Source organism: Streptomyces sp. NBC_00322 (assembly GCF_036147535.1).
Classification (GTDB): domain Bacteria; phylum Actinomycetota; class Actinomycetes; order Streptomycetales; family Streptomycetaceae; genus Streptomyces.
The window spans coordinates 173,015-288,357 of record NZ_CP108019.1 but is presented as its reverse complement, the minus strand read 5'-3'; the positions used below and the strand labels follow the sequence as shown (position 1 = coordinate 288,357).

The window sequence follows — 115,343 nt, the reverse complement described above, 5'->3', positions numbered from 1 at the left end:
TGGTGAGTGCCGATGCCAGAGACGTCAGCCGGATCCGGCGCCTTGCCAAGGACTTCCTGACGGGCCTGAACGTGTCGCCTACGGCACGCGACGATGCTCTGCTCATCATCTCCGAACTCGTCACCAACGCAGTACTCCACGCCCTGCCGCCGGCCGCTCTGCGAGTGCGCTGCATCCACCGCCGTCTCGTGCGGATCGAGGTCACCGACGGCGGTCCGCGCCCCAATTCGCTGCCGAAAACTGACCCGAATGAGGAACACGGCCGCGGCATGCTCATCGTTGCCGCCATGGCGGTTCGGTACGGCACGATCTCACACGCAGGCGGATCCACCTGCTGGGCGGAGCTGAAACCCTGATGGGCGGGCAGCCAGCCCCGGGAGAGCGGCAACTTTGCTCCAGGTCAGTTGAGGTGCGTGCAGCCCATGCCCTTGGTATCGGCGACAACTTCGGCGCACACAGCGCAGCGCTCTCGTTCGACCAGCGCACCCCGGCCTCGCAGGCCAGATGCCCGCAGCCCCAGCGCGGCAGCGCCACCCCGAGCAGCCACAGTTGGTGAGGACGATTCGATCACCAGGGTCATCACCTCTGCCTCATCGCTGCTGCTTCAGCGCGCCGTCGACGCCGGAGAAACCGACGCCCCTGCTCCAACCTGCAGAGATGCGGGAGAACAAGGATCTCGGGGTCGCCCTGCTGCCACTGGCCAGCGGCGACGAGCCGCTCGATGACCTCGCGGATCTGGATCGTGGTCACCGCGGCACGCGCCGTGCATGCCGGTAGGCGCCGATGGCGATGGTCGCCATCGCGGCGGCGTCCAGGCCGTGGCCCATCGCGTCGATCACGGCCATGTGCAGGATGTTGTCATTGAGGGCGTAGTCGAAGCTGTCGCCGGCGACGCGGTAGGCGGGCTCCAGCATGCCGGCCGCCGCGACCTGCCACGGTCATCGTCAGCGGCGGCAGCAGGCTCCACTGGATTTCCGCGGACACGTCACCGGCTCCCGGCGCCGGGTCAGGAAGAACAGGTCGGTGTAGGCGTTCTTGGTGACCAGCATGTCGGCGACCAGGCCGGCGAGCCTGCGCAGCAGGCGCCGGTCGTCGTCGCCGACGGCGTCCAGGGTCAGAGCGATCACCCCCACCTGGTCACTGCCGTCCAGCAGTGGGGGATACATCCGCACGCCGCCGTGGGCCAGCGGCACCTCGACGACATCCGCGCTCAGGAAGGCCCGGCCGGCGGGGGAGTGGGACATCGGCTCGGGCTGGCCGAGGTGCAGCTTCCTGCCCGCAAGCGGCACCAGCACTTTCGTCTTGGTCGGCTTCATCTTCGCTTCCTTGGTCTCCAAGCTCGACATTGATGACGAGCCGTCATCAAAGCCCTCACCACGCCCCACCGCATCAGCGACGAAGACTGTCGCCTCATCCGTCCTCCCAAAGCCAAAGCCCACGCGCACTGGTGGCAGCAGCACCGGCGTCCAAGCGGGCATCCAATTCGGATACGCCTGCTCGCCTGTCGGTGCTCTCGGCACCACCGAAGACGGACGTCCCGCCAAATGCTTCATGGGCAAGGACGGCCGACCCCGGTGGGGCTATGACTCGAACCGTGGCTAGAACCTTCGGTTGATTTTCTCGGGCGCTCGACGCTGGCCTGGCTGGAAGCAAAGCGTCGCCGCCGCGGAGGGTTGGAGTTGGGGGAGCAGCAGGTGGAACTCCGCCCCCGCGGTTCATGGCGTTTCACGCCGCGTGACGCCCAGCCGGACGATGCGCGCAGCTGGGTGGATCAGCCGTTCACCCAGCGCGCCCCGCATTCTGGGTGCCAATTGGAGGCGCACAGGATCCTCAGTGGGCTCGTGCGAAGTGCCCATGAGATGCCGCAATCACGGCCCCCACTCGATGGCGGAGCACGGCAGCGTCTCCGGGGCCGACGATTCGCCGGATGTTCCGGTGACCCGGTTCGTCGGACAGCCGATCCACTCAATCCGGGGAGGGCGACGTCCAGGTACCGGTGTTCACGCGCCGGCGCTCCCGCTGCTCCGCTCGACCGGGATCCACAGCTGGGAGTCGGTCTCCGCGCCGATCTCCACCGGCTGCGTCCGCAGGAGCTCCGGACCTGGCCGGCTCGCGTACGGGTTCGAGGGGAACCACTGCGTGAACACGTCCCGCCACAGCTCCTGGAGGGCGCTCGGATAGGGCCCGTGGTTGTCGAAGACCGCCCAGGTCCCGGCTGGCACGTCGAGGGCGTCGAGCTCCTCGGCGGCCGTCTCGGGGCCGGTCGCCACGCCGATCCAGTAGTCCGCCTCGGCGCCCTCCTCCCGGCTATCGGTCAGGTACACCGCCGCCGACAGGATCCCCTCCGGCTCCCGGCCGGCCAGCTCCTTCATCCGTACGATCGCCAGCTCGTCCAGGCTTTCCACGTGCGCCGCGGCGGCCGCGTTGACCCCCTCGTGCACGAGCGGGACCCGGGCCTTCCTGCCGACGACCCGAAAAGACTCCTTCTCCACGATCCGGTACCGCATGGTCGTACTCCCTTCAACGACGACACGGAAGGACATGCGCGGCTGTGCCGTGAGCACCGCACCCGTGCGCCGGGCCTCGCCCGGCCCGATGCCGTGCACCGACCGGAATGCCCGGGCGAACGCCTCGCCCGAGCCGTACCCGTACCGCACCGCGACATCGAGCAGCGTCAGCTCCCCGGCCAGCACCTCGGCCGCGGCGAGCGTCATCCGCCGGCGCCGCACGTAGACCGGGAGCGGCATCCCGGCGAGGGCGGAGAACAGCCGCCGGAAGTGGTACTCCGACACCGCGGCGATCCGGGCCACCTCGGCCATGTCGACCTCCCGGTCGAGGCAGGCCTCCAGGTGGTTCAGCGCCTGATTCAGCCGCTCCAGCACGCGTATCCGTCCTTCCTTCTTGTGTCTCCCCTGTAGGAACACCCACCCTGCCACCCAGCCGCAGCCGCAGCCGCAGCCGCAGGAGCCGCAGCGGCCGGCACCCGAGCCCAAGCCGGAGTCGTTTGCCGCGCGCGGCGCCCCGGCTGACATCGGCGCTGCGGTCTCGGGCGCCGGCCGGGCTGTCGTGACGCACATGCTCGACGAGTGGTCCCAGGGTGTTCCCTGTGGGAACAACTGTCGATACGGCCGGTCGACCGACGGGCCGACCGCGCGGCCGTCAGGCCGCCTTGCTGGAGTTAGAGAAATTTGATCCTGCCCCGCCCGACAAAACCAGTGCGGGAATTGTTGGGCAGGAAGCCCCGGCGTTACCTGAGGCTTACGCCCATGACTGACATTAAGGGGCTATGCGAGCCGCGGTTCGCCGCAGTCCCTGCGGCCCTTGCAGCTTCGCTCGGCAACGACGACGTGGGCGCCTCGGTCGCTGTCTACCTCGACGGCGAGCCAGTGGTCGACATCTGGGGCGGGTACGCCGATGCGGACCGCTCTGTCAGCTGGGAGCGCGACACCCTCACCGGCGTGAACTCGACGACCAAGAATATGACCGCCCTGTGTGCGCTCATCCTGGCCGACCGAGGCCAGCTCAATCTGTCCGCGCCGGTCGCCGCCTACTGGCCCGAGTTCGCCGCGGCCGGCAAGGAGAACGTGCTGGTACGGCACGTGCTGTCCCATACCGCGGGGCTGCCGGACCTGTCCGGGCTGACGGCGGTCGAGGACCTCTACGACTGGCAGAGCGTGACGGCAGGGCTGGCCGCGCAGGCCCCCGAATGGGAACCCGGAACGGCCGCCGGCTATCACGCGCTCACCTTCGGGTTCCTGGTCGGTGAGATCGTCCGCCGCATCACCGGCCGCAGCCTCGGCGAGTTCTTCGCCGAGGAAGTGGCCAAGCCGCTGAGCGCGGACTTCCACATCGGGCTCTCCGCCGAGCACGACCGCCGCGTCGCACCGCTCATCCCGCCGCCGTCACTGACCGACGAATACGCCTCCAGTGCACCGCCCGGACCGGACGGCACACGCCGGGAGTACACCGGTGCCGCGGTCCGGGTCAGGGATGCCAACTCCGTGGCGTGGCGCCGTGCGCAGATCCCTGCGGTGAATGGCTTCGGTAACGCTCGGTCTGTCGCCCTCGTCCAGTCGGTACTGGCAAACCAGGGTTCGGCCGGCGGGGTGCGACTGTTGTCCCCCCAGGGCTGTGAGCCCGCGTGGCAGGAGGTGTTCCGCGGCGAGGACTGCGTCCTGCAGTCGCCGATGTCCTGGACCGTGGGCTTCGGCAAGTTCGGCAGCACCTTCGGCTGGGGCGGCTGGGGCGGCTCGCTGGTCGCGAGCGACCCCGACTCTCGCATGACGGTGGCCTACGTCATGAACCAGATGATGGACCGAGACCAGCAGGAGGACAACCGCGGCATGGAGATCATCATGGCCGCCTACAGCGGACTGCAGTGACAACCCAACAGGAGGGGGCAGTCCGTGCCTGCACGGATTGCCCCCTTCCGTTCTCCGTTCCGCAGGTGAGCGGAACCACTGCAAGTCGTGCTCCTGGACGGCCGCCGGCTCCGCCCCATCGACACCCTCTGGCCCATGAATGGCCGGCCCCGCTGGCTCCGGCCGACCGCTCAGCGGCTATGCATCGTCGTCCTCATCTTCCTGCTGAGGGTCGCGTAGAGGGCGCTGACCCGGTGTTGGGGGCTGGTGAAGGCGTAGGGGCCGGGAAAGTTGATGTGGTCGTACTGGAGCGGGGAGAGTCCTGCGAGGAGTTCGTCGGTGACGGGGAAGACGACGCCGAACTCGCGCTCAGCGAAGGAGACCTCGTCCTCGGTGAACGGATCATCCAGCAGAGGGGTAAAGGGCCCTGCTGGTTTGTCGACGACGCTTGAATCGTGACCCAGTTCCGGCGGTTGAAAAGTGACCCCCGGTCGGTCAGTTGATGTTGGTCATTCCCCGGTGTTGGCCGCTGGAACCCGTCCTCGGCGCCGTGCGAGTCGCGGGCGGCGACCTCCCGCTGCAGGCAGGCGGCCAGATACCCCTCGTGGCTCCTCTTCCGAACGGGCCCGATCGACAAGCCGGGCGGCCGCATCTCGCAGAGCCGGGGCCTTCAACGCCTTGGTCAGATAGATGAGTTCGGACGTGAGGCCGGGGCGGGGGCTGCCCGCGCTGGGCCTGGTGCCGGGTGCGGTGGTGACGGATCGGCAGGCGGAGCTGCTGTTCGGCGAGGGCCGACATGTGAACGCGGACCGGATTGAGCGCGACTGGCGGCGGGAAGCGCGCGGGTTCGCGGATTCCTGGACGCGAACGGGGCGGAACCCGCGCGTGGTTGGAGCATGGCGGCCGCCTGCGGTCCGGTTGGCTCTGGAGCACGAATGGGACGTCGGCGAGGGCGTGGTACGCCGTGACGGCGGAAGGGTGTTGCCCTTGTTCTTGTCTGAGGTGATGAGGAGCTTCTGGGAAATTGTGGACGGTTTTAATGAACGACCGGCAGTTCCGGTGCGACGGGGCTTTGGTGCGCACCATGATGATCGGCATGGCGACTGGGGGTCGGGACGCGCGCGGCTATGTCGGGCTGGTCTATTTGGCGTTGACGATCTTCGGCGTTGGCGGGGCCGTGTTTCTTGCGCACTACTTCCACTTGGGAGTAGCCGCGACTGCTGCCACCGTGCTGACTGCGGCGCCTGGCCTGTATCTGGCCTGGGCCACGTTCCGCGCGGATCACTTGGATGCGGGCAGCGGACAGGATCTCGCGCGCATCGCGGATGACCTCGCCCGCGCGGTGAGGGCGCAGTGGCAGGACGAGGTGCGCTTGCGGCGGCTCAATGATCCCTATGCGCTCGCTGTTTCGTGGCGGCCTGCACCCGATGACCTGGTTGAGGCTTGGCCGCTGCTCGCGTCCATCGCGCGGGCGTGGCCCGAGGGACCGGCTTCCGACCCCAACGGGTGGACGCACGGGTCGGACGGTCTGAGTGGTGACTGGTCACAGATCCTTGAGGTCTTCACCACACGCGTGCCGACCCGGCGATTGGTGGTGCTCGGCGAGCCGGGCACCGGCAAGACCATGCTGCTGGTCAAGTTGACCGAGGCGCTGATCGACTTGCGGGCCGGTGAGGCCGGTTGGCCGGCGCCGGTCATCTTTTCTCTGGCTTCGTGGAATCCGTTCGGCCAGGGGCTGTACGAGTGGATGGCCGCCTGCCTGGTCCGTGACTATCCGGGGCTGGAGCAACCGATATCCGCGCCGGGGCGCCGCGGCTCGGTGACTCGCGCTCGTGCGCTATTGGATCAGCGCATGATCCTGCCGATCCTCGACGGGCTTGACGAGCTACCCGCCCTATCACGGTCGGCCGCGCTCGATGCCATCAACGGTTCGCTTACGCCCGGGCAGGGCGTGATCGTCTCGAGCCGCACGCGTGAGTACCGGGAAGCCGCAGCGTCCGACGGGCGTATTTCGATCAAGCTCGCCGGGGCGGCGGGTATCGAACTGCAGCCGCTCGATGCTGCTGCTGTTGCCTCCTATCTCGTGCGGGATTCCGGCGGTGATGCCTCCGCGCTCAGCCGCTGGGAGCCGGTTGTCCAACAGTTGGGTGCTGATTCGCCGGTGGGGCTGACCCTGCGCACGCCTCTCATGCTGTTTCTGGCCCGGACCATCTACAACCCTCGTCCGGGCACCGATCCCGACGTGGTGGTGCCCGATCCCGCCGCTCTCTGCGATCCCGCCCTCTTTCCCGATCAGGCGGCGCTCGAGCGCCATTTGTTCGACGCCTTCGTTCCGGCCGCGTATCGGCCGATTGTCCCAGGCGCGACTTTGCCTTTCCCGGTCGATCAGGCCAAGCGGGCGCTCACGTTTCTCGCCCGCCATCTGGATCACGATCTACGCGGGACACCCGACCTGGCCTGGTGGCGATTACCGCTTGCCTTGCCCCGCAGGCCGACCGCCCTGTTCGTGTGGACCATCGCTGCCATGACCGTCATGATCCCCGTCAGCGTGGTTGGTGCGTGCGTCGGCGGCGTCATGTACGGGCTGGTCAGTAGGATCACCGGCGGCTCATGGGCAGACATGGCCGCGGGCATTGTCGCTATGGAGTCCGCAGGGTTCACCTTGGCCGTGGTGTTCGCGATCGGCACCGCCGGCGTGATCGCCGCCCGGGGCCTCCTGCCGGGCACATCCCGGATCTGGTCTCGGGAACCCGCCCCGTTGAACACCGTGGGATGGTCTGTGGCCAGCAGGACGGCTCTTCTCGGTGCCGCGATTGGGTTCGCCGCTGGCATTGCCGTTGCCACCGTTGTCGGCGTCTCAGTCGGGATTGCTGTCGGTTTTCCGATCGCGATCGGGGGCGTAATTCTCGGGGGCGTGCGACCGGCTGCAGCCGACGTGACGAAAGCGGGACGTCCGGCCAGCCTTTTGGCCCGCGATCGTCGATCCTTCTTGCAGGGCGTCTTCGCAGCCGTGGCGGCGGGCACGATCACGGTAGGTGCCGCACAGGCGGTCTGGAACAGGCTCTCAGGAGACCTCGCCCAGGCTGCGGTGAAGGGGTCGATCAGTGGAGCAACAGTGGGGCTTGTGGTGGCCATTATTTACGTCGCCGCAGGCATGCCGTATCGATCTGCATGGCTGCCCTTCACAGCGACGCGCTGGTATCTGACGCTCAGATGCGGATTGCCCCGTGACCTGATGGGCTTCCTCTCCGACGCCCACGAGCGGCGGGGGGTGCTGCGGCAAGTCGCTGGCCTGTACCAGTTCCGCCACGTCGACCTCCAGCGGCGCTTGGCCGGTGAACTGGCCCACGATGCCCGCCGGAACTCCCCGGACATGGACAACGAGGACCCCCAGCCGGGGGTGTAACTGAGATTCGCCAGAGGGGCAACGTGTTGATCTTGAAGCCCTGAGAGGCACACGAGCGGGCGATCGCGGCGACGTTCGTGTGGCTGGAGGACGCGGTCGCGGAAATCCGGTGGGGGAGCGGCGGGCCGCCACCGCGTGAAGGCCCCAGCCCTGGTGGTGGCTCGCTTCCGGCATTTCGAGAACCGCGATGGCTTCCCCTTCCTGCACGATCACTGCGTCACTTCCGACCGGCCGACTCGATGACGTCCATGGGCGGACCCCCGAAGCCGTCATGAACCTCGTCATCGAGCGCATGGCCCCGAAGGACCTCAAGCGCCTCGTCTTCCTAATCCTCAACCGCAACGAGTCCAAGAAGAAGACTCACTCCGCCCCCTGACCCTGTCCTGAGCGGCCCGGCCCACACGACTTCTGTGGGGTCCGGGCCGTCGACATCACGGGCGTCAAGCATGTTGCCGCCGCCGGACCGGCCGTTCACCGTTCCGTCGGCGCGGCGAGACGGTCGCTGGCTCGCGACCGGCGGAGGGCTCGCCATCAGCCGGGCCCAATGGGTCATGCAGGCCGTCGTGACTGGCAGGCCAGTCGACCACAGCGCCAACTGATCCCCCATAAGGGTGAAAAGTGCTGATCTGACGTTCATATCCACGGGAAGTGATGCATCACCGTCCCGAGTGCGCGTGTTCCAGCGGCATACCGGCCGGACGCAGGACAGACACGGAGGAAGAACATGCCGATCACTCAGAACCAGGGTTCCACCGCGGGGGGTCAGACGGTGACCGTGACCGGCACCGACCTCGGCGGTGCCACGGCGGTGAACTTCGGAACGAACTCGGCCGCCATCACCGGCAACACGGCCGGCTCGGTCTCCGTCATCACGCCGGCGGGAGCCGGCGTGGTGGGGGTCACGGTCGTCACTCCCGGCGGCGTCGGCGGTCCAGAGCCCTTCTTCTATCTCCCGCCGCCGGTGATCGTGTCCGTGTCGCCGGGCTCGGGGCCGGTGGCAGGCGGCAGCACCATCACCATCTCCGGGCGGTACTTGGCCTCGGCGACCGCCGTGCAGTTCGGTGGCTCGACGGTCACCCCGACGGTGGTGTCCGACCAGGAACTGACGGTCGTCTCGCCGGCCGGTGCGGCCGGCACGGTGGCGCTGGCCGTGGTCACGCAGGGGGGGACGGCCAGCACCGCGTTCAGCTTCGTCGACCCGCCGACCGCGACCGGGTTCAGCCCGCTGACCGGGCTGTCGGCCGGCGGCACTCTGGTCGGCATAACAGGAACGAACCTGCTGACCACCACCGGGGTGACCTTCGGCGCCGCCCCGGCCACCTTCGCCGTGCTCTCCGACACCAAGATCGCGGCCACGGCGCCAGCCCATGCGACAGGGGCAGTCACCATCACCGTCACCACCACCGGTGGCAGCGACGCGGCGCCCGGGACCTTTCTGTACCTGCTGTGACCGCTCCGCCGTCCCACCACCACGCAGAGCTCGGCACGCACCATGCAACGGTGGGGCCGGCGGGAGAGCGACCACGGCTGGCACGTCGCCCCCGAGGGGGAGGAGCGCGAGGGCTGGTGGAGGTTCGACGGCACCGTCCCGGTCCTCGCCACCCATCTCGGCCACCTGAAAGCCAAGGGCCCTCACGGTCCGATCTGGTGGCGTTTCGGCCGCGCCGAATGGCAGACCCTCACCGATGCTGGCGGCTGCGGCAACCCGACCGGATTGCTGGCTGTGTCCGCGGAGCGGGTACTTGGTGATGCCAGGAGCTCGGTGTCCCGTCCGAAGTGGTCGGGGACGACGGGTGCGTGTTGGTGCGCGCTCGTGTGTGTGGGAATCCGTCATGGAGCGTGTGGTGTGGTGCGGTTCGTGCGCAGTGGAGCCTTTCCACGGTCTCCGGGGGGGTGCCCCTATCTCTTTGGTCAAGGTGGATGGGTGCTGGTTCGGGCGTCTGGAACGATGTGCCTGTGCATGCTGATGATCAGGTTGGCGAGGGTGTCTCTGCGGAGCTCGCGGTGTTTCTCCGGAACGCCGGCGACGGCCGTCCGGTGAAGATCGTTCCTTCCGTCTGTGGCGGGTGTGGCGGGCGCGTGTTCTTCGTGCTCGTCGACGATGTCGAGGGCGGAGCCGAGCGGGTGTGCATTGGTTGCGGCGGCCGAGCGTTCATCGCGGATAGCGAGGAGTTCTGGGAGGACGCGGATCCTGGTGAGGCCTGCTGCCCGTGCGGGAGCGAGGAGTTCGAGACCGCGGTCGCGTTCTCCCTCGCCGGTGACGGATCGGTCCGCTGGGTGACCGTTGGGCTGCGGTGCCAGAAGGACGGCGCCGCGGGGGTCTATGCCGACTGGAAGATCGACTACGGCCCCACGGACCACCTCCTGACCATGGTCTAGGCCCGAACAGGCTGCGGTTCGTAGAAGGTGCCGTCGCGGAGCATCGCGAAGCGGACGTCGGCCCGGCGTCTGGCGAGGCAGAGCAGAGCCTGGGTGTGGTGCTTCCCTTGGGCGATCTTCTTGTCGTAGTAGGTCCGGGATGCCGGGTCGCCCAGGGCCGCGAACGGGGAGAGGAAGAAAGCCCTCTTGAGCTGCTTGTTTCCCCTGCAGGAGGGCTGTTCGCCTCGGATCGAAGACCCGGAACTGCGGGTCGCGGGCGCGCGTCCGGCGTAGACGGCGAGGTGGCCGGCGGTCGGGAAGGTGCTGCCGTCGCCGATCTCGATCAGGATGCGGGCTCCCGTCCTGACGCCGACTCCCGCCATCGACCTCAGGACCTTCGAAAGAGGGTGAGCCTCGAGGAGTTCCTCGATCCGCCCGGCCAGGAGTTTGCGGTGGTCAAGGACGGCGGCCAGGGATCCGGCCAGGCTCGGGACGATCAGCGCGGCCGCCTCGGTCCCCGGAACGGTCACGGTCTGCTCGTCCAGAGCCGTGAAGATCTCCTCGACCAGCCGCTCGGGCATCCGCGGCGCCTTCGGCCGTAACCGCGTGACCAGCCGTCGGCGGCCGGCCTTACGGATCTGGGCCGGTGACCCGAACCGCTCCAGCAAGGCCAGGACGGCCGGATGCTGCAACCTCGGCCCCAGGACCCGCTCCAGCGACGGGTGGATCTGGGTCAGCAGGCCGTGGAGCCGGTTCGCGACCCCGCGTGGCCTCGCCGGCGTAGGGTCGGCCCGAGACGCGGTACTGGCCTTTCAACCAGCCCGTTTCCCCGGACCGCCCTCCGAACCCGCCGTGCCCATTACTGGGCAACGGGCTCTCCACAAGTCCCGTGAGGACGTGCGGTTTTTCTCATGCAGTGCTCGGCCAGGGAGTCGGGATCACTGCACCGCGGTATCGGTAGCGAGTTGTCCGCACCTTCGCCGGGTCCAACAGAATCGCCCCGTCTCCGGCAGGCCACCAACCACCACCGCAGTATCGGCGGCGGAGTTCCTTCCAGGTGGCCCGGCGGTGCTTTCGCCGTATCCATCCAAATACCTGACGCCATACAACAGCGCGCAAGTAGCGGAAAGCGGCGTGGGAGACCCCGGGCCGGAAGTAGGTGGTCCAGCCCCGCGCCAGCGAATTCAACCGGTGCAGCAGGACTTCGACCGGCAGGTTCACGTCCTGCCAGCAGATCGCCTTCACCTTGGCGGCGCGCCCGATGACCTTGACGTGGGTCCGGGCGGGGTTGTGGGGGTCGGGAACCGAGATGATCTGAGCCCCTCCCGGGAAGCGGGTCAGGGTCAGCTCGGTGTCGTTGTTGTTGGCCTGACCAGGACCAACAACATGTCCAGGGCCCTCGGAAGAGGGGCTGGGAGAGGGGCTCGGAGGGGGATGTCGGCGGCCTTCACGCCCGTGCTCACGCCCCGGCCCTTCATCCGCACGTCGGTGATGGGGGCACCGGCCCGGGTGAGGACCTCCCGCACGTGGGCGGTGTCGGTCCCCAACGCCTTGGCCACGGCGGAGAGGTGGGCGTGGGGCTCGGCGACGTTCCGGAGAGGAGCGAGGACCTCGGGGGGAGTCGTCCTTCGCGGCGGACGGCTCCGGAGATTCCTGGAGAGAGGGCACCGCGGCCTTCTCCTCGGGCTTCCCCTTCCGGTACGCGGCGACGATTCACCGACTGGTACGACGACGCCTCTCTCCGGGACGAGATCCGCAAGGCGCGGGCTGAGCGGGACCGGGAGGTCCAGGCGACCTCGGCCCGTCGTGGCACCCCGGCCGGATACCTGGCTTACCGCCTCTCCACGGCCTCCCCGAAGCGGGACGCTTACCTGGAGGCCAACCCGCTCCCGGCTGACGCTGACGCGGCCTGGGTGGCAAGGGTGGAGGCCGGTGACGAGACGGCCCTGTACGAGCACCTGAAGGCTCAGGAGGCGGAGGCCGGACCTGTCCCGAGCATCTCCAAGGTCTTGGTCGTCCAGGTCGCCGAGGCCGACAAGCCGAGGCGGCCGGCTCAGGAATCCTTGGAGGTCGCGGTGGTCACTCCGGACCTTTTGGCGGAGATGCGGAAGCGCGTCATCGCGGGGTCCCGCTGATGGATGATGGCTCTCAGTAGACAACGACATGGGGGCAGCGATGGGGCAGATCGACTTCGCGGACCTGATGGACTTCCTGGGGGCTCGTATCGCTGAGGACGAGGCGGCAGCCAAGGCGCTGAAGTCCTCCAAGAGCGAGAACGTGGCTCGACTGCGAGATCGGGTCCGTGCCGATGCCGAGGCGAAGCGCAGGCTCATGGACTGGGTGGAGGAGATGCCGCGGAGGGCGATGGCGAACGAGGCGCGCTCCCGCTGGCAGGCGTTCGGCGGGGAGGTCTATGGCGACCAGTCGCTGCGCCTCCGCAGTCCGGTGATCTTTGAACTCGTCGCCGCGTACGCAGGCCACCCCGACTTCCGGCCTGAGTGGAAGGGACTTGTCGGCGAACTTAAGGGCGAGGCTGCGAAGCCGGATGGCGCCTGAGGGTCTCCAGGAGGCCCTGGATCGGCACGGGTTGGTGGAGAACTCCGAGGGGTTCGAGCTGACTCTGAGTGGCCTCCAGAGGGCCTCCCGGCGGGCAGTGGACCTTTCCGGGCCCAAGGGGACCGTGAAGCGGCCTCAGCGCTGGCCCTGGACCCCTCAGATCCCCGGCGGTGGGAGTTCAAGAAGTGTCTCGCCCTGGACTCCTTCTCCAAGGAGCCTCGCGGCGCTTCCTTTTACATTGAGCTCTTTCCAACCTGACCGTGGGGTGGGTCAGTTGGCAGCGGCCAGTGTCTGCACGGAAGACGAAGCTCCTGGTAGACGGGTTCTCGACCAAGATCACCCGTGTCCGCCAGGAGCTTCGCGTGCTTGTCTACCCATCCTCGATCGATCTGTCCAGCCGCACCCTGCGGTTCCTGACCGGGCAACTGGCTGCACGGCAGGTGGAGATCGGGACGCGGTGGCGGCGCCTGACCGCCGCCCGTCAGGCCCTGCTCGCCCTGGCCCACCTGCGGTGCGGTGACACCTACACCCAGCTCGCCGCCGGGTTCGGCATCGGGATCGCGACCGTGTTCCGCTACATCCGCGAGGCCGTTCAGGTGCTGGCTGGTCTCGCCCCATCGCTTGCCAAGGCGATGACGACGATCCGGGAGAAGGCGTTCGTCATCCTCGACGGCACGCTGCTGCCGATCGACCGGATCGCGGCCGACACCCCGTACTACTCCGGGAAGCACAAGCGCCACGGCATGAACGTCCAGGTCCTCACCGATCCGTTCGGACGCCTGCTCTGGGCCTCGCCCGCACTGCCCGGCTCGACGCACGACCTCACCGCCGCCCGGCACCATGGGATCATCGACGCGCTCGCCGACGCGGGCCTGAAGTGCTGGGCGGACAAGGCGTATCAAGGCGCCGACGGCACCATCAGGGTCCCATTCCGCGGCCGCCGCCTGAAGAGGTGGAGGCGCCGGCACAACACCAGCCACGCCAAGATCCGATGCGTCGGCGAGCAAGCCATGGCCACTCTCAAGGGCTGGCGACTTCTGCGGAAACTCCGCTGCAGCACCAACCTGATCACCGACATCGTGAAGGCCGTCCTCACCCTGCCACGCGTCAGCATGAGGTTGGAAAACGCTCAGTCTCTGAGCGCTCGATTCCGACTCCTGCTTCGAGCAGCCCGCCACCCGCAGATCCGTGGAAGAACCGAACGGTTGCTGCTCGCTTGACAGGCGGCGGGCCGGATCGAAACGGTGGATCGTCATCGAACGTCACGAAAAGGCGTCAACTGAGTATTGTGCAGTTCCGGCCGATACGCTCATCCTCATTCCGTACAGCTGGGGGGAGTTGGCATGGCGCGTTCGCGTCGTGGTCTGCTGGTCGGGGCGGTCGTCGTGGTGGTGGCGAGCCTGCTCGGCCTCTTGGTGGTGCTGCTGACCCGGCACGGGGGCGATACCGCCGCCGGAGAGCCGAAGGGGAACGGTCGGGCGCCGGCCACCGATTCGCACGAGCAGGCGCAGCAGGTCGCCGCCGCGCTGGAGAAGCTTTCCACTGACCCCTCCTCGCTGGTCGCGGCCGGTGCCCGGACCGAGGTCAAGGGGCGCGCCGCCCAAGGCGTCCCGAAGGGGTCGAAGGTCACGCCTGAACCCGCGACGTGGGCGCCGGACGGCGCGGGCGGCGGGGTGATGACGGTCACCATTGCCTCTCCGGGCCGGCCGGCGGTGAGTTACGCGGCGGTGATGGTGAACGAGAACGGCGCGTGGAAGGTCCTGGCCACGATGAAGCTGCCCGACGCGAGGGCCACGACGGCCACCCCGACGGCGGTGGCGTCATGAGGTACCTGCGGACCGGGCGGGCCGTGGTCGCTGCCGTCGCCCTCGCACTCATGGCCGGAAGCCAACTCGCCGTAACGGCACCGGCGTCTGCCGCGCTGGCCCGGAGTACTCCCGTCGAGTGGGGCGACCGGTGCGGGTCGGGGAAGCTCGGGCTGGACAAGGACACTGTCCAGCTCGCCCCGGCCCTGCCCAGGGACAAGAACCCCGACGGGTCCCCGGTCGCGTATTCCCCCGACACCCGGGGCACTTACACCCCGATCGTGATGGTGCACGGCTGGACCGGCAGCGACACCCACGACGACGCGGGGCAGGGCGCGTTCTCGCACCGCATCGACCTCACCGCCAACCGCCTGGGCACGGTGACCACCACCCGGTCGCTGATCGGACAGTTCCAATCGCTGCCCGGCGCGGCGGTCTTCACCTTCGACTACCACCCGTACTCGGCACGGTGGGTCGACGACGCTCACCTCGGGCCCGCGCTGGGCAAGGTCATCGACTGCCTTTACCAGGCCAGCGGCCAGAAAGTGATCGTCCTCGGACACTCGATGGGCGGCCTCATCACGCGGTACGCGGCGACCCATCCCGGCGTGTCCGGCTCCGACCGGGCGGCCGAGATCAGCACCGTGGTGACCTTCGGGACCCCGCAGACCGGCTCGGTCGCGGCCCTGCTCAGTGAGGCCGGCCTGGACGGTGGAGCGCTGACGAACGAACTGCTGGCCGTCGTACGGACGATCCTCGCCGCCTGCGGCCGGCTCACCAACGGCGACATCGTGACCGGGACGCTCTGCGATCGGCTCCCCGCGCCGGTCAGCGCGTTCGAGTCGCAGGCGGGCCGGGCACTACGCGCTGGCTCCTCGGAGCTGCGGGCGCTCAAGCCGTGGCCGAAATCGATCGTCGTGGACGCGATGGGCGGGCAGACCCGCTTCCAGGTCCCCGACATGGGGTGGTTCGCGTTGCCGTGGAGCACGAAGTCCGTGGACACCGGGGATCTGATCGTCACGGCCGGCTCCGCGTTCCAGGGCGCGGACTCGACCAGGGCGGTCTCCTGCTCGTACCAGCTCAACGCGGTCCGCGGGGCAACGGATTCGCTGGCCCTCACGTTCGGACTGGCCAGCAAGGCCGATGTCGCCGACGTGCCGTTGAAGGCATTATCCGGTCCGTGCTTCCACCCCGACCTCATGCGGAGCATCGAACTCACCAACGAGGCGCTGGGGGCGGTGTCGGACGACATCGAGTCCCGCCAGCCGGTGACGGCGGCGAGTCTGCTGTCCGCCCCCGTACCGGCGGCTTGTGGCCACCGGGCAGGGAAGCTCATCGACGGCAAACTGCCGGGCATCCCCGAAGTGCACGGGGTGATGGGGCTCAGCTGGGTGGAGACCGGTCGGCCTCGGTCGGACCTGCTGACGTTCGGGGATCTGAACGGGGACGGCACCGGCGACGCCGCCGCCACTCTCTTCTGCAACGCGGGAGGCGTGTCCTGGCCGGAGATCATCGCCTTCTACATACACGGCCCAACGCTGATCGGGTCCGCCAGTCTGAGCACCATCAATGTGCCCGGCCACGAGCCCGGTGAGAACGCGCATGTGCATCACCTGCGGTACGCCGACGGTGGTGTCGTCACCCAGTGGTCGACCCAGCAGGACGGTGACCCGGGCGCGAGCGCAACCCTCGACTACACCGCAACGCTCCGCTGGGACGGTCATGCCGTTGTCGCCTCCGGTCTCACCGCCACCACCGAGCGCGGCACCGTGGACCGCTTCCTCAGCGCTCTGCGCAAGCACGACAACGCCGCCGCATCCGCGCTGGCCGCGCCCGGCGTCGGCGCAGAGGCTGCGAACCAGTTCCGCTTCTATCCCCACGCGCTCGCTGCCGCACCGACGTGTTACGGCCCGAACAGCGACTTCCCGCCGAACGCCGGGGGCCTCGGCAATATTGGAGGACCGCAGTTCGTGGACGCCGAACGCTACTGTCTGCTGCCCACCTCGGCCGAGGGCGGCGAGTACGCGGTGCTCGGCATGTCGAAGACCGGATTCCAGCGCTGGCAGGTCTCCTCGTTCAACGTGGTCTGATCCCTGGCGGCGCGCTCGCTGGTGCCACGGCCCCCTCGCAGGATGGGGGAGCGCGGCCCGGTTCGTTGCGCGTATCGGTGGGCTGGCTCGGGGGCGATGCGGGTGCGGGTACCGGCGGCGGACGGTCCCGGCCACGGTGTCCGTCACCCCAGCGCCTCCTGCTCCATCCGAACGGTGTGCGTTCTCGGAACGTTCAGTCCCTGAGGCATCCGCCTGACCAGCGAACTGGGAAACGATCACACCGAGCGTGGGAAAGGACCACTGCCAGACTTTCGTCACCCCCAGCACCGCATTTTGTCGGTGAACCGACTTGGGTGGCCGGTGACTTCTGGGCAAGCCTGCTGATGGGCACCCTGATGCCGATCTCGAATTTTCCTCAAAGGTGCTCTTGATCCCCAGTTGCTTCGCGGAGCGAACCAACTGGGGATGGTCAGTGAGCGTCAGGGGCTGGTCCTGGTGTCAGACCCATGGGTGAAGATCGGCCCATGCTGCAAGCGAGAGACGAACGCGGTCGTCTGGTGAAGAAGCCCAAGCCACCAGTGCTGAGTGAAATGGTGGCCAATTTGGGCCGGGGCAATGCCTTCGTGATCGTCGAGCGAGTTGACGACGAGGCAGATGGCGATTGGTATGTGCAAGTGTGGTTGAGGGACGACAACACCTATCAACTGGAGTTCCGGGACGGGACCGCAGCTGAGCACTATCAGACCCGGACGATCTCCCAGGAGAAGGTGATCGACGCGCTGAGCGGGTGGGCCGGCGGTCGGTCGGGGTGGCAGGACGCCTTCATGTGGAACAACATCGGCAGCTGCTTTCGTCTGTGTCCCCGACATCTGATGGGTGTGGGCGACTGCTTCGTACGCTCCACTCCGCGCCTGAACGTTCCGCGATCGGACCGCGAGAATGTGGATCACAGTCGTATGAACGGTGCCGCAGTCACCTGGGCCGGTCCAGGATCTCGGTGGACGGGACATCGTCGCCGAGAACCTGGCCTGGCTCACGGGGCCCGGCGGAGCGTGGGTTTGGGTGTGGTGGCGGCCTTCGATCGGCCGCCCGGCTTCGTGGAGGTGATCGTCGGTCAGCGCCGGATAAGGGCGAGCGACGAGCAGTGTGGTGGCTCAGTTGCCAATGGTGTTGTGGGTCAGGTGGCCAGCAGGCCGCCGTCGATGTACAGGTCGTGGGCGTTGATGCCGGTGTTGCGGAGCAGGAAATCGGTGGCGTCGGCGATCTCGGCCATCGTCACCAGTCGTCCGATCGGTGTCTGGGCCGAGTACGGTGGGTTGGGAACGTCGCGCCATTTGGGGCTGTCGCCGATCAGGCCCGGATGCAGGGCGTTGACGCGATGCGGAGCCATCTCCACCGCGAGGGTCTTCACCAGGCCGGTGATTCCGGCGTTGAAGGTGGTGACGACGGTCGAGCCTGGATACGGGCGTTCTTTGGCGAGCCCGCCGAAAAGAACGACGGAAGCGCCTGGGCTCAACCGGTCGCGCAGCACACGGACGGTCTCGGCGTAGCCGACGAGCTTCATGGTCACGGCCGTCACGGCATCAGCGATGTTGAACTGCGCCAGCGTGTTCGCGGCCTGCCCGACCGCGGTGATGACAAGATTGTCGACCTCGGCCACGTCGGCCAACGAGGCGCTGATCGTTTCGGGTTGGGCAAGGTCGAGGGCCAGCCCCCGGACGCCGACGCCGATCCCGGCGGCAATGGTCTCGGCCCGTGCCTTGTCCCTGCTGGTGATGATGACGTCGTCACCGCGGTCTGCGAAGTACTGGGCGATCACTCCGCCCAGGCCGCCGCTGCCGCCGACGATGAGTGTGCTGGTCACGCGATGACCGTCCTTACGTTGTCGGTTGTGTGAAGGCTGTTCAGGGTGGCTTTGGCCTGCTCACGCATGGCCGGCACGAGGGGAAGAACGGCTTGCGGCAGGTTCGCTGTGACCACCGCGAGCTCGGCGGGAGTGCCCACCTGTTCGAAGAAACCAAGGTTGAGGTGGGCCCCTACGGGCGGGGCCGAGGCGATCACCGCGCGGGAGAACTCGGTCCAGGCTTCATCTGACATGTGCGCTGCCAACGCGGGAAACAGCACCGGTTCCTCGTGCTCAAGGTGCTGGTGCACCAGGTCGCGCACACTGGCTGCCGCGGCGGCCACCGCTGCCCGGTCCGCATCGTCCTGCACGGGAGCGACGGCGAGCGCGTCCAATGCCGCGTCCAGCGCATCGTGTTCCGTGCTGAGTTCGCTCAGCACGGCGCCGGCCACCGGGTCGGCGGCGATCAACTGCGGCCAGAGCACATCGTCTTCGCTCTCGTGGTGATGCCGCAGCGCCGCCACCAGGAAGTCACGCAGTTCGGCCAGTGCGGCCGACGGGGCGTTGTCGCGCTGTGCGGCGTCGGCCAGCAGGGACGTCGCGGCCCGGTGCATCTTGTGCAGTAGCCGCGTCTCGACGATCCCCGCGGACTCCGGCGGATTCGTGCTCACAACAGCCTCCAATCTCAATGGACCCTTAATGTCCACTTGGATATTAAGGGTACCAGCGGTCAGCGAGGACCCCGGTGGCCGGCACTACAGTGATCAGATGAAGGAGTCGCCATGAACGGTCAGGAAGCGTCCGAGAAGCCACTGCGCACGCGCCGACGGGACCCGGAGGGACACCGAGCAGCCATTCTGGAGGCGGCCCGTCACACCTTCGCCGAGCGTGGTTACGCCCGCACGACCCTCCGCGAAATCGCGCGCCGAGCCGGTGTCACCCACGGTCTGATCACGCGTCAGTTCCAGTCCAAAGAGCGACTCTTCCTCGCGGCTGTGCCCGGTAACAGCGACCTGGAACGGGTAGTTGCCGGAGACCCGGCGACACTGCCCGACCGGATCGCCCACGCCTTCGTCCAGCGGATGGAGACCGACGCCGTCAACGACCCACTCGTCGCCCTCGTGCGCAGTGCCGCGTCCGACGAGCGTGCAGCCGCTCACCTCCTGGTCGCGATGCAGGAGCACAGTGCCGCTGCGTACCGGTCCGTGCTCTCCCCCAACGCACCGGCAGCGCTCGGCGATGACTTGGACACCCGCGTAGCACTCGTGGGGTCACACATGATCGGAGTGGTCTTCAGCCGGTACATCGCACGAACCGAGCCACTTGCCTCGATGCCACCCGAGCAGCTCACCGAACACCTCACCCGGATACTGCGGCACATCCTCTTCGATGATGCCCCCGCACCTCGGAATCCGCCCCAGTGAACAGGGACTCGTCCACGCGGAGGTCCGCGTCGGGGACTACGAGGACATCGCAGCCGATCAAGACATGAACGACAGACGAGTCGGAACATACGCCGAGACAGTTTCGACTGCCGCGGGGCGGCGGCGCAGGTTGGCGACGGCAAAAAGTCAACCGGCAGACCATCGCCAACGTCCTGGCCGGCGCCACCTGGCCCGACCTGCTGCCGCCTGCCCCTGGCCGACCCCGAGCCGTCTCCCACCGGACCGGCCAAGATCTGCGCCCAGCAGTCGATCACGATCCCGCCCGAGGCCGGAGCCCAGCACCACCAGGCCCTTGCCTACGGCAGCCCCGACTGGCAGCGCGTCTACTTCCGGCTCCGCAACAGCGTCGAAGGCTTCAACGGCTTCGCCAAAGACCCCCACCACGAGGCCATCGAGCAGCCCGGCACCCGCCGCATCCGCGGCATCGCCGCCCAGACCCTCCTGCTGGCCCTCCAGCTCGCCCACGCCAACGGCCGCAAGATCGACCGCTGGCTCGCCACCCTCCCGTCCCACGGGCACCCACCCCACCGGCGTCCACCCGCCGCCGGCCCACCAGGCCACTGGACCCCCACAGGCCACCTCACCACCCAGTGAGAGAGACCTCACACCGACAGGAAGATCACACCGCCAACAGCCCCGGCACCTCCACAGCCCGGGGTCAACCAGACGCGCGCCCGCACCTCTGAATCCCTCTGAACCACGACGGCAAAGCGAAACGGCCGCCACCGTGATCACGATGACGACCGCTTCGTCGCTGCTCTGAAGCACCTAACGTCGGTGCTCCCCTCCAAGCCAGAGGACTGATCACCGCCGTTTGCGGCTGGTGACACGGTTCTGACCGGCACCCAAGACCGGGGCATCCAGACACGCCGGGGAAGATCACGCAATAGGTGGGGAGATCAACTGAGCAGGTTTGGCCACCTCAAGAGCAGCACCTGAGGAGATTCAAAGAGCGCCATCAACCTGGAAGAGGGTTGCACCCAAAGGTGTCTGCACAGTTGCCTGCACAGGGGGATCCACGGTTGCACCGGAGGTACTGCCGGAGGTGTGAACCCCTCTTTCTCGATCTTGAGTGTTTTGCCTGGTGGGGCACCCTGGGCAAGCCCTCTTCGCTCGCCGACACCTCTTTCTCCGCGATAGCCGGAGGAAGAGGCTGTATGTTCGGACGGCCCTGCGCGGCCTGATCGCTCTATCATCCCTCCCTCACTCCCTCACCCGCTTTCCCGGCCTCTTGCCTCCGGCCGTCCCCGCACGTGGCCGGGTCTGTCGCCCCACGGCCCGGCTCGGCGGCGCGCGGCGCGGCAAAAGCGGACAGGTTTCTGCCGCTCGCCTGACACCCTGATTGCAGCGCTGCCGTCCCCGCCGTCGGCGGGGCTCTTTCGAGGACCGCAACACCTTGGCCAAGCGCCTGGCCCAGGACTGAACACGGACATCGAGCGTCCCTGTCTCCTTACTCCGGTGAGATGGAGACGCCCTACGTGTCAGGGTGGATCTTCAAGGATCCAAAGGAACAGCGAGGAGCATCAGTTGAACAGGGAACGGGGAGGGGATCGCGGGTGGCCGCGATGCAGCTGACACGCACACACCGCATACTCATCGGGGTGGTCGTCACAGGCGCGGTGATCATCGCCACGATCGGCTTCGCCGGATCTTACGCCGCCGTACGCGAGCTCGCCGAGAGCAAGGGCTTCGGCGACTTCTCCCTCGTCTTCCCCATCGGCATCGACGCCGGCATCTGTGTCCTGCTCGCCCTCGACCTGCTGCTGACCTGGCTGCGCATCCCCTTCCCACTGCTGCGGCAGACCGCTTGGATGCTCACCGTGGCCACGATCGCCTTCAACGGCGCCGCGTCCTGGCCCGACCCGCTCGGCGTCGGCATGCACGCCGTCATCCCGGTGCTGTTCGTCGTCTCCGTCGAAGCCGCCCGGCACGCGGTGGGCCGGATCGCGGACATCACGGCCGACAAGCACATGGAAGGCGTCCGCGTCACGCGCTGGCTCCTCTCCCCCGTGCCCACCTTCCTGCTGTGGCGCCGGATGAAATTGTGGGAGATCAGGTCGTACGAGAAAGCGGTCGTCCTCGAGCAGCACCGGCTCGTCTACGAGGCCCAGTTGCAGGCTCGCTTCGGGCGGCGCTGGCGTCGCAAGGCACCGGTTGAGTCGCTGATGCCGCTGCGGCTTGCGAGGTTCGGCGTGCCGCTCTCCGAGACGGCACCGCACGTCCTGGAGAAAGCCGGCCTCGTCCTGAGCGCCGAGACCGTGGAACAGGACGGCGAGCACCAGCAGGCCCTGGAGGGCGGCGAGACCACGGCTGTCAGCCACGCCGTAGGGGAGCGCACCGTGGAGCCTTCCCGTCGCGGCTCCGTCCCTCAGCCCGAGCAGCAGGACGTCCCCGCGGTCGACTACGGCGATGCATGCCGCGCCTACATCGAGCAGCACGGCGCATTCCCCGACCCCGGCCAGCTCGCTGCCTTCCTTGCCCAGTACGGGGTGTCCGATCCGGCGACCGGCAGTCCGCTCGCCGAGGCACTCCTGGAGCCGGTGCTGACCGAGCTCTGGCAGTCGATGGCCGAGCCGGTGACCGATGGCCAGCCGGTCGGACCGGACGCCGACGACGTGACCGATCCAGCCGATGACCGAGGCGACAGCCCCGTGCCCGGCACCGGCCGTCAGACCGCCGCCGACGCGCATCCGTTCTTCGGCCCCGCCGCGTCGGCGGTGGGGGAGTCACCCCAGGTTGGGTGGTCTGGAGACGCGGAGAAGTACGCGGCCGAGCCGGTGTCTGCGGCGACTGCATCGGCGGCGGGGAACCATGTGGCCGGTGGGGGAGTGCCGCAGCAGACCTCTCTCGATGTGCCGGCGGGTGTGGCTGCAGAGGCAGCCGCGAGCGAGCCGGCCGCCTGGGAGGCCTCGGTCACCGACACGGGAGCGGCCACTGCGCGGCTGCCCGAGCAGCAGACCCAGGAGCCCGATCTGGATCCGCTGCAGCAGCAGATCGTCACGGTCGCCGGGTGGATCGGCGAAGCTGAGGACGCCGGCGAGAAGTTGTCGGGCGCCGAGGTCGGCCGCCGCCTGGGAGTGGCTCCGCGCACCGGGCAGCGGCGGCTGGACAAGGCAATGGCGTATCGGGAAGAGCGGCTGCGGGAGAGCGGCCGCGCGCACCTACGGTCGGTGACCAATCGCTTCTGACTGACTGGGCTGACCTTCCCCGAGCATGTGGCCGATGACCGATCCGGGTCATCGGCCACAGTCATGTCCGGGCGTGATGGTGGCCGATGGCCGATCACGGCGTGGCCGATGGATCCGTGGCCGATCCGGGCCCTGTGGCCGGTGGCCGATCCGGACGGATCGGCCACCGGCACGACTGGTTGAGGCTGTCTGAGCGACCACCCGTCTGTGAGCGAGCACGGCTGACTGGCGTCGATGCGGGGGTGTCAGATGCAGTCGGGAATCTCGGCACCTGAGTTGTCGCGGGCTTCGTCATTGCCCCAGCGGCTCAGGTAGTACGCGGACACCCAGCCCTGTGCGGCTCCCGTGTCGAGGTCCGTCCAGAGCCAGAAACGGTTGTGGGCGCCGGACCCGTCGGTGACGGTGGCCCCGGTCTTCTTGCACCACACGTAGTTGGTGCCTGAATTGAGGGTGCCGATGCGGCTTGACGTTTGGGAGGGTTCGCTGCGGCCGGGCCCGGCCTCGAAGGTGTCGACGAAGTACTTGGCCGGCTGGGGCTGGCTCGGCGGCGCGGGTGGTGCCGAGCCGTCGTCCTCCACGATGTTGTTGTAACGGTAGGCGGCGTAGTCCTGGTAGTCGCCCGCGCCGTTCCACTCGTACTCCTGGTGCTTGACCGGGGTGGCGCCGAAGTCGTAGGCGATGTATCGGGTGTGTTCGGCGTTGGTCCAGCGCTCGAAGAGCCGTACGTGGGTGTCCCACTTGACCAGTGCGTCGCCGGCCTTCAGGTCGTCCTTGCCGATCTGATGGGACAGGTTCGGGTCGACGAGGGCATTTCTGGGATTGGTGGAGACGACGCGGCTGCCGCTGAGGTGCCAAGCCATGGACACGTAGCCGGAGCAGTCCGTGCGGTACTGCTTTCCGTCCGGGTCCGGGTAGTTGCTCGCCTGGTCGTATTGGATGCCCTTGTTCGTCCAGGACTCGGCGCGGGCGAGTACTTCGGATCGGGCAATGGGCTGGTTCACTCCGGCGGGGGCGGCAGCGGCGGGGCGGGGGGAGAGGTCGAGGGTGACGGCTGCTCCGGCTAGCAGCGTCACAAGGAGGAGGGCCGCTGTGCCAATTCGGCGCCAGACGCGCCGCGCTGGTGAGGGGGAGGTGGGTGGGCGCATGCTTCGGTCCTTTCGGAGTGAGCGTTGTGGTGTGTGGTGGTGCTCGCGCCAACCCGACCAGGCGGCCTGCCGCCGGGACAGGGGGGAAGTGTCCGTGAAGGGCCTGGCAACTGTCCGGGCTTGGCTGACCAGCTCACTTCCGGCCCCGGACGGTCTGCGAGCAAGACTTGCGGTGTGCTGGTGGTGGGCGATGTAGATCGGGGTGCAACGCGTCAGCACACCAAGCTCGACCTAGAACGGGGCGCGCGGGAGGGCGGTGAAGCCGCGAGTGCTGGCAGCGGGATCAAGGACGAGAACGCGTCCGGTCTCGTCGTAGCCGACTGCAGCAACCCAGTGGGCTAACTCCCCGAGGGAGTAGGGGCGTGGCCGGGGCCCGCAGGGAGTGAAACGGAGGTTGAGGGCGACGCCGAAGCCGCGATCGATGCTGTGGCGGATGTCCGGTCCCAGGCTTTGGCCCAAGACCGGGAAGTTAGGGTCTGGCGCTGGTCAGGAGCGTGACGCGGGTGGCGATTTTGGTCTTCTGGCCGACGCTGCCTTTGGTCTTGTTGTAGGCGTAGGGCGACAGGGTGCGTTTCACGCAGCGTGGGCTGGTACGACAACGCCGCTTCGGGGCAGCGAGGTTGCGGACGTGGGTGAGGATGTCGGTCAGGCGGCCCCAGCCGACGGCGTTGGCATTGATGACGGTGTGGCGGGCGGTTCTCAGGGCGATGGTGAAGGACAGCCGGTCGGGGTCGATGCCGGTGGCGGTGGCCGCGTGAGTGATGGCCATGCGGGTGATCTGGAAAACGGCCAGCATCGCGTAGAGCTCCTGGGTGACGCCGTCGACGGTGTGGGAGCGAAGGACGCGGTCCGGGCCGCGCAGGGTGGCTTTCAGTCCGTAGTAGGCGGTCTCGATCTCCCAGCGCTGGTGGTAGAGGGCGGCCAGCTCGGCCGCTGGGTGCTTGTCCGGGTCCAGCAGGGTGGTGACCAGGCGGACGGTGCTGGTGCGGGTGGTGCCGTCCCCGGCGGTGACGGTGATCTGATAGCTGATCACGCGCATGGTGATCGCGGTCAGGTTCGAGGGCTGTTCGGTGATGCGGCCGCGGTGATGCCACTGGGCGAGCCGGTCGCCGGAGCGGCGGTCGCAGATCAGGGTCAGGTGGGTGCCGTCCGGCAGTAGGTGGATGACGGGCAGCAGGCGTCCGGCCGTTACGCGCCAGAGCAGGTCGGCGCCGGTGTCCGCGGCGCCCCGGATCGCCTGGAAACCGTCGTAGCCGCGGTCGGCCAGCAGCAGCATGCCCGGCTCCAGGGCGGGCAGCAGGTCGTGGGCTTGCGGGAGTTCCTTGTGCCGCAGCGGTCCGAAGACCGCATCGATCAGGGCACGGGTCCCGCATTCGACCAGGGCCGTCAGCCGCACCTGGGGATAACCGGCCGGGCGCGTGGTGCGCACGCCGTGCCTGGTGAAGTGAGCGAGGTTCGCGGGGCTGTCGGCGACCTCCAGACAGGTTCCGTCCCAGGCCACCAGCCGCAGCCCTCGCCAGAACACTCCCATCGTGTCGGTGGTGCCGAGCGGTCCTCGCAGCCGGTCGAACAGCAGGGCCAGCGGTGCTGTCCCCAGTCGGCGCCTGGCCTGCCGCAACGCTGCCGTCGACGGATCGGGGACCGGTGGTCCGGGCAGTCCGGCAGTCAGCGCCGCCCACACCCCGCGATACCCACAGTCGGTGAACAGAGCCATGGCCAGCACGAAGTAAACCGCCACCCGGGCCGGCAGCAGCCGCACCCGACGCTCCTTGCGGCCCGCCGCCCGGATGACGTCGTCCACCAGCGACGGCGGCACCCACCGCGTCAGCACCCCTAAATGACCGGGCTCCCATACCCGCGACCGGTCCGCAACCACGCCGGCAGTGGCACACTGAGCAGACAACGGAGCCCCCTCGAACCGTGACCTCGACACTCACAGTTCGCGCCGGGCTCCGTTCCCACGTCAACTACCAAGACCGCCCTAACTTCCCGGTCTTGGGCTTTGGCCACCCTGCCTCACCTCGTACACCGGCACCTCGAGGTGATCGTTGAGTACCTGCTGCAGCTCCCCGCGGTAGGTGCCGCCTTTGTTTTCGGCGACCCAGGCCAGCTGCTCCTGGGAGGGCGCGGCGGGGCCGAGCCGGGCCTGGAGAAGCATGTGTGCGGTGGCTGGGCCGCACCAGTGGCCGTGCTTCTGCTGGACGTGACGGGCTGGCAGTTGCCGTATCGGCTGCCCACGAGCGGCGGCCAGGTGTCCTGCGTGCATCGGTTGCCTCCCTCCAGGCCGGCCGCCTCGTACGGCGGGCCCCGGGGCAGCATCGGACAGGAACAAAGGCGTCGTGAGGTGTGGAGTGTCCGCGGCCTGCGGCGGACTGTCCGGATGTCACGCAACGGCTCTTGCCCCGGAGTGCAGTTGGGGTGCGGACAGCCTCGGGGAGGCGGCAGGCGCGCAAGTCTCACTATGATCCGCGCAATTGAGCACCGAGCAGGGGAGTACCGGTGGGAAGCAAGCGCGAGGCAACGTTGGCCTGGAAGCGCGCGGACGAACTGACCGAGGCTCTCGCCGCAGAGCTCAAGCAGTTACAGAAGGAGGCCCGAGGAGCCCGCAGAGGCGCGGCGTCCGTGCGTGCCATCGGTGCGGCCCTGTACCAGGGCAGGCAGGTCATCAGCGACACACTGAACGGCCGGTTGCCCGGAATTCACGACGAGCAGAAGGTCGTGGACATCGCCGGCCACTGCCACACCGTGCTCGGCACTTCGACCGATGAGGGCTATTGGCGGGGGAGGGTGCAGGCGGCGAAGCGGGCCTTCGACTGGGCCAACGCGGGCAATCCCCTGCCGGAGGGGGAGGACGCACCCCCGTCGGTCCCCGGAACGGCAGTGGTGCCCATCGCGCGCGGCGCTCTCGCCGCCACACAGCACGACCTCGACGACGTACCGGAGCGGTTCCGCGACTGGGTGATCGGTTTCGACGAGGCCGAGATCGTCGAGGACAGCGGCTGGCTGCAGTCCGAAACTCCGCACGCTCCACCCCGGCCCGCCGGGGACGGAACGGGGTGGCAGGGAACGGCAGCAGTGCCGCCGCACGCGCGCCGCTTTGCACGGGCCTCGAAGTCTGATCGCCGCGAACGGGCCGGACACCTGGCCACAGCCGCCGACCGGATCGTCGCGGTCTGCCTCGGCGCGGTCATCATCGTCGGGGGGTCCCTCTTCGTGGCCAGCCGTCCCGGCGAGGGCGGCTCGGACAAGGCCAGCCCCGAACAGGGGCAGAACCTGCTGCCGCCGAGTCCTCGCTCCAGCCCCTCGCTCCTGCCGAGCAACAAGCCTTCCTCCACCGCCTCGCCGGCCAAGAGGCCGCTGCCGCCGACGCCGAGCCCCAACCGGTCAGCGGGTGGCTCTTCGGCCCCCAACAGGGAGCAGGCGACAGCGAAACAGCCCCAGCCAGCGCCAGCGGCGTGGGCGTTTGGACCGGACACCTGGGTGGTCTCCGCACAGAGCGGCAAGTGCGCGGACGTCGGCCTCTCCGGCGAGGGCAGCAACCTGTACCAGTGGTCGTGCGCCAAAGGTGCCGCCAACCAGTTGTGGAACGTCCGCGAAGTCCGGCGCAGCATCTACCAGTTCCAGAACGCTCACTCCGGACAATGCCTGACGATGCGCGGCGGTTCGGCGCAACTTGATGCCGTCCAGGAGCCCTGCTCGGCCACGTCGACCCAGCAGCAGTGGAACTTCATGGTCAACGCCGCGCAGAACGGCTGGACGTACGGGTATCTGCGCAACGAGCGCTGGGGCAAGTGCCTGGATGTGAGCCAGGAGTCCATGGACGACGGCGCGGACATCGGTCCCTGGGACTGCGTCGAGCACAAGACGAACCAGATGTTCCGCGTCACTCCCGACTCGCTGTGACCCCGGAGGGCCGGGACATCGCCCCGGCCCATGTGGAAAGTGTCCGCGCTTGTGCCGCGACGCGGACGCGGACACTTTCCCCCTCGCTCAGCCCCGTATCTGGCCTGTGTGCTGGACCCATCGGCTCACCGCCGAAGCCACACACGGGAGGACCTCCTGATGAGTCCCATCTCTCGCCCGCCACGGCGAGCCTGGCGTGTCCTGGGCACCGGCCTCACACTGCTCGCGGTGCTGCTGGCCGGCAGCCTCATGGCGGGCGCCCAGCTCATCCCGCCGTCGGCGTCAGCCGCCGAGGGCCACGACCACAACCACTACGTCTACTTCGACGCCTCGCCCGGAGGCCACGGCTTCACCCCGGCCGTGGAGAACGCCTCCACCGACGACATGGCCCGGCTGATTTCCTGGAACTACATCGCCCCACCCGCTGGCGTCAGCGCCAACAGCGCCTTCTGGTGGGGCAAGCGCCACCCAAGCGACAGCGCCTACAAGCGACTGCACGCCGAGCACAGCGGCAAGTGCGTCGGCGTCCACGGCGCAAGCGTCATCCAGTACTCCTGCAACAGCAACGCCGACCAAGCCTGGGCTGTGGCTGAGGAAGGAAACGGCAAGGGCAAGCTGAAGAACCTCGCCACCGGCAAGTGCATTCTCCTGGGCTGGGGCGTCGGGGACCCAGTCGTGCTCGGCAGCTGCACCGGAGACCGCAGCCTGGTGACCATCTCCACCTCCGGGACCGCATTCGACCCGGACAAGCAGGGCCCGGCGTACCAGCAGGGCCCGCTCTGCAACACCACCCTGCGCCAGAGCGGCACCTACCTGGCCGAGACCATCAGCCCGTGGATCGGCAGCAGCCCGCCCCCGGGCGGCTCCCGCAGCATCCGCTTCAAGGACACGGGCGGGAACACCTACACCGCCGCGCGCAGCATCAACGGCCAGTGCGAGACCTTCACCCGCAACGACGCCGATGCCGACATGTACCAGGAGCAGCTCTGCTTCGACAACCAGCTCAACTGCACCATCAGCGACTGGCAGAGGTACCCCGGGCGGTGGCCGGAGCTGCCCGGCGAGGCTCCGCACGCGAGTGGCCAGTTCTACGCATGGGACCCCTTCTGGGGGAAGTCAGCGGTCTTCACCTTCGGCTGCCCGCCCTATGAGAACAACGACTGCGACGGCCCGAAGATGAAGACCGGCAACAAGTACGACACGCCCTCCATCGACGGCACGAAGCTCCCCGCCGACATCGCCTCGATCTTCGACCCCGGCGGACGACCGTAGCCAGCTTCGCCGTGGCCGGTGGCCGATGACTGATCCGGGTCATCGGCCACAGCCATATCCAGGCGTGGCGGTGGCCGATCCGGTGGCCGATGGGGGGTGGCCGAGCCGGACCCTGTGGCCGACTTGGCCGATCCGGTGGCCGTCGGCCACGCCGGAGAGGAGCGCACCGCGGAGCAGTCTTCTCGCGACCTCCTCCCTCAGTCCGAGCAGCAGGCCGTCCCGGCCGTCGACTACGCCGACGCCTGCCGCGCCTACATCGAGCAGTACGGCGCATTCCCCGATGCCGGTCAGCTCGCTGCCTTCCTTGCCCAGTACGGGGTGACCGATCCGGCGACCGGCAGTCCACTCGCCGAGGGCGCAGCTGGAGCTGGCGGTGGCTGAGCTCTGGCAGTCGATGGCCGAGCCGGTGACCGATGACCGGCGGGTCGGACCGGTCCCCGCCGACGTGACCGATGCAGCCGATGACCGAGGGGCCAGCCCCGTGCCCGACTCCGGCCGTCAGACCGCCGCCGACGCGCATCCGTTCTTCGGCCCGGCGGCGTCGGCGGTGGGGGAGTCACCCAAGGTTGGGTGGTCTGGAGATGCGGAGCCGTACGCGGCCGAGCCGGTGCCGGTACCCACCGCATCGGCGGTAGACGACCGCCGGGCCGGTGGGGGAGTTCCGCAGCCGACCTCTCTCGATGTGCCGACGGGTGTGGCTGCAGAGTCGGCCGCAGGCGAGCCGGCCGCGTGGGAGGCCTCGGTCACCGACACCGGAGCAGCCACGGCGCGGCTGCCCAAGCAGCAGACCGAAGAGCCCGAACTGGATCCCGTGCAGCAACAGATCGTGACCGTCGCCGAGTGGCTGGCCGAGGCCGAGGAAGCCGGGCAGAAGCTCTCCGGTGCGGAAGTCGCCCGCCGGCTCGGGCTGTCTCCGAAGACCGGGCAGCGTCGTGTGAACGCTGCGGCCGAGTACCTCGCAGAGCAGCGCCGGCAGCAGGGCCGCGCACATCTCCGGTCGGTCAGCCGCTGACCTACCGACGTTCACTGAGTGGCCGATGACCGCGCGAGGTCGTCGGCCACCGTCATGTCCTCACCCGCCTGGCCGTGACCGATTGCCGGGTGACCGACGGCTCGTGACCGATACCGGTGACCGATGACTGACGGCGCTGTGACCGATCCACGCGGCCTTGACCGATGACCGATCGGGGCCTCATCGGTCATCGGTCATGACCGATCTGCCGCTCATCGGCCACTCCTCGCCGTGACCGCCCGCCCGGTCCCGCAGGTTGTTCCAGCGCGCTGGGGCGCAGGCTTGCCCACCCCCGAAGGAGGCTTGCCCGGGGTTGCATCGACCGGTCATGCAGGCTTGCCCAACCCCCCGGCAGGCTTGCCCAATCGGTCCCCGGTGGCTTGCCCCGCGAAATGGGCAAGCCGCCCACCTGCCCTTTTAGGGAGTTGGGCAAGCCTTCGGGCAAGCCGCGCTGAGGAGAGTCAGCGGCACGAGATCCGAAAGGAGACGTGCCGTGCTCGACGTACAGCACCCCGCCCCCACCGCTGGCGGGATCTTTGACCGCCTGGATACGGAGTGGGCAGCGCTGTGTGCCGACGCCGCCGTCCAGGCCGCGGTGACCGACTGGCTGGTGACCGATCGCCTGGCCGACGACGTCGCGGCCGTGACCGATTCCTGGGTGCGCCGCCTCGGCCCCGCCCAGCTGCTCGCCGCCCTCCGGCCACGCGACGGCGCCATGACCGACGCGCTGACCGATGCCGTCCTGCGCGCTCTGCTGCGCCGCGCGGCCGGCCGTGACCGATCGGCCACCCTCGCCGCCCGCATCGTCGTGCAGGCGATGATCCCGGCCGCCGTCCGTATGACCCGCGGCCAGGTCCGCCCCATCGGCGGCCGCTCCTTCGACGACATCGCCTCCATGACGGTGGCCGCCCTCTTCGAAGTCGCTTGCTCCGGACGCATCCACACCCGGCCCGGACGGCCCGCCGCCAACCTCGCTTTGGACACACTGCGTCACGTCTGCCGCGAGCTCGCCGCCGACCGTGAAGAGCGCGGCGAGGACCTGGCCGCTGCCGAGGACCTGGCCGACACAGCGCCCGGCCCGGCCAAGACGGCAGAAGCCTGGGCCATCCGCGCCGCCGCGGCCGCCGCCGGCCTCCAGCCCGCCGTGGCTGTCAGCGAGGCGGAGTCCAGCCGCGCCCGCCTGGAACTGCTCGAGCTGGTCCTGGACGCGATGGAGACCGGCACTCTCTCGCCCGCCGACGGCCGCGCCATCGCCTGGCACTACACCGCCGAGCCGGTCACCGACACCGCAGCCGCCGCCCGCGCCGGCACAACGGCCGGCGCATGGCAGCGCCGTCGCTCCCGCGCCGTGGCCCGCCTGGCGGCCTTGCTCCAGCTGAGGCCCGCGGCATGACCCCGACTTCCCCCGGCCACTGTCCACCCGCTCCCACCGAAGGAGAACCGCATGCCCCAGACCGTCAAGGCGCCCCTGGATACAGACGAAGAGCGCGTCACCCGCGCCCAGCATCTGCTGATCCAGCTGGGCGCCGCGCTGGTCTCGCAGCCCTTCGACACCCACACCTACGACCGGCTGCGCGCCTTCCTCGCCGACGACGCAGATGACGTCCTCGCCTCGCTTCATGCGCTGCAGCAGCGCCCGGAGACCGAACTGCGCCAGCGGATCGCCGAGCTGGCCGGCCACACTCTTCTGCCCCTTGGAGGTTCGGCATGAAGTCCGCATGGAACCGTCGCCCGGCCAAGAGCACGCCCGCACCCGACACCGAACCCCAGGACTGGGACATCGACGAAGGGCCGCAGGATGTGGCCGGCTGGTCGACCGGCGCCCAGGCGAACACCTCCGCCGCCATCCGCTGGACGGCCTGGGGCTTGCTCGTCCTCGGCCCGCTGCTCGGTGCGTTCGCGTACCTGTCGGCGCCGGCACAGGCAGGCCCGTCGCAGAAGAAGGCGGCCCCCACCGCGCCCGCCGCCACCGGCTCCCAGGGCGCGGCCGGCTTCGCCCAGCTCTTCGTCGCCGCCTACATCTCGGCGGGGGAGGGCGACCAGGCGAGGCTCGCCGCCTACTACCCGGACGCCACGAGCCTGCGCCTCGAAGGGGATCCGGACCGGCGGCGCGGCGAGCAGCTCACCGTCGTACGGCTGCGGCAGAGCGACCACGGTGTCTGGTCCGTGACGGTGGCCGCGCGCATCACCGACACCAAGCCGTCCGACGGGAAGCGTCCCGACCACAAGGACGATGCCAAGGCGGCGGCAGCCCGGGCCGTGCGGTACTTCCAGGTCCCCGTCGCCACCGCGCCCGCGGCCGGCGGCGCGAGCGGCTACACAGCGCTGGCCATGCCGGCCGAAGTCGCCGCGCCCGAGCGGATCAAGGCCCCGGGACTCGTCTACGGGCCGATGCGGCCGGCGCTTCCCGCGGACCCGCGCACGCAGGCCGTCACCGAGTTCCTGAACGCCTACCTCACCGGCAGCGGTGAGCTCGACCGCTACCTCGCGCCGGGAACGAAGCTCGCCCCGGTCGCCCCAGCCCCGTACACGGGCATCGCCGTCGACACCCTCGCCATCGAGGGCGAGAAGGGCACCGAGCCGGTGACCACGGTGCCCGACGACGGCACGGCGCTGCGGCTGCTGGTCGCACTGCGCGCCACCGGCCACGACGAGGTCCGCGTCCCGCTCACCTACGCGCTGACCCTCAAGTCCCGGGCCGGCCGATGGGAGATCGCCAGTCTTGACGGCGCCCCCACCCCCGCCGCTGCGCCCGCGACGGCCGCACCCAGCGCCGGCGCAACCCCCTCCACTGCGCCCAGCGCTGCCCCCACGTCCAGCGCCGCTCCCACCGACACCCCCTGACAAGGAGAAGACGCCATGCACGAAACCGTCACGCTCGCCGCCGGCTGGATCCAGACCGGTACCGGCCTCGGCAACGACATCAAGAACCTGATCTTCAACGTCGCGATCCCCGTGCTGTGCGGCGGCTTTGTCGTCATCGTCGGCATCAAGACGAAGGCGCCCGGGCCGACGATCATGGCCGTCATCTTCGCGGCGATCGTCTGGGGCGGCTCCGCGAACATGGACACCCTCAAGGACAAGACCACCGAGGACATCACCCAGTACGACGGCGGAGGCGGCACGCTCACCGGGCCTGGTGACCAGTGACCACCCACCTGGCCGACGCGTCCGAGGCCGACGGCGAGCTGATCGGCCGCTGCTACACCAAGGCCCGCCGCGCCCCGCTGGTCCACGGCGTCATCCGCGACGTCAACGGCGGCCGCGGGATCCGCCTGCCGGGCGGCCCGTACACACTCACCCAACTTGCCGCGATCGTCGGCACGTTCGTGGCACTGATCCTCACGAGGGCCATCTGGGGCGGCAACGGCTTGATGGACGTGGCGGTGCTGCTCGGCTGTCCGTTCACGGCCGCCTTCCTGCTGCGGCACCTGCACGTCGACGGCCGCAACCCGGTCGCCGCTCTGGTCAGCGTCGCCGCGATGATGACCGGCCCGCGGTGGGGGAGGCTCCACGGCCGGCCCTTCCGCCCGGTCCGCCCCACCGGGGGCGACACCCTCATCACCCTCGCCGCCGACGGCGACCCGGCCAGCGCAGCCCCCGCCGCGGTGCGGCCGACGCCCGCCGCCTCCGTCACCCGCACCGCGCGGCCGGCCCGGCGGGCTCCCCGGCCGGCCCCGGCCACATCGGCACCCGATGCAGCTGCCGGCGCCCCCGTGGCGTCGGGTGTGCAGGCCCTGCTCGCCCGCCGCGCCGCATCCGCACGCAACCAGCTGGAGGAGTGAGATGCGCCTGCCGATCCGGCACGTCGAGGGCAACCTCGTCTTCACCACCCACGGCACCACCTGGGCGATCTGGCGAGTGGCCGCCGCCAACTACTCCCACGCGCCGGCCACCGCGAAGAAGCGACGGCTGAAGGCCCTCGAGTCGCTCGTCAAGTCACTGACGGGCGAGCCGATGCTGATGTCGCTGTGCCCGCAGGTCGACCCGATCGCCGTCGTCCGCGCCATGGTCGCCGACGTCGACCTGAAGAAGTCCCCGCGCTACGAGCGGCTCGGCCACGCGGTCCTGGACCAGCTCGAGAACATGGAGCTCACCGGCCGCACCGACTGGCTCGCGATTCCGCTGCCGCCGCTGTCCCGCAAGGACGCCGCACTGTCCGCCCTCTCCGCAGCCAAGGCCGAAGTCGAGCTGCAGATCGGCCTGATGCCCGCCCCCATCACCGCCGGCGAGGTCGAGCGGCGCACCGAGCAGGCGAAGCGGATGCACGCCCAGTGGCCGACCGGCGTGACGATGCGGTCTGCCACCGAGGCCGAAATCCTGTGGATCTACGGCCACTCGGCCCGCCGCGGGCTGGCGGAGCCGTTCCTGCCTGATGGCACCGAGCCCAAGGTGCGCGGCCGCGGCCGCACCGTCGCCGCCCTGGGAGAGGTGCTGCTCGCCGAGGGCGGCGCCGACTTCAACGACCGCAAGGCCGTGCCAGGAAACCCCTTCGAGCGGCGCTTCCTGCAGATCTCCAGCGAGTGGGGCAACTCCTACCAGGCCATGCTCGCCCTCTCCGAAATGCCGGAAGCCTTCGCCCTGCCCGGGGCGGCGTACCTGCAGCAACTGGACGATCTGGCCTACCCAGTCGACTGGACCGCCCGCCTGGTCATCACCCCCGGCGCCAAGGCCGAAGCCAAGACCCGCAAACGCGCCCGGCACCTCAAAGCCCAGGCCGCCGAGTACCAGGGCGACCCGGCCGGCCCGCCCGCAGCCCTCGCGAAGAACGAGGCCGACAACGACGAATACCGCGACCGGCTCACCGCCTCCGCGCGCGAGGTCGAGATCCGCGCCATGATCACCCTCGCCGTGTGGGGGAGTAGCGCGGACGACGCCCAGGACCGCGCGGCCGCCCTCGCCTCCGACTTCGGCGCGACCGACTACACCTTCGCCCGGCCGGTGGGGGAGCAGACCAACCTGTGGCACGCCATGCTGCCCGGCTGCCGCACCCCCCGGGTGATGACCGGGTACGCCCAGTATCTACTCGCCCGGGACTTCGCGATGGCCATGCCCTGGTGCGGCTCCCAGCTCGGCGACGAAAGGGGCGGCCTGTTCGGCCTGCAGCTCGCCTCCGGCGGCGCCCGGCCGGTGATGGTCGACCCCGCCCGCGGCCCCCGCGAGAACGCGTCCGCGTCGATGGCGTTCATCGGCGAGCTCGGCGCCGGCAAGTCCGTCGGCCTCAAGTCGGCCGTCTACAACGTCCTCGCCCGCGGCCACCAGCCCGGCAAGCCCAACTCCCGTGGACGTGCGGTCATCGTCGACCGCACCAAGGAGGAGGAGTGGGCACGGTTCGCCAGCGCCTGCCCTGGCACCATCCAGGTCATCCGGATCGACCAGAGCGCCGAAGTGTCCCTGGATCCGCTGCGCCTGTACGTAAGAGACAGCCCGAAGGTCGCGGCCCGATTCTGTGAGTCCTTCCTGACCCTGCTGCTCGGTGTGAAGCCGATGGACCTGGAAGGCGTCGCCCTCTCCGAGGCGGTCCAGGCCGTCCTGGAGCGCCCCGAGCCGTCCATGCGCGCCCTGATGGACGAGCTCACCCGCCGCGGGGAAGAAGACACTCCGGCCCGCAACCTGGGCCGCAAGCTGAAGGCCGTGGCGCGCAAGGACCTCGCCGCCGTGGTCTTCGACGAGGCGCTGCCGGTCGTGGACGCCCGGGCCGACTCCGTCGTCTTTCTCGTCAATTCCCTGGCCCTGCCGAAGAAGTCCGAGCTCGCCTCCGATCACCGCATCGAGCGCCTCGAATTCGAGAAGGTCCTGGGCCGCTCGCTCATGTACCTGATCGCCGCCGTGGCGCGCGAGACGGTCATGAAGGAGAAGGACGAGTTCGGCGTCGCCGTTTTCGACGAATGCTGGTGGCTCACGTCCAGCGACGAGGGGCTGGAGCTGCTGCTGGAGCTCATGCGCGATGGCCGCAAGCACAACGCCGCCGCGTACGTCGGCAGCCACGACCCCGACGACATCGGGCCGGCCGACAGCGAGAAGGGCGCCATCATCCGCGGCCTGATCCCGCACCGGCTCCTCTTCCGCCAGACCACCCGCTCCCTGGCCTCCCGGGGGCTGGAGTTCCTCGGCGTCGATGCCACCGACGCCGAACTGCTGGACCTGGTCACTGCCGGCCTGTCACCGCTGGACCTGCCGGAGGAGGAGAAGCTGGCCCGCGCGGGGGAGTGCCTCTACCGGGACCTGGCCGGCCGCATCGGACTGATGAAGGTCCTGATCCCGATGGACCCGGCCGTCATGCGCGTCATCCACACCACACCCAGCGACTACCGGACCGCGGCATGACCACGATCCTGAACTGGCGGATGAAGCTCCGGGCGTTGGGCTCCGCCCGGCTGCGCCTGGCGCTGCTCATCGCCGCGCTCGCCGCCACCACCTTCACCCTGCTCACGTCGCTGCCCGCGCACGCGGAGCCCACCCCCACCCCCACCCCGAGCACGCCCGCCGCCCCGGGACAGCGCACCCCCACCCCCGAAGAGATGAAGGAGATCGAGCAGCTGCTCAAGGAACAGGGCGAACGTCTGGGCAAGGCCGCCCAGGAAGGAATGCTCGCCGCCGAAAAGGAGCGGCTGCGCAAGCTGCTGCCCGACGAAGGAGGCGTGCTCGGAGTCTTCAACGTCACCGACCAGAACGGCCTCCCGATCAGCGTCTACACCGTCAAGTCCGACACCGGCGGTCTGCTCGACTGGGACCTCGGCATCCAGAACCTGCTCACTGAGATCTGCTTCATGATCACGAAGTGGGTGATCGCGTTCTGCTGCTGGCTCATCGCCTGGGCGCTGTCCTTCGGCCTGGCGAAGCTGCTGCTCGTCCCGGTGCTCTCGGTCGCCAACAGCCTGCACACCCGCGTGATTCTGCAAATGGGCCTGCCGGGCCTCTTCCTGTCGGTGTGCGCCCTCGTCTGCGTGGCGCGGATCTTCTTCGGCGACAAGGCCCGCGGCTGGGGCGACGCCGCCCTGTCCATCCTTCTGGCGGCGCTGACGGCCACCCTGCTGTCCTCCCCTCCCGAGACGCTGCTGGGCGAGAAGACCGGGGCCATCGCCGTAACCCGCGGCCTGGCCCTGGAGGTTGCCGGCATCATCCTGGAGGCCGAGCCGGCCACCACCGCCGCCGAGGAGAACGATGAAGTCACCACCCCGGCCACCGCTGCCGATCTGTCCCGACCGCTGACCAACGCGCTGACCGACGCCTTCATCGTCAAGCCGGCCATGCTGCTGCAGTACGGGCGCGTTTTCGAAGGAGCGTGCGCCGCCGAGTACGCCGACGCCCGCCTCAACCAGCTCGCCTTCGACCGCGCTGTCCACTCCCACACCAACAAGATCAAGAAGTACACCGGCTACGCCGACTTCGTCAGCCCGCTCGGCCTGGCCGGCGTGCCCGTGAACTCTTCAGCGCTGAATTTCGGAATCGACCTGTCCACCCGCTGGGCCGTCGACCACTACGGCGATCCGCCGATGGAACGCTTCGAAGATCACTGTGTCCCCGGCGACGCTGATGCGGCAAAGAAAGCCTCACTCGACAAACTCGGCGGCGGCATTTTCCTCCTCATTGCCGCCCTCATCGTCACGATCCTCATCTCCACCATGACGGGCAGCTTCCTGGTCGCTCAGTGCGGCATCGCCTGGGACGCCGTACGCGGAGAGCCCGCCCTGATCGCCGGCGTCATCCCAGGCGCCGGGCGTGCGTTCCTGTGGGACTGGGCTGCATCCGTCCTGCACAGGCTGGGCCAGATGCTCGCCTCCGTCATCGCGTTGGCCGTGCTCATCCTCATCATCCAGGCCGTCCTAGACCCGGTGAAGGCGGACTGGGGCAGAGAGCTGACCCTGCGGTTCCTCGTCGTCGACATCGTGTGCATCGGCGCAATCAAGAAGCGCAAGCAGCTCGCCGCCCGCTCCAAGCACGTCGCCGCCAACCTCCGCGCCAAGATGAACGGCGCCCGCGTCGGCGGCACACGCGGCTCCGTCTTCACACCGCCGACCACAGCGACGGTGCCGAAGAACCGCCACATCGTCCGCAAGGCCGCCCGCGGCGCCGTACGGACCGCGCTGGTCGGCGTCTCCCTCGCCCAGGGCAACCCGCTCGCCGCCATCGGCTATTCCATGCCGCAGACCGTAGGCGCCACCGTTCTGGCATCACGCCTCAACGCCAGCCGTGGCGGCCAACCGAACCGGGCCCGGCCGGCCGGTCGCCCCGCGCCGCATCCGGGCAACCAGCCCGCGAATCCTGGGAATCAGCCGGGTACGCCCGGTGGTCCAGGCACCCCGCTGGCGGGGCCACAGCCGAATGCCCCCCAGGGTGGCCAGCCGCCGCAGCCCGGGCACCCGCCCCGGCCCGCACGGCCGCCGCGCCCCGCGGGTCCTGCCCGTCCGGCTGGTGGCTCGCCGCACCGACCCGGCCCTCACCCGCGAACTCCCCGCCCGCAGACCACCGCTGCAGCCTCATCCACAGCGTCCGGCACGAACAGTGGCTCCCCCACCGCGGGACAGCCGGCCGCTCCCCGTCGGCACGCCCAGGCCCACCGTGCCGTGTCGCGGCGTACCCAGCAGGCTGCCGCGCCCCCGAGCCGCTCCGCGAGCGGACCGGGCGGATTCGACGACTGGCTCGCCGATCGCGAGCAGCGCGAACTGGCCCGCCGACGCAGGCCGCCCCGAGGTTCGTCGTGACCAAGCAACGCAAGAAGTGGCTGGCCGGCGGCACAGGCCTAATCGCGCTGGCGATCGTCCTCCTGGCGGCGATCGCCGCGCACGTCGTGGGCATCGGGCAGAGCGAAGCCGAAGCCATGGCCGCACAGAACCCCTGCGACGCCGGCGGGGCTGCTGGTATGGACGTCGATACCGCCCAAGTCGCCCAGCAGGTGAAGGCGGCGCTCGCCGGAAGCACCGGCGACGTCATGGTCTACGGCCTGCCCTCGCCCAAGGAGCAGGTCCCCAACGCGCGGGTCATCGTGGCGACGGGCGTGCAGATGAAGTCTTCGGCACGTGGCCAGGTCATCGCGCTCGCGACCGCCCTGCAGGAGTCCGGTCTGCGGAATCTGGACCATGGCGACCGCGACAGCATCGGTCTGTTCCAGCAGCGTCCGTCCCAAGGTTGGGGTACCCGCGAGCAGATCCTCGATCCGGTGTACGCGTCCACCACGTTCTACAAGGCGCTGAAATCCCTGAAGGACTGGGAGCACATGCCTCTCAGCGTCGCCGCACAGAAGGTACAGAAGTCGGCAGAGCCCGACGCCTACGCCAAGCACGAGCCGCTGGCGACCGCCCTGCAACAGGCCATCGCACCGACGCTTGGGGCCGCCGCCGCCCCCAGCGGCACCACCCCAGCGTTCTCCAACGGCTTCGGGGCCGGCTGCGTCACCCAGGCAAGCACCGACTACGGCAACATCCCCGCAGGCACCCTGCCCGAGGGCTACCAAATCCCCACAGGCGCCTCCATGGAGGCCCGCACCGCAATCCGTTGGGCCCTCGGCCAACTCGGCACCCCGTACCAGTGGGGCGGCACCTGCACCGACCCACACGGCCACAACCCCCGCGACCGCTGCGACTGCTCCTCCCTGATGCAGCGCGCGTACGGAGTGGCAGGCATCGAAATCTCCCGCACGACGTACACGCAGATCAAGGATGGGAAGCCTGCGTCGACCGAGGCCCGCGCGCTGCGGCCCGGCGATCTGCTGTTCACCGAAGGCTCCGCGAGTAGGCCAGAGCACGTAGCGATGTTCGTTGGGGACGGCCTGGTCGTGCACGCACCAAGGCCTGGCCGCGTCGTGGAAGTGGCTCAGCTGTCGACCCACGGCACGATCCTGGTGGCTCGGCGGATCGCGTCGTAACGCCGTCAATAGAGCCGCATTAGACTGTCGCCAGCGACCTTTCGCCAACTCGTTGTTATCGACCCGGTCCCGCCAGTCTCTGTGAGGCATGCGCCTCCCACCGCTGCCCCCGTGGGCTGCGTACGCCACGGTCCAGGCCGCCATCCCGCGGGTGCGGAGAGCAGTCCGGCGGCTCGGGATGGTGCTTCTTCTCCGAGGGACCATCCCCGCGGTTGCGGGGAGCAGCAACGCCCCCATGCAGGCCCGCAACGCGATCCGGGACCATCCCCGCGGTTGCGGGGAGCAGCTCCAAAGCGGAGACCGCGACAGCCTCGGCCTGGACCATCCCCGCGGGTGCGGGGAGCAGGACGGCGCGCTGCATCACCTCGTCTACCACGAGGGACCATCCCCGCGGGTGCGGGGAGCAGGGCACCTACCCGAGCAATGCGGATAAGGACGCGGGACCATCCCCGCGGGTGCGGGGAGCAGGACGGCGCGCTGCATCACCTCGTCTACCACGAGGGACCATCCCCGCGGGTGCGGGGAGCAGCAGTGCCTTGAGCAGCTGGTCGGCGGTCATCGGGGACCATCCCCGCGGGTGCGGGGAGCAGGTCAACCCCCGGGTGGGTGTGGCCGGATCCTCGGGACCATCCCCGCGGGTGCGAGGAGCAGTTCGCGATGCCATGCACCGCTGTGGTGTCGGCGGGACCATCCCCGCGGGTGCGGGGCGCAGTCTACGCCGATGACCCGCGGGACCGGCGGTGGGCCATCCGCGCGGGCGCGGGGAGCAGACGAGGTCCCTGGCCGCTTCCAACTGCTTGAGAGGACCATCCGCGATCGGGTCGTGTACGTACGAGCAGGACAACACGATGGTCTGCGTGGGTGCCATCCTGACCCACTGACCGGCAGGGACGCACAACGCCAGGCTTCGGCGAGGCTGCAGGCCTGGGGCATGAAGAGTCCCGGTGGCACGGGGGAGGCCACCGGGACAGTCAGAGCGTAGATGACGATCGGTCAGACGACGGCCAGCTCCTCAGCAGGTGGCTGAATCGCGACCGAGTCGACGTATCCCCGGTGCTTCACCGCGACCGGTCCGCGCCACGACGATGCGGTTTCGCGCCGTGGAGTGACGGGACCATCCCCGCGTTGCGGGGAGCAGTCGGTCCAGACCGCGTACGACAAGACCTTCGAGGGAACATCCCCGCCGGTGCGGGGAGCAGGCCAACGGCGAGAGCCTGCCTCTCGACTCGTCGGGACCATCCCCGAGGTGCGGGGAGCAGAACGGACCGGTGATCGGCTTGTTCGTCGTGTCGGGACTATCCCTGCAGGTGCGCGGGGGAGCGGGGTGAACCGCTCGTTCACCCGGCGGGCGACGGGCGGGACCGTCCCCGCGGATGCGGGGAGCAGGACACGGACCGGGAGCGGCTGACGGATCACCAGGGACAACCCCGCGGGTGCGGGCAGCAGAAGTTCTTCGTCCGGTCGTAGGGGACGTCGTTGGGACCATCCCCGCGGTGCGGGGAGAAGAATGCCAGCAGTCGGGCGACTTCCTGGGTGACGGGACCATCCCTGCGGGTGCAAGGACCATGTTGCAGCATCGGGCAGGATCATCCGCGGTGCGTGGAGCAGGTCCCGATTGAAGAGACCAACGCTGCCCTCGGGACCATCCCCGCAAGTGCGGGAGCAGGGCTACACGCTTTGCGAGCACGTCTGGAAGTGAGGCCATCCCCGCGAGTGCGAGGAGCGCAAATGGCTGTGGGAGAACGCCATCGGCCCAGCGGGACCATCCCCGCGGTGCGGGGAGCAGGTCGGCCTCAATCCGCGCGCCAATACGGTCTGGGGACCATCCCCGTAGGTGCGGAGAGCAGGTCTGGTAGGTGATGCCCAGGCGGAGGACCGCGGGACCATCCCCGCGGGTGCGGGGAGCAGTCGGCGTAGTACTTGACCTTGCCCAGGGCGATGGGACCATCCCCGCTGGTGCGGGGAGCAGTGCAAGGGCGACACGGGATGTTGCGGGATGTCGGGACTATCCCCGCGGGTGCGGGGAGCAGGTGACGGGGCCCTTTGCCGCGTGTCTACGGCTGGGACCATCCCCGCGGGTGCAGGGAACAGCTCGCCCGCAGGTTCGGCCGGGGCCTGGTCTGGGGACCATCCCCGCGAGTGCAGGGAGCAGTGGTGCAGTCCGGCCATCGCGTGCGGGTCGGTGGGACTATCCCCGCGGGTGCGGGGAGCAGCAGGACCTCTTGCACGGTCGCCGGTCGCTGCCAGGAGTATCCCTGCGGGTGCCGGGAGCCAGCAGCGCGGCCCTCATCGCGCCGGACTTTTGGGAACCATTCCCGCGGGTGCGGGGAGCAGACGCACCGCAGTGGCGGGACAGGATCTTCATGGGGTATCTGGACAACTTCGAGTGCTGTGGGGGTGGTTTCGTTCGATCGCGCGTCACCCTGCCGCGTTCAGGGTTCTTGGTCCTGCGCTTTGCAGTATCTGGCGCTCTCCTCGGTGATGGTGCAGAACTGGCCGATGATCTCGGTGTAGTCGTGCGGATCGTGGTGCTGCTTGCTGGGTGGGCCGTCGATCCACTGCTGCCAGAGCCCTGCCGGGGCGAGGAACCGAGCCGCGTGGTCGGCTCCGAGCTTCATGTCGAGGTGCAGCAGTGCGCCGAGGGCAGGGGCTTGGTCGTAGTAAAGGTCGGGGCGGCGCAGGTAGCGGTCGAGGTAGGCGGCCAAGAGGCCGGCGTCGGTTTCGGTGCCGAAGTTGGCAAGGGCGACGCAGTAGCCCTGACCCGCATAGCAGACTTCGCTGGCGAGCAGGAGTTCGCCGACGCGTTGGCGGAACTCGGCTCTGTGGGCAACGGCGATGAGCCAGGCCGCGGTCTTGCGCTCGCGCCATCCGCCGTCGAGCAGGATGCCCAGCTCGTGGGGGGTGATCTCGTTGGCGGCTTCGCCCAGTTTCCGTGTGAACTGCACGCGCTCGGGCTTGGTCAGCCGCAGGAGGCTGCCGCCAAGCTTGAGGTAGCGCCGGTCGGGTGTGACGTAGCGGTGGACCAGTTCGAGCAGCTCGGGGTCCCTGTGGGCGTAACGCATGGCCGCATCCTGTCCTGTGCCGCGTTGCTCGGGCAGCCATTTGTGCGGTTGTCCCGGTCATTCCAGGGGCTCGTCATGGGGTTCGCCGAGGTCGTCGAGGAGGCTGGTGACCCGGTCGCCAGTGCGCTGATGCCAGAACTGTTGTCCTAATCGGCCTGGACCTGTGCGACAACCCCGCGGGTGCAAGAAGCAGCACCTTCAACCCCCCAACTACGCGGGTGAGCTGGGACCATCCCCGCGGGTGCGGGAAACAGGACCAGTAGTCGCCGTCGGCGGCAATCGGATCGGGACCATCCCCGTGGGTGCGCGGAGCAGCGTCATGGCTGGACGGTGAAGCAGACCGGGCAGGGACCATACCCCCGGGTGCGGGTGGCAGCCGTCGTGGTCCAAGCTAGCGCAACTCGAGGTGACCATGCCCGTGGTAGGCATCGTGGGCAGCGCTGGAGCCCCTTGTACTGTGGTGTCGCCCGCTCTGCGGGTATGGTCCGCGTGACAACGACAGGCAAGGCCGCTGTCCAGAACAAGGTCCGTGGCAAACGCGTCCCGCAAACCACCCCCCACCACGCCAAGCAGTGGTTCACCCGGCGCCTCCAGGCCGAAACGGAACCAGCCCTCGGCCCCGACGGCGTTTCCCGGATCGGAGCGACGGCCGACCCCGACACCCTCGCCATCCGAATGCTCGGCACGGTCAAGAGCACCATCCGTGAAGGGCTGGCCATCACCCGCGCCGAGGTCAAAGGCCGCCTGACCGTCACCGACCCCGCCACTCTCGCGACCGCCCTGACCGATGGCATCGGCCGCGCCCGCGCGTACGGTTGCGGCCTCCTACTCATCCGCTGACTACCGACGCCATCACATGAGCGCCCGGGCCGACCTCGGCCCGGGGACGCTGCTTCCCGCGCCTGCGTAGATGGTCCCCTGACCGAGCTTGTCACCTCGGTGGGCCGGGCCTGCTCCCCGCACTCACGGGGTTAGTCCTACGTTCCTAGCGGTTCTGATCGTGGGTATCGCCTTCTCCCCGCACCTGCGGGGATGGTCCCCGGGGCCGCGCCCAGTGGAAGGTGCCCGAGGGCTGCTCCCCGCACCCGCGGGGATGGTCCCTGCACTATGTCCCGCACGGTGCCGATGGTGTCCTGCTCCCCGCACGCGCGGGGATGGTCCCGACAACCACCTCCTCGTCAGCGTGGCCGCCAACTGCTCCCCGCACCCGCGGGGATGGTCCCGATCAGAAATTTGCACGGCCTGCTGTCCTCAGCCACCCTGCCCTCGATGACGCGGCGGGCTGTCAGAGGGGGGCACAGTGGGCGCACTGATCGAGGAGGGGTTGAGCAACGATGGGTGACTTCTACAAGCGGATCGTCGATGTTGAGGTGTCTCACGAGGAGGCGGGTCCGCTCGCCGGGCGGATGGTCGACTGGATGGTCGCCGAGGGCCTGATCACGCGCGAGTTGTCCGGGACCGCGGTGTACAGCCTGGACGTGGACGAGGGCTATGTGCCCGGGCCGAACTGGGCGCGCGCCGCGGAGGACTGGGGCGACGATCACATACCGGCCCCGGTGGCCGTGATCGTCGGACGCAATTACCACGTCGGCGGCCAGGGCGAGGACGCCGCGACGTACGCGGTCTGCCCGCACTGCGACAAACGGATGGTGTTCATCGACTACCCCGAGTCGTTCGAGCCCGACGAGGAGGTCTGGCAGCCATTCCGGGATGCCATCGACACCTGGAAGGAGACGGGCGAGGCCAGCGTCCCCTGCGCCGCCTGCGAAACCTCGGTCCCTATCACCGCGTGGCAGTGGGACAGCGAGTTCGCACTCGGGGCGCTCGCCTTCGACTTCTGGGGATGGCCGCCGCTCACGGACGACTTCGTCGCCGAGTTCACCCGGCAGCTGGGGCACCGCACCGCGCAGCACAGCGGGAAGTTCTGACCAGGGGCGGTGACGGAGCGTGGGAGCTGCCCATATTCGGCGGCCGCGTGATCCGTGACCCCTCCGGCCTCCGGAGGTCCGCTGGCCGCAGGGTCACGACTCGGCGGCGGCCGTGGAATGTACGCCTTGCTGGGCCTCGCGCGAGCATTGGACAGCGATCGAAGCCATTTTCTCCACGACGGCGTCGGCAAGCGGCGTCTTGGCGTCGGCTTGCGCCGCGATCTGGACGAGGTTCCGGCCGACCTGAACCTGGAAGAACACCTGGTTCATGCCCGGGCGAGAGGCCGCCGGGGCGCGGAAGGCGTCCCGGCGCTCGCCGAGCGCCCCGAAGCTCACCCTGGTCCTGGCCTGGGTGGCCCCTGCGTACTCCGCCCAGGCGCTGTCGTAGGCGGCTGCGGCGGACTTCTCGTTGGAGTACGAGAAGATGAGGAAGAGGACGTCCTTGGTCTTATCCTTGCTGTCGAAGAAGGCTTCTGCCGACCCCAGGACGTTGCGGCACCGTGCTGTGGGGTTGTTTCGGGGGCACGCCTTCTTCAGGTCCTCCGGGTACTCGCCGTCGGGGGTCGAGACGTTCCACATCACTCGTGTCCAGCCTGGCAGCGATGCATCTCCAGGCAGCGCAGCGGTGAGGAACCGCTCTTCCAGCGCAGGGTCCGCCGGCCGCTCCGCAGCGGCGCCTGACGACTTTCCCTCCGCCGTTGGCGCGGCCGGGAGCTTGGCGCCGCCGCCCGCGCTCTCGTCCGCGCAGCTGCTGAGCAGCACCAATGCCGCGGCCGCGGCCGCGGCCGATCGCGCGACACGCGTCATCTTCATCATTCGCCCCTTGCACCTGCCGGTGGTTGTGGAGGGATGCTACGGACAGACTCGAGGGGTGCCGAGGCCGGGGCCTCTATCGAACGCACAGCCAGCCACTTCCTTGCCTTCACCAGCTTCGGGTGCCACCGTCGCCTCGCGCGCGCCTACGAAACCCTTACGGCCAGCGTTCGTCTGCAGATCCATCGGTCGATCCGACGCGGGACGGAAGCAGCCGCGCAGTCGAGAAGCAGAGCCAGGACGAGGTGGCCGACAAGACACCGGCGGGCCGCGTTCCCCTCCGGCTCACCGGCTGAGCCAAACTGCTCCCCGCACCCGCGGGGGATGGTCCCTCCGGCAGGCTGCCGCCGACCGTGCCCTGTGGAACGCCACGTATTTCCCCATCAGCAGCGTCAGCTTCCCCGTTCAAAAGTTCGAGCACGGCGACGGGTGCCGTCCGTGCTCTCGCCGCTGTGACGGCTCCACGGCAGCCTCCGTATCGTGGCGTCATGACGGACGAGGAAGAGCCGAGGCTCTATGTGAACCGCTGGGGCGACACGTCGGATCCGGCCCAAGGTCGACGTGGGTCCTACAGGGACATCTGCTCGTGCTTCGACCAGGCCAGGCCTCATCCGCAAGCCCGAGTTGGCTTCCACGCCGAGCTGCAGGACACCTCTGCTCCGGGCTGGCAGCACCTGCTGGAGCTGGTCGACGAGGCCGCCGACGACGAGCGCGAAGAGTTCCGCCCCCTGATCGAGCTGAGCCCGGAAGAGCGGCGGCAGGTCATCACCCTGCCGCCGAGCATCGCCAGGCTCACGGCGGTCAAACACCTCGTGCTCTACGGCAGCAACCTGGTCCGGATCCCGCCCGAGATCGGGGCCATGACCAGCCTGGAGGAGTTCAGCCCCTACACCTCCTACCGGCTGCACTGGTTCCCTTACGAGATCACCCGATGCCGGAAGCTGACCCGCAGCACGGTGAGCACGCGCGCGTTGTTCGGCAACTACAAGATGCGACCGCCCTTCCCGCAGCTTCAGCCCTCCCCAGGCCCGGTCGCGGACCTCGATCCGGGAAGCCTGGACCCCCGGCGCTGGGGCTTGGCCACCCTCCACAAGCTGCAGCGTCTGCGACGGCCCGATTGAACAGAGCGGACTCCATCAGGTGTGGATCTCACTTCGTGTGGCCACTGACGTAATGCCGCTGCTGGTCAACGCCGGCTCATCCGCCTGTGGCACCGCGCTGCTTGACGGCGCTCGCGACTACATCGCTACACCGCATAAGGGCGGCCGAGTCGACCAGCCAGCGTCCGACTGGGACTGACGAACCGAACACCCCCTCGTCCGCCGGCCGCCGGAGAAACGACCACAGCCGCGTGACTGAGGCTCGAACGTCTGGGCGGGGAAGCTGACGCTGTCGATGGGGAATTACGTGACCGCCGACATGCCCGTATCCTGCTCCCCGCACCCGCGGGGATGGTCCCCTACCGAGGAGCACCGATGACCCAGACACCCGCTGCTCCCCGCATCTGCGGAGATGGTCCCGGCACTACCGTTCAGGTTGATCGCCTGCTCCCCGCACCCGCGGGGATGGTCCCGACGTACCGGCGTCCGAGCCCTTGAGGTCCGTCTCCTGGACGGGACGGTCGTTCACCGGCCCGGAACTCGCCGCCCTGGCCGCCTCACACGCCGATGCCGGGCGTCCCCTCGGAGAGTTGCCCCTCGCGTAGCTCGGCGTGCGGGGCCACGGCACCGTACGGCGGTCGTGACAGGGAACGAGGGACTCCGGACAGGCGCGGCACAAATGCCGCCCATCTGAGTCCAGTTGGGTCTGAGGGAAGCAGCGTTCCTTGCTACCGGTGTCGCCACAGGTCGTGGAGTGTCTCCGTATCGGCTTCGAGTACGTCGCGGAGGTCGTCCGGGTCGTCTGGCAGGTCGAGGCCGAGTCGGGTGGCCGCCTGCCGGAATGCGGGGAGGATGCCTGGATCGGAGACGGCGAGCACCGTCGACAGCAGCGGTTCGTCCCGGGGCGTGTCCCGGTCGACCTGGTACAGGAGCTCCGCTTGCTCTCCTGGCTGCAGCCGGGGCAGGGCGGATCCGAGCTGGCTGCGCAACTTCGCCCAGGAGGAGGTGGCCTGCTCGCGTGCCGTCTTCTTCAACGCGCCGCGGACTGCGGCAGCAGCGGCCTTCAGATCTGCGGCACGTGCCCGGTCCTGTTCGGCAGCCGCTTCCAGTCGTGCGGCTGTGGCCGCGGCCACCTTGGCTTTCAGTTCTGCGGCGTCTGGCCGGTCCTGTCGTGGTGCCGGGACGGTGTCCCCGACTGGGCCGATACGCAGCTTGGGCACGACGATCTTGGGTCCCGGAGTACCAGGGCCGGTGCGGAGCCGGGTCCGCGGCTTTGCTGCGGACCGCTTGGTGACGGGGCTGGGCTGGACGCCGACTCCGCGTTCCAGGCGAAGGAGCGCGTCGCCGGCGGAGCGCATGAGTTCGTTCTCTTCTGCGGTCGCGCCGCTGTGGGTGGCCGCTTCTGCGCGTTCCAGGCACAGGCGTAGCTTCGTCAGGCTGCGTCCGTCGCTGACCGCCTGCTGAAGCTCGGCCATGACACGGGTCCGGTCGTATTGCGACCGCGGGTCTGTGGCCTCATGCTCAACGACCGGCCGGGCGGCCGGCTGAGCGGGTGCCTTCGGCGTACGGACGCCAAGCGGGCGCCGTGTAGCGCGCAGGCGACGGATCTCCTCCACCGCCGGTGTGGACAGGCCCTCCGGAGTGAGCTCGCATTCACTAGGGTCGTACCACGTCACGTCCTCGTAGGTTTTGGTGCCGATCTGGACGCGTCGGCGGGTGCCGTCCGGGACGCACCTGATGGTGTTGATGTATCCGTTGCGAGCGACCGCCTTGTCCAGCCCTTCTGCCAGATCCTCGGCCACGAGAACGTGGGAGGTGTTCTGGGCAGTGTGCGCGGTGAGCTGGTCGTCGGAGAGCAGCACGCGGAGCCCGGTGCCGTCCTCTGATGTGAAGAGGACTGATCCTCCGACCGTGCCGTCTGCGTCGCGCTGGATATCGGCGGTGGCGTGGATGTCGTGTTCGGCGAGCCAGCTGAGCATGTCCTGCTTGATGTACAGGTGGTCCGCGCTGGTCACTCCTGATGCCTTGCGCCGGCACGCGGACACGGTATTGGCGTGGGGGTGGTGGGCGAAGTGGCATGCCCGGTCGGTGTACAGCTTGGTTGTCAGCTGCTGACCGCACCCTCCCAGCCATACGCCACACCAGTAGGTGTCACCGGCGTGCAGATGCCGGAAGTCATCGAGCTCTATCGCTTCCAGCGGCAAGACCACGGGCGACTCGGACTCCGAGTCACCGATGACGGCCGTCTGCACGCGCCGCTTGTCCAGGGCCATGCAACCTCCCGGCTCGGCTGGGACGGTTCCGTCCCGCCTGGTCGGCGGCTTGTCTGCCGCCCAGCCAGATGACGTTACCGCCAGCCACTGACAAGTCCGGATGAGATGCGTTTCGATCTCCGCTGGAGGAAGTAGGTGCGCCCCCGAGGCCGACGAACGCGCCGGCGATATCAGCAGCACTCCGTGGCAGCTGGGGCGTACGGCCTGAAGCACAGGTCACGGGATGGCGCCTGATGGTGCGGTTCACGGCGGTATCAATCACCGACACCGAATTCTCGAACCCCAGGTGTCAGTGCCGCGGGCGCCCGTTCGACGCGATTTCGCCGCCCTTGCCGTAGGCGATCACGGAGTTCGCGCCGTTGGAGGAATCCATCACGTTCAGGCCCTCCTCGATCTCCCACTGGAGGTCCAGCAGCCGCAGGTCGCGGGCCATTCTGTGGAATCAGTGGCTGTCGAGGCAGCAGGTCAAACGTGTGTCAGACAAAGCGTTGCGCGGTGTGGATCCACGAGGCTTCGTGACGGTTGTCGGTGATTCCCCTGAAGTTGCGGGCAGCGACAGCCGCACTCGGCCCATTCCTGGTCCTTGGCGCCGTGCTCAGCAGGACAGACGTGGCCGCCGACAACGTTTTGATCGCCATGTAGGGCTCGGCTCCCGAGGAGCTCCAGCCGATCGGTCTTCCTTGCTTGATGCTCCGGCGGACGACCTTGAACGCCTGGCGGACACCGCCGAGCATGTCGATCTCGTCCTCGGTAAGGAAGCGCTCAGCGGCCAGCTTGGCCATAAGCGCCTCGATCTGTCCTTCGGCGGCGGTTGCCCGTTCGAGACAGCCCCAGCCGACATGCTCGGGCGTGGTGACGGGTGTGTGGCCGTCTGTTAGGGAGTTCCACGTCTTCCAGACGGCTACAAATTCTCCGTAGAGACGCTGGAAGTCCTGAGCGGCTGCCAGGTCCATCTCTCGGCTCTTCTTGACTTGTTCCCAGCGGTCAGTGACCCGGGTGGTCACGAGCCAGCCACCGCCGAGCGTGGCGGCCACCGTGATCAACGGGGCACCTACCGACTCGATGATCGACATGGGCCTCCTGATGAAAGTCGCGATCAGTTCGTACTGAATTGTGTTGGGCGACGCAAGGGGTCGTGGCCTGTTCACGTTTTCCCTTCCCGGCCGTGCCCTGACGAACGTCGATGATGGGCAGCAGGGTGGCCGTCGCGGGGCGCCGATCGATGTTGAGTTCCGGGCGTCGGTCGTAGCGGTCCGGGGCCGATCGGCCACGGCCACGCGGGACGGCCGTTCGTGTTGAAGTCAGGGGCGGGTGCGGGGACGCGCGCCCTCCAGCCGAGGCGTCGGAGCCGAGGCGGGCCAGCATGTCCACTCGCCACGAGTGGATCTGTTCCATGCCCTGGTTGAGCTTCTCCGCCAGGTCGCGGCCCGACAGATGGATGTACGTCATCGTCGAGTCGGTGTTGCGGGGACCGGCGAAAGTGGCGGTCGCGTGGATTCCTACGACTGGGCGGGCCGTGCAGTGGCGCAGCCGTACGGCCCCGGACTCACCCACACGGGAGGTCCCCCCACTGCGGCAGCAGAGCAGACAGGCCACACTCTGGCCACGACCGATGTCCTGATACCTGATGATCCGACGCGCCCCAGGGTCGGGGATGAAGCGCAGGCCCAGGCCCTGGTTCGGGCTGGGTGTCGTCGAGCACGAGGCTTCCCTCGGAAGTTTCGGCCACGAGCAAGCCCAGCACGCTCCTATCTGTGATGCCGGTCAGTGTCGCCTGGTCGAGGTCCCAGAGGGGGCGTTCCGTGGGGAGCAGTTCCATGCGCGGCTCAGGATGATAGGCGTCCACGAGAGCTGGCTCCTTTCAACAGTGGCAGCACTCTCCCTTCTCGGTCCCGGTGTGGCGGTGCTCCGACAATGAATCTTGAAATGTCGAGCCGCACGGAATATTTCAGGGGGCGGCGCTGTGATTTGGGCACTGAAATATTCCGTGCATCGGCTCATGGCGGTTCGGGCGCACTGGGGTTGCTTCAGTGTTCTGGCCGTGGGAGCGCTGGGTCAGCGTTTGACGCGGTTGCGGACGGCCAGGACCGCCAGGCTCAGAAGGACGGGCTCGGTTATGCGGGAGGTCATCTCGAGGTAGGTGCCGGCGGTGGTCAGGTCCTGGCTAGAGGAGCGGAACACCACCGAGTTGAGGGTGACGTTCAGGGCTTTCTCGAAGCGCTCGCCGGTGAACTGGTTCCCGGTGGGATTCTGGGGATCGGCCTTGTCGATCTCGAAGGTGATCTTGCCGCCGCCGGGAGGGACGGTGCCGGTCGCTTCCTGCTTCGGGTCGTCATTTGGGAGCCCGAAGCCCATCAGCAGCACGATGGTGACGAGCAACGCGGCAGCGAGCCAGGCCATGGCGCGGGAGGCGCGCAGGCCGTAGCCGGACAGCAGCCAGTAGCCATGCAGCAGGCCGCGTTCGGCGCGGGTGGTGCTGGTGCGGTCGTGGCGGCGCATCTGCATCTCGCCGTAGTAAAAGTCCGCCGCCCCAGGCTCGTTCTTGCCGTCCTCGAACGCCTTGCGCAGCGCCCGGTACACCGGCGCCAGCTGCGCTGGCCCCACGCGTCCGGCGCCGAATATCGCCACATTCCAGCCCCGGACTGCCGTCTGCCGACTCACTTGCCAGTGGTGTTCCTCAGCCAGGGTGCGCCGCTGGGCGAACCGCACGGGGAACCAGCCCCGCCACTGGGTGCCGGATGGGACCTTGTCGAAGGAGCAGGTACCCTCCAGCCGCACCTGGTCCAGATGCAAGGTTCCGATGAATAGGCACCCCGACAGGTCGATGTCGGCGAGGACCAAGTGGGCCGCGTCCACCCCGCGCAGCGAGGCTATACGCACCGTGGCGTCGGGCGTGTCGGCAAGAGCCTGTTCTGCCATCGGCTGTCCGTCGTGGAGCACGAAGGGGTCGGCTTCCGCGGCGATGGTGAGGGGGTATTCGAAGACCGCGTGGGCGAAGTCCACCGTGGCGTAGCGCAGCCGCAACTCAGCCGTTGATGACCAGCGGGTCCGTCGGCACTCCAGACTGCGCGCGGCGAACATGAGGGTTACCGGGGCGTTGAACACCGCCCCGGACAGCTGCACCCGCCCGGCGCACACCAACGGTCCGAGGCTGACCGCCTGCTCGAAAACCACCTGTTCGAACACGGCAAGGCTCTGGAAGGTCGCCGATCCGAACTCGGCAGACTTCTGGAAGGTCGCGAACCCGAACCCGGCAACGCCTTCGAAGGTTGCCGACCCGAACCCGGCGTCACCCTCGAAGGTCGCCGACTCGAACCGGGCGTCGCCCTCGAAGGTCGCCCATCCGAACTCGGCAACGCCTTCGAAGGTTGCCGACCCGAACCCGGCGTCACCCTCGAAGGTTGCCGAAGCGAATCCGGCGTCGCCCTCGAAGGTCGCCCATCCGAACTCGGCAATGCTCTGGAAAGTCACCAACCAGAACCCGGCTGTGCCCTTGAAGGTTGCCGACCAAAACCGGGCGCCGCCCTCGAAGGTCGCCCCCAAGAAATGGGCGACGCTTTGGAAAGTTACCGAATCGAACCGGGCGTCGCCTTTGAAGGATGCCGACCTGAAACTGGCGCTGCCCTGGAAGGTCGCCGGTCCGAACTCGGCTTCGCCCTCGAAGATCGCCGCATTGAACCGGGCGTCGCCGAGGCGAGGGTGCCCGGTGGCGGGATCATGGAGGGCGCCGAGGAGGGCATCGAGGAGGAATTGGGTGAAGGTGGTTCCGCGGTGGTCGATGTCGGTGCCGGGAGTCAGGCCGGATAGGTAGGCATCGCGGTCGACGTCGGCCAGGTGGGCGAGGCATGCGGTATGGCCGGGGATGTGGATGCCGCGGCAGCCGATCGGGTCCTCCGGGGTGGCGCCGTGTCCACAGTGCGGCCAGGCGGGCGGAGTTGGAGAGGGGGCGGGGCTCGGGTGTGGCATACCCGAAGGACGATCCGCACGGCCGGATAGTTGCCAATCTCGACTCCACAGGGGGCCGCTTTGAAATCCTCTCTGCGGCGCTGAAATGCGTACTGAAATGAATCGCGCGCTACTGAAATCATCCGTGCGGTCCGATATGAAGTCTGGATGTGCCCCCTACTCACCTCGGATAATGTGCCATATCCGAGGCGATAAACCGGACATGACGACAGGTCACTTCGGACCGCCCCGAGGACGAGAGGACGCCCGTCACATGTCCAACCCTCAACAGCTTCGCTACACCGTCGACATCACCGGGACCGACGTCGATGCGATCGAATCCTTCGTCACCACCCGCACCGCCGAACAGCTCGCCACCCACGACCCGGACACCACCGAGCACAGGATGGCGGCCGCGGTGGAGCGGATGCTCCAGAGCGCTGTGCTGGACGCCCGCTCCGCTCTGAACCGGCTGGCCGAGCCTGAGCAGGCCGAGCTGTACGGCGAGCTGGAGCTGCGGCACGAGCTGAAGAACGGGTGGAACCAGCTGGTACGTGCAGCCTCCCCGTGGCGCCAGGACCCCGGCTACGGCACTGGCCGCTGGTGCCGCGTCACCCACACCAACGCCTCGTACGAGCGCGCCATCCAGCACGACATGGAGAAGGCTCGCGCGGCGCGGACAGCGGGGGCGAGCGCGTGACCGACCAGCCCAGCGTTCATGTCGACTTCCCGCCCGTGGAGAACGGGCTCGACTACCTGAAGAACGTGGTCAAGCTCCTGGCACAGGACGAGGGTCAGGTGAGCCCCCGCACCCTGAAATACGCAGTGCTCCATCTCCAGGCCGCGACCGAGGTGCTGCTGAAGTACCGGCTCTCCTTCGAACACTGGACGCTCGTCCTGCACGACCTGGACCTGAGCAAGAAGAACCCGGGCAAGAGGGTCACCCGTGAGATGTTCGACGCGGGTGAGTTCGTCAGCTGCCAGCTTAAGGAGACCGTGCTGCGGCTCCGCACCGTCGTCGGGCTGCCCATCGATCCCGAGGACGAGGAGCAGATCCTCTCCCTGGCCAACTCCCGCAACGCCCTGCAGCACTACGGGCTGACCGACTCAGAGGGCACGATCGAGGTCCGAACGGCCGCCGTGCTCGACTTCCTGCTCCGTTTCCTCGACGATCATCTGCTGCCGAAGTTGAAGGACACGGATCGCGAACGGTTCGACGAGGATGTGGAGTTCATTCGTAGCGGCCTCGCCAGGATTCGTGCCTTCGTCGAGTGGCGAATGGAGCGGCTGAAGGTGAAGCTCGAACCGCTCCGGGACCGCACGGTGCAGTGCCCGCACTGCCGCCAGTGGGCCCTGGTGACGGGCGGGGAACTGGCCTCGTGCCTGTTCTGTCCCTGGACTGGCGATCCCAGGGGGTATGCGCTCGACTACGTGATCCACATCAGCCGCCTGCCCTGGCGCAGCACGCCGACGGAAGGTCCGTTCGAGCAGCCCGCCATGCCCCCCATCGATCCGTGTCCCCTCTGCGGCGTAGTAGCGGCGGTGCCCGGCGTTGCCACCGCTGCCGCGCCGGACCACCCGACCACCTTCTGCTTCAACTGCGGTGTTGCTCTTCCTGATGAGGACCGACGGGACCCGGCCGACCGGCGAGAGCAGGGAGCCGCCGAACGGGACGCGGGAGCTATGGGGTCGGCTGGCGGGGAGAGCGCGTGAGGCCCACCGAGTTGGAACCGGTGGAGGTGGTCGACGCCGAGCTCGTCGAGGATGACGACGAGGCCCCTGTCGGCGGCGCGGTCGAGGGGTACGACCCGGTGGTCGCCATCCTGGCCGCGCTGGAGACGAAGGCCGCCGAGGACCTGCACGAGGCCCGGCCGCAGAAGACGAAGACCGGGTACGCCCGGGACTGGGAGCTGTGGGGCGAGTTCCATGCTTGGCTGGCCGAGCAGTCCGGCACCCTCCTGCCGCTCAGCGCTATCACGGTCGGCACCTACGTCGCCTTCGTGAAGTGGCTGGACGAGGTGAAGGGGGCGGCGCCGAACTCGATCGAACGCCGGGTCACCGGGGTGGCGTCCGAAGCCCGGCGGCACGGCTACGAGGTGCCCAAGGCGGCCCGGGCCGCCGCCACGCAGGCACTAAAGCCGCTCAAGCTGGACAAGGAGCGGCAGAAGCGCGGCCGCGGCAAGGCCGCCGCGATCACCCCGGCCGACCTGCGGAAGATGAACACCGCCCCCCTGGAGCGCACTCCGCAGCCCGGGGCCAGTCGCGGCCGCGTCCACGTCGTGCCGGATCTGGCCCGCATGCGGGACCGTTCCCTGCACACGATGCGGTTCGCCATCGCGGGCCGCAACGAGGAGATGAGCGAGCTCGACGACACGGACATCCGGCTCGTCACCGAGGGCCTGGAAGTCCACGTCCCCAGCGTGAAGGGCCGCCCGGCCCGCGACGTCCCTGTCGCGTACGGCGAGAGCGCCGACACCTGCGCGGTGCGGTGCTGGATCGCGTGGCAGGAGGCCAAGCTCGCCGCTGGCGCCGCCCCCGACGGCCCGGCATTCCTGCCGGTCAGCCAGTGGGGTGCCCTCGGCACCGAGCGGCTGTCCCCGGACGGCTGCGGCCGGGCGATCACCCGTTCCGCGAAGCACGCGGGCATGACCGGACGGCGGATCACCGGGCACTCCGGGCGCCGCGGGCTCGTCACCACGGGGCGTAGGAAGGGAAAGCGGCCGGAGAAGCTGCGTGCCCAAGGCGGTTGGGCGAAGAACAGCCCGGTGTTCTGGGAGTACGTCGACGAGGGCGAGAAGTGGGAGGACAACGCCACCGAGGGCATCGGCCTTTAGACGGTGCCACGGTTCGAAGGGCCGACGGAAGCATCCCGTTGGCCTTCTGGTTGGGCAGGTGCCCGGCGATGGCCGGGTCGGCTCGGGATCCCGCCCGCACCGGCCACGAGTGAACACTGCCTGGATCAGATTCGGAGTGCCGTCTGGCAGGTCACGAGGAACGCGGCAACTGCATCTTGCAGCTTCAGCAGCTCACCGTATACCTGCCCGGTTCGTGGGACGTCGGCCAGCGTTACGTTGTCTGCCGCCATGACCAGTCTCATGGCGGCATTCATGACCTCCATGCCCGACCGTTCCACTTCCTCGGGTCCTTCAAGCTGAACCAGGCGGTACGCGGCCAGCAGCCGGCGTCGAACCCTGTTGAGCTCCTGTACCCACTCCTCGGGGTCTGGGGCGGCACCGTTGATCCGATATCCGCCAGAGTCATTGGGGTCGGCAGCGATGGCCAACTCGGTGGCCACACCGACGAAGGCGGCGTAGGCCTCCCTTCGTTTGTCCCGTCTCTGTGTAGCCAGCGGCGCTCGGCGCGCGGCACGGGAGGTCAAGGCGGCAGCACCGAGTGCTCCAGCAGCACCAACGACGACGCCGACCAGGGTCCATATCTCAGCGTTCATGCCGGGAGCTTAGGGCTCCAGCTGGAGCAGGTGAGGCAGCGTAAGTACGCCACGAGTGCAGTGAAGTTACTGGATAGCCGTAATTATCCTGTGCGTTCAGCGGGAACGCTCAGACGTCAGTCACTGCCTGACGTCGGTACGCCGTCAGTCTGTGTGCGACGAATCTATGATGCCAGCTTGAAGAGGCGGTCTCGAATCAGTCAGGTTCGGTCTGACAAGCATCAGTTGTCAGTGTTTGCCTGACAGTCTGACTCCGTCAGTTCTAAGGTGACAGTCATGACCGAGACGAGCCCGCAGACCGACACGACTCCCGACCCGCCGCACCCGTACACCCGGACCGCACTCGCGCGCCTCTTGCTCTCCGACGCAAACCGCGAAGTCGCCGAGTCCGCGCTCGGCCGCATCGGTACCGAAGACGACTCCTCCAGCACGGTCATGCCGGGCGACTTCGTGCGCGAGGCCGCCAGCCTGATCCGCCTCGCCGAGTACGCCCAGCGCCAGGCCGTCATCTACGAGCGCGAGCGCGGTACCAGCTGGGAGGAGATCGGCGAAGCCCTGGGCATCACCCGCCAGTCCGCCCACGCCAAGTTCGCCGACTACGTCAAGGCGTGGCGCGCGCCGCTCGACGAGCCCGAGCGGCTCCACCCCGACGGCACCCCCGACGACAGGCGCATCCCCTACGGCGCCCGCTACGCCCCGGGCAGCGCCGTCCCTGCCAACGGCAGCGCAGAGAAGACCGCCTGCACCCTGGACCGATGGTTGCGCCAGCACAGCGGCCCCGCCGACAAGTGTGCCGACCAGGAACACCCGGTCAGCGGAGGCCTGTCCCGGCTTTCCACCATCGAGATGGCTCTGCTCGTCGGCGACGCCGCTCACCGCATGCAGATGGACCACCTGGTGCCCGACCCGCAGGCGCAGGCCGACCTGTGGGACCTCCATGCCGATCTGTCGGAGCGGCTCATCCGCGAGAGCCAGGGCGGCCCGCTCCCGAAAGACATCCACCTGTCCGTCGCCAGGGACCGGGCCCGCGCCAAGGTCCTTCGTGCCACCCCGGGCAGCGGCGTCACCTGGGACTCGGTGATCGAGGCCGGGCAGCGCGTAGAGAAGGACGGCGTGCCCGCCGGCGGTATCGGGGGTTGAGACTGGTGAGCCCGTCGGGTGAAGACCCCGATCAGGGCCCAGGACGGCGACGTGTACATGGACGCCTCAGCGACCGTGGCACTGCCGGTCACCATAACCACGGCACCGGTAGCGAGCGTCATGATGGCGCCCATGCCCTTGAGCAGCTGGTCGCGGCGAAGCCGGTGGCGGCGAACTGGTCCCACTGGAGGAGGCAGTGCCCGCGGTGGATCTGATGGCCGCTCTGGAGGCGAGCGTACGGACGGCGAAGGCAGCGCGCGGGGACTGAAGGTCGGATACCGACGGGGGATACGGTATCCGGACCTTTCGGGCAGCGTAGCCGTGGAAGACTTGGCTCACTCTCAGCTTCCTGGTGAAGGGCGCGAAATGACCGACGGCCCCCGGCTTCGGGCTGAACTGCTCGGCGACGATGAGGACGCGCGATGAGCGAGCGGTTCGACTTCGACACCGACGATGCCCCGTGGGTGCAGACACTGGTCAAGCGCGTCTACGCCGCCGGTCAGAGCGGGGACCAGGACGAAGCCGACCGGCTTCTGACGTACGGCCGCGCTGAGGGTGGAGAGACGTTCTCGCGGATCGTCGACCAGCTCCTTGAAGGCCTTGCCGCGCGGGACGCAGCGCTGGGCAGCGGTAGGGCGATGAAGCCGCAGGAGGTGAGCGCCGCGGCGCCCGACCAGCTCGTGTGCGACTTCTGCACTGGCTTGGACCCTATCGCGTACGACGAGGTCGCCGAGTTCGGCATCAGCGCCCCGGGCGGTTCCTTCCTTTTCGGGAGACCGCTTCTACGCTTGCCCGCGCTGCAGGGAACTGATCGACGCTGCCGACTGGAAGGGCCTGCGTGACTGGATCGGCCCCAGGCAGTTCGGCATGGGCCACCGCATGCTCCTGGTGGGCTTCAAGAAGCACCGCAGGGGCGACGCTGTGGACTTCGAGCCGGGGACCAACCCCGAGTTGAACCGCTGACGCCTCACCCGTCGGCCGAAGCCGTCGGCCGCACGGGACCAGCTCGCACAAGCCGCCTGAACAGGGAGACTTCACCCCGGTCCAGGTCTCGACCCACTTGGCGCCCTGTATCCGGTCCTCGCCTGTCAGTGGCCAGTTCAGATTCCCCACCGGTCACCTGACGGGGAGATATCTGGCCGTGCGCCCCGTCACCTTCCGTGACCACAAGGTCGGGATCATGCTGGCGCCTGTGTCCGACGAGGCGGTGGCCGCCAGCACACAGGGAAGCGGCCTGACCAGGCTCGTGGCAACGCGTGCACCGTGCCGCGGAGCCTTTGTCACCGCAGTTGGCTGAATGCCTGGTCGGCGTCGGCTACGGCCTCGGGGTAGACGTCGTGGGCGGTTCGACCGTCGGCGATCTTCTGCCAGTTGGCCCAGGCGAGCACCCGTTGAACCGCGAGTACCTGGGCGGCTCGCAGGTGTCCCTTGATGCCTTCGCCGAGGGCGTCCGCCAGCGCGTCCTCGTCCTCGAGCTGGTACTGCGTGAGTCGTCCCGCCAGGCTCGGTGTGGAAAACACCAGCCGATGGAACGCCACTACCTCATCATGGTCGTTGAGGCCGGTGACGGGGTCGTACCGATCGAGGCCGGCCCGGAAGTGCCGGTGCAGCGCCGTCACCGGCTTGATGCCGGACCTGCGGTCACGCACGACGCGTGCAGCCTCGCCCTGGTGGTCCGTGAATCGGTGGAGCACCAGGTCTTCCTTGGTGGGGAAGTACCGGAAGAGGGTCGGCTTGGAGATCTCGGCCGCCGCGGCGATGTCGTTGACCGAGACGCGGTCGAAGCCGCGCTCCAGGAACAGCGAGACGGCCGCGTCGGCGATGGCGTCGCGCGTCCGCTCCTTCTTGCGGGCCCGCAGTCCCGTCGGCTCATTCATCTGACCAATGTAACATTCATGACCGAGTTGCTTTATTAACCGAGTAACGTTTTCATGGGCGGCATGAATCAGACAGACATTCCTCCCGTGCTCGTAACCGGGGCGACGGGCCGGGTCGGCCGCGTCGTCATAGACCAACTCCTCGACGCGGGCATGCCGGTCCGCGCCCTCACCCATCGCTCCGAGGCGGCGGGGACGCTGCCGGCGAAGGCCGAGGTCTTCACCGGTGACCTCACCGTGCCCGAATCGCTTGACCCGGCATTGAATGGCGCCGGTGCGGTCTTCCTCGTCTGGACCGCACCGCCTCAGACCGCCGCGGCAGTCGTCGAGCGGCTGGCGGCCCACGTGCGGCGGGTCGTCTTCCTCTCCTCCCCGCACCAGACACCGCACCCTTTCTTCCAGCAGCCCAATCCCATGGCGGTGATGCACGCCGACATCGAGCGGCTCATCGCGGCCACCGGACTCGAGTCGACGATCATCCGGCCGGGGATGCTCGCGTCGAACTCGCTGGCCTGGTGGGCGCCCGCGATCCGGGCCGGCGAGGTCGTCCGGTGGCCTTACGGCGCTGCCGAGACGGCACCGGTCGACGACCGCGACGTCGCAGCTGTCGCGGCGCGGACGCTCTATCAGGACGGATATGTCGGAGGCGACTACGTCCTTACGGGCCCCGAGTCGCTGACGCAGGCCGCGCAGGTGGCCGCCATCGGTGACGCCCTGGGGCGCCGGATGGCATTCGAGGAGATGACGCCGGACGAGTTCCGGAGCCTGTCGGAGGGCACGGCACCCAGCTCGGTCGTCGACATGCTGCTCGCCGCGTGGAGTACGGCAGTCGGACAGCCTGCGTACGTCACCACTGCGGTGGCCGACATCCTCGGGACGGCGCCGCGAACGTTTCGCCAGTGGGCCGCCGACCACACCACCGCGTTCACGGAGGGTTCGTAACCTCGTCGACCGCGACCTGCGCCCCCGGCTGCAACCCTCAGTCCGCCGTCGTCAAAGCACCCCCATCACGCCGTGAACAGCACTGACCTTTGGAAACAGCTACTCGGTGCGCGAGGAGAGTTGGACTGGTCGCGGTGCCGCGATCGACTCAGTGAACATGCGGGCGGTGAAAGGGGGGACCTGACGGGTCCGAATCCCGTAGATTGCGGCAGGAAGGGCTCGAAGATCCACTTGACCACCGAGCGGACCGGTCTGCCCCTCTCGATGGGCATCTCCGCTGCGAACACCCATGACAGCCAAGGGCTGGAACCCCTGGTGCGGAGCATCCCGCCAATCCGCTCCCACCGCGGATCGCGCCGACGACGGCCCGCCAAGCTCCACGCCGACACGGGCTATGACTACGACTACCTGCGCCGATGGCTCCGCGCCCGGAACATCGTCCCGCGCATCGCCCGCAAGGGCATCGAGTCCTCTCGGCGGCTGGGCCGCCACCGTTGGACCGTGGAGCGGACAGTGGCGTGGCTCGCCGGGTGCCGTCGCCTGCACCGTCGCTACGAACAAAAGGCCGCACACTTCCTCGCCTTCGCAGGGATCGCCGCCGCGCTGATCTGCTACCGGAGACTGGCGACCTGATCAGCGAGGGCGTCAGGCTGGCATGATCGGTCATGCCATTCGGACAGCCCAACGCGGCGCCGGCCTGCTGCTGAGCGCCGAGCCAGGCTCACCAAACGCGAGGTGCCCCATGACCGACTACCTGGCCGCCGCCATGGCGATGCTCGGACCGGCCCAGAACCGCTACGCGGATCCGTCCGCCTGGGACCGGCTCCACGAACAACTCGGGGTGCACCTGCCGTCGGACTACCAGGTCCCCGTCGACGCCTACGCCCCGGTCCAGCTCAACGGCCACCTGTATCTCCAGCACCCCGCCACTGAGCGGTGGAACCTGGGTGCCGAGATACAGAACACGATCCAGGTTTGGTCACGAGTGCCCTGGAACGATGCCGACCCGGACGAGGACCCGCGTGTCCTGTTCGGCCTTGACGACCTTGCGTTCGGGACCGAGAGCGGACCGTGGCCGATTGCCAGTACCGTCCGAGGAGAGACCGTCTTTCTCGTCCAAGGGCCGGACGCTCCGTGGCTCCTCATCGAGGACGGGGAAGGCGGATGGTCGCGGTACACCATGAGCTTCGCCGAATGGCTCTACCGCTACCTGATCGGCGAGGATATGGCTGGCCCCAGCAGCTCAGCCTTCTACCCAGGCCCTGTGCAACTGCGACACTTGCCGATGTCCGCCGATGAACGCCCCGAGCCTTGGTACGGCCCAGACTGCGGCATGTAATGCGCCAACATCACCGGCACGAACCGGCGTTGGCAACCCCAAACGAGATGACCTCTTAGAGGTCGTTTCCTCCTGGTGTTTCATCCCAGGATCTGCGGTTGGTGGGGCTTCGGAGAGGTCGTCACCACCTTCGGTGCACGGTGGCTTTGGTGCCGCTCACCAGGCTTGCCGGTGGAACGTCATCGGCCACGACCGCGCCAGCGGCGATCACGGCATCACGGCCAATGCTGACGCCGGGCAGGATCGTGGCACCGGCACCGATCCACACGTTCTCTGCAACGTCGATGGGCGCGCCGGTGAGGTACAGCCGCCGCTCCTCGGGATCGACCGGGTGGCCGCTGGTGATGAACGTGACCTTCGGGCCGACCATCACGCGCTCGCCGAGCCGGATACCGGCGTAGTCCAGGAACGTGCAGTTCTGGTTGATGAACACGCGCTCGGCGAGGTCGAGGTGGAGACCGTGGTCCGTGTAAAAGGGCGGATAGATCGTGACTCTCGGCGGCAGCGGCCTGCCGAGTATCTGTTCCAACAGTTCGGCCTTGCCCGCTTCGTCCTCGAAGGGCAGGACGTTCAGGCGGGAGGTGAGCTCAGTGACCCGCAGGACCCTCTCGGCCATGGCCTGGAACTCGGCGCTGTGGATGCGCATGAAGCGGTCGCTGGACATGCCACGATCCTGTCTCGTGTACGTGTAACTGGACAAGATCCATTCAGAGGTCTTTCCTCCCGGCGCTTCATCCCGGAACAAGATTTTTAGGCCGGAGCGTCGGGCCGCGCCAGGAGATGGTGTTTTCGCTAGTGAGGCGGCGGGCCATCAGGTCGGTCATGGCGAGGTGGATCATGGCTTCGGAGCGGGCGGGGAGGGTCTCGTAGTCGCGGGCGAGCCGGCGGTGAAACATGAGCCATCCGTAGGTCCGCTCCACCGCCCACCGCTTCGGTATGGGGGTGAAGCCCCTGGTCCCGGGGGTGCGGGCGGTGATCTCCATGTCGATGCCGAGAGTGGCGGCGTGCTCGACGAGGTGCTGGCGGTAACCGCCGTCGACCCACACCTTGCGGATGCCGGGGTGGTCGGCGGCAGCCTGTTCGAGGAGGGTGCGGCCGGCCGTGGAGTCCTGGACGCCGGCTGCGGTGACCAGCACCGCCAGCAGCAGACCTAACGTGTCGGTGACGATGCTCCGCTTCCGCCCAACAATCTCAGCGTGACGATCGGCTGTCAGGCGAGCCACCGCGGGAACAGCGCGGCACCCGGCGCATTTACGCTCAACGGAACCACCTGCACCGTGGGTTGAGCCGAGACCGGATGCTCTGGCCATACCTGGACGCTTCCCTCAGGCGGTGACACACTCACGCCACTGACGCCGTGTCACCGCCGCACATGGGGGAGTTTGCCGGTGAGGAAATTACGGGGGAGTGCCGCACGGCCACGGGCGGTAGGCGGAGACGAGCGGTCTCATGGGAGCGTCTGACGAAATGCGATGGCTTGAGCTCACGGAGCCCCAAACAAGTCCGTCCGCCGCGAACGCGACCGTGGACACGCTGATCGCCTCACTGGATCGGCAGCGAGTCGTACTGCATTTCGCGGGTGGTCCGCTCGACCGCGAGGATATGGCCTCCGCCTTGGGTGATGCCGCGGAGGCTTATGGCGGGGCCGGTGCCCGTTCCGCCTTCGTCCTGCAGGGCGGTGGGCTGGGGGAGACGCTGACGCGGAACCTGCCCCGTGTCCTGCGTGAAGCCGTCTTCGAAATCGTTCTGAAGCGCGTGCTGTGGTGCGTTCTCGGCAAAGCCGCGGAGCGCTCGGTACCCGGCGCGCGCGGACGGTCACGTTCCGGAAGTCTGCCCCTCCCCACTCCCCATCGTGTGGCTGTCGAACTCAAAACCATGGAGAAGGGCGGAGTCGAGCCCTACGCCTCGCTGACTCCACCGGCGGACATGTCCCAGTTGACCAACGCCGAGTCGCAGTGGCTCGTCCGCGCGTTGTCGGAGGACCAGCAGCTACGGAGCCTTGGTCGCTCGGCGCGTGACAGTGACAGTGAGCTGGTGATGTCTTCCACGCGCACCGAAGCCGCGGAGCAGGCCGAGAGCAGGCACAGTTCCCGTGCCGTACTGGAAGTCGCCACTGGTCTGCTGGTCCGCAAGGTGGTGAGCGCGGCCCGGGCGGTGATCGAAAGATTCCGGGCCGGTACCCATCACGGCCTCTACCCCACGGCGGTCGAGGAGATTCTGCGAGAGTTCTGCCTCGCCCACCTGGGTGCCGCACTGTGGTCCGGGATGAAGGACGAAGCGGCCACGGCGTTCCGTTCGGGGGACGAGAGTCCGGCGGGCGCCGGGCGCTACTTTCTGGACCGCTTCATCGATGCCGTCTCGGTACCGGAGCCTAAGGAAGTCACGGTGGTGGGCCACGGCTCCGGCGTCCTGTTGATGAACGCGTTCCTTGCCGCCTTCGACGCCCGTCGAGGCTCGGCCGGCAGCCCCCTCCCTGCGGACTTCCGGGTACGCGATGTGGTCGCGCTGGCTCCCATGTGCACTTTTCCCGAGCTGGCGTCAACACTGCGCAGAAGAAACACGGCCTTCGAACGCTTCCGGATGTTCGCGCTGACGGACGAGGCCGAGAAAGCCGATCATCTCGTGCCTGTCGCGTATCCGCGCTCGCTGCTGTACTTCGTTTCCGGAGTGCTGGAGCGCGACCCCAACGGCACGAGCGCGGCGGTCCCGCTGTCCGGAATGGCGCGCTGGTACGGCTCCGGGCAGACCGCGGGCGGGGCCGAGGCCGAGGAAGTACGTGTCGTCGCCAATGCCGAGCCCCATGCGTTCGTCTTGTCGCCGGGGGCAGAGTGCGGGGCGCGCTCCCATGCGCAGTTCCGCACGGATCCCGGGCTGCTCGCCAACCTGCAAGTGATGATTTCCGGTTGAGACGGGAAGTCCCATGCACGAACATCACTACGCCGTGGTTTCCGGCATCAACCGGTACGTCTCGCTCGACGATCTGCACGGCCCGGTCAACGACGCGGAGGCGTTCCATCGCTGGCTCGTCGATCCCCATGGTGGCGACGTACCTGAGGAAAACATCATCCGGGTGCCGGCCTCCGGAGACACGGACGTCATCGATGCCGTCTCCGCACAGCCCACGGCGGACCGGATCTTCAGAGACTTTGTCGAACTCAACAACCGGCTGAGCGCCAAGCTGGAGTCCTCGCCCGAGAGTTGGGAACAGTCTCGTCTCTACGGCTACCTGGCCGGACACGGCACGGCCCCAGGTGGTACGGGCTGCGCCGTGCTAATGCCATCGGCCGACGAGGGCGGGCTGGTCAACCATGTCGAGGTCCAACTCCTGGCCGACTGGTACGGACGATGCGGCCCCTTCAAGGAAGTCCTCTTCTTCGTCGACTGCTGCCGGGAAGAGCTGCACCTGCTCCCGTGCGGACCTCCGATGGTGCAGGCGTGGCATCCCAACGATCTACCCAGTGTCGTCCTCGGGCTGGCGGCCGAGAGGGGCCAGCAGGCGTTGGAACCGGCAGCCGCGGCCGACGGCGAGCCGCTGCGGGGTTACTTCACGACAGCTCTCCTGGACGGAATGCGCGCAGCCGTGGACACGGCGGGGCGCGTGACGGCTCCAGGGCTCGACGATCATGTACGTCGTCTCGTTTTTCGCTACACGGACAGGCGCCAACTTGCGTCCGTGCGTCTGCAACAGGGCATGCCGGTCATCGTGCGCCGCGAGGAGCCCACGGAGACTTACCGGGTACGGGTGCGCTTCACGGACGACGTCAAGGACCTGGTGATCAGAGACGACTACGAGGACCTTCTGGTCCGCGCGGACGCGCGGAGTGACACACCGTGGGAGCTGTCGTTGCCCAGCGGAACGTACTGGGTCGGTCCCAGGGACTACGTGGCTGGGGACCCTTACTGCGAGTTCTCTGTGAAGGGAAGGGACACCCATGTCCATTACCCGACCGGCACGACTGCGGGCTGACCAGCCCTCCCCCATGGATCTGCCCTGCGCCGCCCCACTGGCGGGCACGCGGCCAGCGTATGCGGAACATCAGAGGGCAGCGAGTCATTGGAGCTGTCACTCGACGCCTGGCTCAGGCAGCGAAATACCGTCGTTAGTTGTCCTGCTCCTCGGGGTGACCCACTCCGCGAACAACGACAGCCCCTTCGTCTGGCAGATCACGGACGTGGCAGGCCACGTACTGCACCCCGACGCCTGGGACACGGGAGGAAGCGGTGCAGAGTCATGGGTGACCTGGAGTTGCCGCGTTCCGGCGGGCAGTTATCGCCTCGAATGGCGAAGCGGTGTCCTGACACTGGCGCTTGCCTTGTGGGTGGAGCGGGACTGGACGACCGTTGCTTTCGTTCCGGCAGGCAGGAGAGGCCTCGATCCCGTGCATGCCGCGATTCACACGATTCCATGGGGAACTGCCTGGGATCCGAACGATGAGATGACCCTGGCGCAGGAGATCGTTCTGTCCGGCCTGCGACAGAATCACTGCCTGGTTTCCGGCGAGATGGTCGAGCGCCTGCTCATTGACGCCTTCAATCCTTTCCAGGCCCTTGTGTGCGCTCGCGCGCTCCAGGCACCCGAACCGGCGGAGAGTGCAAGGGAACGACGTCGGCAATTCCAGGCCATCACAGAGGAATTGGTCCGGCGGATGCCCGGGCACCCCGATGTCCGCGTTCTGCGGACGGAACTGGGCGGGCGGCGGCGCCAGTCCACCATCAGCATGCCTCCTCTTATGGCCGTTTCGTGCTTGCATCTGCTGGCTCGCGATGCGGAGAGAGATGCGGACAAGCAAAGCCCGCTCGTTCCGGGCTCCGCGGCCGAGTACGCGACCTCCCGACTCGCGAGCGCTGGCGTGTGGACGACCTGGCTGCGGCCGACCAGCCCGCCGCACCGGGATCCGCCCGTACCGGTCGACAAAACGGTCGCTTTCCTTCGGCAGGCTGCCTCTGTGAACGACCTCACCGTCGAGCAAGTCATCGAGCGATTGGGCGAGCAGGAAATCTGCCGCCGCGCGAGGGTGCCGCGCCGTTTCGCCGTGCAGGCGGTCGAGCGACTCCGGTCTCCCCGCGTCAGCGTCTACGAAGCCGCGTTGGCAACCGCTCGGCCGGGCAGGAGGGTGCGCATCGAGGGCGATCCACCCACACGGGACGCCACCGTCAACCGCGCGTACAGCGCGCTGGGGGACACATATGACTTCTTCCTGACGGCATTCGGGCGCGATTCACTGGACGGAGAAGGTCTGCCACTCGTCGCGGTCGTTCATAGCGGCGAGACGTACAACAACGCCTTCTGGGACGGCGAGCAGATGATCTACGGGGATGGCGACGGCGAGGTTTTCCAGGACTTCACTATCCCCATGGACGTGACGGCACATGAACTCACACACGGCGTTGTGCAGTACACGGCGAACCTCTCTTTCTACGATCAGCCCGGCGCGCTGCACGAGTCGATCTGCGATGTGTTCGGCTCACTCGTGAAGCAATACTCGTTGGGCCAGACGGCTGGTGAGGCCGACTGGCTCATCGGCGCCGGTTTGTTCACCCCCCGCGTGACCGGGGTGGCGCTGCGCTCCATGAAGGCTCCCGGCACCGCATACGACGATGACGTCCTCGGCAAGGACCCGCAGCCCGCGACCATGGACGACTATGTCCGCACCGGCCGCGATGACGGCGGTATTCACATCAACTCGGGCATAGCCAATCACGCGTTCTATCTGGTCGCCACCGCCCTTGGCGGTCATGCCTGGGAAAGGGCCGGACAGATCTGGTACGACGTCCTCACGGGTGGCGAACTTGCAGAGCAGGCCCTTTTCTCCGACTTCGCCGGCCTGACGATGCGCGCCGCCCGCGCACGCTACGGCCATGGCGAGGAACTCCAGGCGGTGTGCAAGGCCTGGGAACAGGTCGGCGTACGGACGCTGTGACCCAGAACGAATCAGACCGACCGTGGTACTGCTCCGGCACATGCACATCCCCGCCCAGTTCCCACGCCGCATGCCGTGCCCACGACGGGTTGCGCAGCAGTTCGCGTCCCAGGAGTACGGCGTCGGCCTCGCCGTTAACCAGGATCTTTTCGGCCTGTTCGGTGTCGGTGAATGAGGCCGACCGCGGCGACCGGGAGGGAGGTCTCGACCTCGACGCGGGCGGCGAAGGGCACCTGGTAGCCGGGGCCAGTAGGGATGCGGACGCCGGAGGCGTTGCCGCCGGTGGAGACGTCGAGGAGGTCGTCGCTGTGGGCCTGAAGGTCGCGGGCGAAGCGGGCAGCAACTGGGGGAGCAACCCTCTTCACAGTCCTGTGAACTGCTTGAGGGGACCATCCGCGATCGGGTCGTGTACGTCGGAACCGAGCAGGACAGCATGATGGTCTGCGTGGGTGCCATCCTGACCCACTGACCGGCAGGGACGCCCACAACGCCAGGCTTCGGCGAGGCTGCAGGCCTGGGGCATGAAGAGTCCCGGTGGCACGGGGGAGGCCACCGGGACAGTCAGAGCGTAGATGACGATCGGTCAGACGACGGCCAGCTCCTCAGCAGGTTGGCTGAATCGCGACCGAGTCGCCCTATCCCCGGTGCTTCACGGCGCGACCGGTCCGCGCCACGACGATGCGGTTTCGCGCCGTGGAGTGACGGAACCATCTCCGAGAGTGCGAGGAGCAGTTGAATACGTCCCTGTCACCCCTCCCCGCATGGGGACCATCCCCGCGGGTGGCCATGACGTCGTCAATCGGCCCCAGTGTGACGGCCCGCATGAAATCTCCCGGCCCATGAACGCCAAGGCTCGGCTGGATCACGCACGCACGCCGCAACTGCCGTGACTATGAGCGCCTGTCCGAGGTGAGCGAAGCACACCTGACCTGGGCACTCATCACCTTGATGACCCGTCGCCTGACCGCGGCAGCTGCCGTCGACGCCGCACCCGTAATCACCGGCCTGAGCGAAACTTTGACGCGGTTTTGTACAACCGTGTCGAGTGTCACGTCCGTTAGCTCCAGTTAGTGATGAACGCCCCAGTTCACGGCCTTGAATGGCCCTCATGACCACACCTAGACAAGAGGCGGCGCGACCAAGCCGATCCATCCGATCAGCCCTGCCCCTGGGGAACACGCGGGGTAGGGCCAGAGGGGAAACATCTCTTGTCTGGAACTTCCAGAAGAAGTCGCATCCTGTCCCGCTTAGCCTGCGGCGCCGCCACCGTGCTGCTCCTGGGATCCGGCGTAGCGACCACCGCATCCGCCGATACCTTCGATCCGAAGCCCGACCCCAACGCCGCACCGTCCACACGGCCGGCCGCAGGCCCCGAGAAAGAAGTCAGGGCCGGAGCCCGCCCGGTGTCGGGCAAGAAGCCGTCCGCCGGACCGGCCTGGAAACAGGTCGACGAGGGGCTGGGCACCTGGAGCGTGAACACCCGAAAGGTCCAGCTGCGTAACACCGTCACCGACGCCGACGGCGACAAAGCCAACCTCACCTTCGAGGTGTGGACCGTCGACTCCGGCGGCAAGCCCAAGACAAAGGTCAAAATCGAAGACAACGAGTACGGCGTTAAGGTGTCCGGCTACGTCAGCTCCGGCTCCGCAGCCACGGTGACCGTCGACCCCAAGTGGTTGAACCCGAACGTCGACTACGTCTTCCACACGAGCGCCTACGACGGCTCCTTGTATGAGACGTCGTGGTCGCCGTGGGCGAGGCTCCGCATCGAACTGCCCGTGGACCTGGCGCTCCCGGCCCCGGTACATGACGCGCCGAACCCGGGCTTCACCACTGCACCCAACAGCAAGCAGACCAAGCCGCTGGCCTCCGGTGGCGTCACGCGCAGCACCTACAAGGCCCAGAAGCAGTGCGGGCCAGTCGGCAAGGACGGCCGCCGGGTGTGCATCGCCCCGACCCCGGCCAAGCCCGCCAAGTCCAAGGGCACGCGGGATGTGGGCTGGTGCGAGAACGGCGCCATGGGGGCCTACGCCGACCGGTTCAAGGAGTGCGATACCCGGCCGGTGACCTACTGGCTGGGCCCCGAGGACGACCCCATCGCGAAGGCTGATTTCAACTTCACCCGCACGCTCCGCCTGGACGGCCCGGACAGCTTCACCGAAACCCTCACCATCAAGGGCGTCAACATCCCGGCCGATTTCGACGGCGGCATCAGCCTGTCTGCCTTCAACGGTCACATCTGCCAGGGCTCGTGCAAGCCGATCGAGCCCCAGGGCGGGGACTGGACAGCTACCCCGACCTGGAGGCCCGGCGACACGCACAGCGCGTCGCTGACCACGAAGTACACGTGGGATGCGTCCTCAGCCGACATGACGTACCGGTACAAGCCGGACGTCAAGATCGAGGGCACGGTCCATTCTCCCGGCATCGAGCAGAAGGTCGACTATCAGTGGAGCAAGGGCTACTGGCAGGACACCCGTGACCTGGACCAGATCCGTTGCGACACCTTCAAGACGAAGTGGGGGAGCACGGGCTGTGTCTTCGTCAACTCCGCTCCGACGTACGTGTTCAACGCCAAGAGGTACCCGCAGGCCGCGGCGCATGCATGGCTGATCCAGACCGTGCTGCCGAACCATGCCGGCTCCGAAGCGCAGGACAAGCCCCTGTACTACATGGGCGACAGCGCACAGAACACCAGGAACCGGGACCGCATCTGCCCCGACAGGTGGGCTGCGGAAAACGGCGACGCCAGCGCGCTGGACGATGCGACGGACAAGCTGAACTGTGACGAGTTCGCCTTCGCCTCCTCCTATAACAGCGGTGGCATGAAGAAGAGCGAAGGCGGCCTGAACGAGGCCGTCCCGACGGGCAGCACCACCGGTATCCCGAACGGGAGCGCCTGCGTGCAGAGCTTCGCCAAGAAGCACGGGACGAAGGTGCACCTGTACAACATCGACAACGGCAAGGTGCCGACGTTCAACGAGGTGTGCGGGCGCTCGTCCATCTCCGGCATCCACAACCAGGAGTCGATGGGCGGGAACTTCACGAGCTTCATGAAGCAGATGCGCATCATGGACAAGGACGCCTACTGGCTCAACACCCGCATGACCGGGAGCTGTGCGGCCACCGACGCGTTCGGCAAGCCGGTCAACCCTGTCATCTGCACGATGACCGCGAAGTAGCGGCCACCACGTAGCAGCCGGTGGGGCGCCCCAAGGGGGGCGTCCCACCGGTCAGTGGGTCAGATCGCCGGCGTGGGGAGAATGGCCAGCGGGAGCAGGCCGGCCTCGACCGTGGCGCGGTCGATCGTGAGGCCGCAGTAGCGGCCAACACCGGTGAACACGCGTGCCGGGATCTCGTGCGCATGCTCCTCGTAGTACAGCTCCACCTCCTCCTCGGTGGATACGCCGTCGTACAGGGACGGGAACACAGCCACCGCTGCCCGCAGCGCGGCGTCCAATTCCGGCGACCAATCCGCGCCTGAACGGAACGCGGCCTCCCACGTCCGCCCGTCGTCTCCCGGGGCGTGGAGGATCAGGGAGGGGGCATCGTGGTGGTTCAGCGTGAGGCAGATGATCTCCTCACCAACACGGGGCGCCATCTCCGGCACGCTCCGGTAGCCGAAGAACCAGGTAGCGGCGAAGCCGTCCTCCAGGACGTACACCCAGTCCCCGCAGGTGCCGTACATCGCACGGCTGATGTGCGTCATGTCCACACCGGAGGGCGTAGCCAACTCATCCCGGTCCTTGTACAGATCCTGGCAATCAAGCTGTTCGGGGTCGGCTCCGAGGCGTACCAGGAAGTCTTCCGTCTCCACGCCGCGGGCTGCTGTCAGCGAAATGCTGCCGCGCATCCCGGGCACGCCGCTTTTCGCATCCTCGTAGGCGTGCTCACCGATCCATCGAATTCCGTCAGACATCCCGCCAACGTACCGGCGGGCAGAAGCGAGCGCACCAGGGAAGCGAGCTCCGCGAGGACTGGGCGACGGGTGACCGGCCCTTCGCGGACCCCGGGCACTGGGCCGCGTTCACGCTGTCGGGCCACGCCGGCGACGAGGGCTGACGCTCGCCGCGCTCAGGACCCGCGAGCCGGCTCGTGTTCCACCACCGCCCTGCCTTTCGCCAGCCACCCGTGCCCGTTTCATGGCGGATGACGTTGGTTGTCTCAATCGATGTGTTCCGGCACTGGCGTTGTCGGCTCCGGGACCACACGGAGAGCATTGAGGTTCAGGGGCGGTCCGGCATCAGGACTGGCGGCCAAGGGCGGCCGAAAAAGCCTCCTTGCAAAAGGCATCAACCCGCCGAAGGGCGTAGCGGGTCCTACCGCGTGGGCAGGATGAGGCATGACCTTCGACTGGAAGATTCCACCGTGGCAGCGGGCTGAGGACTGCACGTACATGGCGGTGATGCTCACGAGCCTGGGCGGCGAAGAGGTGTCCCTGATCTCGGAGAGCGTGCGGGGTGACGACGCGACCGAGGCGCTCGCCGACCTGCTCATGGGGCCTGGCGGCGGGGGCGGCGCGGTGCTGCAGCCCGGTCTCATAGGCGTGGTGGTTCGGCGCGGCATTGACGTGATGTGGATGGCCCAGCCGCCCATCCAAGTGCAGGTCGGGGACGGCGAAGGTGAGTGGAATATCGCTGTCGACTCGGGTGGGGCTGAGGTCACGGCGTTCTCCGTGGATGATGTCCACAAGCTGCACACTCGCCTGCAGGCCGCGTACGGCGCCAAGTAGTTCCGCCTGAGACGTGAAGGCCCCACAGGCGGGGCGCCTGTGGGCCTTCGTCGATCTGACTCACGAAGGTGGCGTCGGCTGGCGCGCTGCCGGCGAGCCCGATCTTCTTGTTGAAGTCGGCGGCTGTGAGGTCAGCTCACCGTCCAGGAACACCGTGTCGCTGGGCAGGGTGTCAGCTGCGGCCATGCACGGTTCGATCCTGTCCTTGCACCAGCGTCGGACCCGGTCCTCCCGCTCGGGATCACCCGGGCCATGGATCCGGCCGTCTATTAGCTTCTCCGATACCTCCCGAGAGACCTTGAGGAAGAAGTGGTGAACGTCGATGCCCGCGTCTTTTAGCGTGCTGAAGATCTCGCCGAAATAGCCGGGGTTGACCAAGGTCATGGGGACCAGGACCGGGCGTCGGTACTTCTCGACCAGTCCCACAGCCAGGTTGGCGACCTGCCCGCCGTCACAGCCGAAGATCCTGGAAATCGCCCGTGGGGACCTCCACGATCTCCCGCAGCACATAGCCGACCATCTCCGGGTCATGGACCAGCGCCTCGGGCCAGTGCGGACGCAACTCGTCGACCAGGGTGCTCTTCCCGCTGCCGAACGCTCCGTTCACCCAGACGATCAACGCGATCCTCCCCGCCCGGTTGCCATGCCCGCGAGTCGGGCCCGACATGGGGCCACGGCGGACCCGGATCAGCATGCAACGCGGCGTGGGTGGGGCCAAATTCCATTGTCAGATCAGGTCTGAAAGATCGCTAAGTGGGGGCGAACCCCGCTGTCAAGCGGAGGCGTCCGCCCCGACGACGCGCGAGAGGCCGGGGGGATCTAGCCCGTGGCCCTCACGGTATCGCGTGTCCGCGCTGACGCCACGGCGTAGCTCCCGGAACGACGCACATCCGTGCGTGCAACGCCGCAGCGACGAGCACGCGGCCTCCTAGCCTAGATACGGCGTCAGCGAGGGAAAGTCTCTCCCGTGTCGTCGGCGTCTGCTGTCGGCAGTGCGGCCGTCCGCGTCGGCGACCCTGGGGCCATCGCTGATATCGAATGGGTGTGCTCATCGAGGAGCGTCAGCAGATTCTCAGGGATGGACACGACAGCCCGGAGGCCGCGTGCGGCGATGGTTTGTCGATGGACACGGAGAACTCGTACTGCCGTGCGAGGCGGCTGATCTTGGCGAAGCCGGTGTGTGGCGGATCGCCGAGCTCGGACAACAGGATCGGCTGCTGTGCTGACAGCAGCCGATCCGCGAACTCAACCTCGTCCGCGTGCATGCCCACCCCGGCGTCCTCAATGACGATGCGCGCCCCGGACTCGGCCTGGTGGAAGCCGACATCGACGCCCGGGGTGCCGTGCGTATGGTGCACGGCGTTGGCCAGCAATTCGGCGACGGTGATAGCGATCGGCTCGACTGCCCGCGCCACTACAGCGACAGGGGCTTCCAGCTGGCTCGTGACCCGGACGCGGCGATAGTCACGGATACGGTGCTGGGCGCCGACGACGACATCTTCGAGGTGCGAGTCGGCGTGCAAGAGACCCGGCCACGCCCCGCACAACACCTGAGTGCCCTGAATGTGATGCAGGTTCTGCTCGTTGAGATGCTCAAGCCCGAGGAGGTCTTGAGCCAGGTCGGGCAGGTTGGGGTCGTCGTAGCGGTGCCGCATCTCGTCGATCTTGATCCGCAGTTGGTGGCTCAGCGACAGGATGACCGTCGTCACACCCCGCGTCACGGCCTGCGCAGCCTCATCGACGCGATTGCGTTCGGCAATTACTGCCTCGGCGAGGCGATGCAGAACCTCTCTGTGAGCCTGTTGATACTGAGTGGCCAGGGCTGGCAGACGGGTGCCCACCAGGTGCTGATGCTCCTCCGTCAAGGCCTCGTGCTCAGCGGCGAGCCGTGCCGCCTCACGGACAGCTGCGTCCCGTTCCCGGCGCAGCCTCGTGACCAGACGGCGAGCCCGGAACAGGAGTGGCACTGCCGCAGCCACAGCAACTAACGCGACGACGGTCGCCATTGTCTGGGTCATCAACGAGTCCTCAGTAGACGGGGGGAGGTGGAAGGCCACCTGAGGGGGATTGGGGAGTCGGCGTGCCTCCTGTGGAGGAACGTGTCGACGGGAGCAGTGGGCCGGTGGAACGGGAGTTGGGTTGGATGATGTTCCACCGGCGCCAGAACTCAGGGCCAGCTGCGCGCCGACAGGCTGTAGCCGTTGTGCGGACCCGTGCCCTTTTCACAGTCCCCAGCGGGCAGTGAGTTCTGTAACAGCAAGGGCTTGGATATTCAGGGCTGCGTTGCGGCGGTGACGCCGAGACTTGGGGAGATCGGCCTGGGTCAGAGCGTGGTTGCGGGCATCTTCGTAGCGGTCGGCGTTGACGATGAACATGTGACTGCCGGGGGTGCCGTGAGTGGTTCGCGTGGGGATGGTGACAGACCAGAACGTCATGGTGTGTCTCCTGTCGGGTGCTCTCGGTGCGCTATGGCTGGGCGGGGTGGCCGGTGGCGTCGGCTGGAGGTGTGGTTGTTCGGTCATTTTTCCTCGCTGAGTTGGCGATCGAATGGGCTCGTGGTGGTGACCGGTGAGCCGGTGGGTGTGCGGCTCGCGTGAGGCGGTCTCAGGGGCACGAGGACGAGCTTGCCGGTGGCCGTGTCTGATGTGACGTCGTCGTGGGCTTGGGATGCCTCGACCAGATCACCCGGACGAGCACCGCGCACTCGTCGCCGCGCTTCGCGCCCGCGACGCCGCGGCGGCCCTCGACCTCTTTTCTGCGCATCGCCGCCCCGCCTTCGACGTGCTCGCCGTCACCCACCGCTCCGACCCGGCCGACGGGGCGCCGGCCAACACCCCATGACGGTCGGGGGCCGAACTCCCTGGCGCCCTGCCCACCCTTCGCGAAAGGGTGATCCGATCGCCTGCCTTGGCAGATCCCGCAACGGCAATCGGTGCTGGTGCCCCCTTCGCCTCAGGCTGGGCGCGCGCTGGCAGGCTCGATGCCTACCGCCGTGAAATCCCACCGCCGTGATCGGGATCTTCACACTGTCGGCAGCAGCGGGACGTCTCCGGGGGTGATAGCGCCGGGGTGAGCGACCACCACGGCAGCGACCTGACGTGCGGTCTGGAGGGCTTCGGCAGGGGCCTGGCCGGTGATCCTGGCCGCGAGGTAGGCGCCGGCGAAGGCGTCGCCGGCGGCTGTGGTGTCAAGGACACGGGAGGGGATGGCGGCCGGTGTGTGCCGAAGCCCGCTGTCGGTGAGCAGGTGAGCGCCGTCCGCCCCTGTCTTGACGACGACTTCGCGCGGTCCCAGGGCGGCAAGTCGGTGGGCGGCGTCGGCGGGGGTGGGGCAGGCGTGCATGGCCGCTTCGTCGTCCCAGGAGGCGAAGACGATGTCGGCGAGTCCGGCGAACAGGTCCATGGTGCGGGCCGCGTCTTGGGGGGAGTCCCAGCCGGCCGGGCGGTAGTTGGTGTCGATGCTGACCAGGGTGCCGCCCAGGCGCAGTTCCCGCAGTCGGGTCAGCAGCGCTTGGCGGGCGGGCGGGGAGGCGATCTGCAGGGTGATGCCGGACAGGTGGATCAGGTCGCCGGTGATGTGCTCGGCCCAGTCGGTGCCGGCGAAGAGTTTCCGGGCCGCGGATTCGGAGCGCCAGTAGGAGAAGCGTCGTTCGCCGTCGCCGTCGACTCGTACGGTGTAGAGGCCGGGCATGCGGTCCTCGACCGGGAGCGAGCAGTCGATCACGCCTTCGGTGGTCCACCGGGCGCGCATGTCGGCGCTGTACTCGTCGTTGCCGAGGCCGGTCAGATAGCCGACTTCGGTCTCTGCGCGGAGCAGACGGGCCACCCGGTGAAGATAGACCGCGGTGTTGTAGGTGTCCCCGGCGATGCCCAGCCGGGCGGTGGTGGAGTCGAGGTGGGTCAGTTCGAGCATGCACTCGCCGACGCAGAGCACACGGGTCATCGGTCCAGCACCTCGCGGACTCGGGCGGCGATGTCGCCGGGCGCGGTGAGGTCGCTGCCGACGCCGACGGCGAAAGCACCGGCGTCGAGCCAGGCGCCGACGTCGGTGAGCGGGATGCCGCCGGTGGGCATGATGCGGGCATCGGGGGCCACGGCGAGCAGGGAGCGAAGGTACGCGACGCCCCCGAGGTGGGCCGGGAAGAGTTTCGCGACTCCGTGCTGTGCCGCGCCGAGGATCTCGGTGGGCGTGGTGCCGCCTTCGATGAGCGGAATTCCGGCGCTGTGGAGTTCGTCGCGGACCTGCGGTGAGAGGCAGGGGCTGACACAGAACCGCGCGCCCGCCGCCACGGCCTGCCGGGCGAGGTGCGGTGTGGTGACGGTACCGGCGCCGACGCAGCAGCCCGGGTGCGTGTCAGCGGTGGTGCGGATGACGTCGTCCCATCCCTGGATGGTGGTGGTGATCTCGATGACGTCGAGGCCGGCGGTGACGAGCCGTTCAACGAGGTCGAGGGCCGCGGCGGCGTCCTGTACGCGGACGACGGGGATGATCCGGGCGTGCTGGATGCGGGCGAGTACGGTCTCGGCGGAGGTGGTGACGGGGGCCGGTGGGGTCATGCGGTGATGCTTCCTTTCGCGGCGACGCGCAGGGCGTTGGCGGCGATGGTGAGGGCGGGGTTGAGGGCGGTGGAGGACGGAAAGCAGGAGCTGTCCACCGCCCAGAGGTTGGTGACGTCGTGGGTGCGGCAGTCCGGGTCGAGGACGCTGTGCGCCGGATCGGCGCCCATCACGGCTGTGCCGCACTGGTGGGAGTTGGTCTCGATGCCCATCCGCTGGGTGAAGAGCAGTGGATAGCCGGCCCGCCGCATCATGCGGGCGGTCCGCCGCACCAGCTCGCGATGCGGGCGGAGGTTGTTGGGCCGCCAGTGCACGTCGATCCGTCCCTGCGGGTCGACGGTGATCCGGTTGGCGGGGTCGGGCAGGTCCTCGGTGGTGAGGTAGAGGTCGGTACTGCGGCTGGTCATGAAGTCCAGCACCGGCAGGGGTACGGAGCGTCGGGCGCCCTTGACCATGGGTGCCTGGATCTTGCCCAGCATCTGCATGTTTCCCAGCGGGTGGGGCGTGCCGGGTCCGGCGCCGTACCAGTCGTTGAGGCCCAGGGTCTTCTGGAAGGCGACCGGATTGCGGTGCCGGGGGTCCACGGCGACCAGGAAGGTGCTGTTGTGCACCATGTAGTTCCTGCCCACCAGCCCGGAGGAGTTCGCCAGTCCGTGCGGATGGCCTTCGCAGGCCGAAGCGAGCAACAGGGCGGCGGTGTTGACGGCCCCGCAGGCGAGGACGAAGCGGTCGGCTTGGATGCGGACCCGGCGGCCGTCGCGTTCGGCGACGGCCTCGGTGACGCGGTGCCCGTCCGCCGAGGTGAGCAGCCGCTGGACGGTGGTCCGGGTGAGCAGCCGTACGGTGGGGCTGCGCAGCGCGGGCCGCATGGCGCAGGTCTCGGCGTCGCTCTTGGCTCCGTACGGGCAGGGGAAGCCGTCGCAGGTACGGCAGCGGATGCAGGTGCCGCCCTCCCGCAGGTCGACGCCGAGTGGCATGGGGAACGGCCGCAGGCCTTGCGCGGACATTGCCTCGGCCAGCCGGGCGACGGGCGGTTCGTGGGGCAGCGCCGGGTAGGGGAAGCCGCCCGAGCGCCACGGCTCGGTGGGGTCCTGGCCGGCCTCGCCGTGGACGCGGTAGAGGCGCTCGGCCTCGGCGTAGTGGGGTTCGAGGTCGGCGTAGGTCACTGGCCAGGAGGGGGAGATGCCGTCGTGGTGTTGGACGGCGTCGAAGTCCTGCTCGCGAAAGCGCGGCAGGCAGGCGCCGAAGACCTTGGTGTTGCCCCCTACGTAGTAGTGGACGCCGGGCCGGAAGGGTCGTCCGGTGGTGGCGTCGTACCACTGCTCGGCGTTCTTGTAACGGCTGTGGAGGAACACCTCGGTCGGTGACCGGTTGGCGTCCTCGCGGGGCAGGAAGTCGCCGCGCTCCACGACCAGGACCCGGGCGCCGGAGTCACGCAGGGCGTGGGCGAGGGTGGCGCCGCCCATGCCGGAGCCGAGGACGGCTACATCGCACTGCACGAGGTCGTCGTCCAGTGTGCCGACGACGCGCGGGGCGCGGTGCCCGAAGGCTTCGAAGGTGCCGCTCATGTCATTTCACCGATCCGGCGGTCAGGCCGCGGACGAAGAACCGTCCCAGCAGGATGTAGACGAGAGCGGTGGGGAGCGCGGCGAGCAGTGCGCCGGCCATGACGCTGTTCCACTGCACGGAGAAGTTCCCGGCGAGGTTGTTGAGCGCCACGGTCACGGGCTGCTGGGTGGGGTCCGGTACGACGGTGATGCCGAACAGGAAGTCGTTCCAGATGTTGGTGAACTGGAAGATCCCGCAGACCACGAACCCGGGCAGGGCCAGCGGCAGCATCACCCGCAGGAAGATCGCCGCGTTGGAGCAGCCGTCGACGCGGGCCGCCTCCACGATCTCGTGGGGCAGTTGAGAGAAGTAGTTGCGGAAGATCAGCGTGGTGATCGGGATGCCGTAGATGATGTGGACGAGGATCAGCCCCTGCAGCGTCCCGTACATGCCGACCGACTGGAGGAAGCGCACCAGCGGGACGAGGATCACCTGGTACGGGATGAACATCCCGAGCAGCATCGCGGCGAACAGCGCCTTCGACCCGCGGAAGGGGAGTTTGGCCAGGACGAACCCGTTCAGCGCGCCGACGAGCGAGGAGACGACGGTGGCGGGCAGGACCATCAGCAGGCTGTTGCGGACGTTGGGGGACAGCTTCTCCCACGCCTGCTCGATGCCGCTGAAGTCGATGCTCTTGGGCAGTTCCCACATGTGGACGGCGTCGGCCTGGACGGGGGGTTTCAGCGCGGCCATCACCATCACGTAGACCGGGACCAGGAACAGTGCGGCGAGCAGGACCAGGGCGAACGCTCCCGCGAGCGGCCCGGTCCCGGGGTACCGGATACGGCGGCGCCGTGGCGGGACGGCGATACGGGCGGTGCTCATCGGTTCTTCTCCCTGATCACGCTGCGGTAGAGGTACGGCACGATGACGGCGGCCGACAGCAGGAACATGACGACGGAGGCGGCGGCTCCGGTGTTGTAGCGCAGGGCGCGGAAGGTCTGCTCGAAGACGAAGATGCCGGGCACGTCGGTGGCGAAGCCGGGCCCCTGGCCGACCATGGCGTAGACGAGGTCGAAGGACTTCAGGCTGATGTGTCCGAGGAGGATGAGCACGACGACCATCACCGGACGGAGCCAGGGCAGCACGATGTGCCAGTGGTAGCGCAGCGTTCCGGCGCCGTCGAGGCTGGCCGCCTCGCGCAGTTCTTCGGGCAGGGCGCTCAGCGCGGCGAGGAAGTTGGCCATCACGAAGCCGGCGAGCTGCCAGGACGCGGCGATGACGACCGGGATGAGGGCGAGCGGGATGCCGAGCTCGACCTGGATGAAGTGCCCGCCGGGCAGGACCGGTTCGAGGGCCTGGGACACGTCGCCGGCCACCCCCGGGTCGGTGATCCACTTGGGCCCGTGGTCGACGCCCAGCCCTTTGAGGATCAGGTTCGCGCCGGTCGAGGGGGTGAAGATCCACCGCCACACTACGCCGGTGACGATGAACGACAGTGCGTACGGGAAGAGGAAGATGCTCCGGAAGAACGTCCGGCCGGCCAGCGCGTTGTGCACCAGCAGGGCGAGCACCAGCCCGACGACGACAGCCAGGGTGAGGAAGAGCAGGGTGAAGACCGTGACGTTCCGCAGGTCCGCCTGGAAGCGCGGAGTGTGGAACATGTCGTCGTAGGTCTGGTACAGCGGGTCACGGGGCGACAGGTCGGGTTGCAGGCCCTGCCACTTGGACACCGAGACGCGTACGGTGTATCCGATGAAGCCGTAGACGAAGATCCCGATCAGGATCAGGCTGGGCGTCAGGACGGCGATGCTGAAGCGGTGGTGCCGCCACCATGAGGACCGGGTCGGGGCTTTGACGGGCGGCTTCGTCGTGTGGGGCGCCGGTGCGGCGGGCCGGGTCAGTACCGGCATGGGGACCTCCTGGGTAGGGCGGCGGGGCCGGGGGCCGGGCCCGCCACCGGGAACCCGAGTGGGACGGGGTCAGCCCTTGGCGGCGGTGGCCAGGGCCTGAACGAAGGAGTCCACCTTCTTGGACTGGACGAACTGGGTGACGGCGTCGTAAAAGGACTGCTGGAACTGCGGGCTCATGGCCTCGCCGTGCACGATCGACAGCACGAGCGCGTCGCTCCGGAACGACGTCGCCGCCCGCTGCTGATAGGCGGGAAGCGAGTCGATGGGGACGTCGCGACGGATCGGCGTCGAGCCCTTGTCCTTACTGAAGGCCAGTTGGACCTCCGGTGAGCTGATCGCGGAGGCCCACTTGAGCGCCTGCTCCTTGTGCTTGGCGTTCTCGGCGACCACGAATGTGTCGACCACGGTCACGAAGTTGCCGTTGGTGCCGGGCTGCGGCACATAGCCGAAGTCGGCGCCGTCCTTCGCACCGTTCTTGAGGAGTTCGCCATACGCCCAGTCGCCCATGCTCTCCACGGCGCAGTCACCTGCGGCGAGCCGTTTGGTGGCCTGGTCCCAGGTGAGCGCGGACGCGTCCGGGTCCGCGTACGGGAGCATCTTCGCGAACAGCTCGGCCGCCTGCCTGACCTTGGCGTCGGTCCAGTCCGTCTTCCCCGCGGTCAGGGAGTCCCAGCCGCTCACGCCGACTGCGCCCAGCAGGATGTTCTCGAAGAGCTCGGCGGTGGCGAAGGCGTCCTTGCCGCCCAGACACAGCGGTGTGATGCCCTTGTCCTTGAGCTTGCCGAGCGCGTCGACGAACTGGTCCGGTGTGGTGGAGGCGCTCAGCTTGACGCCCGCCTTGGCGGTGAGCTTCTTGTTGAACCAGAGCACATTGCCCCGGTGGGCGCCGGTGGATACGCCGTAGGTCTTGCCGTCCTTGCCTACGGATGCGACCAGTTCCCTGGGGATGGCACTGTTCAGGCTGTCCTGTTTGTACACCGAGCTGAGGTCGGCGAGCAGACCGGAGTCGATGTACTGGCCGATGGCCGCTCCGGGGTGGGTCTGCCAGGTGTCGGGCGGGTTGCTGCCCTGCAGCCGGGTCTGCAGGACGGCCTGGGCGTTGCCGCCGCCTCCGCCGGCGACCGCTCCGTTGACGACCTTGACGCCCGGGTTGTCCTTCGTGAATCCGGCGATCAGGTCCTTGAGCGCGGCGTCCTCCGAGCCGGAGGTCCACCAGGAGAAGACTTCGAGCTGCTTCTCGTCCGGTCCGGCGGAGCTGCTCCCGCCACCGCAGGCGGAGACGGTGAGCAGGGCGGCTGCGATGGTGGCGGCCGAGAGGTATGTGGGTATGCGGTGTTTCATGCGGCTCTCCTAGGTCGTTTGTAACTCGATCAGGTCGTTCGTAACTCCATGTAGTGCTGGGTCAGTTCGCCGGGCGTGCGGCCGCGTCGACGACGGCGATCGCGTCGAGGAACCAGTAGTCGCCCCACATCACGGACTCGTCGACGCCCAGGCCCTTGGCCTCGTGGTAGCTGCCGTGCTTGAGCACGCCCTCCCAGGCCGGGTCGTCGTGTGCGAGGAAGTCGTCCTCGCACAGCCTGGTGAGGATGCGTACGGCGTAGTCGGCGTAGCCGTGGGCCCGGGCGCTGTCCCGTTCCAGGCCCGCCAGCTGCCACAGACCGCCGGCCGCTGCGGCTGCGGCGGACGACTCGTAGGGTCGTTCCGGGTCGGGCTCCTCCCAGTCGTTCGGCGGTACGAGCCGGTCCCCGGTGCGTTCGATGTAGAAGTCGGCGCAGGCGCGGGCCGTGTCGAGGAAGCGGCGGTCACCGGTGTGCCGGTAGGCGGTGCCGAACCCGTACAGGGCCCAGGCCTGCCCGCGGGCCCACGACCCGTCGTCGGACCAGCCCTGCTGGGTGGTCTGCCGCAGGAACCTGCCGTCGGTGAGGTCGAAGATCCCCTCGTGGGAGGCGCTGCCGTCGCCGCGCACCAGTACCCGGCGGGTGGTCAGGCAGTGTTCGTGGGCGATCCGGGCGAGGTCGGCGTCCCCGGTGCGCCGGGCGGCGTGGAAGATGATCCCGACGTTCATCATGATGTCGATGAAGAGGCTGTCGGGGGCGAGGAAGCTGGGCAGGTACCGGCCCCGCTCGTTGAAGCGCGACGCGGCGGTACGCCCGGCGTGCACGACGACGTCGTCGGGCACGGGGTCGCCGGTGGTCTCGTACCAGCGGCGCCAGGTGGACCAGAACAGGAATCCCAGGTCGTGCACAGTCCGGTCGTCCTTGCGGTGCTCGACGAGCCGGCTGTAGTGCTCCGCCCGTTCTCTGAACCACGGATCGCCGGTGTGGCCGGCCAGCAGCCACAGCTGCCCGCCGAGGAAGCCTTCGCACCAGTTGGTCCAGGCCTCGGCGTCCACCGCCCAGCTCCCGGCCTCGGTGTAGAGGGGAAACCGGTCGGGGTGGCGTTCGACGAGGGCGCGGACCTTGGTGGCGGCAGTGCGCCACGCGCGGTCGGCGGCCGGGGTGAAGGAGGCGGGGACTCTCCAGTCGTCCGGGAGGGCGAGCGGCAGCGGCTCGGGCAGGGTGGGGTACGTCGTCATGACGCCTCCTCGGGAAGCCAACGGGCGACGCGCGCGCCGACCTGGAGCTGTACGGTCTTGGTCTCGGTGAACGCGGCGATCGCCTGCCGTCCCAGTTCGCGGCCCAGGCCGCTGGCTCCGTAGCCGCCGAAGGGGAGTTCGGGGTAGCCGTCCATCCAGCGGTTGACCCAGACGGTGCCGGCCCGGATACCGCGGGCGGCGGTCAGCGCCGCGTCGATGTTGCGGGTCCAGATGCCGGCGGACAGTCCGTACATGGTGGAGTTGGCGATGCGGATCGCGTCGTCGAGGTCGTCGAAGGTAAGCAGGGACAGGACCGGGCCGAAGATCTCCTCGCGGGCGATGGACATCTCCTCGGTGACTCCGGTGAAGACGGTGGGCCGGTAGAAGCGTCCGGTCGCGGTCGGCAGTTCCAGCCGGTCGCCGCCGAGCAGCAGTTGGGCTCCGGCGGCGTTTCCTTCGCCGACGTAGCGTTCGATAGTGTCCAGCTGCTCCTGGTTGACGATCGCGCCGACCTTGGTCGTCTCGTCGAGGGGATCGCCGACCGGGACCCGGCGCGAGCGCTCGACGACCGCCGCCTGCAGTTCCTCGGCGATGTCGCGGTGGACGAGGACGCGGCTGCCGGAGTTGCAGCACTCACCGGCGTTGAAGTAGATGCCGAAGACGATGGCGTCCAGCGCCGCGTCCAGGTCGGCGTCGGAGAGGACGATCTGCGGGTTCTTGCCACCGAGTTCGAGTTCGACGCGCTTGAGCTGCCCGCCGGCGGTGCGGGCGACCAGCCGTCCGACCTCGGTGGAGCCGGTGAAGGAGACGAGGTCGACACCGGGGTGGGAGGTCAGGGCCGCCCCTGTCTCACCCGCGCCGGTCACGGTGTTGACGACGCCGTCGGGAATGCCTGCCTCCAGCAGGAGCCGGGTCAGCTGCACCGTGGTGCCGGGGGTGAGCTCGCTGGGCTTGACCACGGCGGTGCAGCCGACGGCCAGCGCGAAGGGCAGCTTCTGGCTGGCGATCAGCAGCGGGAAGTTCCAGGGCGTGATCACCGCGACGACACCGACCGGTTCATGGACGACGAGCGCGAGGACGTCGTCGCCCAGCTGGTTGTGGGCGTCGCCGTAGGAGTGCCGGGCGAGGGTGGCGGCGTACTCCCACAGTCCGGCGCTGCCCTCGATCTCGTCGCGGGCCTGGGTGATCGGCTTGCCGCTCTCCAGCACCTCGGTACGGGCGAGCTGCTCGCTGTCACGGCGGATCAGCTCGGCGACCTTGTGCAGCAGCCGGGCGCGGTCGGCACCGGACAGGCGGGGCCAGGGGCCCTCGTCGAAGGCGCGGCGGGCGGCTCGCACGGCGCGGTCGACATCGTCGGGCCGGGCCTGTGGGTAGCGGCCGACGACCACGTCGTGTGCGGGACTCTCGCGTTCGAACCACTCGTCGGCGGCGGCCCCGACGTCCTTGCCGTCGATGACCATCAGCCGCTCAGCGACAGTGATCTGATGGGCGGTCATTTCCATTACCTCGATCTCGTGCGAGTGGTGGCGGTCAGCGTCCGTGGAAGTGCGGGGCGCGTCGCTCGTGGAAGGCGCGGACCCCTTCGGCGAGGTCCTCGGTGGCCGCGGTCAGGCCGCCGGCGATGGTCTCCAGTACGCGGCTGGGGGCGCCATCGGCTGCGGCATCGATCAGCTGTTTGGCGAGCTGTACGGCGATCGGTGACCCGGCGCACAGTCGGTCGACCAGGTCGGCCACGGCAGCCTCGGCGGCGTCCGGGGCGAGGCACGCGGTGGCGAGGCCCCAGGCGGAGGCGGTCGGCCCGTCCAGTTGCTCGCGGGCCAGGACGATCTGTTTGGTGCGGGCCCGCCCGACAAGCTCGGTGAGCCGTTCGGTGCCGCCCCAGCCGGGCACGGTGCCCAGGAAGACCTCGGGCAGGCTGAGGCGGGCGTCCGCGGTGACGATCCTGAAGTCGCAGGCGAGCGCGAGCTCCAGGCCGCCGCCCGCCGCCACCCCGTGCACCACGGCCACCGTGGGCTGGCGCAGCGAGGCCAGCAGGTCGAAGACGCGGTGGCCGCGGGCCGTCCACTCCCGCCACATAGCCACCGGTGTGAGGGAGGAGAAGCGATTGATGTCCGCTCCGACGCAGAAGGCCTTCGGGCCGGCGCCCCGCAGCACGACCACCCGGGCGTCACTGGCGGCGGCGGTGCGGAGTGCCGCTTCGAGGCCGTCGAGCATCTCGGGAGTGAGCGCGTTGAGCTTGGCGGGCCGGTCGAGGAGGATCGTGGTGACATCGCCGTCGGTCTCGGCCCATACCGTGCGCTCGGCGCGCTCGACATCCTTGATGGTCATACGAGGCTCCCGCTCAGGTCGCGGGCGAGCTTCTCCGCGGCGCGCAGCACGACGGCCCAGATGGTGAGCGTCGGGTTGATGCCGGGGCAGCTGGGGAAGGCCGCGCCGCCGTAGACGTGCAGGCCGGGAGTGTCGTGCACGGCCAGCCACGGGTCCATCACCGTTCCGGTGGGGTCCTCGCCGAAGCGGCAGCCGCCCAGGTCATGGCTGGAGCCGACGCCCGTGAAATGCGGACCCTCCCACGTGGTGGCCGCACCCATTTCGCGCAGGATCCCGGCGGCCTGCTCGCCCATCCAGGCCGCGAGCCGCCGTTCGTTCTCCCGCAGCCGGTAGGTGACCCGGACCACCGGCATGCCCACGCCGGAGCGGTCGCGGTGGCGTGGGTCGAGGTCAACGAAGTGCCCCGCATACGGGAGCGAATCCGGCTGGATCCGCACCACGCCCTGGTGCTGCCAGCCCAGCAGATGGTCGCGGTAGGACCGCCCCCACGGGCGGACGCCGGGCGGCAGAGACTCCCGGCTGATCTGGAGCGGCAGGAACTGCTGTTCGGCACCGAGGGTGGCACCGCCGATGAAGCCGTGCGCCGCGAAGTCGAACTCCTCGGCGACGAAGTCGTCCAGCACCTCTCCCTGGGCCGCCGGCCCGGTGTGCCGGTTGAAGTACACGCCGGGGAAGAAGCCGTTGACGTGGGCGAACATCTTGGTCATGTAGTGCTTGCCGAGCTGGCCGGTGTTGTTCCCCAGCCCGTCGGGGTGCTTGCTGTCCGCGGAGACGAACATCAGCCGCAGGTTCTCGTATGTGTAGGCGGACAGGATCACGGCACGGGCGTGCTGGGTGCGGACCCTGCCGGAGGGGTCGAGATATTCGACTCCGACGGCGGCCCCGGTGGAGTCGAGCAGAACCCGGGTGACGCGGCAGTGGGTACGCAGTTCGAAGTTGCCCGTCTCCATGGCCTGCGGCACGGGGCCGAGCCCGGGATGCCAGCGCTCTCCGCTACTGGTGCCGAGTCCGTTGCTCCACGCCGAGTAGGTCGTCGCGGGCCGGCCGCCGTAATCCACGGTGTTGACCCCCGCAGGGACGGGATGCGGATGCAGGCCACGGTCCGCGGTCGCGGCGTGGAACCGCTCACCGAGGGAGAAGGGCCGCATCGGGGGCATGGGCAGCGGCTTGCTTCGCTGGATGTACGGGTTGGATTCGTCGCCGGCCACGCCGATCATGTGCTCCAGGCGCGTGTAGTACGGCTCCAGCTCCTCGTACGTGACCGGCCAGTCGGTGAGGGTGCAGTCCTCGGGCAGGATGTCCGGCCCGTACTGCTCGGTGATGCGGGTGAGCGGCCGGAAGTGCCAGGGGTGGAAGCGGCGCAGCCAGGCGCCGTAGTGGCCGGCCGAGCCGCCGACGCCGTTGACCATCCGGCCGAGCGAGAACGTCGCCTCCAGGCTCTCCGGATCGGCCGCGTCCTGGCGCCAGCGCGGTGTCTCCAGCTGGAACTTCGGCCCCAGCCCGGCGCGGGCGTAGTAGGCGTCGCCGAGTTCGTCGGGCCGGAAGTCGTCTTTGCCGCGCCAGGGGCCCGCCTCCAGACCGACGACCCTCAGGCCCGCCTCGGCGAAGGTCTGCGCGACCAGTCCGCCCATGGCTCCGACGCCCACGAGCAGCACGTCCACCTCGTCGGTCGACTGGGGCGACAGGGCGTTGCGGTACGCCTCGCGCTTCCAGTCCTCCTCCGCCTCGTCGTGGGGCAGCGCGTCCGCGACGTCGGCGAGGGTGCAAACGGCACCGCCCTTGGTCACCGGCTCGGCGGAGAGGTTCTCCTCGGCGGAGTTGTCCAGCCAGACGCCGGGGTGGCCGAGCAGCCGCCAGCCTGCCGCGTCGCGGTTGCCGCCGTACGCCGGGTCGGCGAACAGGCCCTCCTGCAGATGGGCCCGCAGCTGGGCGAAGGCGAGCTGCTGCTCCTCGGTGCCGAGCGGTCCGTCGAGCCGGCCCTCGGCGAAGTGCTGCACGAGCGCGTCCTGCTGGTCGGTACGCAGGCCGGCGAAGCCGTTGCCGAAGGTGCTCCGGGCCGAGGCGTCGACGCCTGCGAGGACGGCCTGGTAGAGGGGGACGAAGCGGCTGTCGTGGCCGGCGAGGGCACGGTCGACGTAGTCGAGGACTCCGATGGCGCGGGCTCCGGGGCCGTTCTCGTCGGTGGGGAAGAGTCGTTCGAAGAGAGCGTCGGCGACGCGCGCCTCGGTGGCAGTCAGCGCGGTGCGGGCCGCGCCGGACGAGGAGGAGGTGGTCATCACTTACCTGCTTTGGTGTGGTGCGGGGTGTCCAGTGCCAGGCCGACCGGTTCCGGGCGGAACAGCCGGAAGTCCATCTCGCGCAGGTCGTCCGCGACGGCGAGCGGGAAGGCGGCCTTGTCGAGTACGTCTTTTTGAAGATCGGCACCGGGTGCGATCTCGATGACGGTGAGGCCCTTTTCCCGCAGTTCGAGCACACAGCGCTCGGTGACGTAGCGGACACAGCGGCCCTGGGCGAGGGCACGGCGGCCGGAGAAGGTGACCGCGCTCACGCGGTGCACGAGCTTGGGTACGGCTCCGTCCTGGCGGATGGTCAGCCGGCCGTCCTCGACGGCTATGTCGCGCCGCCCGGCGGTGAAGTTGCCGCTGAAGACGATGTGCCGCGCCGCGGAGGTGATGTCTGCGAAGCCTCCGACGCCGGCGGTGACGTGCCGGCGGCCCGGCAGATGGTGCACATTGACGTCGCCGTACCGGTCGATCTCCAGGAAGGAGAGCATGGTGCGCTGGAAGCCGCCGCCCTGCAGGAGTGTGAACTGGTCGACACTGGGCATCAGGGCCTGCGGATTGAGCGCGCAGCCGAACGCGAACCCGGTGAGCGGCACTCCGCCGACGGCTCCCTGCTCGATGACCCAGGTGACGGCGTCGGCATGGCCTTCCTCGACGAGGACCCGGGGGATCAGGGCGGAGATGCCGAAGCCGAGGTTGACGGTGTCGTCCTCGCGCAGCTCCTGCGCGGCCCGCCGGGCGATGACCTTCTCCAGACCCCACGGCGCCGGTTCGACGACCTCCAGCGGGCGGCGGATCTGGCCGCTGATCGCGGGGTCGTTGATGGTCTGCGTGGTCTGCCACTGTTCCTCGTGCACCACCAGGGCGTCGACGAGGATGCCGGGAACCCGTACCTGCCGGGGGTCAAGGCTGCCCGCGGCGGCGAGCCGCTTGACCTGGGCGATGACGATCCCGCCGTTGTTGTGCGCGGCGTACGCCTGGTCCAGCGCGCCCAGCGTGGAGCCCTCGTCCTCGAAGGTGAGGTTGCCGCACTCGTCGGCGGTGGTCGCCCGGACGATTGCCACGTCGGGGCGGACTGCGGGGTAGAACAGCCACTCCTGGCCGTCGCGCGATTCGAGTGTGACAAGGTCCTCGGTGGTCGCGGAGTTCATCCGGCCGCCCTGATGGCGGGGGTCGATGAAGGTGTCCAGCCCGACCTCGCTGAGGATTCCGGGCTGCCGGGCGGCGCCCGCCCGGTGCATCTGGAAGAGCGCACCGGAGGGAAGGTTGTACGCCTCCACCTCGTCGGCCTCGATCATCTTCCAGATGCGCGGCGGTTCGGCGGACGACGGTCCGCTGGGATAGGAACCGGCGATGATCCGGGAGAGCAGCCCGGGGTGTGCCAGATGGTCGATGCCCAGGACGCCGTACATGTCACCTGCCGCGATGGGGTGCACCGTGGTCAGCCCGCGCGGGGATCCCGTCTGCGCGAAGCGCTCACCGATACCGGCGAGGACGGCGTCCGGGCAGCCCAGCGCGGAGGAGGAACTCACCGAGACGACCGCGCCTTCCGGGATCAACTCGGCGGCCTCGACGGCGGTCACGGCTGGCACTGTTCGCATGGATATGCCTTTCCTCTGTTTCGGGGCGGCTGGTCAGCGCGCTGCGGCTGAGGTGAGGGCGACTGGTGTGGTGCGACCGGTCCGGGCGGCCTCCTGGACTGCGAGGGCGACCGCGAGCGCGTGCACTCCCTGCGGGCCGGTGACCGCCGGCTCCCCCGTGCCACAGGCCGCGTGGCCGAAGGCCTCCAGGACCACCTCGTACAGGTCGCGCCGGCCGGGTACGTCGATCTCCCGGGACCCGGCGGCGTCCTGCAGTTGGACCGTGCCGATCGGGTCCTGGGTCATCACGTCCACCGCGGTGATCGACCCGTCGGTGCCGTGCACCTCCAGGCCGGTGCGGGCATGGGCCACGGTGAACGCGTCGTGGGTCTGGGCCAGTACGCCATCGCCGTAGCGGACGACACTCATCACGGCGTCCTCGGCCGACGCCTCCCACGGGCCCTGGCACACCGCCAGCGCCGTGGCCTCGACGGGCGCGCCGAACAGCGCATTGGTGACGGAGGCGTCATGGCAGGTGATGTCCAGCACGACCCCCGCCCCGGCACCCGGGTCGCGCAGCCGCCAGCCGCGCAGCCGTTCGGGCAGCGCCACCGCGTGGAACACCCGGGCCGCCAGCGGCCGCCCCACCGCACCGGCCGCGACGAGTTCGCGGATACGGCGATGGGTGGCGGCGCCGGGAAGGTGGTGGTTGACGCCCAGCACCACGCCCGCGGTCCGGCAGGCGTCGACCATGGCCCAGGCGTCGGCTAGGGAGAGCGCGAGCGGCTTCTCGCACAGCACATGCTTGCCGGCGGCGACCGAGGCGAGCGTGTGAGGCAGGTGCAGCTGGTTGGTCGTACTGATGTAGACCGCGTCGATGTCCTCGCGGGCCAGCAGGGCCTCGACGCTGGTGGTGGCGTGCGGAATGCCGTGTGCCGTCGCCCAGGCGGTGGTGCGGGGAGCCGAGGAGCCACAGACGGCGGTGACGCCGTGGCCGAGCCGCCGCATGGCCGGGACCATCCGGGTGGCCGCGATGTCGCTGGCTCCGATCAGTCCCCAGCGAGGTGTGACCGTCGAGGTCGTCATCTGAAGTCCACCTCCCCCGGGCCGATGCCTGTGGGACCGCCCTGACTCCGGGTGGACTCGCGCACCTTCAGCTCCGGTGTCAGGAGCACGGTGCGCGGCGGCAAGTCCGGCTCCTCGATCCGGCGGAGCAGGAGCTCCGCCGCTTCGGCACCCGTCTGGTCGGGATGCGTGGCGACCGTGGTGAGCGACGGGTGCTGCAGGGTGGCGTCCGGCACGTCGTCGAAGCCGGCGACGGCCACCTCCCGGCCGGGCTCCATGCCCCGTGCCCGCAGCGCCGAGATCGCGCCGAAGGCCACCACGTCGCTATAGCAGACGATCGCGTCGTACGGCCGGCCGGTCTCACCCAGTAGTTCGACCGCGCGCTCGCCCCCGCCGCGATCAGCACTGGTGGCGATCGACAGGGCAGGGTCAAGGCCAAGCCCGTGGCCCTCCAGCGCAGTGCGCAGGCCCTGCTCGCGCTCCACCCGTGCCGTCGAGCGGGGCGGGCCGCCGAGGAAGGCGACGTGCCGCCGCCCGGACCGCGCCAGGTGATCGCCGAGCAACTGCCCCGCCGCCCGGTTGTCCACGCCTATGTAGTCCGCCTGATGACGGGGCACATGCCGGGCGACCAGCACATGCGGAGTGCCGGACGAGCCCAGCGACTTCTGGAGCATCGCGTCGCTGGTCTCGTACGAGGGAACCAGCAGCACCCCGTCCACCCGGTGCTCACTCATCGCCCCCAAAAGCCGCGTCTGCCGCTCACGGTCGTCGTGGCTGTAGCCGAGCAGCAGCGTGTAGCCGCGCTTGTACAGCACCCGCTCGATCGCCATCGTCAGCTCGGCGAAGTACGGGTTGCGCACATTCGTCGCCACCAGGGCTACCGTCATCGACCGGGCGGCACGCAGATTGGCGGCCCGCCGGTCGTACACGTAACCCAGCTGCTCCATCGCCGCGCGCACCCGCGCCCTGGTCTGCACGGACACCCGGGGGCTGTCCCGCACCACCAGAGACACCGTGGCCTTGGACATTCCGCAGGCCGCAGCGACATCGCTGAGGGTGACTCTTGGCACCTGCCCACCGCCTGTTAGATCGGTCTACTAGCTGATGTCGAGGAGCGTCGACCGAGTTACGGGGATGTGTCAAGAGGTCGGACGCGAGTTTCCGAAATAAGTGCAATGTGCCAAAGAAGGGGCTGACAAACGCCTTGACAGACGACACCCGCCCGCTTAAACGTTGGACTGGAGCTGGTTATATCGATCTAACAACGGCCGCCGATGACGGCAAGATGGTGAGCATGGACAGCCGACCCGCAGTGATCTTCGACCTGGACGGAACGCTCGTGGACAGTGAGCGCCATCACTACGAGGCCAGCCGCGGAACGCTCGCCGAACACGGAGTCACCGACTACGCCTGGGAACGGCACGCCGAGTTCATCGGCATCGGGACCCGGGAGACCTTGGAGATACTGCGCGCCCACCACCGGATCCCCGCCTCCCTCGACGGGTTGCTGGCCGCCAACAACCACCACTACGTCGAGCTGGCGCGGCGCTCCAGCACCGTGTTCCCGCAGATGCGCCTGTTCGTGGAGATGCTGCACGAGGCGGGGCACCCCATGGCCGTGGCCTCCGGTTCATCGAAGGCCGCGATCGACGCCGTGCTCGCCGGTAGTGGGCTGGGCGCCCTGATCGCCACGGTCGTCTCCTCGGAAGAAGTCCGGCACGGCAAGCCGGCTCCCGACGTCTTCCTGGAGGCCGCTCGCCGCCTGAACGTGATCCCTTCCCGTTGCACGGTTGTGGAGGACTCAGCTCCGGGAACGCAGGCCGCCCGGCGTGCCGGGATGCGCTGTATCGCCGTGCCGCAAACGAAAGACCAGGCACGAGATCCGCACTTCTCGCAAGTTGACCTTCTCTTCGAAGGCGGCCACAAGGAGTTCACGGCCAGTGCCGCCTACGCCTGGCTGACCGCTGAGGGGCCGCGCAAAGCGCTGACGACCGGGTGATCTGCCTGCTCCGAAACGCCCCGCGTCGAGCGACGATTCATCAAGCTCGCAGAACTCAGCACTCGGCATGCCTCGCGTATGTAGCGGTACACGGTGGCAATGCCGTTGCCAAACCCCGCGGCGAGTTGGGCGTAGGAGCCGCCGCACCGCAGGTGAGCCAGGGCAAGGAGGGCCTGACCGCCGACCGTCAGTCGGCACCACCGCGTATCGACCTCCCGCCTCCGGGCGACGAGTTGCCCGGTCATGTAGCGCAGCGTGTGACTGGGCAGGTCGACCGACGAGGGGACGACAAGTACGCGAAGCTCTTGGTCCAGCACGGGCGATCTTGGTCGAGAACCCGTCTACCAGGGACTTCATCGTTGCGCAGGAGCGTCCAACTTGCGGTCGGCACCCTCAGGTTGGAAAAGGCTCACTGAGAGAACGTTGGCTTGTCACCGCCGCTGCGCTGTTCCTTCTGCGCTGTCCGCCGACGCAGGCGGCTCCAACGGCAACCGCACCCGCGGCTGGAAGATCACGGTGTGCCACCTTTTCCGCCTGCCACGCAATGCCGTTGCTTGATTACCGGATCACCGCCGACTGCAGCGTGACGACCTTGATGGGCACACGGCGCGCCCGCGCACGCTGTTGGTCCTTCGGCCGGTAGGAGTAGAGAGAGTTGGGTCGTTTGAGGAACCGATCGGCCTCGCAGGCGCCGGGGGCCGTTGTCGAGATTCCGGCGTACCTTCGCCACCAGCATGGCCGTGAACTTCCTGATTTTCGTGGGTGAGTCGGCGCAGTGGCTGATCACGCTGCGACGCGCGTGCTTGAGGACCATGACGAGCGAGATGCGGTCCGGGTCAATTCCGTCGCCGTCGGCGAGCCGCATGATGAGGCCGCTCAGGCAGTGGTGCAGGATCAGGTGCGCCCAGACCTCCTGGTGCACCACCTGCGGGCTGGCCGACCGCAGGACTTCCTGCCTGCCGCGCTGGAAGGTCTTGATCTGCCGGTACGAAGACTCTGCTTGTCGGGTAGGTGCGGCGCATCGCTGCGCCGCACGCACTGGCCGTGGAACGCCGACGTCGCCGCCGGCTGGCACCCGGGGTGGCCGGTGAGGGGGTCGCCGAGCTGTTCGCCGGTGGCCAGGTCCCACACCCGCACAGTCTGGTCGGCGCCGCCGGCGACGGGTCGGCCGCCCACCACTGCCGTCCCCAGCGCATACACCCTGTCGGTGTGGCCGGTCAGAACCTGCCGAAGCTTTGCGTCGGCCCCGTGGCCCCCTGCGAGCCCTAACTACGTGGCCTTGGGCCAAGCCCCGGTCTGATGATCTCGTCGCCTTCCGGCTGATACATACCCATTGCCACCGCTGGCGCAGCAGCAGTGGCAACAGCAGGGAACCACCACTTCTGGCTGCCCGTGGGCCTTCAGGGCCTGCTTGAGCCGGATGCGGTTAACGCCGCCCGTCCGGTTCTGAGGTAGGCCTCCGCGCGGGAGCGCACGAGGTGCAGCGTGGCCGGCAAGCTCGCAGCCTGACGCCCGCCATGGCACCGGGTCCGGACAGCGCGAAAAATCGACCTTGCACACGGCGCTGCCGTACCGGAAGGACCGCAGGCCGTGGGCGTAACGGCCGGGGAGCGCGGCCCCGGCGATCCCCAGCAGCCCGGCCTGGTCAGGTCCAGCAGGACCGGGCAGGCACGCGGCAGCTCGGAGAGACAGCCGATGCGTCGGCCGGTGACGATCCGCCCTCCGTGGCGGCGCAGTTCGGCAGCCATCGCGGCGTGATGGCCTGGCTGCCGCCCGCGGGGATCGGCCAGCCCACTGCGTGTCCCAGGGCTGCCAGGACCAGTCCGACCCCCGCCGGGACCGGGGCGCGCGGCGGGGCGATGGCGCGCTCACACCGTGAGCAGCGCCGGGTGCGAGGGCCCTCGGAAGCGCGCCTCCCACGGTGAGCCCTGTTCCGCGAGGCGTACCGCCGTACAGAGATCTGGCGGCACGCTCCACAGGACTGCGTGGCGGCCGAGGATGCGGAGCCGGGCGCGGAAGCAGCGCATGGGGCGGGAATGCGCTGCATAGTCTGTGGGTTTGTACAGGTTTGCCGGAAGTGGTTGACGGGGAATCCTGGCGGCGCTACTTTTGGTTCACCGATTAGAACGGTCTAAATGAATCGGATCGCTACCCCGCTTCCCCCGCCCGAGGCACCCGGCTCATCGCTGAAGGTGTGCGGCTGTGAACCTCCGGCGCGAGCGGTGCGGCAGAAGCCATCAGGCTTCCATTCACCGGAGTGAAACGGCCCCAGGCCGTGGCGCGTTCTGGCCAACAGCTCTCCGGTGGCTCCTCGTCTCAGTGCGTAGACGGTGAGTCCGGCAAGCCCCCTGATCGAGCCCCGCAGGGGCCCCAGACAATGGAACTCTCATGAGTACTGGTCACTCACCTCGGTGTTCCCCCCAGTATCGGCAGGCGCAGCGCATCCCAGCCAGCCTGGACACACTGCGGGTCTGGCGTATGCAGGCGGAGGCGGAGCTTCTGCCGACCTTGCGCCATCAGGTCAGAGCGGTCGCCCGGGAGTGGGCCGCCGACGCGGAGGCAGCCGCTGATGTCGAGCTGGTGATCTCCGAACTCGCCAGCAACGTGGTGCGCCACGCAGCCGGGCCGTACACCGTGACGATGGCCATCGCAGGCCCCGACGGGGAGCTGCTGGTCGAGGTGGCCGACAGCTTTCCGGGCATGCCCGGGGTGGCTGCCGCCAGCGAAGGGGACTGCTCCGAGGCCGGTCGCGGGCTGCAGATCGTGGCAGCCTGTGCCGGTGCTTGGGGGTGCCGGGCTGTCGGCAGCGGCAAGGCGGTGTGGGCGCACTTCCCCGCGCCCGTCGGTGCAGCTGCTCCCCTCGATCCGCCGGACCCCGAGGGATGGAAGGAACCCCGGATCGTCTCGGCCTCTGCTCGGCAGGAAGGCAATGGTTCAGGGGGCCGTAACGGAGCGGACGGGGCCGGTGTCCCTGCTCCCCGTCGCCGCATGCGAGACCTCGTGGCCGCCGTGCGGGCGGCCCTGCACGGGCCGGTCTCGCCGGAACCCTTCGGTCCCCCGGCCCTGCAGGTTGTTGTGTCGGATCCTTTGGCGGGCGGAGCGCACACCACTTAGATCGGTCCAACAAAGATTGGAACGGTTCAAAAGCCGGTTCAGAAGAAGGTGCTGTCATGGCCGTCGACCGCTTCACCTATGTGGGTGGGTGCCGGGGCCGCAGGCTGTGTGGTGCGCGCGGACCCCGCCCACCGGATGCTCCGGCTGGAAGCCGGGCCGCCGGACCGGTCGCCCCTGATCCACCCGGTGGACTTCACCAAGCTCACCAGCCCCAAGGTCAACTGGCGGTTCGAGACCCTGCCCCAGCGCCACCTCGACAACCGGCGGATGTACATCCCCGTAGTTCAGCGCCTGTTGTTCCGCACCGGCCCGGTCACCGCTTGCGTCGCGGAGGCCGGCGCCTTCTTCCGCAGCGGTGCGGACGTCCGGTCACCGGATATCCAGATCCACTGCCTCCCGGCGTACGTGGTCAACCACGGCCGCCAGCGCATCAAGGGGCGCGGAGGCACGATCAACCCCTGCAACCTCCGCCCGCGGAGCATCGGACAGGTCACCCTCAGATCGGCCGACCCGCTCGATGCCCCCGCCGTCGACCCGAACTTCCCGGCCGACCCCTGGGCCGCGAACTGCTCGCCACGTCGTGCTTCGCGCCGCTCGTCAAGCGCGAGCACATGCCCGGTGCGCGGGTGCGGACGGAAAAGGAGATCCGTACATACATCAAGGTGGGCCAAGACCGATTACCACCCGATCGACACCTGCGAGATGGGCCAGGACGACACGGCGGTGGTCGACACGGACCTGCGGGTTCACGGCCTGGCCGGTGCGTGTGATCGACGCTTCCATCATGCCGAAGCTGATCAGCGGGAACACCCAGGCGCCATCGATCATGATCGGTGAGAAGGGCGCCGCCCACGTCGTGGAGGCATGACCAAGACGCCGATCGGACCGACAGAGGACGGCTGGGTATGGGCAAGACGAGGGTGACGCTGGCCGACGTGGCGGCGGACGCGAAGGTGTCCCGCGCGACCGTGTCGCTGGTTCTGCGTGAGAGCCCACTGGTCGCGCACTCGACGCGGGCCAAGGTCCGCGCGTCGATGGACCGGCTCGGGTACGTCTACCACCGTGGCGCCGCCAGTCTGCGCAGCCGCCGCTCCCACACCGTGGGACTGCTCGTCACCGACATGTCCAACCCCTTCTTCGCCGAGCTGACGGTGGGGGTGGAGGCGGCTCTCTCCGAGGCGGGCATCGTGGTGCTCCTCGGCCACAACTACGAGTCGACCGCCAAGCAGGGCGACTTGATCCGGGTGATGCAGGAGTACGGGGCGGACGGGCTGCTTATCACGCCTGCCCACGAGACGCAGGCCAGCGACCTGCAGCCTCTGGTGTCGGCCCGTGTGCCGCACCTGCTGGTCGTCCGGTATGTCGACGGGCATCCTGCGCCCTATGTCGGCGCCGACAACGTGATGGGCGCCCGTGCGGCGACGGAGCACCTGCTGTGGCACGGGGCCCGGAGGGTCGCCTTCCTCGGGGGTCCGGAGCATTCCTCGGCCCGGCGTGACCGGCGGCGGGGCGTGGAAGAGGCCCTGGCCGCCCGTCGCCGCAAGCTTGCCGACGCGCGGTCGGTGCCCACGCCCGCCACCCGGCAGGGCGGCTATGACGCCGCTCTCGCGATGCTGCGGGGCAAGGACCGCCCCGACGCCATCGTCTGCTACAGCGACGTCGTCGCCTTCGGCGTCATCCTGGCCTGCGACGAGCTGGGTATCCGCGTGGGAGAAGAGGTCCGCGTGACCGGCTTTGACGACATCGCGGAATCGGCCCTGCAGCACCCCGCCCTCACCACTGTGGCCATTCGGCCCCGACTGCTGGGCGAGCGCGCGGCCCGGCTGCTCATCCAGCGCATAGAGCGCCCGGACGGTCCACCGGTCAGCGATGTGAGCGTTCCCGAACTGGTGGTCCGCAGTTCCTGCGGTTGCCACCCCGACGAACACGAGGAGGAGGCCCGATGAGCAGGCCGTTGCGATGGGTCCTGGTGGGGCCGAGCGATATCGCCGCCACGCGGATGATCCCCGCGATGCGGGCACTGGGCCACCAGCCGGTGGCCGTACTGAGTGGCAGCCCGGAGCGGGGGAGGGAGTTCGCCGCTCGCCACGGTGTGCCGACGGCGGCCGAAACCCTCGGCGAGGCACTGTCGGTGCCCGCGGACGCCGTGTACATCAGCACCACCAACGGGCTCCAATGTGATCAGGCCGTCGCCGCGGCGGGAGCCGGCCCGCACGTGCTGTGCGAGAAGCCGATCGCCATGACCCTGGACAATGCCGCGGACCTTGTACACGCGGCCCGAGATGCCGGGGTGGTCCTGGGGATCAACCACCACCTGCGCCCCTCGCCCGTGGTCCAAAGGCTGGTCGCGGACGGAGCTGTCGGCCGTCCGCTTGCGGGGCGGGTAGACCACGCCGTCGCACTGCCGGAGGGGCTGCAGGGCTGGCGGCTGAGCAGCGCCGTCAAGCGCCGTCATCAGCCGGGAGGCCCTCGACGCCGCCGCGACCGCGGTCAACCAGGGGTTGTCGGCGAAGGCATCGAGGACGCGGTGATGGCCGTGCTGCGCCTGGACGGCGACATCCTCGCCTGCATCCACGACGCGTTCACCGTGCCAAACGCCGGGACGGCTCTGGAGGTCCGCGGCACCGAGGCATCGGTGTTCGCCAGCAACGCGATGACACAGGACGCCGACGGGGACGTGCTGCTGTGGCGCGGCGGGAAGTCCGCCCCGGTCGACGTGGGCGCGCGTCAGGATCTGTGCGTAACCGGCCTCCAGGCCTTCGCCGACGCCGTACGCGGGGAGGACTGGCCACTGGCCGAAGGCGTCGACGGATTCGCGTCGCTCGCCTTTGCCCTGGCCGTCCGCCAGGCACTGACCACCGGGACCCCGACACCCGTGACACCGATGAGCACCATGGACGGGGCGGCGCCATGACCCGGAAGCCAGTGATCAGTGCCGCGGAGGCGGCGACTCTCGTGCCGGACGGGGCGGTGCTGTCGGTCAGCTCCTCCAGCGGCCTGGGATGTCCGGACGCGGTATTGCAGGCCATCGGGGAACGCTTCGCCGCCAGAGGGACCCCGCGTGGCCTGACCACCCTCCATCCGATCGCAGCTGGCGACATGTACGGCATCAAGGGCATCGACCATCTCGCCCAACCCGGCCTGCTGCGCCGCGTCCTCGCCGGGTCCTACCCCAGCGGTCCCTCCTCCCTGGAGCCGCCCCTGATCCGCAAGCTCATCGAGGCCGAGGAGATCGAGGCGTACAACCTCCCCTCGGGCGTGCTGTTCCAGATGCACCGCTGCGCCGCGACCCGCCAACCGGGTGTGCTCACCATGGTCGGCCTCGACACCTTCGTCGACCCCCGCCGGGAGGGCGGACGGATGAACGCGGTCACGCCGGAGTTCGTCCGAGTCGAGCAGTTCGACGGACGCGAGTGGCTCTACTACCCGGCGATCCCGGTCGATGTAGCCGTCATCCGCGGCACCACCGCGGACGAGAACGGCAACATCACCATGGAGGACGAGGGATCACCGCTGGGCGCCCTCGACCAGGCCCTGGCCGCACGCAGCAACGGCGGCATCGTCATCGCCCAGGTCAAACGCCTCGCATTGGCCGGCTCCTTGCCCGCACAGCAAGTACGGGTCCCCGGGGTCCTCGTCGACCATGTTGTCATCGACCCCGACCAGCTCCAGACCACCCAGATCGACCACGACCCGGCACTCGCCGGCTCGCTGCGCCGCCCCCTCACAGAGGTGGAACCCGCCGAGTTCGGCCTCGACAAGATCATCGCGCGGCGTGCCGCCATGGAGCTGACCCAAGGAGCCGTGGTCAACCTCGGCTTCGGCATCTCGGCACTCGTCCCCCGGGTGCTGCTGGAAGAAGGCCGCCACTCCGAGGTCACCTGGGTCATCGAACAGGGTGCGATCGGCGGCTTCCCCCTCACCGGATTCGCCTTCGGCTGCTCCCTCAACCCGGAAGCGATCCTGGCGTCCGCCGACCAGTTCTCCTTCCTGCAGAGCGGCGGCTTCGACACCGCGATGCTGTCGTTCCTCGAAATCGACGCCGAAGCGAACGCCAACGCCTCGGCGCTGCCCGGCCGCTCCCACGTCACCGCTGGAGTCGGCGGCTTCGCCGACATCACCGCCAACGCCCGGCATCTGGTCTTCAGCGGATTCTTCACCGCAGGCCGCCGCGACATCGACATCGAAGACGGCCGGCTGCGCCTGACCGCCGACGGCGAGATCCCCAAACTCGTCGACACGGTTCGGCAGGTCACCTTCAGCGGCAGACAGGCCCTCGCCAACGGACAGAGCGTCACCGTGGTCACCGAACGCTGCGTGATGCGGTTGCGCCCCCAAGGACTGACGGTCACCGAGGTCGCACCCGGCATCGACCTGCGCCGTGACGTCCTCGAACGCGCAGCCTTCCCCCTGCAGGTCAGCCCGGACCTGACCGTCATGGACGCCAGGCTGTTCCGCCCCGGGCCCCTGGGGCTCCAGCTGCACCCCCGGAGCGCATCATGAGCAACACCTCGGCAGGATCCCATCAGCCGGTGCGACTCGAACGCCGCGGCGACATCGCGGTCATCACACTGGACAGGCCGCACAAGCTCAACGCCCTGACCCCAGCCATGCTCGGACAACTGTCCGGCCACTGCCGCACCCTGGAGCAGGATGAGGCGATCCGGGTCGTGTTGGTGACCGCCGAGGGGGAGCGGGCCTTCTGCACCGGAGCGGATCTCGACGCCTTCGCCGAGAACGGTCCCCTCGCCGTCTGGCGGCACTGGGTGCACACCGGCCACGAGGCGTTCCGGCAGCTCGCCTCGCTGCGGCAGCCCACCATCGCCGTCCTCCAGGCCGGCGCCTACGGCGGTGGTCTTGAGTTGGCGATGGCCTGCGATCTGCGGGTGGCAGCCGACACCGCTCGCCTGGGGCTGCCGGAGGTCGGTATCGGCACCCTGCCCGGCTGGGGTGGCACGGCTCGACTGGTGTCCCTGATCGGCCCGGCGCGAGCCAAACGGCTGATCCTCACCGGTGAACTCATCGACGCCTGTACCGCCCTGGAATGGGGGCTGGTCGACGAGGTGGCGCCACGAGTCGAGGTGACCGGGGCAGCGGAGCGGTTCGCCTCAGCGATCAGCAGCCGTAGCCCCGTCGCTGTGCAACTGGCCAAGCAGGTCCTCGCCCACGCGACACCGTCGAACGCCGAAACCCTCGAGTCCCTGGCCGGAGCACTCTCCGCCGTCACAGACGACCGGGCCGAAGGGCTGGCGGCCTTCCGCGAACGACGGCCCCCCCGATTCCTCGGCACCTGAATCCCTCTTGGAGAGCTTTGCCATGACCTGCACCACCGAGTCACTGCAACTGCGTCGCTACCCGCCGCTGATAGCAGGCGAACACGTCGACGACGACGAGGCACGACGGTTCACCCGGACCAGCCCCGCCCGCGGAGAGGTCACCGCCACGGCGGAGCTGTGGTACTACGCAGCCACCCTCGCCCAGTACGCCTACGGCGACGCACACAACGCCCTGGGCGAGGAGTACCCGGGGCTGTCCCTGCGGGAGCCGGTCGGTGTCGTCGGCATCATCACTCCCTGGAACTTCCCCCTTCTCATCGTCAGCCAGAATCTGAAATGAACACCACCAACCTCTGGTCGTCCTCCTCACCATCGGTGGTCACCACTGATCCGGGCCGCATCGTCCACTGCGACGTTCTGATCATCGGCAGCGGCATGGGCGGTGCCACCCTCGCTCGCGCCCTGGCCGACTCCGGCGCCCGAATCCTCATCGTGGAGCAGGGCGGCTTCCTGCCCCGGGAACGGGAGAACTGGTCACCGTCCGACGTCTTCGAGCGGGGACGCTACAAGAACGCCCCCCTGTGGGAGGACTCCGCCGGCCGCACCTTCCGGCCCGGTGTCTACCACTACGTCGGAGGCAGCACCAAGATGTACGGCGCGAGCCTGCCCCGCTTCCGCGAAGAGGACTTCACCGCGGTCGAACACCGGGAAGGCACCTCGTCGGCCTGGCCCTTCTCCTACACCGACCTGGAACCGTACTACGGGGCCGCCGAGGAGTGGTACCGGGTACACGGCTCGCCAGGGCAGGACCCCACCGAACCGCCCCGCTCGCAGCCCTATCCCTTCCCCGCCCTGGAGCACGAGCCGTACATCGCCGACCTGAGCGACCGGCTGAAACACCAAGGCCTCCACCCCTACGCCATGGCCATGGGAGTCGACCGGCGCACAGGAGGCACCTGCGTACGCTGCCGAACCTGCGACGGCTTCCCCTGCATGGTCGGCGCCAAGAGCGACGCGGAGACCTGCGGCGTGCGCCCGGCTCTGGCGCAGGAAGGCGTACGGCTGCTCACAGGCACCCGCGTCACGCGCCTGGAGACCGACGCGTCCGGCCGGACGGTCATCGCAGCCCATGCCGAACGGGATGGCGCCGCCGTGGAACTGCGCGCCGGCACGTTCGTGCTCAGCGCCGGGGCCGTCGCGTCCGCCGCACTCCTGCTACGGTCCGAATCCGCGGCCCACCCCCGAGGGCTGGCCAACTCCTCCGGCCTGGTCGGGCGCGGCTACATGCAGCACAACAACACCGCCCTCCTGGCCGTCGACCCCCGCCGCCGCAACCCCACCTGGTTCCAGAAGACGCTCGCGGTCAACGACTACTACCGCGCCGGCCCGGCCACCCGCTACCCGCTGGGCAATCTGCAACTCCTCGGCAAGCTACAGGGCAGCATGGTCAAGGCAGCCCGCCCGGCGGCCCCCCGTCCGCTCCTGAACGCCCTCACCGCACGCAGTGTCGATTGGTGGGTGATGTCCGAGGACCTCCCAGACGACGACAACCGCGTCGTACTCGGCCCCTCCGGCCGCACCCGGGTCCACTGGAAGCCGACCAACACCCGGGCACACCGGGAGCTGGTGAGCCGGACCCGCCGCATGATGCGTCGCGCCGGCTACCGGATCGTGGCCACCCAGACGCTCGGTGTCGAGACCAACTCACACCAGTGCGGCACCCTCCGCGCCGGAGACGATCCCGCGCGGTCGGTGCTCGACCCGTACTGCCGCACCCACGACGTGTCCAACCTCTTCGTGGTCGACGCGTCGTTCTTCCCGTCCTCAGCTGCCATGAACCCCGCCCTGACCATCGCCGCACAGGCCGTCCGGGTGGCACGAGAAGGAGGGCTGCTGCCATGACCGGCATCCTGGAGCAACTGGGCCGCAACCGCATCGTCGCGGTACTACTGCGCGCCCCCGACGCCGACCGGCTTCACGGCCCACCGCACGCGCTCTAGCTCTAATAAAACTGACGGAGGTTATTGACAGGTGGGTTTCTCGTATCTAGGAGACCTGCATGCCTGAACGCGAGCTTGAAGGCGCGCCCGCCATCGGCTGGCGGTGTTGCGTCACGTCGAGGAGGTGAGTGGCAGTGTGGCCGCACTGCTGACCCAAGGGCTCACCGTGGGCGTCGGCAGTGTCGGCCCCGTAGTCCCGCTCATGCCAGGTGATTGGCGCGAGTCAGCGGCAGGTTGGTGGCGTGATGGCGGCGACCGGCTGGCCGTCGACCAGGACTGGTTGAGGTTCGCCCGGAAGTCGACCGTGGTGCGGGCGGGCAGGTCCTCCACCATGTCGTCGAGGCCGAGGATGCGGCCCGCGAAGATATCGCTGGCGCGGGGGTGGCGGTCGTCCACCGTGCGGACGCGGGCGTTGCGGAGTTCGAGATCGAGCATGGCTGGTGTTCGCAACTGTTCAGGCGAGGTTCTGGAGCCGGGTCAGCGGCAGTTCGGCGGAGTGATGGATGTCGACGGGGCGGCCGTCCACCAGCACCGCGTCGGGGGTGGTCGGGACGCGGACGTCGGGTACGGCGGTGTTGGCGACCATGTCGCCGCAGGTGAGACCGCGGCTGTTCCGCAGGGGCGTGTAACGGATGCCGGCGGGAAGCGCCTCGCGGGCGGCGCGGTCGTCGAGGCACGCCGACGAGACGAAGACGGCCGACAGCCGGCGGGGCGCGCCGCCGAGACCTCCGAAGTACGGCTTCATCACCCGGGGCTGGGTGAGCCGGGTGGAGCCCGAGCCCGATCCCGAGATACCCCAGGCGACGAACCCGGACTTGAGAACGAGTTCCGGCTGGGCGCCGAAGGTCACGGGCCGCCACAGGACGATGTCCGCGATGCTGCCGGGCCGGAGGGACCCCACGTCGGCGGCCATGCCGTGGGCGATGGACGGGTTCAGCGTGATCTTGGCCAGGTAGCGCAGCACCCGCGCGTTGTTCACGACGCCGGGGCCGCTCTCCCCCGCCAGCATCGCTTGGACATGAGCCAGTTGCCAGGTGCGGCGTGCGGTCTCCGCGATCCTGCCCATGCCCATGGAGTCGGAGTTGACGATGCTGATCGCGCCGAGGTCGTGCAGGGCGTTCTCGGCGGCGATCGCATGTTCGCGTACCCGGCTCGCGGCGATGGACAGGTCGCTGTCCACGTCGTGGTGGCCGCGGTGCACCGTGAGCGTCATCGGCAGCAGCTCGGCGACCGTCGCGGGGGTCAGCGGCAGCGTAGGCGTGGTGGACGAGGTCAGGACATGCGGGTGGGAGACGATCTCCAACAGGTCGGGGTGCCCGCCGCCGCCCTCGACGTGGTACGCGTGCACCGTGCGCCCGCGCGTCGCGTCCAGCGTGTCGGCGAGGTATCCGGACTCGTTGAGTGTGTCGGTGTGCAGGGCGACGGGCAGGTCCCCTTCTTCCGCGACCCCGAGGCAGGTGTCGACGATCCGGGGCGTCGCACCCCAGTCCTCGTGGATCTTGAACCCGCCGGCTCCGGCCAGTACGGCGCGCTCGAGCAGTTCCTGCGACGACGACGAGCCGCGAGCGAGGAACGCCACGTTGATCGGCGTGGCGCGCCACGCCTCAATCAGGCTGTGCAGGTTGTATGCGGGGTTGGCGCCCACGTCCCACACACCGCCGATGCCCATGCCCACAAGGGAGGTGACGCCGGCGGAGAGCGCGGCGGGCACGACCTCGGGGCTGGAGAGGTGAACGTGGGAGTCCACCACACCGGGGGTGGCGATCATGCCTTCCCCGGTGATCATTGCGGTGTGGGAGTCGACGACGAGTTCCACACCGTCGGTGTTCTCCGGGTTTCCGGCGCGCCCGATGCCGACGACGCGGCCTTCCTTGATGCCGATGTTGGTCTTACGGATGCCGATCAGCGGATCCATGACGACGACGCCGAGGATCACCATGTCGAGCGCGCTGTCGCGCGGGGCGCGGCCCGCGACGAGCAGACCGTCCCGGGCGGTCTTGGCACAGCCGCCGAGCATCTCCTCCCCGGGCTCGGTGTCGTCGGCCTCGACCTCGACCCAGAGGTCGGTGTCGGCGAGCCGGATCCGGTCGCCGGTGGTCGGGCCGTACAGGGACGCATAAGCGCGCCGGGACATCCGGTTCATCGGTCTCCTCCTCGCGTCACGACGGTGACGGTGCGCGTCTCGCCGGGCGCGAATCGTGCGGACGTGCCCGCGGGGATGTCCAGCCGCTGGCCGAGGGCGGTGTCGCGGTCGAAGACGAGCGCGCCGTTGACCTCTTCCAGAGGGAAGTGGGACGAGATCCACACCGGCCTGGGCCCGCGGTTGGTGATCTCCAGTTCGCTGCGGGGGCGCCCGGGTGCCAGATCCGCCTCGCCCGAGCCGGGCAGCACCGCGCCTGGCCCGGTGGGGTCTCCGGGGCCGAACGGTCCGGGTACGTGCACCAGGCTGGAACCATGTGGGAAGAGGGCTTCTACCTGCAGGTTCGGGACGGCCTCAGCGACTCCGGGGAGCAGCCGGTCGCGTGGCACGACTCCCGTGGCGCGCTCGACGATCGTCCCGATGGGCGTTCCGTCCCAGGCCATCTCGAGGATCTCGTCGCAGACCAGCGCGATGGCCTCGGTCGCGCCGAGGCGGGCACCACGGGCCAGCCGCCGCCGGGCAAGCTCGGCCGCCGTAAAGAGCGTCAGCCTCTCCTGCTCGCGTGGAGTCAGATGCATGGGACGGGTCCCCTCTGGATCGTGCCGAGTGGCCACTGCGGTGTGTACAAAACAATGCTCGTCGGCGCGGAGGTAAACAATGACAAAACGCTCCGCGCTAGGAGGCTGTGGTTGTGCATATGCACAGTCCGCGGGGCAACCGGCCACTCCCTGCCAGGAGCTGGCTACGAGGTGACGGGGCGGACGCGTGTCAGGCGGTCCCCTCACCCGCGCAGCGAAGGGCGAACAGCACGGTCGCCGCGTCGCGGGGGTTGGTCGGCTGGAAGCCCGTGAGTTCGGAGAACCTGCTCAGACGGTTGAGCACCGTGTTCCGGTGACAGTAGAGCTCGCGTGTGGTGCCCGAGACGGACCCGGTCCGGCAGTAGGTCAGGACCGTCTCCAGCAGTCGATCGCGTTCCTGCGGCGGCAGGGGGCGCAGTCTGGCGAGCACCGAGTCGGCGAGCATGCCGGCCATGGTGCCCATCCGGGCCGCGGCGACGGACATCCACGCGTCGCCGAGTGTCACGGGGCCGGTCTCGGTGCCGTCCAGCGTGGCCGCGATCGCCTCGGCCACCCCCACGGTGTCCGGCACCTGCGCCAGCCCGCGGGCGACGGGGGCGAGCGCGCAGGGTACGTCGTGCAGCCACCGGTCCGGAACCGCGTCAGCCGCGTGGGGCAGCTGGGCGATGAGCACGAGTGCGCCGTTGTGGTCCTGCAGATGGGTGACCTGTCCGGTGAGCCGCACCGCGACGGTCCTGCGCAGGTCCTGCTGGACCTCCGGCGCCACCACCGCCACGGCGAAGTCCGCCTGCACGCCGACCTGCAGCATGGTCGCGACCTGCGCCACCAGCTGCTGATCGCGTCCGCCGGACGACAGCAGCCTGCCCATCAGGGCCGTCCGCTCGCGCTCCCGCTCCCTGGCGAGTACCGCGACCTGATCAAGGTAGGCGGCATGGACGCTCACGGTGTGGAACTCCACCGCGTCCCACACCCTTACCGCGCTGCGGGTCAGATCCGGCAGGTCCAGGGGTGCGATGCGCTCCACGAATGCGTTCCACAACACCTGGAAGTCCATGCGCACCGCCTGCAGCAGCCGCTCGAGGGGCACACCCTGCCGGGCTCGGCGGCGGCCAAGGCGCTCGGGCAGGCTCCGCAGTTCTTCGGCTACCGGCAGGCCGCCGACGAGGCGCAGCAGCAGTTCCATGGAGGCCCGTGCGGTTTCGCGAAGGTCCTCGGCCGGCACCGTGCCCTGGTAACCGTCGAACTCCGAGACGTGGGAGAGATAGCGGCCCACCAGGTCGTCAATCTCGTCCAGGCAGTCCCGGACAAGCGCGCGCAGGGCCGACGGCACCGGGATTGCGGCATCGTCGGCCCTGCGCCCATCCAAGGGGGGGCCTTCGTCTCCGGAAGCGGGTGCATTGTGCATATGCCCATTATGGGCGAACGTGGAGCCAACGTGGGATCGGGGACCGCTACCGGGCCTGCCGGTCCTGCCGCCCGCCCCAGGTGTCACCACTGACGAGATGTCGTCCAGTCCGATGGATAGTCGGCGGGGACGGGAGCAGGCGAGGGGGTTCGCTGGTGGTCGTCGATGCCCTCGAAGAGGGCGTCGACGCGGGCTCGTTCGGCGGTGCTGCGAGGCACCAGGTAGGCCGCTGCCACGTAGATGACGGTATTGACGATCAGCGCGGCGACCCCGGACGTAAGACCTCCGAGCCACGGCACGGAGAGGGGGTACTGCACCTGAAGCACGCCGGCGATGAGGATCCCGCTGACCATGCCGGTCACCGCTCCGACAGCATTGCCCCGACGCCAGAAGATGCCGAGCAGCAGAGTGGGGGCGAGCTGGACGACACCCTGGTAGGAGAGGATCGCGAGTTCATTGAGACTCGGGCCGCTATGCAGAGAGCCAGAGGCGACTAGCGCTGCGAGGACGGTGAGCGCCACCACGGCAAGCTTCGCGCTGGCTGTCTCTCCGGAAGCCATGCGCTCGCGCCGACGCAACCTCACGTCGTGGCTCAGCTGAATGCCGATGGCCTGGAGGTTGGCGTCGACATTGCCCATGGTCGCGGCGAGCACCGCGACACCCGCGAGCGCAATCAGGAGGGTGCCACCGGCACCGGCCACGATGAACCACATTGCGGAGGGCTTGGCCGCGACTTCAGGCATTGAGGATGCCAGCAGCCCCAGCAGCGCCAGTGCTGTGGCGAAGACCATCAGGAACGGCGCGGCCTGCACTGCGGACTTCTTGATCGTGGCCGCGCTTCGGGCCGTAAACAAGCGCACAAAGATGTCCGGCCAACACCATCCGCCCAGCGCGCCGGTGAGCACCAGCGACATCAGGTACAGAGGACCGAGGGCGCTGCCGGGGCCAGGGAGCGTGAAGTGGGTGGCGGAGACCTGGCTCAACCCGTGCCCGTGGGTGCCCAGCCACATCAGCATACCGATGATCAGGCAAAGCCCGAGGAAGTAGGCCACGATGCTCTGCACCATGTCGCTGACCACGATGCCGCGCATGCCCAACCGCACCGTCCACACCTGCCGGATGGCCAGGACACCGACACCGATCAGGACCGCGGTGCTGTCCGAGACCCGGCCGAAGGACAAGTGGGAGAAGACGAGCCCGAGGGATTGCATCCCCAGGACGATCCACGGAAACGAGGAGATGATGCCGACGAGAGCTCCAACGGTTTGGACCGTATGGGATGCGTAGCGCATGCCGAGGAGGTCTGCCTGCGAGATCAGTTCCCAAGTCCGGCCCCAGTGGTGAACCCGCTCGGCCATGAAGAACATCAGCACGATGGTGAGCAGACTGTACGGCACCCAGTAGAAGCCGATGACGCCTTCGCTCACGGCCAGGCCGGTGAATGTCGTGAACACAGCGCCCGGCAGCCACGTGTTCAGGAACGACATCGTCTGGTATCCGGGACCGAAGGCGCGTCCGGCCACCGCGTACTCAGAAAGACCGCCGTCAGAGCGTCGCATGCGCTCCAAGACAATCACGACGACGCCAAAGAACAGGGCGATCACACCGTAGCCGATGATCATGTTCACGAGTGGTCCACCCCGTTCGACGAACCAGGGCCGCCGATCGCGTACATCACCATGAGACTCGCGACCACGAAGACACTTCCTCCAACGCTGTAGAGCAACACTGTTGAGGCCCGCCCGCTGGATCCTGCAGCCCAGTACAGCTGCGGGAGCAGGGTGATGATCGCGTCGAGCACAACCAGTACCCCGAGGAATCTCCTCTTCCACGGGAACAATCGCCGACCGTCTCTTGCATAGGTCTCGCTCATGGCCAGAACGCCTCCGATCGGGCGCAGCGCGTGCGCCGAGTGTGGGAGAGCCGGAAGACGGCAAAGGCCGGATCGTTCCGGCTCAGGAGGCGAACCGTAGAGCCAGCCGGAAGGTTCCGGCAAGTTGCAGGTGGAGATCCGGGAAAAGACGAGACGCAATGGAGATGTACTGGCGAGTAATACTGCCGCCGCACGGAACGCGGGGGCGGTATCACGGGCCCCTCTCCCACGTGACGACGGCCGGGGGCAATGAATTCGCGAGTACGTGGCAGCCACGCGGCCGGAAGCGGGCACGCGTCGTCTTCACGCGACCCAGGAGCCCTCGTCTCGCACACCGTTGGCATCCCGTTGGTGAGCGTGGCACGCTCGGCCGGCGGTGCGAACGTCCCTGTTCCCCAGACGGTTGGCCGAGCCGTTGTTGGCTGCTGCGACAATCCCGGCATCCAGATCTGCGCGAGCCGCCTCTGCGGCTCGCAGAATCTTTCCGATTTGTCGATTTCACCCTTGCCGGAACCTTCCGGCAGAGCTTAGACTCATCAGTGCCGGAACCTTCCGGCAGACGCCAAATCCGCCCGGTGCCGGAACCTTCCGGCAAAACGGAACCCCTCCCAGCGGAGCCGCGCAGGACAACCGTCCGGGAAGCACGCCATGTACCTCGACACCCCCTCCCAAACCGACACAACACCTCATACCCGAGTGCGCCCGGCGTCCGGGACCTGCCACGTCAGCATCACGGCGCCGGCGCAAGCCGACTCGGTCGCCACTCTCAGAAGGCGCGCCTCCATGCTGTTTGCCTGGGCAATGAGCGCAGACGAGCGAAGCACCGCAGCGCTGGTGATCAGCGAACTCCTCACCAACGCTGTCATGCATGGACACAGCGAGATGACGCTCGTGATCGCCCTCACCGGCTCGGTCCTGGAGATCACGGTCACCGATCACGGAAAGCCCAAGACCTCCTCCACCCCGCCCAGCGATGCCGATGAGCACGGCCGAGGGCTCGTCATCGTCAGCGCTGTCACGCGCGATGTGCGCATCGATGAGACGGCGACGGGATGGCGCACACGGGCAGTTATGGACCTCGCTTCCGCGGATCCAACTGCCACCGGCGCTTCGGAAGTCCAACTCAGGGTTGCATGACGTGAGAGTCCGCAGCGAAGGCACCCCCAGCCGGAGGCAGGCAGACACAACAGCCATGCGGAGGCCGGACAGGGGGCTGGCTCACAGCATGCGTGTCAGGCGCACCGGGATCGCCTCGTCATGTTTTATGTCTCTGCGTTTCACCCATGCCTCGTTGCGATACCGTCCCCGGCAATCCCCAACTCGGCTCAACGCCCTCGCCGACGACCGTCCTTGTCACCTTGGTCCCCGGGCCTACCTCCACGCCTACCACACGCGCCTGATGTGTCATCGCGCGAACTGGGCTGTGCGCAGGGCTTGGGCGCCACTGGGGGCAGCGTGTCACTTCACCAGTCGTTCCCCAAACAGGCCACTGATGCCTGGCTGCCGCCACTGAGAGACCCCGCCACCATGCTTTCACGACTCACGCGTTCTGCCCGCCTCGCCCCACAGCTGGACGACGAGGCGCTCGGCAAGACCCTCCAGGCTCTGGCACGCACCCGGGGCTACCACCCCGCCATTGCTCAGATGCACCAGCTACTTCACACAACGGGCTCGGATTGGGAACGGCGGTGCCACAGAATGAGGGTCCTGGCGAAGGCTTTTCCCATGTTCGCCCACAGCTGGCAGCAGCTGCACCCTGACAACTCCCATGCTCTGACGCTTCGCAGTTGGGCCATTTTGCTCACGGCCCGGTCCACCGGTCGGATGACTCATGTCGAAGAGGCACTGGCCATGTGCCGCACGGCAGCTCGAGTTTGGCCCGAAGACCCGATCCCGTGGGTGGCCATGCTCGGGTGCCTGCGCACGCTCGCCCGCCCTTATCGTGAACTCGAGGCTGTCTGGGCCGAGATCAGCGACCGCTCCATGTGGCATCGCCAGGCGTACCTGGAAATACTTGGCTATCTCTCGCCAGAGGAGCAGGGCAGTCTGCGGGCCTTGCGAGATCTCATCGACGATCTCCGCACCGCTATGCCGCCCACAGCGCCGGCCGCCTGCCTGCCGGTCGAGGCCGCGGTACGGCAGTTTCATCGCGAGCGGTCCATCCGCGGTCTCCAGGGTGCGGCAGCTGGCATCTACTGGTCCCAGCCTCACATCAACGAGCTGCTCGACCAAACCGCACAGCACTGGCTGCAACGCGGGTCCATGCACCACGCCTCGGCGATCGCCGACTTCAACCTGCTCGCCTACGCATTGGTCCAGGCCCGTCGATTCAAGGAGGCGGCCACTGCTCTGGAGGGCACATCCGGCCTGGTCACAGAATGGCCCTGGCAAAACGACGGTGACCCGGTCAAGCTCTACACCCGACACCGCAGATGACCTTTCAGATGCAAGCTGATCGTTGGCGTTGTTGCGCGACATGGGCGGCCGACCATGGCTCAACCGTCCGGACGCTGCCGACAGGGTGCTGCCGCCTGTCCATCACCTGCGCCTCCCGGAGATCTTGGCCAACCGCGTCACCCGGGAAGCCTGTGAGCTTGGGTGTGCTACGGCCATGCAGGCAGTCACAAGACCACTTGCGGCGCGGTCGCCAAGACCCCCTGCCTGACGGCGCGACCCCGACCACATGCGATGTCGTCGTGAACAGCAGGCCCGTTGCCATCCACCATGCTCATCACCGCCCTGACGCGACTTCACCGAAAGGGTGCCCATGCTCGATCTCAAACTCCGCAACGCCCGCATCCGAACGATTGACGACCTCCACCCCCGCGCGCACACTCTCGGCGTCTTCGCGGGGCGGATCGTCGGCCTGGACGCCGCGGTCGAAGAGCTACCGGCCCTTTCCACACTCGACTGCCATGGGGCCGTCATCGTTCCCGGGTTCGGCGACGCTCACAACCACATGGTCTGGTTCGGGCAGTCCCTCGACGAACTCAGTCTTGGGGACATGACCACCCTCGACCAGGTGCACGAAGCGGTGGCTCGTCGGGCTGCCACTCTTCCTCCCGACGCCTGGGTCGTAGGCTCCGGATACGACGACACCGTCATGGGAGGCCATCCGCATCGCCGTGGACTCGACCGGGCGGCCGACGGCCGCCCGGTATGGCTCAAGCACCGTTCCGGGCATATGTGCGTGGTCAACAGCGCAGTCTTGCAACAGGCGGGCCTGATCGACGGCACGGCAGAGGCTCCCAACGGCGGCGTCGTCGCACGCGACAGCCACGGGGTGCCGACAGGCCTGCTCCAGGAGCGGGCGCAAGAACTGGTGACCAGACTGGTCTTGCCCTACCCGGTGACCGAGATCGCGAAGGCTGTCTCCCGGGCCAGCGCTGTTTATGCGTCCGAGGGACTCACACATGTGGTGGAAGCCGGCGTCGGCCTCGGCCTCATCGGCCGCAGCCCTGTCGAGGCTGCCGCCTACCAGCTCGCCCGCGACCGCGGCACCCTGCAAACCCGGGTGGAGCTCATGGCGGCTGCCGACAACCTTCACCCGCTTCACGCGCACGCCAATGACAGCATCACCACCGGGCTCGACCTCGGGCTGTACAGCGGATTCGGCGACGACCGCTTGCGGCTCGGCCCTATGAAGATCTGGCTCGACGGGTCACTGATCGGAAGAACGGCCGCTGTCACGGAGCCGTTCTGCAATTACGACCACCCCACGGGCATCTACCAGAACGATCCCGAAGAGATGCGTCAGTTGATCGTCGAGGCGCATCGAGCGGGCTGGCGGGTCGCCGCACATGCCATCGGTGATCGCGCAGTCGACCTGGCCCTCGATGCCTTCGCCGACGCCCAACGCGCGGCCCCCCGACCGGACGTACGCCACCGCATCGAGCACTCCGGAGTCGTCCGCCCCGATCAGTTGGACCGGTACGCCGAGCTGGGCGTGGTCCCAGTGCCGCAGGCACACTTCCTGTACTCGGTTGGCGATGCCATGGCCCAAGCACTCGGCCCGGCCCGTACCCCCTGGATGTACCGCCACAAGTCCTTCCTCGACCGGGGATGCCGAGTGCCAGGCAGCTCCGATCGGCCGGTCGCACCGGGTGCGCCCTTGCTCGGCATGCAATCCATGGTCCAACGCCTCAGTCACGCAGGCCTCGTACTCGCTCCGAACGAGCGGGTGACGGCGGAGCAGGCGCTGCGTGCTTACACCCTGGATGCCGCATGGGCCAGCCACGACGAGGGAAGGCGCGGCAGCATCACGCCGCGGAAGTACGCTGACTTCGTTGTGCTCTCTGACGACCCCGTAGACGTGAACGTCGCTCAGATCGGCGCCATCGAAGTCATTGCCACCTTCATCGACGGCGTATGTGTCCACGGTGCCGATGCCCTTGAGGCCAGCATGACGGCAACCGGGCCCCTCCCAACGGGCACACGCTCCGTCAAAGCTGAACAAGATCACTGATTCAGCGGGTCCGAGGCGTTTGACGGCCTCCCCGCTGCCCTGCAGGTCCTCCGGTGTCCTCGGACGGCCCCCACAGGGGCCGCAGCGATGCTGTGCCGCGACGACACCCTTCCCGGCGGATGCAGAGCCGACGGAAGGCGTGCAGCCAGGCGACGCTCCGCTCGACGACCCAGCGGCGGACACCAAGTCCGGATCCAACCACGCCAAGTACCAGCGTCGGGTCTGGGCGATGGGCGGCAAAACGGTGATCGCCCGACGCGGGGTCCCGCAGGGACCCGCGGTCACCCCAGCGGCAAGTCAGGCCGCCTGTTGGCCGTACGACCAGGCCAGCGCCCGACGGGATCTCAGGAGAGGCGCGGTCGACCGGACCCGGTCTGCTTTTGGGCCCCAAGGGGACGAACGTGGGAGAACCGATCACTGCCGGGGACCAGTGGATCTCCTTCGCCGCCCGCAGCTTCTCAAGTAGGACAGCATGGAGGCGCTCCCAGACGCTGGCCCCGTTCCATGTCTCGAGCTGGCTGCACAACGCCGTCCGGTCCGGCTCCATTGGACGGCCGCCGCTTCAGCTCCGGGCCCCGGGTATAGGCAGCAACGGCTCGATCAGCGACCACAGTTCAGATTCGGGCCATTCACGGGAACTCCCCATTCCCCGCATCAGACCAACGGGCATCCAAGCCGGCAGTCACACCACAACCGGCTTCTGAAAGGGCTTAGTGCCCTCCCACCTGCACAGGCACATCCGTCGGCTCCTCGTCCGACGACGAGACCAGAATCGCGTCGTGGATTCTGTGGATGCACGTGTCGGCCGGATTGGTGATCACATCCTCCAGTAGGCGTGCAGTGGCCTGACCGAATTCGTACGGGCGCAGGTTCAGTACCGCATCGTAGGTGTGAGAGAAGTCGTTCATCGAACTGACCATCGTGGCAATACCGACCTTGCGGCCGGTCCTCTGGAGCAGATGCTCAAGCTGTATTTCTGCACGAGTGGCGATGTCCTGCCATGCGAAGAAAATAGCGTCGACCTTCGGGTCCTGCAGGACTTCGTCGAGCGTCGCCGTGAGCTCGGCATTGTTCGGGAACGGAACCGTGGTGGCTGCGCGGGGGCGAAGGCGTCGCCGCCTGCACCAATTCTTGTAGCCGGCGTGCAGCTGGTGTGACCACGACAGCGGGTCTCCGGGGACCGGGCTCACGAACGCCGGGTAGGAAAACCCCAGCCTCTCCAGCTCGTCAAGGACGACTCCACACATGCGCTTGTGCTCGATGGTGACGGAGCCAGCCAGCCGGTCGTCGGGAATATCAGCATTCCGGCCGGCGGTAACAATTGGCACCGGTAGTTCCATAAGGCTGCGAACCACGGGATCTCCCGGGAGCGCATCAACGATCATCACGCCGTCAAGCTGCTGGGCCGGCGCCACGGCACCGTCGCGGGGGGTGATGAGGGTCAGGTCGTTCTCATACTGCGACGCCTCCTGGGCAACGCCGAAGGCGAACGGCATGTAGAACCACATGCTGCGAACCTGCGGGGGGATGTAGAGCCCTATGGCACCGCTAGTCCTTGTCCTGAGCTGTCGGGCTGCCCGGTTCGACACGTAGCCGTACTCGCGCGCAGCCTCCATGACACGCTTGCGTGTCGACGCGGCGACCCGTCCGGAACCCTTCAGCGCATCCGCGACGGTGGTCTTAGACAGTCCGAGACTTTCCGCGAGATCGATGATCGTGATCGAACGGGGCTTCATAACCGCACGATACCAACCGCCGCCGACCGTTCATGTGGGCTGCAGGGGCTGGAGCCCAGATGGACTCTTGACATAGGGCAGCTAGATGGACGAGCCTGAGGTAGTCGGAACGTTCCGGCATGGGGTTCCATTCACCCTCCGCGCTCCGTCGAGGAGTATGCCGGGCACCTTCGAGTCAGG

The 115,343-nt window shown here is 68.5% G+C and carries 92 protein-coding genes, 8 pseudogenes and 1 CRISPR repeat array (1 of these 101 cut by a window edge); of the genes and pseudogenes, 54 read left to right on the top strand and 46 right to left on the bottom strand.

Features of this window, described 5'->3' with window-relative positions; genetic code table 11:
• Window positions 1–356: the 3' portion of an ATP-binding protein gene (locus OG905_RS01205; protein WP_328665624.1), read on the top strand. It extends 244 nt beyond the left edge of the window; the window shows 356 of its 600 coding nt (coding positions 245–600); the start codon falls outside the window, past its left edge; the stop codon is at window positions 354–356.
• A 402-nt stretch (window positions 357–758) separates the two neighbouring features.
• Here the strand turns inward: OG905_RS01205 and OG905_RS01200 are convergent.
• A pseudogene (locus OG905_RS01200) lies at window positions 759–1,295 on the bottom strand (serine/threonine-protein phosphatase); the annotation flags it as partial.
• Window positions 1,296–2,000: 705 nt separating this feature from the next.
• Window positions 2,001–2,882 (bottom strand): AraC family transcriptional regulator, encoded by an 882-nt coding sequence (locus OG905_RS01195; protein ID WP_328665622.1) that lies wholly within the window; start codon window positions 2,880–2,882, stop codon window positions 2,001–2,003.
• 384 nt (window positions 2,883–3,266) lie between these two features.
• Here OG905_RS01195 and OG905_RS01190 point away from each other — a divergent pair, with 384 nt between their 5' ends.
• The 5 genes from OG905_RS01190 to OG905_RS01170 all read left to right on the top strand — a co-directional run bounded on the left by OG905_RS01190 (window position 3,267) and on the right by OG905_RS01170 (window position 10,146).
• Entirely contained in the window at window positions 3,267–4,382 is a 1,116-nt protein-coding gene (locus OG905_RS01190; protein ID WP_328665620.1) for a serine hydrolase domain-containing protein, read from the top strand.
• Between the two features lie 275 nt (window positions 4,383–4,657).
• Entirely contained in the window at window positions 4,658–4,813 is a 156-nt protein-coding gene (locus tag OG905_RS01185) for a hypothetical protein (protein WP_328665617.1), read from the top strand.
• Window positions 4,814–5,400: 587 nt separating this feature from the next.
• Window positions 5,401–7,767 carry an NACHT domain-containing protein gene (locus OG905_RS01180; RefSeq protein WP_328665615.1) on the top strand — a complete coding sequence of 789 codons (2,367 nt, stop codon included), beginning with the start codon at window positions 5,401–5,403 and terminating at the stop codon, window positions 7,765–7,767.
• Window positions 7,768–8,491: 724 nt separating this feature from the next.
• Window positions 8,492–9,217: an IPT/TIG domain-containing protein gene (locus OG905_RS01175; RefSeq protein WP_328665613.1), complete on the top strand. Its 726-nt coding sequence runs from the start codon at window positions 8,492–8,494 to the stop codon at window positions 9,215–9,217.
• A 629-nt stretch (window positions 9,218–9,846) separates the two neighbouring features.
• A complete protein-coding gene (locus OG905_RS01170) occupies window positions 9,847–10,146 on the top strand; it encodes a hypothetical protein (protein WP_328665610.1) in 300 nt (99 codons plus the stop codon).
• Here the strand turns inward: OG905_RS01170 and OG905_RS01165 are convergent.
• Window positions 10,143–10,905: pseudogene (locus OG905_RS01165) on the bottom strand (transposase); the annotation flags it as partial. The gene OG905_RS01170 and the pseudogene OG905_RS01165 overlap by 4 nt on opposite strands.
• A 129-nt stretch (window positions 10,906–11,034) precedes the next feature.
• Window positions 11,035–11,370, bottom strand: coding sequence for a group II intron maturase-specific domain-containing protein (locus tag OG905_RS01160; protein WP_328665608.1), 336 nt, complete (start codon window positions 11,368–11,370; stop codon window positions 11,035–11,037).
• A gap of 668 nt (window positions 11,371–12,038) precedes the next feature.
• On the opposite strand from OG905_RS01160, the gene OG905_RS01155 reads away from it, so the two are divergent.
• The 5 genes and pseudogenes from OG905_RS01155 (at window position 12,039) to OG905_RS01135 (ending at window position 16,576) form a co-directional block, all read left to right on the top strand.
• Complete coding sequence (locus OG905_RS01155; RefSeq protein WP_328665606.1) at window positions 12,039–12,260, top strand: hypothetical protein; 222 nt, start codon at window positions 12,039–12,041, stop codon at window positions 12,258–12,260.
• A 40-nt stretch (window positions 12,261–12,300) separates the two neighbouring features.
• Complete coding sequence (locus OG905_RS01150) at window positions 12,301–12,681, top strand: DUF6221 family protein (protein WP_328665604.1); 381 nt, start codon at window positions 12,301–12,303, stop codon at window positions 12,679–12,681.
• Window positions 12,682–13,043: 362 nt separating this feature from the next.
• Window positions 13,044–13,781: pseudogene (locus OG905_RS01145) on the top strand (transposase family protein); the annotation flags it as partial.
• Window positions 13,782–14,024: 243 nt separating this feature from the next.
• Window positions 14,025–14,507 (top strand): hypothetical protein, encoded by a 483-nt coding sequence (locus OG905_RS01140; RefSeq protein ID WP_328665601.1) that lies wholly within the window; start codon window positions 14,025–14,027, stop codon window positions 14,505–14,507.
• Entirely contained in the window at window positions 14,504–16,576 is a 2,073-nt protein-coding gene (locus tag OG905_RS01135) for an esterase/lipase family protein (RefSeq protein ID WP_328665600.1), read from the top strand. The genes OG905_RS01140 and OG905_RS01135 overlap by 4 nt, the downstream gene beginning before the upstream one ends.
• Window positions 16,577–17,714: 1,138 nt before the next feature.
• On the opposite strand, the gene OG905_RS01130 is transcribed toward OG905_RS01135, so the two are convergent.
• Entirely contained in the window at window positions 17,715–18,401 is a 687-nt protein-coding gene (locus OG905_RS01130) for an SDR family oxidoreductase (protein ID WP_328665598.1), read from the bottom strand.
• Entirely contained in the window at window positions 18,398–19,051 is a 654-nt protein-coding gene (locus tag OG905_RS01125; protein ID WP_328665596.1) for a hemerythrin domain-containing protein, read from the bottom strand. Before OG905_RS01125 ends, OG905_RS01130 begins: the two co-directional genes overlap by 4 nt.
• A 111-nt stretch (window positions 19,052–19,162) precedes the next feature.
• Between OG905_RS01125 and OG905_RS01120 the strand changes: the two genes are divergently transcribed.
• Together OG905_RS01120 and OG905_RS01115 are read left to right on the top strand one after the other, a co-directional pair.
• Window positions 19,163–19,804: a TetR/AcrR family transcriptional regulator gene (locus OG905_RS01120; RefSeq protein WP_328665595.1), complete on the top strand. Its 642-nt coding sequence runs from the start codon at window positions 19,163–19,165 to the stop codon at window positions 19,802–19,804.
• Window positions 19,805–21,381: 1,577 nt separating this feature from the next.
• On the top strand, window positions 21,382–23,013 hold the full coding sequence (locus tag OG905_RS01115; protein ID WP_328665593.1) for a DUF2637 domain-containing protein: 1,632 nt from the start codon (window positions 21,382–21,384) through the stop codon (window positions 23,011–23,013).
• Between the two features lie 245 nt (window positions 23,014–23,258).
• Here OG905_RS01115 and OG905_RS01110 read toward each other — a convergent pair whose 3' ends face one another.
• Both OG905_RS01110 and OG905_RS01105 read right to left on the bottom strand, forming a co-directional pair.
• On the bottom strand, window positions 23,259–24,086 hold the full coding sequence (locus OG905_RS01110) for a hypothetical protein (RefSeq protein WP_328665591.1): 828 nt from the start codon (window positions 24,084–24,086) through the stop codon (window positions 23,259–23,261).
• A gap of 541 nt (window positions 24,087–24,627) precedes the next feature.
• Window positions 24,628–25,989: an IS4 family transposase gene (locus OG905_RS01105; RefSeq protein ID WP_328665590.1), complete on the bottom strand. Its 1,362-nt coding sequence runs from the start codon at window positions 25,987–25,989 to the stop codon at window positions 24,628–24,630.
• Window positions 25,990–26,657: 668 nt separating this feature from the next.
• Between OG905_RS01105 and OG905_RS01100 the strand changes: the two genes are divergently transcribed.
• The 12 genes from OG905_RS01100 to OG905_RS01045 all read left to right on the top strand — a co-directional run bounded on the left by OG905_RS01100 (window position 26,658) and on the right by OG905_RS01045 (window position 40,210).
• Window positions 26,658–28,061 (top strand): RICIN domain-containing protein, encoded by a 1,404-nt coding sequence (locus OG905_RS01100; RefSeq protein ID WP_328665588.1) that lies wholly within the window; start codon window positions 26,658–26,660, stop codon window positions 28,059–28,061.
• Between the two features lie 159 nt (window positions 28,062–28,220).
• Window positions 28,221–29,333: an RICIN domain-containing protein gene (locus OG905_RS01095; RefSeq protein ID WP_328665586.1), complete on the top strand. Its 1,113-nt coding sequence runs from the start codon at window positions 28,221–28,223 to the stop codon at window positions 29,331–29,333.
• Between the two features lie 96 nt (window positions 29,334–29,429).
• Window positions 29,430–29,714, top strand: a complete 285-nt coding sequence (locus OG905_RS01090) for a hypothetical protein (protein ID WP_328665584.1) — start codon at window positions 29,430–29,432, stop codon at window positions 29,712–29,714.
• Complete coding sequence (locus tag OG905_RS01085) at window positions 29,707–30,345, top strand: hypothetical protein (protein WP_328665581.1); 639 nt, start codon at window positions 29,707–29,709, stop codon at window positions 30,343–30,345. The genes OG905_RS01090 and OG905_RS01085 overlap by 8 nt, the downstream gene beginning before the upstream one ends.
• 493 nt (window positions 30,346–30,838) lie before the next feature.
• Window positions 30,839–31,738 (top strand): hypothetical protein, encoded by a 900-nt coding sequence (locus tag OG905_RS01080; RefSeq protein ID WP_328665580.1) that lies wholly within the window; start codon window positions 30,839–30,841, stop codon window positions 31,736–31,738.
• A 51-nt stretch (window positions 31,739–31,789) separates the two neighbouring features.
• Window positions 31,790–32,056: a hypothetical protein gene (locus tag OG905_RS01075; protein WP_328665578.1), complete on the top strand. Its 267-nt coding sequence runs from the start codon at window positions 31,790–31,792 to the stop codon at window positions 32,054–32,056.
• Window positions 32,053–33,189, top strand: coding sequence for a conjugal transfer protein (locus OG905_RS01070; protein WP_328665576.1), 1,137 nt, complete (start codon window positions 32,053–32,055; stop codon window positions 33,187–33,189). Before OG905_RS01075 ends, OG905_RS01070 begins: the two co-directional genes overlap by 4 nt.
• A gap of 15 nt (window positions 33,190–33,204) precedes the next feature.
• Window positions 33,205–33,495 carry a hypothetical protein gene (locus OG905_RS01065; protein ID WP_328665574.1) on the top strand — a complete coding sequence of 97 codons (291 nt, stop codon included), beginning with the start codon at window positions 33,205–33,207 and terminating at the stop codon, window positions 33,493–33,495.
• The gene (locus tag OG905_RS01060; protein WP_328665572.1) at window positions 33,492–34,130 is read left to right on the top strand and encodes a hypothetical protein; all 639 of its coding nucleotides are present in this window, start codon (window positions 33,492–33,494) and stop codon (window positions 34,128–34,130) included. The genes OG905_RS01065 and OG905_RS01060 overlap by 4 nt, the downstream gene beginning before the upstream one ends.
• A gap of 1 nt (window position 34,131) precedes the next feature.
• Window positions 34,132–36,672 (top strand): ATP-binding protein, encoded by a 2,541-nt coding sequence (locus tag OG905_RS01055; protein ID WP_328665570.1) that lies wholly within the window; start codon window positions 34,132–34,134, stop codon window positions 36,670–36,672.
• On the top strand, window positions 36,669–39,050 hold the full coding sequence (locus OG905_RS01050; RefSeq protein WP_328665569.1) for a hypothetical protein: 2,382 nt from the start codon (window positions 36,669–36,671) through the stop codon (window positions 39,048–39,050). Before OG905_RS01055 ends, OG905_RS01050 begins: the two co-directional genes overlap by 4 nt.
• Entirely contained in the window at window positions 39,047–40,210 is a 1,164-nt protein-coding gene (locus tag OG905_RS01045; RefSeq protein WP_328665566.1) for a C40 family peptidase, read from the top strand. Before OG905_RS01050 ends, OG905_RS01045 begins: the two co-directional genes overlap by 4 nt.
• A 196-nt stretch (window positions 40,211–40,406) precedes the next feature.
• Window positions 40,407–40,980: a CRISPR direct-repeat array (repeat unit 29 nt; unit sequence GGGACCATCCCCGCGGGTGCGGGGAGCAG).
• 1,662 nt (window positions 40,981–42,642) lie between these two features.
• Here the strand turns inward: OG905_RS01045 and OG905_RS01040 are convergent.
• Window positions 42,643–43,272 carry a DUF6000 family protein gene (locus OG905_RS01040; protein WP_328665564.1) on the bottom strand — a complete coding sequence of 210 codons (630 nt, stop codon included), beginning with the start codon at window positions 43,270–43,272 and terminating at the stop codon, window positions 42,643–42,645.
• A gap of 489 nt (window positions 43,273–43,761) precedes the next feature.
• Between OG905_RS01040 and OG905_RS01035 the strand changes: the two genes are divergently transcribed.
• Window positions 43,762–44,112, top strand: coding sequence for a type I-E CRISPR-associated protein Cas6/Cse3/CasE (locus OG905_RS01035; RefSeq protein WP_328665562.1), 351 nt, complete (start codon window positions 43,762–43,764; stop codon window positions 44,110–44,112).
• 494 nt (window positions 44,113–44,606) lie between these two features.
• Window positions 44,607–45,200, top strand: coding sequence for a hypothetical protein (locus OG905_RS01030; protein WP_328665560.1), 594 nt, complete (start codon window positions 44,607–44,609; stop codon window positions 45,198–45,200).
• 93 nt (window positions 45,201–45,293) lie between these two features.
• On the opposite strand, the gene OG905_RS01025 is transcribed toward OG905_RS01030, so the two are convergent.
• A complete protein-coding gene (locus tag OG905_RS01025) occupies window positions 45,294–46,013 on the bottom strand; it encodes a hypothetical protein (RefSeq protein ID WP_328665557.1) in 720 nt (239 codons plus the stop codon).
• 488 nt (window positions 46,014–46,501) lie between these two features.
• Here OG905_RS01025 and OG905_RS01020 point away from each other — a divergent pair, with 488 nt between their 5' ends.
• Entirely contained in the window at window positions 46,502–47,134 is a 633-nt protein-coding gene (locus OG905_RS01020) for a leucine-rich repeat domain-containing protein (protein WP_328665555.1), read from the top strand.
• A gap of 707 nt (window positions 47,135–47,841) precedes the next feature.
• Here OG905_RS01020 and OG905_RS01015 read toward each other — a convergent pair.
• The 4 genes from OG905_RS01015 to OG905_RS01000 all read right to left on the bottom strand — a co-directional run bounded on the left by OG905_RS01015 (window position 47,842) and on the right by OG905_RS01000 (window position 53,352).
• Window positions 47,842–49,386 carry a hypothetical protein gene (locus OG905_RS01015; protein ID WP_328665553.1) on the bottom strand — a complete coding sequence of 515 codons (1,545 nt, stop codon included), beginning with the start codon at window positions 49,384–49,386 and terminating at the stop codon, window positions 47,842–47,844.
• 289 nt (window positions 49,387–49,675) lie between these two features.
• A complete protein-coding gene (locus tag OG905_RS01010; protein ID WP_328665551.1) occupies window positions 49,676–49,819 on the bottom strand; it encodes a hypothetical protein in 144 nt (47 codons plus the stop codon).
• Window positions 49,820–49,862: 43 nt separating this feature from the next.
• Window positions 49,863–50,459, bottom strand: coding sequence for a hypothetical protein (locus tag OG905_RS01005; protein ID WP_328665549.1), 597 nt, complete (start codon window positions 50,457–50,459; stop codon window positions 49,863–49,865).
• Between the two features lie 982 nt (window positions 50,460–51,441).
• Window positions 51,442–53,352 carry a pentapeptide repeat-containing protein gene (locus tag OG905_RS01000; RefSeq protein ID WP_328665547.1) on the bottom strand — a complete coding sequence of 637 codons (1,911 nt, stop codon included), beginning with the start codon at window positions 53,350–53,352 and terminating at the stop codon, window positions 51,442–51,444.
• A gap of 253 nt (window positions 53,353–53,605) precedes the next feature.
• Here OG905_RS01000 and OG905_RS00995 point away from each other — a divergent pair, with 253 nt between their 5' ends.
• From OG905_RS00995 to OG905_RS00985, 3 genes are read left to right on the top strand one after another with little or no spacing between them, the layout of a single operon-like run.
• Window positions 53,606–54,031 carry a hypothetical protein gene (locus tag OG905_RS00995; protein WP_328665545.1) on the top strand — a complete coding sequence of 142 codons (426 nt, stop codon included), beginning with the start codon at window positions 53,606–53,608 and terminating at the stop codon, window positions 54,029–54,031.
• Window positions 54,028–55,044 (top strand): hypothetical protein, encoded by a 1,017-nt coding sequence (locus OG905_RS00990; RefSeq protein ID WP_328665543.1) that lies wholly within the window; start codon window positions 54,028–54,030, stop codon window positions 55,042–55,044. Before OG905_RS00995 ends, OG905_RS00990 begins: the two co-directional genes overlap by 4 nt.
• A complete protein-coding gene (locus OG905_RS00985) occupies window positions 55,041–56,165 on the top strand; it encodes a hypothetical protein (protein WP_328665540.1) in 1,125 nt (374 codons plus the stop codon). Before OG905_RS00990 ends, OG905_RS00985 begins: the two co-directional genes overlap by 4 nt.
• Before the next feature lie 125 nt (window positions 56,166–56,290).
• Here OG905_RS00985 and OG905_RS00980 read toward each other — a convergent pair whose 3' ends face one another.
• Window positions 56,291–56,779: a hypothetical protein gene (locus OG905_RS00980; protein ID WP_328665539.1), complete on the bottom strand. Its 489-nt coding sequence runs from the start codon at window positions 56,777–56,779 to the stop codon at window positions 56,291–56,293.
• Window positions 56,780–57,055: 276 nt separating this feature from the next.
• Between OG905_RS00980 and OG905_RS00975 the strand changes: the two genes are divergently transcribed.
• Both OG905_RS00975 and OG905_RS00970 read left to right on the top strand, forming a co-directional pair.
• The gene (locus OG905_RS00975) at window positions 57,056–57,919 is read left to right on the top strand and encodes a hypothetical protein (RefSeq protein ID WP_328665537.1); all 864 of its coding nucleotides are present in this window, start codon (window positions 57,056–57,058) and stop codon (window positions 57,917–57,919) included.
• Between the two features lie 422 nt (window positions 57,920–58,341).
• On the top strand, window positions 58,342–58,761 hold the full coding sequence (locus tag OG905_RS00970; RefSeq protein ID WP_328665535.1) for a hypothetical protein: 420 nt from the start codon (window positions 58,342–58,344) through the stop codon (window positions 58,759–58,761).
• Window positions 58,762–59,199: 438 nt separating this feature from the next.
• Here the strand turns inward: OG905_RS00970 and OG905_RS00965 are convergent, their stop codons facing one another.
• Entirely contained in the window at window positions 59,200–59,796 is a 597-nt protein-coding gene (locus tag OG905_RS00965; protein ID WP_328665533.1) for a TetR/AcrR family transcriptional regulator, read from the bottom strand.
• 63 nt (window positions 59,797–59,859) lie between these two features.
• Between OG905_RS00965 and OG905_RS00960 the strand changes: the two genes are divergently transcribed.
• The 3 genes from OG905_RS00960 (at window position 59,860) to OG905_RS00950 (ending at window position 62,077) form a co-directional block, all read left to right on the top strand.
• On the top strand, window positions 59,860–60,738 hold the full coding sequence (locus OG905_RS00960; RefSeq protein WP_328665531.1) for an NAD(P)H-binding protein: 879 nt from the start codon (window positions 59,860–59,862) through the stop codon (window positions 60,736–60,738).
• A gap of 72 nt (window positions 60,739–60,810) precedes the next feature.
• On the top strand, window positions 60,811–61,371 hold the full coding sequence (locus OG905_RS00955) for an IS5 family transposase (RefSeq protein ID WP_328665529.1): 561 nt from the start codon (window positions 60,811–60,813) through the stop codon (window positions 61,369–61,371).
• A 109-nt stretch (window positions 61,372–61,480) separates the two neighbouring features.
• Window positions 61,481–62,077, top strand: a complete 597-nt coding sequence (locus tag OG905_RS00950) for an SMI1/KNR4 family protein (protein ID WP_328665527.1) — start codon at window positions 61,481–61,483, stop codon at window positions 62,075–62,077.
• Between the two features lie 121 nt (window positions 62,078–62,198).
• Here OG905_RS00950 and OG905_RS00945 read toward each other — a convergent pair whose 3' ends face one another.
• Both OG905_RS00945 and OG905_RS00940 read right to left on the bottom strand, forming a co-directional pair.
• Window positions 62,199–62,741, bottom strand: a complete 543-nt coding sequence (locus OG905_RS00945) for a DapH/DapD/GlmU-related protein (RefSeq protein WP_328665525.1) — start codon at window positions 62,739–62,741, stop codon at window positions 62,199–62,201.
• Window positions 62,742–62,808: 67 nt separating this feature from the next.
• Window positions 62,809–63,282, bottom strand: a pseudogene (locus OG905_RS00940) (transposase); the annotation flags it as partial.
• Window positions 63,283–63,931: 649 nt separating this feature from the next.
• Here OG905_RS00940 and OG905_RS00935 point away from each other — a divergent pair.
• From OG905_RS00935 to OG905_RS00925, 3 genes are all read left to right on the top strand, one after another.
• Window positions 63,932–64,984: a hypothetical protein gene (locus OG905_RS00935; RefSeq protein WP_328665524.1), complete on the top strand. Its 1,053-nt coding sequence runs from the start codon at window positions 63,932–63,934 to the stop codon at window positions 64,982–64,984.
• A 13-nt stretch (window positions 64,985–64,997) separates the two neighbouring features.
• Complete coding sequence (locus OG905_RS00930) at window positions 64,998–66,044, top strand: caspase family protein (protein ID WP_328665523.1); 1,047 nt, start codon at window positions 64,998–65,000, stop codon at window positions 66,042–66,044.
• An 883-nt stretch (window positions 66,045–66,927) separates the two neighbouring features.
• Window positions 66,928–67,998, top strand: a complete 1,071-nt coding sequence (locus OG905_RS00925) for a M4 family metallopeptidase (RefSeq protein WP_443044047.1) — start codon at window positions 66,928–66,930, stop codon at window positions 67,996–67,998.
• A 22-nt stretch (window positions 67,999–68,020) separates the two neighbouring features.
• Here the strand turns inward: OG905_RS00925 and OG905_RS00920 are convergent.
• A pseudogene (locus tag OG905_RS00920) lies at window positions 68,021–68,333 on the bottom strand (oxidoreductase); the annotation flags it as partial.
• Window positions 68,334–69,266: 933 nt separating this feature from the next.
• Here OG905_RS00920 and OG905_RS00910 point away from each other — a divergent pair.
• Window positions 69,267–71,180 carry a hypothetical protein gene (locus OG905_RS00910; protein ID WP_328665522.1) on the top strand — a complete coding sequence of 638 codons (1,914 nt, stop codon included), beginning with the start codon at window positions 69,267–69,269 and terminating at the stop codon, window positions 71,178–71,180.
• A gap of 59 nt (window positions 71,181–71,239) precedes the next feature.
• On the opposite strand, the gene OG905_RS00905 is transcribed toward OG905_RS00910, so the two are convergent.
• Window positions 71,240–71,917 (bottom strand): hypothetical protein, encoded by a 678-nt coding sequence (locus OG905_RS00905; RefSeq protein ID WP_328665520.1) that lies wholly within the window; start codon window positions 71,915–71,917, stop codon window positions 71,240–71,242.
• A gap of 423 nt (window positions 71,918–72,340) precedes the next feature.
• Between OG905_RS00905 and OG905_RS00900 the strand changes: the two genes are divergently transcribed.
• On the top strand, window positions 72,341–72,730 hold the full coding sequence (locus tag OG905_RS00900; protein WP_328665518.1) for a hypothetical protein: 390 nt from the start codon (window positions 72,341–72,343) through the stop codon (window positions 72,728–72,730).
• Between the two features lie 60 nt (window positions 72,731–72,790).
• Here OG905_RS00900 and OG905_RS00895 read toward each other — a convergent pair.
• The 3 genes and pseudogenes from OG905_RS00895 to OG905_RS00885 all read right to left on the bottom strand — a co-directional run bounded on the left by OG905_RS00895 (window position 72,791) and on the right by OG905_RS00885 (window position 75,165).
• Window positions 72,791–73,349 (bottom strand): annotated as a pseudogene (locus OG905_RS00895) (ATP-binding protein).
• A 442-nt stretch (window positions 73,350–73,791) separates the two neighbouring features.
• Complete coding sequence (locus OG905_RS00890; RefSeq protein ID WP_328665516.1) at window positions 73,792–74,748, bottom strand: hypothetical protein; 957 nt, start codon at window positions 74,746–74,748, stop codon at window positions 73,792–73,794.
• A gap of 204 nt (window positions 74,749–74,952) precedes the next feature.
• Complete coding sequence (locus OG905_RS00885) at window positions 74,953–75,165, bottom strand: hypothetical protein (RefSeq protein ID WP_328665513.1); 213 nt, start codon at window positions 75,163–75,165, stop codon at window positions 74,953–74,955.
• 232 nt (window positions 75,166–75,397) lie between these two features.
• On the opposite strand from OG905_RS00885, the gene OG905_RS00880 reads away from it, so the two are divergent.
• Window positions 75,398–75,571, top strand: a complete 174-nt coding sequence (locus OG905_RS00880; protein ID WP_328665511.1) for a hypothetical protein — start codon at window positions 75,398–75,400, stop codon at window positions 75,569–75,571.
• A 180-nt stretch (window positions 75,572–75,751) separates the two neighbouring features.
• Here OG905_RS00880 and OG905_RS00875 read toward each other — a convergent pair whose 3' ends face one another.
• From OG905_RS00875 to OG905_RS00815, 13 genes are all read right to left on the bottom strand, one after another.
• Window positions 75,752–76,672: a sugar kinase gene (locus tag OG905_RS00875; RefSeq protein ID WP_328665509.1), complete on the bottom strand. Its 921-nt coding sequence runs from the start codon at window positions 76,670–76,672 to the stop codon at window positions 75,752–75,754.
• Entirely contained in the window at window positions 76,669–77,286 is a 618-nt protein-coding gene (locus tag OG905_RS00870; RefSeq protein WP_328665507.1) for a bifunctional 4-hydroxy-2-oxoglutarate aldolase/2-dehydro-3-deoxy-phosphogluconate aldolase, read from the bottom strand. The genes OG905_RS00875 and OG905_RS00870 overlap by 4 nt, the downstream gene beginning before the upstream one ends.
• Window positions 77,283–78,854 (bottom strand): GMC family oxidoreductase, encoded by a 1,572-nt coding sequence (locus OG905_RS00865; protein ID WP_328665505.1) that lies wholly within the window; start codon window positions 78,852–78,854, stop codon window positions 77,283–77,285. The genes OG905_RS00870 and OG905_RS00865 overlap by 4 nt, the downstream gene beginning before the upstream one ends.
• 1 nt (window position 78,855) lies before the next feature.
• Window positions 78,856–79,719 carry a carbohydrate ABC transporter permease gene (locus OG905_RS00860; RefSeq protein WP_328665503.1) on the bottom strand — a complete coding sequence of 288 codons (864 nt, stop codon included), beginning with the start codon at window positions 79,717–79,719 and terminating at the stop codon, window positions 78,856–78,858.
• Window positions 79,716–80,747 (bottom strand): carbohydrate ABC transporter permease, encoded by a 1,032-nt coding sequence (locus OG905_RS00855; RefSeq protein ID WP_328665501.1) that lies wholly within the window; start codon window positions 80,745–80,747, stop codon window positions 79,716–79,718. The genes OG905_RS00860 and OG905_RS00855 overlap by 4 nt, the downstream gene beginning before the upstream one ends.
• A gap of 69 nt (window positions 80,748–80,816) precedes the next feature.
• Window positions 80,817–82,088, bottom strand: coding sequence for an ABC transporter substrate-binding protein (locus tag OG905_RS00850; protein WP_328665498.1), 1,272 nt, complete (start codon window positions 82,086–82,088; stop codon window positions 80,817–80,819).
• A gap of 61 nt (window positions 82,089–82,149) precedes the next feature.
• On the bottom strand, window positions 82,150–83,322 hold the full coding sequence (locus OG905_RS00845; RefSeq protein ID WP_328665496.1) for a glycoside hydrolase family 88 protein: 1,173 nt from the start codon (window positions 83,320–83,322) through the stop codon (window positions 82,150–82,152).
• Complete coding sequence (locus OG905_RS00840) at window positions 83,319–84,818, bottom strand: aldehyde dehydrogenase family protein (RefSeq protein ID WP_328665494.1); 1,500 nt, start codon at window positions 84,816–84,818, stop codon at window positions 83,319–83,321. The genes OG905_RS00845 and OG905_RS00840 overlap by 4 nt, the downstream gene beginning before the upstream one ends.
• Before the next feature lie 34 nt (window positions 84,819–84,852).
• The gene (locus OG905_RS00835) at window positions 84,853–85,650 is read right to left on the bottom strand and encodes an enoyl-CoA hydratase/isomerase family protein (RefSeq protein WP_328665492.1); all 798 of its coding nucleotides are present in this window, start codon (window positions 85,648–85,650) and stop codon (window positions 84,853–84,855) included.
• On the bottom strand, window positions 85,647–87,926 hold the full coding sequence (locus OG905_RS00830; RefSeq protein WP_328665490.1) for a GMC family oxidoreductase: 2,280 nt from the start codon (window positions 87,924–87,926) through the stop codon (window positions 85,647–85,649). The genes OG905_RS00835 and OG905_RS00830 overlap by 4 nt, the downstream gene beginning before the upstream one ends.
• Window positions 87,926–89,533, bottom strand: coding sequence for an acyl CoA:acetate/3-ketoacid CoA transferase (locus OG905_RS00825; RefSeq protein WP_328665488.1), 1,608 nt, complete (start codon window positions 89,531–89,533; stop codon window positions 87,926–87,928). Before OG905_RS00825 ends, OG905_RS00830 begins: the two co-directional genes overlap by 1 nt.
• A gap of 33 nt (window positions 89,534–89,566) precedes the next feature.
• Window positions 89,567–90,598, bottom strand: a complete 1,032-nt coding sequence (locus OG905_RS00820; RefSeq protein ID WP_328665486.1) for a Gfo/Idh/MocA family protein — start codon at window positions 90,596–90,598, stop codon at window positions 89,567–89,569.
• Complete coding sequence (locus OG905_RS00815) at window positions 90,595–91,647, bottom strand: LacI family DNA-binding transcriptional regulator (protein ID WP_328665484.1); 1,053 nt, start codon at window positions 91,645–91,647, stop codon at window positions 90,595–90,597. Before OG905_RS00815 ends, OG905_RS00820 begins: the two co-directional genes overlap by 4 nt.
• A gap of 224 nt (window positions 91,648–91,871) precedes the next feature.
• Here OG905_RS00815 and OG905_RS00810 point away from each other — a divergent pair, with 224 nt between their 5' ends.
• A complete protein-coding gene (locus OG905_RS00810) occupies window positions 91,872–92,576 on the top strand; it encodes an HAD family hydrolase (protein WP_328665481.1) in 705 nt (234 codons plus the stop codon).
• Window positions 92,577–92,626: 50 nt separating this feature from the next.
• Here the strand turns inward: OG905_RS00810 and OG905_RS00805 are convergent.
• Window positions 92,627–92,821, bottom strand: a pseudogene (locus tag OG905_RS00805) (transposase family protein); the annotation flags it as partial.
• 266 nt (window positions 92,822–93,087) lie between these two features.
• A complete protein-coding gene (locus OG905_RS00800) occupies window positions 93,088–93,615 on the bottom strand; it encodes a hypothetical protein (RefSeq protein ID WP_328665479.1) in 528 nt (175 codons plus the stop codon).
• 1,439 nt (window positions 93,616–95,054) lie between these two features.
• On the opposite strand from OG905_RS00800, the gene OG905_RS00795 reads away from it, so the two are divergent.
• The 8 genes from OG905_RS00795 (at window position 95,055) to OG905_RS00760 (ending at window position 102,868) form a co-directional block, all read left to right on the top strand.
• On the top strand, window positions 95,055–95,690 hold the full coding sequence (locus tag OG905_RS00795) for an ATP-binding protein (RefSeq protein WP_328665477.1): 636 nt from the start codon (window positions 95,055–95,057) through the stop codon (window positions 95,688–95,690).
• Between the two features lie 84 nt (window positions 95,691–95,774).
• Window positions 95,775–96,527 carry a GMC oxidoreductase gene (locus OG905_RS00790; protein ID WP_443043874.1) on the top strand — a complete coding sequence of 251 codons (753 nt, stop codon included), beginning with the start codon at window positions 95,775–95,777 and terminating at the stop codon, window positions 96,525–96,527.
• A 68-nt stretch (window positions 96,528–96,595) separates the two neighbouring features.
• A complete protein-coding gene (locus OG905_RS00785; protein WP_328665476.1) occupies window positions 96,596–97,636 on the top strand; it encodes a LacI family DNA-binding transcriptional regulator in 1,041 nt (346 codons plus the stop codon).
• Window positions 97,633–98,604 (top strand): Gfo/Idh/MocA family protein, encoded by a 972-nt coding sequence (locus tag OG905_RS00780; protein WP_328665475.1) that lies wholly within the window; start codon window positions 97,633–97,635, stop codon window positions 98,602–98,604. Before OG905_RS00785 ends, OG905_RS00780 begins: the two co-directional genes overlap by 4 nt.
• Window positions 98,601–100,193, top strand: a complete 1,593-nt coding sequence (locus tag OG905_RS00775) for an acyl CoA:acetate/3-ketoacid CoA transferase (RefSeq protein WP_328665474.1) — start codon at window positions 98,601–98,603, stop codon at window positions 100,191–100,193. The genes OG905_RS00780 and OG905_RS00775 overlap by 4 nt, the downstream gene beginning before the upstream one ends.
• Window positions 100,190–100,984, top strand: a complete 795-nt coding sequence (locus OG905_RS00770) for an enoyl-CoA hydratase/isomerase family protein (RefSeq protein WP_328665472.1) — start codon at window positions 100,190–100,192, stop codon at window positions 100,982–100,984. Before OG905_RS00775 ends, OG905_RS00770 begins: the two co-directional genes overlap by 4 nt.
• 22 nt (window positions 100,985–101,006) lie before the next feature.
• On the top strand, window positions 101,007–101,306 hold the full coding sequence (locus OG905_RS00765) for an aldehyde dehydrogenase family protein (protein WP_328665470.1): 300 nt from the start codon (window positions 101,007–101,009) through the stop codon (window positions 101,304–101,306).
• Window positions 101,303–102,868, top strand: a complete 1,566-nt coding sequence (locus OG905_RS00760) for a GMC family oxidoreductase (RefSeq protein ID WP_328665468.1) — start codon at window positions 101,303–101,305, stop codon at window positions 102,866–102,868. The genes OG905_RS00765 and OG905_RS00760 overlap by 4 nt, the downstream gene beginning before the upstream one ends.
• Before the next feature lie 209 nt (window positions 102,869–103,077).
• On the opposite strand, the gene OG905_RS00755 is transcribed toward OG905_RS00760, so the two are convergent.
• The 6 genes from OG905_RS00755 to OG905_RS00730 all read right to left on the bottom strand — a co-directional run bounded on the left by OG905_RS00755 (window position 103,078) and on the right by OG905_RS00730 (window position 108,962).
• Window positions 103,078–103,416: a hypothetical protein gene (locus tag OG905_RS00755; protein WP_328665467.1), complete on the bottom strand. Its 339-nt coding sequence runs from the start codon at window positions 103,414–103,416 to the stop codon at window positions 103,078–103,080.
• A 4-nt stretch (window positions 103,417–103,420) separates the two neighbouring features.
• Window positions 103,421–105,109 carry an urease subunit alpha gene (locus OG905_RS00750; RefSeq protein WP_328665465.1) on the bottom strand — a complete coding sequence of 563 codons (1,689 nt, stop codon included), beginning with the start codon at window positions 105,107–105,109 and terminating at the stop codon, window positions 103,421–103,423.
• On the bottom strand, window positions 105,106–105,684 hold the full coding sequence (locus tag OG905_RS00745) for an urease subunit gamma (protein WP_328665463.1): 579 nt from the start codon (window positions 105,682–105,684) through the stop codon (window positions 105,106–105,108). Before OG905_RS00745 ends, OG905_RS00750 begins: the two co-directional genes overlap by 4 nt.
• A gap of 190 nt (window positions 105,685–105,874) precedes the next feature.
• Window positions 105,875–107,050 (bottom strand): helix-turn-helix domain-containing protein, encoded by a 1,176-nt coding sequence (locus OG905_RS00740; protein WP_328665461.1) that lies wholly within the window; start codon window positions 107,048–107,050, stop codon window positions 105,875–105,877.
• 122 nt (window positions 107,051–107,172) lie between these two features.
• Window positions 107,173–108,711 carry a sodium:solute symporter family protein gene (locus tag OG905_RS00735; protein ID WP_328681971.1) on the bottom strand — a complete coding sequence of 513 codons (1,539 nt, stop codon included), beginning with the start codon at window positions 108,709–108,711 and terminating at the stop codon, window positions 107,173–107,175.
• Between the two features lie 2 nt (window positions 108,712–108,713).
• On the bottom strand, window positions 108,714–108,962 hold the full coding sequence (locus OG905_RS00730; RefSeq protein ID WP_328665460.1) for a hypothetical protein: 249 nt from the start codon (window positions 108,960–108,962) through the stop codon (window positions 108,714–108,716).
• Between the two features lie 648 nt (window positions 108,963–109,610).
• Here OG905_RS00730 and OG905_RS00725 point away from each other — a divergent pair.
• From OG905_RS00725 to OG905_RS00715, 3 genes are all read left to right on the top strand, one after another.
• On the top strand, window positions 109,611–110,099 hold the full coding sequence (locus OG905_RS00725; protein WP_328665458.1) for an ATP-binding protein: 489 nt from the start codon (window positions 109,611–109,613) through the stop codon (window positions 110,097–110,099).
• Between the two features lie 588 nt (window positions 110,100–110,687).
• A complete protein-coding gene (locus OG905_RS00720; protein WP_328665456.1) occupies window positions 110,688–111,398 on the top strand; it encodes a hypothetical protein in 711 nt (236 codons plus the stop codon).
• 331 nt (window positions 111,399–111,729) lie between these two features.
• Complete coding sequence (locus OG905_RS00715) at window positions 111,730–113,427, top strand: amidohydrolase (RefSeq protein ID WP_328665454.1); 1,698 nt, start codon at window positions 111,730–111,732, stop codon at window positions 113,425–113,427.
• Between the two features lie 109 nt (window positions 113,428–113,536).
• Here the strand turns inward: OG905_RS00715 and OG905_RS38980 are convergent.
• Both OG905_RS38980 and OG905_RS00710 read right to left on the bottom strand, forming a co-directional pair.
• A pseudogene (locus OG905_RS38980) lies at window positions 113,537–113,623 on the bottom strand (IS5/IS1182 family transposase); the annotation flags it as partial.
• Window positions 113,624–114,137: 514 nt separating this feature from the next.
• Window positions 114,138–115,163 (bottom strand): LacI family DNA-binding transcriptional regulator, encoded by a 1,026-nt coding sequence (locus OG905_RS00710; protein ID WP_328665453.1) that lies wholly within the window; start codon window positions 115,161–115,163, stop codon window positions 114,138–114,140.
• Window positions 115,164–115,343: the final 180 nt, after the last annotated feature.

Bases quoted from the DNA above. Each gene is read 5' to 3' on its own strand.
- OG905_RS00980 (WP_328665539.1), bottom strand. From the start codon at position 56,779: ATGAACGCTGAGATATGGACCCTGGTCGGCGTCGTCGTTGGTGCTGCT.
- OG905_RS00855 (WP_328665501.1), bottom strand. From the start codon at position 80,747: ATGCCGGTACTGACCCGGCCCGCCGCACCGGCGCCCCACACGACGAAG.
- OG905_RS01065 (WP_328665574.1), top strand. From the start codon at position 33,205: ATGCACGAAACCGTCACGCTCGCCGCCGGCTGGATCCAGACCGGTACC.
- OG905_RS00945 (WP_328665525.1), bottom strand. From the start codon at position 62,741: ATGTCCAGCGACCGCTTCATGCGCATCCACAGCGCCGAGTTCCAGGCC.
- OG905_RS00830 (WP_328665490.1), bottom strand. From the start codon at position 87,926: ATGACCACCTCCTCCTCGTCCGGCGCGGCCCGCACCGCGCTGACTGCC.
- OG905_RS00905 (WP_328665520.1), bottom strand. From the start codon at position 71,917: ATGTCTGACGGAATTCGATGGATCGGTGAGCACGCCTACGAGGATGCG.
- OG905_RS00960 (WP_328665531.1), top strand. From the start codon at position 59,860: ATGAATCAGACAGACATTCCTCCCGTGCTCGTAACCGGGGCGACGGGC.
- OG905_RS01055 (WP_328665570.1), top strand. From the start codon at position 34,132: ATGCGCCTGCCGATCCGGCACGTCGAGGGCAACCTCGTCTTCACCACC.
- OG905_RS00850 (WP_328665498.1), bottom strand. From the start codon at position 82,088: ATGAAACACCGCATACCCACATACCTCTCGGCCGCCACCATCGCAGCC.
- OG905_RS00730 (WP_328665460.1), bottom strand. From the start codon at position 108,962: ATGAGCGAGACCTATGCAAGAGACGGTCGGCGATTGTTCCCGTGGAAG.
- OG905_RS01070 (WP_328665576.1), top strand. From the start codon at position 32,053: ATGAAGTCCGCATGGAACCGTCGCCCGGCCAAGAGCACGCCCGCACCC.
- OG905_RS00860 (WP_328665503.1), bottom strand. From the start codon at position 79,719: ATGAGCACCGCCCGTATCGCCGTCCCGCCACGGCGCCGCCGTATCCGG.
- OG905_RS00750 (WP_328665465.1), bottom strand. From the start codon at position 105,109: ATGAACCGGATGTCCCGGCGCGCTTATGCGTCCCTGTACGGCCCGACC.
- OG905_RS00965 (WP_328665533.1), bottom strand. From the start codon at position 59,796: ATGAATGAGCCGACGGGACTGCGGGCCCGCAAGAAGGAGCGGACGCGC.
- OG905_RS01120 (WP_328665595.1), top strand. From the start codon at position 19,163: ATGAACGGTCAGGAAGCGTCCGAGAAGCCACTGCGCACGCGCCGACGG.
- OG905_RS01040 (WP_328665564.1), bottom strand. From the start codon at position 43,272: ATGCGTTACGCCCACAGGGACCCCGAGCTGCTCGAACTGGTCCACCGC.
- OG905_RS00870 (WP_328665507.1), bottom strand. From the start codon at position 77,286: ATGACCCCACCGGCCCCCGTCACCACCTCCGCCGAGACCGTACTCGCC.
- OG905_RS01050 (WP_328665569.1), top strand. From the start codon at position 36,669: ATGACCACGATCCTGAACTGGCGGATGAAGCTCCGGGCGTTGGGCTCC.
- OG905_RS01015 (WP_328665553.1), bottom strand. From the start codon at position 49,386: ATGGCCCTGGACAAGCGGCGCGTGCAGACGGCCGTCATCGGTGACTCG.
- OG905_RS00900 (WP_328665518.1), top strand. From the start codon at position 72,341: ATGACCTTCGACTGGAAGATTCCACCGTGGCAGCGGGCTGAGGACTGC.
- OG905_RS00825 (WP_328665488.1), bottom strand. From the start codon at position 89,533: ATGCGAACAGTGCCAGCCGTGACCGCCGTCGAGGCCGCCGAGTTGATC.
- OG905_RS00880 (WP_328665511.1), top strand. From the start codon at position 75,398: ATGCCTCGACCAGATCACCCGGACGAGCACCGCGCACTCGTCGCCGCG.
- OG905_RS01075 (WP_328665578.1), top strand. From the start codon at position 31,790: ATGCCCCAGACCGTCAAGGCGCCCCTGGATACAGACGAAGAGCGCGTC.
- OG905_RS00735 (WP_328681971.1), bottom strand. From the start codon at position 108,711: ATGATCATCGGCTACGGTGTGATCGCCCTGTTCTTTGGCGTCGTCGTG.
- OG905_RS01175 (WP_328665613.1), top strand. From the start codon at position 8,492: ATGCCGATCACTCAGAACCAGGGTTCCACCGCGGGGGGTCAGACGGTG.
- OG905_RS01020 (WP_328665555.1), top strand. From the start codon at position 46,502: ATGACGGACGAGGAAGAGCCGAGGCTCTATGTGAACCGCTGGGGCGAC.
- OG905_RS01190 (WP_328665620.1), top strand. From the start codon at position 3,267: ATGACTGACATTAAGGGGCTATGCGAGCCGCGGTTCGCCGCAGTCCCT.
- OG905_RS01025 (WP_328665557.1), bottom strand. From the start codon at position 46,013: ATGAAGATGACGCGTGTCGCGCGATCGGCCGCGGCCGCGGCCGCGGCA.
- OG905_RS00795 (WP_328665477.1), top strand. From the start codon at position 95,055: ATGCAGGCGGAGGCGGAGCTTCTGCCGACCTTGCGCCATCAGGTCAGA.
- OG905_RS01135 (WP_328665600.1), top strand. From the start codon at position 14,504: ATGAGGTACCTGCGGACCGGGCGGGCCGTGGTCGCTGCCGTCGCCCTC.
- OG905_RS00930 (WP_328665523.1), top strand. From the start codon at position 64,998: ATGCACGAACATCACTACGCCGTGGTTTCCGGCATCAACCGGTACGTC.
- OG905_RS01000 (WP_328665547.1), bottom strand. From the start codon at position 53,352: ATGCCACACCCGAGCCCCGCCCCCTCTCCAACTCCGCCCGCCTGGCCG.
- OG905_RS00720 (WP_328665456.1), top strand. From the start codon at position 110,688: ATGTTCGCCCACAGCTGGCAGCAGCTGCACCCTGACAACTCCCATGCT.
- OG905_RS00745 (WP_328665463.1), bottom strand. From the start codon at position 105,684: ATGCATCTGACTCCACGCGAGCAGGAGAGGCTGACGCTCTTTACGGCG.
- OG905_RS00760 (WP_328665468.1), top strand. From the start codon at position 101,303: ATGAACACCACCAACCTCTGGTCGTCCTCCTCACCATCGGTGGTCACC.
- OG905_RS00715 (WP_328665454.1), top strand. From the start codon at position 111,730: ATGCTCGATCTCAAACTCCGCAACGCCCGCATCCGAACGATTGACGAC.
- OG905_RS01005 (WP_328665549.1), bottom strand. From the start codon at position 50,459: ATGTCGATCATCGAGTCGGTAGGTGCCCCGTTGATCACGGTGGCCGCC.
- OG905_RS00970 (WP_328665535.1), top strand. From the start codon at position 58,342: ATGAGCGAGCGGTTCGACTTCGACACCGACGATGCCCCGTGGGTGCAG.
- OG905_RS00770 (WP_328665472.1), top strand. From the start codon at position 100,190: ATGAGCAACACCTCGGCAGGATCCCATCAGCCGGTGCGACTCGAACGC.
- OG905_RS00725 (WP_328665458.1), top strand. From the start codon at position 109,611: ATGTACCTCGACACCCCCTCCCAAACCGACACAACACCTCATACCCGA.
- OG905_RS01095 (WP_328665586.1), top strand. From the start codon at position 28,221: ATGAGTCCCATCTCTCGCCCGCCACGGCGAGCCTGGCGTGTCCTGGGC.
- OG905_RS00845 (WP_328665496.1), bottom strand. From the start codon at position 83,322: ATGACGACGTACCCCACCCTGCCCGAGCCGCTGCCGCTCGCCCTCCCG.
- OG905_RS01150 (WP_328665604.1), top strand. From the start codon at position 12,301: ATGGGGCAGATCGACTTCGCGGACCTGATGGACTTCCTGGGGGCTCGT.
- OG905_RS00785 (WP_328665476.1), top strand. From the start codon at position 96,596: ATGGGCAAGACGAGGGTGACGCTGGCCGACGTGGCGGCGGACGCGAAG.
- OG905_RS00775 (WP_328665474.1), top strand. From the start codon at position 98,601: ATGACCCGGAAGCCAGTGATCAGTGCCGCGGAGGCGGCGACTCTCGTG.
- OG905_RS00995 (WP_328665545.1), top strand. From the start codon at position 53,606: ATGTCCAACCCTCAACAGCTTCGCTACACCGTCGACATCACCGGGACC.
- OG905_RS00865 (WP_328665505.1), bottom strand. From the start codon at position 78,854: ATGAGCGGCACCTTCGAAGCCTTCGGGCACCGCGCCCCGCGCGTCGTC.
- OG905_RS00875 (WP_328665509.1), bottom strand. From the start codon at position 76,672: ATGACCCGTGTGCTCTGCGTCGGCGAGTGCATGCTCGAACTGACCCAC.
- OG905_RS00890 (WP_328665516.1), bottom strand. From the start codon at position 74,748: ATGACCCAGACAATGGCGACCGTCGTCGCGTTAGTTGCTGTGGCTGCG.
- OG905_RS00765 (WP_328665470.1), top strand. From the start codon at position 101,007: ATGACCTGCACCACCGAGTCACTGCAACTGCGTCGCTACCCGCCGCTG.
- OG905_RS00950 (WP_328665527.1), top strand. From the start codon at position 61,481: ATGACCGACTACCTGGCCGCCGCCATGGCGATGCTCGGACCGGCCCAG.
- OG905_RS00835 (WP_328665492.1), bottom strand. From the start codon at position 85,650: ATGACCATCAAGGATGTCGAGCGCGCCGAGCGCACGGTATGGGCCGAG.
- OG905_RS00975 (WP_328665537.1), top strand. From the start codon at position 57,056: ATGACCGAGACGAGCCCGCAGACCGACACGACTCCCGACCCGCCGCAC.
- OG905_RS01030 (WP_328665560.1), top strand. From the start codon at position 44,607: ATGGGTGACTTCTACAAGCGGATCGTCGATGTTGAGGTGTCTCACGAG.
- OG905_RS00780 (WP_328665475.1), top strand. From the start codon at position 97,633: ATGAGCAGGCCGTTGCGATGGGTCCTGGTGGGGCCGAGCGATATCGCC.
- OG905_RS00710 (WP_328665453.1), bottom strand. From the start codon at position 115,163: ATGAAGCCCCGTTCGATCACGATCATCGATCTCGCGGAAAGTCTCGGA.
- OG905_RS00810 (WP_328665481.1), top strand. From the start codon at position 91,872: ATGGACAGCCGACCCGCAGTGATCTTCGACCTGGACGGAACGCTCGTG.
- OG905_RS00885 (WP_328665513.1), bottom strand. From the start codon at position 75,165: ATGACGTTCTGGTCTGTCACCATCCCCACGCGAACCACTCACGGCACC.
- OG905_RS01180 (WP_328665615.1), top strand. From the start codon at position 5,401: ATGAACGACCGGCAGTTCCGGTGCGACGGGGCTTTGGTGCGCACCATG.
- OG905_RS00840 (WP_328665494.1), bottom strand. From the start codon at position 84,818: ATGACCGCCCATCAGATCACTGTCGCTGAGCGGCTGATGGTCATCGAC.
- OG905_RS01140 (WP_328665601.1), top strand. From the start codon at position 14,025: ATGGCGCGTTCGCGTCGTGGTCTGCTGGTCGGGGCGGTCGTCGTGGTG.
- OG905_RS00820 (WP_328665486.1), bottom strand. From the start codon at position 90,598: ATGACGACCTCGACGGTCACACCTCGCTGGGGACTGATCGGAGCCAGC.
- OG905_RS01010 (WP_328665551.1), bottom strand. From the start codon at position 49,819: ATGGCCCGCGACCTGCGGCTGCTGGACCTCCAGTGGGAGATCGAGGAG.